Raw genomic sequence first — 115,343 nt, forward strand, 5'->3', positions numbered from 1 at the left:
ACAGGACGACAACCCTCCGATGACCACTTCCGCCACCGGCCGCACCCGGCTTGACTGGGGCACGCTTGGCCTGCTGACATTCCCTCCGCTGAGCTGGGCCGGCAACGCCATCGTCGGCCACTACGCCGCCGGCGCCATCCCGCCGATCACGCTGAACTTTGCCCGGTGGGCGCTGGCCGGGCTGCTGCTCGCGCCCTATGTCTGGCGAGGCGTGCGCGAGCATGCCGCCGCGCTGCGCCAGCATGCCGGGGTGATCGCCGCCATGGGCATGCTCTCCGTCTCGGTCTACAACGCCATGCAGTACCTGGCGCTGACCACGTCGTCGCCGATCAACGTGACGCTGATCGGCGCTTCCGCCCCGATCTTCCTGCTGATCATCGGCGCGCTGTTCTTCCGCGAGCGGGTGCGCGGCTGGCATGTGGCGGGCGCCCTGCTATGCCTGGCCGGCGTGGGCGTGGTGATGCTGCGCGGGGATCCCGCGCGGCTGGCCCAGCTGGATTTCGTGGCCGGCGACCTGTTCATGCTGGCGGGCACCATCACCTGGAGCGCCTACACCTGGCTGCTGCGCAAGAAGCGCCCGGATTTGCCGCTGGCCGTGCTGCTGTTTGCGCAGATCGTGGCGGGCGTGGCGGCCTGCGTGCCGTTCGTCGCGTGGGAGCTGCTGTCGGGAAGCGTGCCGATTCACTGGAACGGCAAGGCGCTCGGCATCCTGGTGTATGTGGCAACAATCCCCTCGCTGCTGGCCTACTTTGCCTGGGACCGTGCGATAGCCCGCGCCGGCGCGCAGCTGCCGGTGTTCTTCTTCACGCTCACGCCCGTCTTTGCCGCGCTGATGTCTTCCGCGCTGCTGGGCGACTGGCCGCGCTGGTATCACGCGGCCGGGCTGGGCGCCATCGTGGCCGGCATCTGGATCGCCAACCGTCGCTGAGCGCGACGGCGCACGCCGCCTAAGCGGCAACCGCCGGATCCAGCCGGAACACCGCCACCGAACGCTCCATGCGCTGCGCTTGCTCCTTGAGCGCATCGGCTGCGGCGGCGGCCTGCTCGACCAGCGCCGCGTTCTGCTGCGTGACCTGATCCATCTGCGTTACGGCCTGGTTGACCTGGGCAATGCCGCTGCTCTGCTCTTGCGACGCGCGGCTGATCTCGTCCATCATCACTGTCACGCGCTTGACCGCGGCAACGATGCTGTCCATGGTGGCGGTGGCATCCCCCGCCAGCGCCGAGCCGGCCTCGACCCGCTGCACCGATTGCGAGATCAGCGTGCGGATCTCCTTGGCGGAGCTGCCGGCGCGCTGCGCCAGGGTGCGCACCTCGGTGGCCACCACGGCAAAGCCGCGCCCGTACTCGCCGGCGCGCGCCGCTTCCACCGCGGCGTTGAGCGCCAGGATGTTGGTCTGGAACGCGATGCCGTCGATCACCGCGATGATGTCGACGATGCGCTTGGAATCGGCCTCGATCTCGCCCATGGTCCGCAGCACGCGGCCCACCGAGGTCCCGCCGGCCACGGCGATGTCGCAGGCCTCGCCCGCCAGCGCGCTGGCCTGGTCCGCGCTGCTGGCGTTCTGCCGCACGATCGCGGTGAGCTGCTCCATGCTGGCGGCCGTCTGCTGCAACGACGAGGCCTGCTCCTCCGTGCGCTGCGACAGGTCCAGGTTGCCTTGCGCGATCTCGCCGGCGGCCACCAGCACGTTCTGCGCGCCGACCTTGGTATCGCCGATCAGCGCACGCCAGGTCTCCACCAGCGACAGCAGGTGCCGCTTGACGTGGCTCAGCTCGTCGCTGCCGCGCACCTCCAGCGTGATGGCCAGGTCGCCGGCGTTGATACGGCCCACCATGCTGGCCACCTGCCGCACGTCGGCGCGCATGCCGTGGCTAAAGCCGGCGAACAGGTAGAACGCCGCGCCCACGGCCAGCAGGGCGACCCCGGCCAGCACCTCGAGCTCCAGCATCTCGGCCGCGATGCGCTGCGCCAGCATGTCGCGGGCAATCCCCGAAAACGCCTTGTTGACTGAGGAGACCGCGTTGATGGCCGCCGTCGCCTCGTCAAAATAGGGCTTGGCCTCGATGGCGATGCCGCCGCTGCCGAGCATCTTTTCCTTCAGCGTGCGGTGGAAGGCATCCATCGCGGCCAGTTGCGCGAGCGCGTCTTGCACCCGCGGGCGATACGCCGGGGCGCCGCGCATCACGCGCTCGATATCACGCCGCACGGATTCCAGCCCGTCCTGGATCTGCTCGCCCAGCGCGGCCAGCTCGGCTTGCTGCGCCGCGTCAGCGTATCCGCCCTGGCTGATGATGGCCGCGCCCCTGCCGCGCGCCAGCGCGCTCAGTTCGGCCAGCTTGGGCATCTGCCCCACCATCAGCGTCACCAGGTAGTACGAGCCGCTGTCGGGATCGAGCGCGAGCGACGAGCGGTCCGCCACATCGCCGATAAACAGCCGCGTCTGCTTGACCAGCGCGCTGTGCATGTCGAACAGCGCGCCGGCTGTGACCTTCAGGCCCGTTTCATGCATGCCTTGCCACGACTGCTCCAGCTTGCGTGCATCAGGCATGACATCGAAGCGCGTGGCCTCGCCGGCTTGCTTCACCAGCTCGCCAAGGTGTGCGGCTGCCTTCGCATCGGCACCGTCAAACGTCGCGCGAAACGCCGCGTTGCCAGCGAGCACGGCATTGGCCGCGCCGCGACGGACCTGCGTCTCGCGCATGAAATCGAGCGCGCGGTCGACGATGGCAAGGCCGCTCAGTTCGTCCTGCGAGGCACGGATCGACTGTACCGACAGGCTCAGCACCGCATAGAGCGAACCGCCAAGCGGGATCAGGAACAGGATGGCTAGCAACAGCAGCTTGCGGGTGATGGTGAGGCGCGCCATCAGGCGCACGGCGGGGGAGAGAAAAGTGGCCACGAAGATCCCAAAAAATCGCTTGCATGCGTCTTGTATCGGCCGGCTGAACGCTGACTGAAGCCTGTTTTCCCGGCTTTTTTCGCATGCACAAGGGTGGGGCCGAAAAGGCACAAAGCGGGTGCGGAATGCACGCTAAACGGGCGTAAAAGCAGCGCGTGCACGCAAGGCGCGGAGATCAGGCTGACACAAAACAGACGCAAAACCGACGTACAACGAAGGGATCGCGGACGCAGCGCGGTGGGCGGGAAAAAATCGGAAGAAACACCTGAACCCATGCCGCCTGGCGCTGTCTTTCCGTCGGCGGTGCTGCCCCAGGCAGGCCGAGCAATCAGGATGTTCAACCCCAGGAGATGGCGATGTTAAGCCCCCACGAATTTGCCACCTTGCTGCTGGTCCACGATGTGCAGGACCGGCTGGAACTCGATCCCGTGGACCTGGAGGCACTGCTCGAACGCGGCCTCGTGTCGCTGCAGGAATGCGCGGCCGACCGCTGGTGCCCGCGCATTACCGAGCACGGCTACGCGCTGCTGCGCGCGGTCGGCTGGCAGGGGGAGATGAACCGGGCACGGCGTGGCGAAGCGCGCGGGCACGAGGCGCCCAGGCAGTAACGCGGTTACGTAATCACGCCCCAATTACGCCCCAATTACGCCCCAATCGCGCCCTAGTGAAAATCGCGGCTGGACACCATCAGGCGGCCCAGCAGCGGGCTCAGGTCCACCAGTTCCTGTGCCACCAGATGCCTGACCTCGCCCTGGCGCTGCCACGTGCCGATCACCCCCAGCAGCTTCGCGCCCAGCACCTCCTTGCGCTGGCGCTCGATCAGGTCCGGCCACAGGATCACGTTGATCGCACCGGTTTCGTCCTCGATCGAGGTAAAGATGGTGCCGCCGGCCGTGGATGGCCGCTGCCGCACCGTGACGATGCCGCAGGCACGCACCTGCCGGTTGTTGCCACAGCGGGACAAGTCCTGCGCCGTGGCGTATTGCATCGCGGCCAGCCGCGGCCGCAGCAGCGCCAGCGGATGCGACTTGAGCGACAGGCCCGTGCTGGCATAATCGGCCGCCACATCCTCGCCCAGGCGCGGCGCGGGCAACGATAGTTCGCCCTCGGGCGGCGGCGCCTCATGGAGCAGGTCGTGATGCGCGGCCTGCAGCGCCGCGGCGCGCGCCTGCCAGCGCGCCTGGCGGCGATGCCCGGCGAGGCTGGCCAACGCATCTGCGGCGGCCAGCGCGTCGATGTCGTGCCGGTCCAGCCGCGCGCGCAGCACCAGGTCTTCCACGCTGGCGAACGGCGCCTCGGCGCGGGCCAGCTCGATCCGCCCGGCCGCCGCCTCGCGCATGCCGTTCACGCAGTTCAGGCCAAGCCGCACCGCCGGCTGGGCGCGCTGGCGGGCGCGCGCTGACGCACCGCTGGCCGCATGCTCCAGCGTGCTTTCCCAGCCGCTCACCGTCACATCGACCGGATGCGTGCGCACGTGGTGCCGGCTCGCATCCTGCACGAGTTGCGACGCCGAGTAGAACCCCATCGGCTGGCTGTTGAGCAGCGCGCACAGGAAGGCCGCCGGATGGTGGCACTTGATCCACGCGCTGATATAGACCAGCTTGGCGAAGCTGGCGGCATGGCTTTCCGGGAAGCCGTATTCGCCAAAGCCCTCGATCTGCTTGCAGATGGCCAGCGCAAAAGCCTCCGGGTACTTGTTGCGGGTGAGCGCCTTGACCAGCGCATCCTGGTGCTGTTTCAGGTCGCCCTTGCGCCGCCACGCCGCCATGGAGCGGCGTAGCTGGTCGGCCTGCCCCGGCGTAAAACCGGCGGCGTCGATGGCCAGTTGCATCACCTGCTCCTGGAAGATCGGCACGCCCAGCGTGCGGCCCAGCACCTTCTCGATGACGTCGTTGTGGTACGCCGGCGGCTTGCCGGTGCGCCGCACCTGCTCGCGCCGCTTCAGGTAGGGATGCACCATGCCGCCCTGGATCGGGCCGGGCCGCACGATGGCCACTTCCACCACCAGGTCGTAATACTCGCGTGGCAAGAGGCGCGGCAGCATCGACTGCTGCGCACGCGACTCCACCTGGAACACGCCGATGGTGTCGGCGGCGCAGATCATGTCGTAGGTTTGCGGATCGTCCTTGGGCACGTCTTCCATCCGGTACGGCACGCCCGAGCGCGTGGGGATCATCGTCAGCGCGCGGCGGATGGCCGAGAGCATGCCTAGCGCCAGCACGTCCACCTTCAAGAGGCCCAGCGACTCAAGGTCGTCCTTGTCCCACTGGATCACGCTGCGGTTTTCCATGGCCGCGTTCTCTATCGGCACCAGCCGCGACAGCTTGTGCCGCGCAATCACAAAGCCGCCCACGTGCTGCGACAAATGGCGCGGAAAGCCGCGCAGTTGCGTGGTCAGGCTGGCCCACTGCCGCACCGCCGGCGCGTCCGGGTCCAGCCCGTACTGCGAAATGCGCTCCAGGAAGGTCTTGCCGCCATCCCACCATGCCTGCCCCTTGACCACCTGCTCGATCACGCTGGCATCGATGCCCAGCGCCCGGCCCACGTCGCGCAGCGCGCTGCGCGAGCGATAGGTGATCAGCGACGCCGCCAGCGCGGCGCGGTTGCGGCCGTATTTCTCGTAGATGTACTGGATGACTTCTTCGCGCCGCTGGTGCTCGAAGTCCACATCGATGTCCGGCGGCTCGTCGCGCTCGCGCGAGAGAAAACGGCCGAACAGCAGGTTGGCATCCGCGGGATCGACCTCGGTGATGAACAGGCAATAGCAGACCAGCGAATTGGCTGCCGAGCCGCGGCCCTGGCACAGGATGCCGCGGCCGCGGGCAAAGCGCACGATGTCGTGCACGGTGAGGAAGAACGGCTCGTACTGCTTCTCGCGGATCAGCGCGAGCTCCTCCGCCAGTTGCTTGCGCCATGCGGGCTCGAGCCCTTTGGGGAAGCGCCGCAGCACGCCTTTCATGGTCTCGCGGCGCAGGTAGCTGAATGGCGTCTCGCCCGGGGGCACCAGTTCCTCCGGGTACTCGTAGCGCAGCGACGCCAGCGAGAAATCGCACATGGCGGCCACCCGCAGCGTCTGCGCCAGCGCCTCGCGCGGGTACAGGCGCGACAAGCGCTGGCGCATGCGCAGGTGCTGCTCGGCGTTGGGCGCCAGCGCCATGCCGCATTCGGCCAGGGGCTGGCCCACGCGGATCGCGCTCAGCACGTCCGACAGCGGCTTGCGCGAGCGCACATGCATGGTCACCGCGCCGGATGCCGCCAGGGGCACGCCGGTCAGCGCCGCGGCTTGCTCCAGCCGCAGCCGGTGCGCGGCATCGGCATAACCCTGCAATTGCTCGAGCGCGATCCAGCCGCGCTCGCCAAACGTCTGCCGCATCCATTGGGCTTGCCGCAGCAGCTCGGCGGGGTCCGGGCAATACGAAGGCAGCAGCAGCGCCAGGCAATCGGGCATGCCGCGCAGGTGGGCCTGGTCCGGCTGCGGCGCGGCGATGTCGTCGGGATGCAGCGCGTAGGCGCCCTTTTGCACGCGCGTGCGGCCCAGCGTGATCAACTCGCTCAGGTTGCCAAAGCCTTCGCGATTTTGCGCCAGCAGCACCAGCCGCAGCACAGGCCGGCCCGCGTGGTCGGTGAGCGTAAAGCGGCTGCCGATCAGCAGGCGGAAATCCTGCGCGGCACGGGCCAGGGCAAGCAGGCGATCATGGCGGCGCAGGCGGGCCTGCAAGGCGTCATCGGCGCTCCCGGTGGCAGTGGCGTGCGGTGCGGCGGGGCATTCGCCATCCCCTTGATGCTCGCCGTCTTCGTCGTCGCCCTCCTCCGGCTCCTCCGCGGCCTCGTCCTCATCCTCCCGCAGCCCGGCGGCCAGCCGCGCCGCGCTGCGCTCGGCCGCATCGCGGGTGCGTTCGCGCAGGTCCTTCAGCGCATGGTGCGCGCGGGCCGTGCCTGCCACCGAGCATTCGTCGGTCAGCGCCAGGCCGCGGTAGCCGAGCGCAAACGCGCGCTCGATCAGCTCGACCGGATGCGATGCCCCGTCCAGGAAGGTGAAATTGGAGATGCAATGCAGCTCCACATAGTCGGGCAACGCCGGCAGCAGCGCCGAAAGCGCCGGCGGCAAGGCAGAGAATGAAGGGTTGGCTGGCTGGCTCGACATGACAAAGATTCGGGCAAAGATTCAGGCAAACAAGCCATGCAGGAACCAGCGGTACTCGCCGCTTTCCTCACGCCCGGGGCGCTGGCGATAGACCCAGCAGCGCAGCCCGTCCGCCCGTTGCGCAACGAAGTAATCGCGCGTGGCCAGCGCGCCGTCCCACCAGCCGGATTCGATGCGCTCCGGGCGCGAGAGCAACGTCAATGGCCCGCCGTGGCAAGGCCGATGGCGCTGCACAGTCAGCGCCACGGGCTGCGCCATCAGCCACAGCGGACGCTCCGGCATGCCCGCCGGGGCACGCTGCGGCTCGCGCGCAGGCATCTCATCCACCGGGCACCAGCGGTTGGCGCGCTCGGGCCGGTGGTCGGCCAGCGGCTGCGGTTGCAGCACGTTCTCCCGGCCCAGGCGCGCCATCAGCGTATCGAGCACGCGGCCCAGTTCCGCCGGCGTGCCGCCCGGCTCGGGAAACAGCGCATCGCTCTGCGGCACGCAGGCCTGGACCGACTCCACCACCAGCAGCAGGCTCACCGCCGGCACGCGGAACTGCACCTTGTCCAGCCGCTCCTGCAACAGCCTGGACAAATGCACCGGATCGCGGCTGGGCTGCGCCAGGCTGATCGTCACCGGCGTGGCCTGCGTCTCGGCGCCCAGCCGGTAGCGCTCATGCTCCAGCCGCAGCACAAGATGCGTCACGCCCGCCTGCTGCACGGCCAGCCAGCCGGCCAGCGCCAGCAGCAAACGCTGCGCGCCCGCCATCACGCCCTGCACGGATTCGGTCCGGCCTGGCAGCTCCATGCGCTGCGAGAAGGTGGCGGGCGCGCTGAACCACGTAAAACGCACCGGCACCTCGCCATAGGCCTGGTCCAGCCGCGCCAGCAGGTCCGGCCCCAGCCGGCGCCGCAGGCCGGCACGTGGCAGGCCCCGCACCTCGCCCACGGTCCGGCAGCCGATGCCATCGAGCCAGCCATCGTCCGCCAGCCCTTGCAACATGCCCACCGGCAGCCGGTCCAGCAGCCGCGCCATGCGCGGCAGCCCCACCGCGCGCCGCGCCGGACGCACCAGCCCGCCCCGGCGATCCCTGCGCAGTGGCTGCGCCGCCAGCCACGCCGCCCCGAAGGCCGTCGGCCCGCAGCCCAGCTGCAGGAACACCCCCAGCCGCCGCACCCGCGCATACACCGCCCGGCACAACGCAAGATGGCCGCCAAACAACCGCAGGCTGGCCCCGGCATCGATCATCACGGTAGCCACCCCGGCATCCGGATGCACCGTGACATGCGGCGTGAAATGCAGCAACGCCAGCGCCAGCGCCGTCATCACCTGCGCCTCGGCCGACGGCTCGCGCTGCAGTTGCACCACCTGCGCCGACAACGCCTGCACGCCGCCCCGCCGCATCCCCGCCTGCACCCCCAGCGCCACCGCCGGGCCGTTGGCCAGCACCACCCGCTCGCGCTCCATCACCGCCACCGGCACGCTGTGGTGCAGCAGGCCGGCGCAGGCGCGATGCGCGTCGGGCTCAGGCCAGTTCGGCTGCAGCGCGTCCAGCGACAGGCGCGGCAGATGCACCGCGATCCAGTACGACATGGGCTTGCTCTCCCGCAACGGCTTGGGAAACCGGGGCATTCAGGGGGACCGGCATCGACGGGGCCTGCGGCGTGGCCATGGCCGGCACCGCCATCATCTCGCCCAGCGGCAGCACCAGCGGCGTATCGCGCACCGGGCCGCGCCGCTTGTGGAACACGACCGACACGGCATTGCCCGGCGCCGGCGACAACAGCAGCCGCAGCACCGCCGGCGACGACTCGCGCAGCACGCTGGCCGGCCGGCACGCCCACACCACGGCGTCTCCCGCCTGCGCCAGCACCTGCAAGCGCCGCAGCGCCTCGGGACGCGCCGTGGGCAGCCACACCATCACCCCGCCAAAGGCCTGGCTGCGCAGCACCTGCTCCGCCGCCCACAGCACATCCGCCTGCGCCGCGGCCCGGCTCGCGCCAGCGGGCGGGCGCACCCAGTACAACAGGCGCGCCGGCAAACCCCATTCGGCCAGGCACGTTGCATTGGGCAGGTGCGGCGGCCCGATCAGCGCCACCCGGCGCTGCGCCGCGGCCAGCGCCAGCAAGGCCGGGCGCAGCAGCCGCAACTCGCCCACGCCGGGGTCGGCCAGCAGCAGCTCTGTGAGCGCGCCCACCGGCCAGCCACCGCCCGGCAACTCGGCCGAGAGCGCGTCATGGCCGGTCGGCAAGGCCGGCACGCTGCCCGCCCGGCCCAGATGGCCAAGCTGCCCCGCCCGCCACAGGCCGGGATAGCGTTGCTCCAGTGCGTCCAGCGCCCCCTGCCGGTCGGCCACGGGCGGCTGCGCCAAAGGCGGATCGCCCGATGCGTCGGGCGATATGGGGAAGAGTTCGGCTGTCATGTGATGCGTGCGGCTCAGCCCTAGGGGACTGACAGGAAGTTTCCGGATACTGTATGTTTATACAGTATCACGGATGCGCGCAAGGGTGAAGCGGTGTAGACGTCGATGACAACCCGTCTCGGGCCGCCCGTATGCCATAGACGTAGACGTAGACGTCGTCCACGCTCGGATCTCAATTTCCTTATGGTCAGTTGAGCGCTGTTGACTCGGTTTTGGACACCACCATTCTTTATGGACTCGATGCGTGGCGCGAATCGTTGCATTCCGCTATGTCAAGTTAGCAAAACTGGCACGCCGGGTACTGGGGATCGAATGACTCCGGCGCGCCGCTGGCGTCAGTTAGCCTGCTCACCCTTCTTTGGCTCCCCCGGCATCTGTGCCTTCGCGGCCGCGTCGTTGGCCTTTTGGTGCTTCTTCTCGTGACTCCTGGCCGCCTTCTTGTCCCTGTCATAATCGCGCTTGGCTGCCTTCTTCGTGGCCTTGTATTCGTCCGAAGCCTCCTTGTTGGCCTCGCGGCGCTGGACAAGTGGATCCTTTGGGGCCTCGATCTGCGTCCGGCCGGCAGGCACAGTCGCGTTGCTGCGATCGGGAGGGGCACCCGGCGCCTGCGCAAAGGAAGCCGCACATATCAGGCTGGCGGCCAAGCTGCTGCTGGCTTGCAGAAAGCGAATCGACTTGTTTTTCATCATATCGGACCTCATATTTGTGAATTTGACACGGCATTTCGGCACTTTGCGAGTAGCACCGCAAAGACAGTCTTGAGAGAGATCGAGGGCCGCTTCTGTTGCGCAATTCGCCTGCGTTTAGCTTCCTGCCCTTGCTGCCGGCGGCCCCCCGATTCAAAAGGCTACTCGCAATCGGCGCCGTCTCCGACAGGCGCATAAAACAGTATGCGCACAGTGGGCCTAGTCCCTTTGAGCCAAATCAACGTCCGACGCGAAAGAACGGTTCGTCTCCAGGTGCTGGATGTGATGTTGACGCGCAACAGCCAGGGTGGTACCTGAGGTCATCGAACGGAAGTCCCCTCCATTCGAGGCTCCCAATGCGTGCTCAGCGCCGAGCCGTCGGCCCGCGCTATCGAGTGCATGCTGACCTGCCCGGCCGCCGCCCATGGTCGCGGCAAGCCTCAGCCGGATGACGCGCTCGCCCGCTTGCGCTTCGGGCGTATTTACCGCTGGCCCCGGCCACGGGCGTGTACCGCTAATGTCAAGCAGCGCTCGCTGCTGAGCCTGGCAGAAGCCACGAAACTCAAAGCCGAACACAGCGAATTGGTGCAGGTGATCCGCCAGGTGAGATCGATGGCGGATCGTGTTGCCAGCCTTGCCGGGGCGGTAGCTGCAGCGGAACATGCACAACGCAATCGGGCTCCGCGCCAGCAATTGCTTGATGAACGCCACGATGAGGTCGGGCCCGTTTCGCGCGGCATTGCGCTGGATCAAGCCGCGCACCGTACCACGGATAATACTGGAGCGGAGATGCCGGCGCCCTGTCGGTGCTAGCGAATAACCACGAACCGATTCCATCATGGCTGGCAAGCATATCCTTGGCTTCGTCGCGGCGGCGGCGTTGGTCGGGCTCGTCATTACGGCGTTGCCCGTCCACGGCGCGCAGCCAGATGCCGACATCCTTCTCCCCCAGGTACAGCAGATCAACGGGATCTCTTATGTCTCAGGCGGCATCGGGGAGGACGAGGTAAAAGCCATGCGGTCCATCGCGGGCCGCTTCAACGTACGGCTCGGATTCTACGATGCGAAGGGCGGCGCGGCCCTGTCCGACGTCGTGGTGACAATCGAGGATACCCGTGGCGAGCGGCGTCTGCGCGTTGTCATCGCCGGGCCCTTGCTCTATATGCAGCTGCCGCCAGCCACATATACGGTGCGTGCCCAGTTTCGCGGCGATAGCCAGTCTCGCAAATTCACGGTCGGGCGTAACGCAATCAATTACCTGTTCCGCTTGCGCATCAATGAGTTGGAAGACGGCTGGGTCTATTGCGAGTCGCGGTGTCCGCGGCGCGGTCGGTGAAGCCGGCATCCACGCCCTCCGTCTCCGGCTGGCACTTGCGCGACGCGAGGGAACTCGCCCGCGAGCAAGGGGTTGATCCCGCTCAAGGCCTGTCCGAAGACGAGGCGCGGCTGCGCGCAGGGCGTCACGGCCCGAACGCGCTCCAAGAGACGTCTGGGCGCGGACTGCTTTCGCTGGTCGCCGCGCAGTGCAAGGACTTCATGGTCATCGTGCTGCTGGCGGCCGCGATCGCCTCCGGCGTCATCGGCGACTTGAGCGACACGCTCGCCATCCTGATGATCTTGCTGCTCAACGCCGCCATCGGCATCGCGCAGGCCTGGCGCGCTGATCGCGCCATCGCCGCGCTTCGCCAACTCGCGGCAGCCCAGGCCACGGTGCTGCGCGGCGGCCATTTGGAGACGGTGCCGGCAAGCGTCCTGGTGCCGGGTGACATCGTCCAACTCGAAGCCGGAAACCATATCCCCGCCGACTTGCGGCTGATCGAAGTCGCCCAACTCCAGGTGGACGAATCAGCGCTGACGGGAGAGTCAGTCGCGGTCGCCAAGCAAAGCGTAGCCATGTCGGCCAACAGCAGCGCGTTCCTCGCCGACCGCCTCAACATGGCGTTCAAGGGAACGGTCGCCACGCATGGGCGCGGAACAGGGATCGTGATGGCCACGGGCATGGCCACCGAGTTGGGCAAAGTCGCACGACTGCTCGACACGGCAGAGCGCAGCACCCCATTGCAGCGCCGCCTGGCAGGCTTCGGCAGGCGACTGTCGATCGCGGTGTTGGGAATTTGCCTTGTGATTTTTGGACTGGGCGTGCTGCGCGGCGAAGGCCTGCTGCCGATGGCGCTCACGGCGATCAGCCTGGCCGTGGCCGCGATCCCGGAAGCCCTACCCGCCGTGGTCACCGTGCTGCTTGCGCTTGGTGCGCGCAGGATGGCGGCGGTGCACGCGCTGGTAAGGCGGCTTCCGTCGGTGGAGACCCTAGGCTCCGTCACGACGATCTGTTCCGACAAGACCGGTACGCTGACACAGAATCGCATGCAAGTAGAGTTATTGCTGGCCAACGGGCGCCAATGGGTCCCGGGCGATTCGCTGCCGGGCGTCGTCCATCGGGAGGCGCTGCTTGCTGCCGTTCTGTGTAACGACGCCCGCCAGTCCGGTGGCGATACCCCCGGGGACTGGCAAGGAGATCCGACCGAAACGGCACTGGTACGGGCAGGCCTGTCCGGCGGTATCGACAAGGCCGCGATGGACGAGGCCCTTCCTCGCGTCCAAGAGCAGCCGTTTGACTCCGGGCGCAAGAGAATGACCACGGTCCACTCAGGCGCACACGACTACGTGGCCTATACGAAGGGCGCGCCAGAGTCGGTGCTGCCGTGCTGCGAAGCGCGATGGACGCCGGACGGTCCCGCGCCGCTGGATAGCGCCAATGTGCTTGAGCAGGCAAACACGCTCGCCGGGCAAGGCCTGCGCGTGCTGGCGCTGGCACGCAGGAACCATCCGCGCCTCCCTGATGCCAATGCGCTGGCCGAAGTCGAATGCCGCCTTCAGTTCCTCGGCCTGCTGGCGCTCATCGACCCGCCGAGGCTGGAGGCTGCAGATGCCGTGCGCGACTGCATCGGTGCCGGCATTACCCCGGTAATGATCACCGGTGACCACCCCGCCACAGCGCGGGCCATCGCGTACCGGCTGGGCATCGTGCCGGAACGAGATGCTGAGGTCGTGACGGGGGTGGATCTCGCCTCGCTCGACGATACCGCTTTGCGCGAGCGAGTCGCGCGGGCGCGCGTGTTTGCGCGCGTCGACCCGGCGCAAAAGATCCGCATCGTCGAGGCGCTCCAAGCGCGTGGGGAGTTCGTCGCCATGACCGGCGACGGCGTGAACGACGCGCCAGCGCTCAAGCGCGCGGAAATCGGGGTGGCCATGGGCAAGAACGGAACCGACGTTGCCCGGGAATCGTCCAGCCTGGTATTGCTTGATGACAATTTTGCAACCATCGTCGCGGCCGTGCGGGAGGGCCGCCGTATTTACGACAACATTCGCAAATTCGTGCGCTACGCCATGACGGGCAACTCGGGCGAGATATGGACGATCGCCCTGGCGCCGCTGTTCCTGCTACCCATCCCGCTGCTGCCCATTCACATACTGTGGATTAACCTTGTCACCGACGGCCTGCCGGGCCTGGCATTGGCGGCGGAGCCGGCCGAATCCGGCATCATGCGACGTCCGCCCAGGCCACCGACGGAGAGCTTGTTCGCGCACGGTATGTGGCAGCACATCGTCAGTATCGGTTTGCTGATTGCGGGCCTTTGCCTGGGGGTGCAGGCCTGGGCGCTGGCAGGCGGGCAGCGGCACTGGCAAACCATGGTATTCACCGTGCTCACGCTGTCGCAGATGGCGCACGTACTGGCTATTCGCTCTGAACAAACCCCGCTATGGCGCCTTGGCTTGCGCTCGAATCTGCCGTTGCTCGCGGCGGTGCTGCTTACCTTTGGACTACAGCTCGCCGCAATCTATGTGCCGATATTGAATATGATCTTCAAGACCGAACCCTTGGGCCCGCAGGACTTGGGGATCTGCCTCGGGGCGTCGTCAGTGGCTGGCATTGCGGTGGAAATCGAGAAAGCCTGGCGGCGGCGGGCAACGCGTTTTCGTGCCGATGCGCGTGCGCTTCGGCACCCTTGCGCATCGCGGTTGCGGTAGATCAAAGCCAACAAGACGATATGAACCCTTGCGCGTCGCTATGGCGGATTCGCGCCAGCCGATTCGCACTGGGATCGCTGAGTCCGGCGCGGACGAGGCCAGTCCATGCCCGCTGAGCGCCGCGCTGGTACGCCCGCCTCACCGCTAGGAACGAGGATTGCGCGACTTGGTGAAGCGCTGCCGGGCCTGGTCGTTGAGAAGCTCCGAGATGGCAATGCCTACAATCACCCTGACCAACCTCGGCGACCAGGGCGCGGAGGCGGTGTTCGGCGTCATCTACCCGCCCCGGGTGGCGTTAGTGGGATTTGGTCGAGCGCTTCGACAGTGCGCGCGGCATAGAAGATACGAGTGAACGGGAACCGTCGAACCGTTGGACAGTTGGCGCGGACAGGGCAATGGTGGCCAAGACGCACTGAACTTCGGTCCCTGCGGGAAGCGGAAAAGCGATCGTGATGTGATTTCAAGTTGCGTGCGTATCAATGCCGGCTACGTGGTTCACATGATGCAGATGATCTTAGACAACGAAGCGTCTCGCTGACAGACACAACCCTTTGCATAGTCGCCAGATGCAGCCCGTTGGAATCCACTGCATTTGATCTATTGCCGCTTGATTGCGGCCGCTCCCGAGCCGCTCTGTGGTAAACATGACATCAAGACGCCAATCATCTTGCCCGCCCTTACGATCGTTTGCGCTCCGCTACCCGCTGGCCATCTGCCAGGCTGCTCGAAGGATAACGAATGATCCGAGTGCCTTGCGGCAGCGGTTCTAACAGTTCGGCGTCCTCTGCGTTTCTACGCCCGATTCGCACTTCCCGCCGTGAGGCCCGGCCATCGGTGACGGAAAACACACACCACGAAGCGGTGCCACATCGAAAGATCGCGCTGACCGGGATCTTGAGGGCATCCTCCGCCCGCCACAGGACAATCTTGGCGATCAAGCGAAAGCCGTCGCCCAGTTGCGCGGGCGGCGCCATGACGTCGATGATAACGTTGGCGCGTTTCTCTTCGATGCCCAGGACGGAAATCTTGGTGAAGGCATGCGGTTCGACCAGCCGCACGACTCCGCCAATTTCCTGTTCGCCGCCCCACCCTTCGATGCGCACCGGCATGCCGGCCCTGACCTTGACCGCCTCGGTCGATAGCAGCTCGACGACGATTTCCAGGTCGTGGGGATCGCCGATCGTAATCAATGGCGCGCCTGCGCTGACGATCCGCTCGCTGCGCTCGGGGATGCCTAGAACAGCTCCGGCAACGGGCGCTCTGACTGACACCAACGAAGAGGAGCCGCCCTTGTATTCACGCAAGGCGAGCATGCCGGCCTCGGCGACCCGAACCTCCTCCTTGGCCGCGTTTGCCCGGGCCTGCGCCGCCGCCAGTTCATTGCCGGCGGTGATGCCAAGGTTGGCTGCCTGCTCGCCCGCCTGAGGCGACAGAAAATGCTCACGCACCAGACGCTCGATCCGCTGCCGCTCTCGTTGCGCCTGCGCATAATCCTCGTCAGCGTGACGTACCCGCTCCAACGCCTCGCGGTGCGCGGCACGCGCGGCCGCCACCCTGCCTATCACCTCTTCCTGCTCCCTGGCACTCAACGGCAATGGCGCCAATTCCGCCACGACTTGCCCCACCTTCACGGCGTCGCCTTCGCGCAGGCCGATGCGCATCAGCCGGCCGCCAATTGGCGCCGCAACGACAAAGCGCTCCTTGCTGCGAGTCTCTCCTTCCTCGCTTGTCGTGACCTCCAATGGGCCGCGCGTGGCCTGAACCGTGTCCACCTCGGACGGGGCTGGAACCAGCAGGTAGACTGAACCCGCCAGCAGCAGGATCCCGGCAAGAATGAACGCAGTCTTACTGGCCGAGAGGCGCATCGCGTGTCACTCCCGCGTCTTCAGTACCGCGACCAGGTCGAGGTGCCGCAAGCGCCGCAAGACCAGAAGGCCAGCGGCCAGCGCAGCGCATGCCGCCGGCAGCATCGCGAAGAAAAGCGTTGCCCGCTCCAGCGCAAGCGGCATCCGGAATGCGTCCCGGTCAAACACCGGCACCAGCAATGCGCAGAGCCCATAGCCCACGGCGATGCCCAGCGGCAGCGCGGCGGCCGTCAGCAATGCCTGCTCTCCGATGAGGATGGTCGCGACTTCTCCCTGCGAAAAGCCGAGAACCCGCAAGCTAGCGAGCTCATTGCCGCGCTCGGACAGCGCAATGCGGATATTGTTGTAGACGACCCCAGCTACGATGACCGAGGCAAAGCCCGCCAGGACCAAACTCGATATCACGAAGGTGCGGTCCAGAGTGCTGCCGATGCTCTCGAGCACGGCACTGCGCACGATCACCGAACTGATTGCGGGCAGGCGTTTCAACCTGGCATACAACTGTTGCTCCTTGAGCGTGTCGATGCGCAGATAGAGGCCACTGATGGCAGGGCTTTCCCCTAACTGCCGGGACAGCGCGTGCCGCTCTATATAGGCGCTGATGCCAAGCAGGTCATCAACCGTGGCGACCACAGGCAGCGTGATGACGTTCCGGCGCCCCTCCAGCAACTCCGCCTCAACCCGATCGCCAATGCCGATGTGCAAAGTCTCAGCCAGTTTGGCAGATACGACCAGGCCATCGGAGCTGACACGCTGGCGGCCTCCCGTATAACCAACCACCTCGCGCAGATCCGCGCCGGCGTCAAGGCCCGTGAGTTCGACACGCTTGGCACGGTGGCCATGGCGCAGCCAGACTGGCGTCATGCGGAAACCTTCGGCCCTCATGACACCCGGCAGTTGTACAACATCGAAAGCCGCAGCTGCAGGCTGCGCCTCGTTGAAGAACAACGTAACGTCGTCGTGCTGTACCTGGCCGAACTGCAAGTCAAGAATCTGCTTGACGCCGTCCAGCCCGAACCTGCCCACCACCATGAGCCCGACCGCCAGGGCAATCCCGGTCGTTGACAGCATGGCCTTGCCGGGCCGGCGAGCCAGGTTCCTGACGATCAGCCGCAACTGAATTGGCATTGCGCGGAGCACGCCGGCACGGTCCAGAAGGCTCGCTCGAAAGCCCGCAGGCAGCTCCGGCCGCATGGCCTCGGCGGGGGGCAGCCTGGCGGCGCGCAGCACCGCGGCACCAGCCCCGACGATGGCCGCGGCCACGCTGGCCAGCACCGCGACGATCAGCGCGCGCGGGCTTATGGTCGCCTGCAGGTTGGGAAAGTGAAAATACTGGCGATATAGGTCAACCATCAAGGTCTCGAAGTAGAGGCCCGCCGGTATCCCGGCTGCAACACCAATCGACACGGTGGCGAGCCCGAAGCGCAGGTACTGAAAGGCAACCGTGCGGCCGCCGTAGCCAAACGCCTTGAGCAGCCCGATCTCGGCACGCTGCATCGTGACGAGCCGGCTAAGCAGCGTGTACAGCAGGAACGACGACACGGCAAGAAACAGCACGGGCACATAAGTGGCGGTAATACCGATCTCTGCCAGTTCATCGGACAAAAAACGATTGGATAGCTGGTCTTCCCTGCCATAGGCGCCCAGGCTGCCATAGCGGGCCAGGAGGCGGTCGAGCGGATCGATGAGCTGGCGCGCGGTGACACCGGCATCGAGCGTCAGCGCGATATCATTGAATGCGCCTTCCATGCCAAAAGCGGACGCAACTGCCTCGCGTCCCACCCACACCACACCAAAGCGGCGGTTGTCCGGGAAGACCATGCCCTGCCCGACTTCGTAGACATACTCGGGGGACATCCCGATCCCGACGATAGCCAGATTGCGGGAGCGGCCATTGAGTATGGCGGTGATGCGGGAACCGACCTCCAGGCCATTGGCGGCGGCAAAGACGGCACTGGCCACCACTTCGTCTTCCCTGGCCGGGTTCGGGAAATGGCCGCGCAGCAGGAACAGGGCATTCACCACCGGTACGCCGCTGGCGGGAAGGGAGACCAGCCGCAAGGTGGCGGGCTCGCTGAAACCCGGCACATCGGCAGTCACGTCACGCACAATTCGCGTTTCGACACCGCGAACCCCTGGCAAGGCACGTATCTGCTCTACCATCCCGAGCGGCGCGCGCTTTACGTTCGCGAACACATCGGCAAAGCGGTGACCTGTGTAATAACGGTCTTGGGCGATCGCCAGCGACTGCCAGGCGCCGTACATCCCCACCAGGACAGCGATGCCGCAGGCAACCACCAGCGCGGCTGCGATCACCTGCCCGCGCAGCCGCCAGAGATCGCGCCCCAGCATCTTCCATAAAGCGGTCACCATGACAGTTCCGATGGTCTGGCGCGTGCCGCATTGCGCTCGATGCCCGTGATGGCGCCGCTGCTGATATGGATCACGCGGTCGGCCATGGCCGAAATGGCGGCGTTATGCGTGATCACGACGGTAATGGCACCTAACTCGCGGTTTACGAGTTCAAGCACTTCCAGTACCAGCTTGCCGGTCTTGTAATCGAGCGCGCCAGTTGGCTCATCGCATAGCAGGATGTCAGGCCGTTTGGCGATCGCGCGCGCAATCGCCACGCGCTGCTGTTCGCCGCCAGATAGCTGCGCCGGGAAATGATTCTTGCGGGGCGCCAGCCCGACCATCTCCAGTGCTTGCAGCGGATCCATCGGCTGTATGGCGATTTCCGTGACGAGCGCGACGTTTTCAAGCGCGGTCAGGCTGGGGATCAGATTGTAGAACTGGAAGACGAAGCCGACATGCTCGCGGCGATAGCGGGTCAGGCCCTCGTCATCGGCCTGGGTCAGGTCGTGATCGCGATAGACGACGGTGCCGGTGCTCGGGCGGTCCAGGCCGCCAAGGATGTTCAGCAGCGTCGATTTTCCGCTTCCCGACGCGCCGAGCAACACCACGAACTCGCGGCCGAACAGATCGAGGTCGACGCCCGCCAGGGCGTGAATCTCAATTTCGCCCATGCGATAGCTCTTGCCGACATGCCGGAGCCGAAACAGGGCTGCCTCCCGCCCGTTTGCCACATCGCTTCCAGCGGATTTTGTGGCAAGGGCCTTCATCCTGTTCTCCACTCCGCGGGCGTATGCCCCGCCGGAGAAACATGCTCATTCTGTCTTGGATGGCACCTTTACCAGTACAACCGGGCATTCCGCATGCGCAATCACACGTCCTGCCACGGAGCCGACAATCGCTTCCAGGAACGCGCCCCGGCCATGGGCGCCCATGAGGATCGCCTCAGCCTTGATGGATCTGGCATAGTCCACAATGCGCTCCGGCGCGAATCCGACCAAGCTGTGCTCTTCAAACGGCACCCCTGCGCCACGCAGGATTGCGGCCACGGATTGCATGACCTTGGCGCTTTCTTCCGTGTGCCAGGCGTCAATGTCCTTCTTGCTGATAAAGGACTTCACCTCGCCCGAAAGGTCTGGCAGGCAGTGCACGACATGGACGGAGAAGCCGTCCTTGAATAGCCGTCTGTCAGCCAGGCATTGCGCCGCAGCATCACTGTAGGAGGAACCGTCCGTAGCCAACACGATATTTTGCATTTCCGCCCTCAATTGCCGATGTCCGTTCTTCGATTTCCATTCCTTGCCGCGCGTTAATTGCGCCAATAGAAAATTCAGCGCCTTCGCACTACATCCTGAATGGCCCCATGATTACTAGTTTAGCTACATCCAGCAGTGGACCCGCCCTTGACGCAGGTCGATCTTCGACGCCATGAGCCTGCCGTGGCCCGGCTGCCGCGATTCGCCCCGACCGGATGAACTGCTGCAAAGGCTTGATCGCTGCCCCCTGGTTGGTAGACGCTGCCCATGATCTCCCCCGGCCTTTATGTCGACAGAAGGCGTCGAATCCATAGATACCATTGTGGCCACATCGCGATCCGAAATTCGGACCGCGCCGCTACACCGGCCAGGTCTCTTGCGAATCCCGGCAGCCTAGCCCACCACTCATTCTAGAAGTAGCTACGGAAATTGAAATAAATTTAGGCAACGGTCCGATCTTAAGCAACTGAAGCCACGCCCAGACGAAGCCAACGTGAAAGCCTGCGGGTGACCGGCGGGCGTTCTCAAACGGCTTTGTGCCCGCCCGGGCCGCTGACGCGAACAGCGAGCCCGCCCAACTCCACCGACTGACTGACCTCGATCTCCAACTGGTGAAATGCTGCAATGCGTCGTACGATTGACCAGCCGAGCCCGCTGCCGCTCTCGCTGCTACCGGGAACCCGGAAGAATCGCTCTCCGAGTCTGCGGGAATCGGCGTCAGCCAGCCCTGGACCGCTATCTTCGACAATGCAGACAACTCGCCCACCGTGCTGCTGCACGCCCACTCTCACCCGCGCAAATCGGGGACTGTATCTCAGCGCGTTGTCGACCAGGTTGCGAGCCAGGACGGCCAGCAGCGCCTCGCTGCCGGGAGGGTTGCAGGATTCGGTGGCTTCGAACTCGAGACTCTGATTCTTGCTAATCGCCTTCGGTGCCAGTTTCGGCCACCACCTGCTTAACCAGGGCCCTCAGGTCGACTTCGGCCATAGTTGGGGCTGCGTTGGCTTACAGCCTCGACAAGGTAAGCAATTGCTCCACTGCGGCTGCTCGCATTGAGTAGCGCGCTGGCTCTTGCCGCCTGTGGCGGTGGTGGCGACGGATCGTCGAGCAGCGGCAGCAGCAACAGCAGTAGCAGTAGCAGTAGCAGTAGCAGTAGCAATACCGGCACCCTGAGCGTGTCGATGACCGACGCGCCCGCCTGCGGCTATGATCATGTCTTTGTCACCGTCGACAAAGTACGAGTCCACTCCGATCCCAACGCCAACGCCAACGGCACTGGCTGGGTTGACGTCACGGTCAGCCCGGCACGACGGATCGACCCGCTGTCGACGTTCTTCAATCGATGTACCCGTGGGCGCGACCATCAGCTCAATGGCCGTTTAGTATATTCAACCTGACATTCGTGGTTGGATTGGCGAGTGTCGGAGATGGGTCGTGAACGATCATAGCCAACCGGCACACCGCCCCCCGTTAAGGGCCATCTCCCGCCGTTCGCCTTCGCGCTCCGGCAGACATTTCAACGGCTGCCGGGCCACGAATTGCAGACGCTCGTCCGCCGTCCGCATGTGCCCAATACTTGCGCGGCGACATGCTGTGCTGCCGTGTGTTCGCAGCGCCATCGCGATGCCAGCAACCCAAGACGGCTGCGGGGGGACACAGGATCGATATCCATTGTGAATGACCTGGCCCAGGCTGCGACACCGTCCACAGGCATCGGCCTTGCCAGTGCATATCCCTGGCCTGCGTCGGCCCCAAGAATTGCAGCCGCTTCAACCAGATCCATTGTTTCCAGGCCCTCGACGACGACAGTCAGATCAAGGCTTTTGCCCAGGTTGATCAGCGAGCCGATAAAGCCAATGATTTTGTCCGGATTTCGGCCCGCGTCGCGTACAAGGCCCTGGTCGATCTTGACGGTATGGAATGGCAACGAGCTCAATCGTAGCAGGCTGCTATAGCCAGAGCCGAGATCATCCATCGCCAGCCCTACACCGAGCGCTGCCAGCGCGTGCACGCCAGCGTCGTGACGCTCCTTGTCTCCGTACGGCCTGTCTTCCAGCAGCTCCAACTTCAGTCGCGCCGGATCGAACCGGTGCCGCTGCAGCGCGTCGGCCACCCAGTCAGCGCCGGCGGGCTCGATCAGCAATTCGGGGGGCAGGTTGACGGACACATCGACCGACAGGCCGTCGTCATCCCATCGGCGCGCCTGGGTCAGGGCGTAGTCGAGCCCGAGCTTGAACAATCGGATCAGGTCGTCACGCCCGTAACAAGGCAGAAAGGTGCCCGGCCCGATCGTCTTGCCACGCTGATCGTGTAGCCGTGCAAGGAACTCGATCGCAACCGGTCTGCGGGAGTGCAGGTCGACAATCGGCTGGCCGTGGAATGTCACCTCGCCCGCATAGACGCGCTGGCGCAGGTAGCTCACCTGTCTCGCCTGCAGATGAGCCCCTGCGCTGGCTAGCTGCCGCTGCAGGCCAATCGCCTGGCTGAGCAGCACGCCCACCGTCAGTTCGAGAAATGTCTGCATTTCCGTGGTCTCGAACATGCCTGGATAACTGCCGTAGATCGTCAGCACGCCCAGCATGCGCCCCTCGACGTCCCGTAGCGGGATTGACGCGCCAGAACCGAAGCCGGAGGAACGCGCTGCCTCCTTCCACTGCGCCGCCAGTGGTTCTGTGGCGTAAGAGGCCACCGTGGCAACCGCGCCAGTGCGCCAGCAGCGCCCTATCGGGCCCTGAGAGAGTACCGAGGGCCTGTCTTGCACGCGCGGCACGACATCCGCTGCCAGCAGTCTTTCCAGATAGGACTCGAAGTCGCCCGCCATCCTTTCGAAGATGAAGGTTCCTTCTGGATCGGGATGGGCGATGGCGGCGGCCCGCAAGCCATTCAGGTCCATCAGCCCGTCCAGCGCGGCCTGCACCCGGTCTCCGTAATTGGCAACATGGGAAAGCCTCTGCAACAACTTTCCCATAAGCAGTTGCCGTTCTTGCTGTAGCACGTTCGCGCCGAGTAAGCTGAAGTGGATTTCAGCATTGGCGCGCTCGGTTACCACGTGCCTGAGCGCATCGCAGGTATTGCGGTCCAGGTGCAATCCCCCCACCTGCGCTGTCAGGGCGCTAGCGTACTCGCGCATGGCCCGGACAACCCAGCCGCATTCCACCGCCAACATGGCCAGCAGCTCTCCGCATTGCCGGGCCCTGGCCTGGTGCTCGGACTCACTCAGCCCGGGTTCCAGCCAAGACTGCAAATACGCGACCTGCGACATCCTCAGGGCTGCAAGCTCGGTCTCATCAAAGCGACTCAGTATCGTGGCCGGCCCGTCCTCCCGATACAAGGTCGCGTAGAGATGGTCAACGAACCTTGGTGCCACCAACATCACCGCTTCCTTCACGTCAGCCAGCAAGGAAGCCGCCCTCACACCGTATGCGGGAACCTCGTGCGCACCCCATTCGTTCATTGCCGACTCCCGGATATCGTAGCCAAAGACTGCGCCGGGACCTCGGCGGCAAACGGCTCCCACGTCGGCGCACGACCGCGGCCCGACCACGTCTTGCCGGTCTTGGGGCCCCGATACCGGGCAGGCAAGCGTTCGGATTTCGCCTTCGCCATTGCGGCGACGTGGCGGCCTCGGCGTTTCCTGGCAACGTCCTTGGGCATGAGATGTTACTGTTACATCAGCGCACGCATCTTCTGTTCAGCGCCGGCCGGCGCCCCGGCCTCAACACGGAAGGTGCCTGCATCGGCGACCAGGCGGGAAGCCTGTTCCCGCAGGCTCTCGGCGGCGGCAGCGGCCTGCTCCACCAGCGCCGCATTCTGCTGCGTCACCTGATCCATCTGGGCGACGGCCTGGTTGACCTGTTCAATGCCGGTTGACTGCTCTTCACTCGCCTCCGCAATTTCCTCGATCAGGGTCGTCACCTGCCGTACCGACGCAACGATGCGGTCCATGGCCGCGCCGGCTTCCGCTACCCGCCCGGTCCCGGCATCGGCCTGCTGCATGGAGGAAGCGATCAGATCCCGGATTTCCTTGGCGGCCGCGGACGAACGCTGCGCCAGCGTACGGACTTCGCCGGCCACGACCGCGAATCCGCGCCCCTGCTCGCCCGCCCGCGCTGCTTCCACGGCCGCGTTCAGCGCCAGGATGTTGGTCTGGAAGGCAATGCCTTCGACCGCTCCAATGATGTCGGCCATCCTGGTGGCCGCCGCCGCGATGCCCTGCATGACCTCCTCCACGCCCTTGACCGTTGCGGCGCCGTTGTCCGCAACACCTATGGCGTCCTGCGCCTGCCTGCGCGCAGCCCGGGCATTACCGGCGTTCTGGTTCACGGTCGAGGTCAGTTCTTCCATCGAGGCCGCCGTCTGCTGCAGCGAGGCCGCCTGCTGTTCTGTCCGCTGAGACAGGTCGGTATTGCCCTGCGCGATCTCGTGGGCCGCGCTGTCGACAGAACCGGACGCGACCTGGATATTCAGGATCAGGCTGCGGAGTTGTGTAAACGCGCGCTCCAGCGCCTGCATGAGCTCGCCAATTTCATCGCCGGACGTGGCCACGACGGAATAGGACAGATCGCCTTGCGCCAACGCCCTGGCGGCCTTCACCGCTTCGCCCACCGGTTGCGTGACCGAGCGAGTGATGCGCACAGCGGACACCACCGCAGCAAGCACGGCGAGCGCCAGCGCCCCAAGCAGCCAGACCTTCGCCGCGCGGTACGCCTCGGTGGCTTCGGCCGACTCCTTCGCGCTGACGGCCTTGCCCACTTCCATCAGTGCATCGAGCGGTGCAAAGTAGCTGGCTTGCGCGGTCGACAGTTCGCCGGTGAGTTCTGCACGCGCCTTCTCCGAATCGCCTTCGCGCACGCCGTCGATCACGATTGTCACTCGCGCCCAGTACCTGGCATCGGCCGCGGCAAGATCCTTGTACAGGGCCTTGCCCTTCTCCGTGTAGAAGATGTTCGCCATGCCGCGGATCTTCTCCTCATTGACGGCACGCAACTGCGCGATCTTGGCGATGCTCTTCTCCATTTGCCCGGCATCCTGTACGAGGGCAAGGTCACGGAGCATGATGGCCGTGTGGGCCGCACGATCCTTCAGTCCATGGAACTCAAGGATCTTGTTGTTCAGATCCGATACGATCAACTCCGTATTGGCGTCCATGGTGGCCATCTTCTGCAAGGCAACCACCGCAATCACCAGCAGCATGAACACATTGATCGAAAACGCTGCTGTCAGCCGCGTCCCGATGCGAACGCTCTTGAACCAATTCAACATACCTGGAAATCTCCCCACTTGATTTTGCATTCGCTTGCCTGGGGCTTGATGCTGGCTGGTGGCCCCTGATCCTTTCAGGGCCAGCGGAACCGGCGGCCGCCCGTGGCTTCAGGCCACCGCAGCCGCGTCGCGCCCCACAGGGGCTTCACATTCAGGCCGCCCTTCTTTCGTGGACACCAAGGGTGTCTGGCGCCCCCTTTATCGTCAGGCGCCAGGCGTTCTGAAGGCCGTCCGCCGAAGGCGGAGACGAAAGTGCCCTAAAGGCAACTCACTCGGTGCTTTTTGTGTGCGAATATCGCCTGGCAGCCAGGAAAATGCGTTCGGTGCCGTGTTTCAGGCCTGGCGTGAGGCGCCCTTGAGTGGAGCTGGCTGTGCTGGCCCGAACCAATGGCCTGGGCCAGGTCGCCGCATTCAGGTGAAATGGGTAGCTGGGCCAAGAAGCGGGTCGATGCAGCACTTGCCCCCCTCAGTGCTGGCTGTGATCGTGAATGACCGTTCTTCGCAGGCATCTGCCAATCGCTGAGCGATACGGCGAACGTCTCACAAGCGCCGAAGGACTAATCCGCTCGCCCGATAAGCGGCGGGCGCGCGGCAAAAATAGCGCAATCGCTGGCGACAGGGGCGCGCCGCCCAGGCGCGCGCGCCCCACCCCCGCCTCAGTCCAGCGGCCGTCCGGGCCGGAACCCGTCCCGCAGTTCCCGCTTGAGCACCTTCCCGATCGCACTGCGCGGCAGCACATCCACCAGTTCCAGCACGGCAAGCCGCTGCGTCTTGCCAACCTGCTCGTTGGTCCAGGCCATCAAGGCGTCATCGGACACCGTGGCGCCATCGCGCCGAACCACAAAGGCCACCGGCGTTTCGCCCCATCGCTGCGAGGGCACGCCAACCACCGCGCAATCCAGCACCTCCGGATGCTGCTGCAGGATCCCTTCGAGATCGCTGGGATAGATGTTGAATCCGCCGCTGATGATCATGTCCTTCTTGCGGTCCATCAGCGTGAGGAAGCCGTCTTCGTCAAAGCGGCCAACGTCGCCGGTGCGGATAAAGAGCTTGCCGGTGGCGTCGCGCCATTCGGCCGCGCTCGTCTTCTCCGGTTGCTTGTGGTAGCCGGCCATGATGGCGTTGGAATGGCCGACGACTTCGCCGATCTCGCCCACGGGCACTTCCTTGCCGTCGTCGTCGATCAGGCGGATGTCATGGCCTTCCATGGGCTTGCCCACGGTGTGGAGCTTGTTGGGGAACTCGTGCGCGGCCAGCACGCAGCTGCCGCCGCCTTCGGTCATGCCGTAGTACTCGACCAGGCCGCCGGGCCAGCGCTTGAGGATTTCTGCCTTCAGCGCGGCGGAAAGCGGCGCGCTGGTGGAGAACTTCATCCGGTACGACGACAGGTCGTAGTCACCGAAGTCCGCGCGCGCCATCAGGCGCTGGTATTGCACAGGCACCAGCATGCTGTGCGTGACGCGGTACTGCGCTGCCAGTTGCAGATAGCGCTGCGCGTCGAACTTGGGCATCAGCACGGCGGTGCCGCCGAGCGCCAGCGTGGGGATGAAGCTCACGAGCGTGGTGTTGGAGTACAGCGGCGTGGAAATCAGCGTGACGGCGTCGGGACCGTAGCCGCCGGATTCCTGGACACGGCGGATCTGGTTCCAGCGCAGGGCGTGGGCGTGCACGATGCCCTTGGGCGTGCCGGTCGTGCCCGAGGAGTAGATGATGTTGAACACCTGTTGCGGCGCGATGGCATGCGCTTGCGGGCGGCTGCCGTGCGGGGCCAGCCAGGCTTCGAACGCGAGGCCGGCGGGGGCGCCGGCCAGCCCGATGAGGCGGGCCTGGATGTTGTCTTTCACCGGCGCGATCTCGCGCAGCACGTCCGCGTCGACAAAGAGCACCCGGGCGTCGGAGTCTTCGACCATGCCAGCCAGGCTTGCCGGCGTGGAGGACGGGGCGAGCGGCACCAGGGCAACGCCAGCGCGCAGGCCGCCGATCAGGATGGCGGCGTATTCGATGGACGCTGCCGCGCAGATGGCGAGCGAGGCGCCGGGCTGCAGGCCGTCGCGTTGCAAGGCGGCGGCGACGCGGTCGGCCAGCGCGTCGAATTCGGCATAGGTAAGCGAGCCGCGGCTGTCGACGACCGCGACATGCCCGGGCCGCTCCGCGGCGTGCAGGCGCACGCAATCCGCAAGGTTGCCAATCGGCTGCGCCAGAAGTTCTGTGATGCCCATAGGAAGGTCCTGTCTCCATTTGGCGTCGCGACCGACGGGTCCGGGGGACCGCCTTCGCGCGCTAATTTATCGTCTTGAACGTCCGGGGCATCCGGCGTTCATCCCGTGGGCCTGCCGGCATTGCCGCAGGCCGGGACAGATTTTCGCATGGACACGGCAAAGCTGCCCTACACCGGTGGGACAACCCGCACTAACAGGTCACTACGAGGGTAACTGCGCAGGTAACCACGCAGGCAACCATGCAGGTCACTTCAGCCCGCAACCTGGCTCAAAGCCGCCCGCCTTCCCCGATCCAGCAGGGATTCCGGCCATGGCCGGCCAGCGCCTTCGCCGGCCAACCAGGGGACGGCGGTGCGAAGCGCCTGACCGCCTCCGGTTCCTCGCTTTACGTCACGCTTTATGCCGTTCACGCAGACGGCTCGTAGTCCACCTGGTGCCGTGCAATGCGCAAGTCACCCAGTTCCTCCTTCACCCGCAGGTGCTCCGGGTGGGTGGCGTACCCCTCGAGCGCCGTCTGCGATTCGAACTCGGAATACAGGACCACGTCGCAGGCGTAGTTGACCTTGCTGGAGTCCACGCCGACTTCCAGGTGGCGCATGCCGGGGATCCGGCCGCGAAGCCCTTCGAACGCAAGCTTGAGCCGCGCCACGGCGTCTTGCTTGTCGACTTCGGTTTCTCCGCGCAGGTTCCACATCACGATGTGTTTGACGATGGACACGATTTCTCCCTTTGCCGATCCTGGCGGATCCTGGCTGGTTTTCCTGATGTTCTTGATGTTCTTGTCAAGTTCTTCACATCAGGCCGGCGGGAAGCCGGCCCTCTGCGGCCACAGGTTGCTAAAGCCATGCACGGTCGACTGCCCATAGACGCCGGCCTGCGTGAAGGGCTCGCCTGCCAGCCACGCCTTGGCCTCGGCAAGCGACGGAAAATCGATCACCAGCAGGCTGCCGGCCATGGTGGTGCCGTCCTCGGCCAGCAGCGGCCCCGCAAAGGCGATGCTGTCGGCCTTGGCGCCGAGATAGACCTTGTGTTCCGGGCGCACGCGGGCGCGCAGCGCACCGGTGCCGGGCTTGTCGAGAAGATGGAATACAAACAGCATGAGGCCTACCTCCGGGACGGCGCCGGCGCTGCCGGTGCCGGGTTGAGAATGAAATCGAAATCCAGCGTGTAGAACGGCGTGGCCGATGACGTGCCGTCCGGGGCGGTGCCGGCCTCGTGCCGCACCCAGTCCCCGATGAGTGAGCTGCGCACGCCGAAGACCGCGTCGGAATCCAGGTATTCGCCGCCCTCGCGGAACACATGGGTGATGAGCGTCTCAAACCCCGGCGCCGAGATCATGAAGTGCAGGTGCGCGGGACGCCACGGATGGCGGCCCATGGCATCGAGCATGCGGCCCACCGGGCCGTCGTGCGGAATCGGGTAGCACTCGGCGACGATCGACTTGAAGTGAAAGCCGCCGCGCTCGTCGGCCGTCAGCGTGCCGCGGCCCTGGTGGCCATCAAGCCCCGCCTGCTGCACATCGTAGAAGCCTTCCGAATCCGCCTGCCAGACTTCCAGCCGCGCGTTCGGCACCGCCTCGCCCGTCACGCTCTTGACCTTGCCGCTGACGTAGCACGGCTCGCCGGTCATGCCGTTGGCTACGTCGGCGCCCAGTTCGTACTCTGGCGCGTCGTCCACGTAGAACGGCCCGAACACCGTGGCCTCGGTGCAGCCGCGCGGCTTCTTGTGGTTCTGCGCGGTGACCAGCGTGGACAGGCCAAGCGTGTCGGACAGCAGGATGAACTCCTGCCGGCTGCTGGTGCAGGTGTGGCCGACTTCAGTCAGGAACTTGATGCCTTCGGCCCATTCGGCCTCGGTGAGATGCACCTCGCGGGCAAAGGCGTGGAGATGCTGGACCAGGCTGGTCATGATCTCCTTCATCCGCCCGTTGGGCATGTCGGCATGCCGCGCCAGCACGGCCTGCGTGATGGTCTCTTCGTCTAGGTTGCGCATGATGCGTGGTCTCTCGTGGTTGTTCTTGCGGACGTTATTGCGGACGTTCTTGCGGACATCGGGGTCAGGCCTTGGCGGCATCTTCCCAACGCGGACAGGCACGTTTGCTCACCGGGATATCGATCGACTGGTAGTTGGTCTTGTCCACCACCGTGGCCGGCAGCACGATGCTCTGCGTGACCGGCATGCCGCGCAGCTTGCGGATCGCGGCGGTCATGCCCAGGCAACCCTGGGCAAATCCATTGTAGTCACCCGTGGCAAGCATGGTGCCGGCCTTGATCGCGTCGATGGCCTCCTGCGTGCCGTTGATGCCGGACACCAGCGCCTTGCGGTTGGCGCCCTGCAGCGCCTCGATGGCGCCGATGGCCATGGCGTCGTTGGTGGCGAAGATGGCGTCGATCTGCGGGTACGACTGCATCAGGTTTTCCATCACCTGCAGGGCCTGCAGGCGCTGGTAGTTGGCCGGCTGCGAGGCCACCAGCTTGATGCCGGGGAAGGCCTTGAGCGCGTCGTGCATGCCTCTGACGCGGTCGATATTGGTCAGCGAGCCCTTGATGCCTTCCAGCAGCACCACATTGCCCTTGCCGCCCATGGCCTTGAACAGGTGCGTGGCGGTCTTCAGCCCCAGGTCGTAGTCGCTGGCGCCGATGAAGGAGACGAAATTGCCCACGTCGCTCTTGTCGGTCACGTTGACCACCGGGATGTTGGCCGCGTTGATCTTCTTCACGCCAGGGCCCATGGCCTTGTAGTCCACCGGGACGAAGACGATGGCGTCGGCCTTCTTGACGATCACGTCCTCGATCTGGCTCATCTGCTCCGGGATGCTGTCCGGCTTGGTGGGGATGTAGTGGGTGACGCGCGCGTTCATGCTCTTGGCCGCGGCGTCCGCGCCCTGGCGCACTACCTGGAAGAACGGGTTGGTCTGGTTCTTGGTGAACACCGCGATGCGCTCGCCGTCCGCGTGGGCCGGCGCGGCCAGGATGCCGAGGGCCAGCAAGCCAGCCAGTGGCTTCAGGTTACGTACGTTCATGTTGTCTCCTTTGTCTTTGATGAAAAGCTGCGACCTTGTTTGACGACCTCGATTGACGACCTTGCTTGACGACGTCGAGCCAAGAGGCTTTCAAAATGAAACGAAGCGGCCTCTACGACCTCACGCCCAGCCGCTTGCGCGACAGCGTATCCAGGAATACCGCCAGCACCACGATCACGCCCGTCACCAGCGGTTGCCAGTTGGCGCTGACGGTGAGCAGGTTCATGCCGTTGAGCACCAGCGTGAGGATGATGGCGCCGACCAGCGTGCCCGATACCCTGCCCACCCCGCCGAACAGCGAGGTGCCGCCGATCAGCACCGCGGCGATGGCGGGCAGCGTCAGCGCCTCGCCAATGTCGCCTTCGGCCGAGTTGAGCCGCGCCAGGAACACCAGGCTGGCGATGCCGGCCATGGCGCCGCTCACCAGGTACACCAGCACCAGCCGCCGCCTGACGGGCACGCCGGAGAGCCGGGCCGCGACGGGATTCGCGCCGATGGCGTAGATCTCCTGGCCATAGGTGGTCTTCTGCGACATGGCGGTGCCCGCAACCAGGAACACCAGCATCAGGTACACCGGAATAGGCACGCCCCACAGGTAGCCGCTGCCGATCGCCCGAAACGCCGGCGGGAAGCCGTGGATGGTCTCGCCCGCCATGAACCAGTAGGTGACGCCGTGCAGCACCCACAACATGCCGTAGGTGGCAATGAATGGCGGGATGCGCAGCATGGCCACCAGCAGGCCGTTGGCCAGCCCGATCAGCGCGCCGGTGCCCAGCCCCGCGCCCACGCCTAGCATGGTGGAGCCGGTGGCCTTCATCACGGTGGCCGCCACGCAGGCCGACATGGCCACGTTGGCGCCCACCGACAAGTCAAGCCCGCCGGTCAGGATCACCAGCGTCACGCCCGACGCCAGCAGGAACAGCAGGCTGGCCTGGCGCAGCACGTTGAGAATGTTGCCCAGCGTCAGGAACGCGTCCGACGCCACCGCCAGCAGCAGGCACAGCAGGCCCAGCGCGAACAGCCGGTAGGCAAACGAGCGGGCATCCGCCGACAGTGGCGGGAACAGAGTCGCCGTGTTCATGCTTTCCCCTTGAACGATTCGATCAGCAGCACCACCAGCACCAGCAGCCCGATGGCCGCCACCTGCACCGACGACGGCACGCCCACCAGGTTGAGCCCGTTGCGCAGCACGCCCACCGCCAGCACCCCCAGCACCGTGCCGGGCAGCCAGCCGTTGCCGCGGTCAAAGGTAGTGCCGCCCACCGCCACCGCGGCGATGGCATCGAACTCCAGCCCGATGGCCGCCGTGGGGTGCCCGGCATTCATGCGCGCCGTGAGCAGCAGCGCGGCCACGCCGGCCATCAGCCCGCCCAGCGCATAGACGGCGATCAGATAGACATTGATGCGCACGCCGGAGAACTTGAGCGCCTCGCGGTTGCCACCCAGCGCGAACACATAGGCGCCAAAGCGGGTGTGGTAGAGCAGCCAGTGGAACAGGCCGTAGAACACCGCCGCGATCCAGATCGGGAGCGGCACGCCGAGCAGTTGCCCGGCGTAGATCAGCGGAATCGCCTCGCCGATGCCGGTCACGCTCTGGCCATCGGTGGCCACCAGCGCCAACCCCTGCGCCACGCCGAGCGTGCCGAGCGTGGCCACGAACGGCGGGATCTCCAGCCACGACACCAGCGCGCCATTGAGCAGGCCGAACGCCAGCCCGGTAAGCAGCGCCGCGCCCAAGGCCAGGGGCAGCGATTCCGTGGCCACCATCACCATCGCCAGCACCACGCCGCACAGCGTCAGCACGGCGCCCATCGACAGGTCCAGCCCTTCGGTCATGATGATCAGCGTCATCGGCAAGGCGATCAGCAGCAAGATGGTGGATTGCGCACCGATGTTCAGCAGGTTCTCCACGCTCAGGAAACCCGGGCCCGTCACGCTAAAGCCCAGCGAAAGCAGCAGCAGCACCCAGACCGATCCGGGCACCTTGCCGATGGACAGGCCAAGCGGCCGCGGTAGTGCGTTGGTATCAGGCATCGTTCATCCCCAGTTGCAGAATGCGTTCTTCGGTCATCTCGGCGTGAGCGACTTCGCCGGCGATGCGCCCGCCGCGCATGACATAGGTGCGGTCGCAGACATTGATGATCTCCGGCAGCTCGGAGCTGATCAGCAGCACGCCGGCGCCCTGCTTCACCAGGCTGTCGATCAAGGCAAAGATCTCGGCCTTGGCGCCGACGTCGATGCCGCGCGTGGGCTCGTCGAAGATAAACAGCTTCGCTTCGGCGACCAGCCATTTGCCGATCACGATCTTTTGCTGGTTGCCGCCCGAGAGGAACTGCGCCAGCTGGTTGCCGTCGGGCGTGGCAATGCGCAGCCGTGCGATCTCGCGCTCGGCTAGCGCCTCGGCCTTGTCCGCGCGATACCAGCGCGCGGGAAAGGCGCGCCGCAAGCCGGCCAGCAGCAGGTTGTCGCGCACCGTGCGGATCAGCGCCAGCCCCTCCGATTTACGGCTTTCCGGAATCAGCGCGGCACCCAGCTCACGGGCGCGGTCCGGGCCGCCGGTGAGACGCTTGCCAAAGATGTAGATTTCGCCCTGCCGGATCGGGTCCGCGCCAAACACGGCGCGCGCCACCTCGCTTCGGCCCGAGCCCACCAGCCCGGCCAGGCCCACGATCTCGCCGGCGCGCACCTGCAGGTTGATATCCGCGATGCCGCTGTCCGCGCTGACGTTGCGCACGTCCAGCGCCACTTCGCCCGGCTGCGCGCTGCGCTCGCGGCTGTAGCTCATGTCGACCTTGCGCCCGACCATGCGCGCCACCAGTTCGTCCGGGGTGGCGTCGCCCGGCAGGCAGGCGCCTACCTTGCGGCCGTCGCGCAGGATGGTGATGCGGTCGCCCAGCGCAAAGACCTCCGCCATGCGGTGCGAGATATAGATCATCGACACGCCATCCGCCTTGAGCCGCGCGATCACGGCGAACAGCTTCTCGGTCTCGCGGTCGGACAGCGCCGCGGTGGGCTCGTCCAGCACCAGGATGCGCGCGTTCTGCGACAGCGCCTTGGCGATCTCCACCATCTGCTGCTGGGCCACGCCCAAGCGGTGCACCGGCGTGCGGGTGCTCACCTCCATGCCCAGGATATCGAGGATGCGGCGCGCTTCGGCGTGCATCCTGGCGGCATCGACGGAGCCGGGAATCCGCCCGCGCGGCTCGCGGCCCAGGAAAATGTTCTGCGCGATGTCCAGGTAAGGCACCAGCGAGAACTCCTGGAAGATCACCGCGATGCCGAGGCCCATGGTGTCGGCCGGGCTGGTGATCGCCACCGGGCTGCCGTCGTGATAGAACTCGCCGGCATCGGCCACGTAGACGCCGCACAACACCTTCATCAGCGACGACTTGCCGGCGCCGTTCTCGCCCAGCAGCATGTGCACCTCGCCGGGGTAGATGGCGAACGACACATCATCCAGCGCCTTGACGCCGGGGAAGTTCTTGCAGATGCCGCGCATCTCGAACAGCGGCGTGATCTCGGTGATTGCGTTCATGATGCGCGCCTGAGGCTCTTGCCGGCGCCGATGCAGGCGCCGATGCCGATGCCGTGCGTGGCGGGTTGTCGATGCATGTGGTCTCCTCCTTATCGTTGGTATCGCTGGTGGTTTTCCAGCGCTGGCGGCAAATGGATGCGCCCGCCCTTCCTTTTGCCTGCGGGACTTCGCTTCGCGCTTACCGCCCCGCCGCCAGGCGTTCGCCCGACGCGCGCAGCGCTTCAAGCTTGCGCGGCAGCCCGTCCACCAGCAGCCGGCCGTGGCGCTTGCGCGCCTTGCCTGCCACGAACACGCTGTCGATATTGGCCAGGCTGGCCTGCATCACGATGGCGCTCACCGGGTCGTGCAGCGGCATCATGTTGGGCTTGCGGGCGTCGATCATCACCAGGTCGGCCTGCTTGCCCACGGCCAGCGAGCCGATGCGGTCCTGCATGCCGAGCATCCGCGCGCCGGCCAGCGTGATCCAGTCCAGCGCATCGCGGCAGCTCACCGCGTGCGCGGGCGCGATCTCGCCATGCTGCTGGCGGTACTCGGCATGGTCCAGCGCGCGCTGGATGCCCAGCGCCATGCGTGCGGCAATGAACATCTCGCCGGACAAGCCCGATTCCAGGTCCACGCCGAGCGATGGTGCCGCGCCGAGGCGCGTCAGCCGGCCTGTGATCGGGAAACCGTGGCCCTGTGTCAGTTCGTTCTCCGGCGTGACGGAGAAGCTCATGCCCAGCCCGACGAAGCGCGCAAGCTGCGTGTCCGTGAGGTTGTTGCCATGCACGATGTTGATGTGGGGGCCAAGCAGCCCGGCCTGCTCCAGCCGCTCCCACCCCTGCGGCGTGCGGGCGCTGCCGCCACCCTGGTGCATGCTGGCCAGCAGGCCGAATTCCCGCGCCAGCGCAAAATCGTGCAGCGCGACTTCCAGCGTGGAGTAGTGCGGGCCGAGGATGGCCAAGCCGAGGCTGAGCAAGGACGAGCCTTGCAGCCGCCTGGACAGGCGTTCCACCTCGCTGCGCGGGTGCGGCATCTCCCAGAACGGCAAGGCGCCGGGCTTGGGGTCTGGCTTGGGCGAGCCGTGCAGGAACGCGGCGCGGATGCCGGCATGGTCCAGCGCGTCCAGCGCGGCATCGCTGTGCGCCGGCGTGGGATTGTTGTGGCACCAGTCCACCAGCGTGGTGGTACCGCAATCGAGCTGGTTCCACGCGCCGACGAGCGTGGCGATGCCGATGTCATCGGGCGTGAAGCGCGTGGCCAGCCCGGCATGCATCTGCCGGAAATACTCGGTCAGCGTCCAGCCCGAGGCGACGCCGCGCAGCGCGGTCTGCCAGGTGTGCATATGCGCGTTGACAAAGCCTGGGGCAACGATGAAGCCGCGAGCGTCGATCAGCTCGGCGCCATCCGCGTCCAGATGCGGTGCGATGGCGGCGATGCGCTCGCCGTCGATCAGCAGGTCGCCGGTGAACTCGCCGAGGGCGGGTTCCATGGTGACCAGAGTGGCCCCGCGTACCAGGATCATGGGTGTGTCTCCGTTGCCTGGCGGCGCTGCCTGTGGCCGGCGCGCCGCTCTGGGTTTTGCAAGCGTCCTGTCATGCCTGACAGGCGCTGGAACAAACTCTATACTGCCGGCAAATGGAAAAAAACGACGGATAAGGAAATCTTCTTTCCGCCAGGCGAGAGAATCAACATGGCTCGCGCGGCGGACCAAGGCGCACACGGGGAGACAAGGCATGGACCGTTGGACCGAATTCGAACTCTTCGTCCAGATCGCGGAGCTGGGCAGCATCAGCAAGGCCGCCGAGAGCCTGGACATTTCCAACGCGGCGGCAAGCCGCTACCTCACCTCGCTGGAGCAGCGGCTATCGGCGCGGCTGATCGAGCGCAATACGCGCCGTCTTTACCTGACCGATGTGGGGCACGAGTTTTTCCGGCGCTGCAAGGGCGTGCTGACGGAAATGAAGGAGGCGGAAGCCGCGGTCAACGCCAATGTGCTGGAGCCAGGCGGCACGCTGACGGTCACCGCATCGCTGTCGTTTTCCATGAAGCACCTCGCGCCGCTGCTGCCGGATTTCACCAGCCTCTATCCCAAGGTGGATGTGAACATCCTGGCGGCCAACCGCTACTACGACATCATGGACAGTGGCATCGACCTGGCCATCCGCACACGGGAGTTCGAGCCGGACTCTGGCCTGACCGTGCGCCGGCTGGCCGAGACGCGCCGCATCCTGGCCGCCTCGCCACGCTACCTGGACCGCATGGGCACGCCGCGCGAAGTCGACGACCTGCTGCGACACCACATGCTGATCTACTCCTACGCCAACCGGCCGCACGAGCTGGCCTTCACCCGCAATGGGGAGGAGAAGACGGTCACGGTGCGCAGCAAGCTGGAGTCCAACGACGGCCAGGTGATCCGCGCGGCCGCGCTGGAAGGCCTGGGCATCCTGGTGCAGCCCAAGTACATCGTCTACGACGATATCGTGGCGGGCCGGCTGATCCCTGTGCTGGACGACTGGGACCTGCCCCGGCTCACCATCAACATCGCCTTCCAGAGCCGGCGCTACCTGGCCGCCAAGGTGCGCCTGTTCATCGACTATCTGGTGGCGCACTTCGAGCGCATGGACTACGAGCGCAAGTGGACGTCGTGACGGCCCGCTTGGTGACGGCTAGCTTAAGCGCCCTGCCTAGCCATTGACGCTGGGCAGCCCGGCGGCAAGCCGCGCGGACTTGATCACCGCGGCGTAGTCGTCGCCGGCCATGCCCTGCGCGGCGGCGCCCTGCAGCATCTGGCCCAGCAGCGCGGTGAGCGACAGCGGCACGCGCAGGTCGGCGCCCGCCTCCAGGATCAATCCCACGTCCTTGAGCATCTGGTCCACGGTGAAGGTGGGCGTGTAGTCGTTCTCCACCAGCTGCGCGGACTTGGCCTTGACGATGGGCGCGGCCACCGCGCTGGCGGTGATGACGGACCACATGTCCTGCCATTTGAGACCACCCTTGGCGCCAAGTGCCAGCGCTTCAGCCAGCATGCCGGAGGTCAGGCCGATCATCAGGTTCACCACCAGCTTCATCAGGCGCGCTTGCTCGGCTTCGCCCAGGTAGAACTGGGCCGGCCCGAGCGCGGCCAGCAGTGGCTTTGCCACTGCATAGGCGGCCGCCGGGCCGGACACCAGCGCGGTCAGCTGCGCCGCTTCGGCCATCTTGTTGTTGCCGGATACCGTCACGCGCAGGTACGGGATATTGCGCTGCGCCAGCACGGCGGCCACGCGGGCGGACGCTTGCGGCGACACCGTGCTGGTATCGATATACAGCGTGCCGGGCGCGGCCAGCTCCGCCACTTGCGCGCCCACGGCCTCGAAGGCCGCATCGTGCGGCAGCGAGCTGAACACAACGTCCTTGCCGGCGGTTGCCTGCGCGAGCGAGCCGGTCGTCTTCAGCCCGGCCTGGCGCGCGGCTTCCAGCACGGCGGGCGACAGGTCGAAGCCTTCGACAGCGTGCCCGGCGGCGGCCAGGTGACGCCCCATGGGCAAGCCCATCTTGCCGATTCCGATAAAGCCGATTTGCATTGTTTGTCTCCGGTGTGTTGTGCGTTGGGCGTTTGCGAGCCCGCGAGCCCGCTCAGTCGGGGCGCACGCCTTCAAAGGCGGCCTGCAGCAATTCGCGAATCGGCGCGCGCTCGATCGGGCGCGGATTCCAGTACGGGTTGGCCAGGGCGATATCCGCGGCGCGGTCCAGGTCCTCGGCCTTCATGCCGATATCGCGCAGCGCTGTGGCCGCGCCGTGGCGGGCGGCCAGGTCGTAAAGCGCGGCGGCGGCGGAGATGCCTTCGCCGCCCATGGCCCGGCGGATCCGCGCCATGGCATCCGGCGCGGCCAAGGCGTTATAGGCCATGGCGTGCGGCAGCACCGCCGTGTGCGTCTCGGCATGGGGCAGGTTGAAACTGCCGCCCAGCGTATGGCACAGCTTGTGGTGCAGCGCCATGCCGACGCTGCCCAGCACAGTGCCGCACAGCCATGCGCCGTAGAGGCAATCGGCGCGGGCATCCAGGTCGGTGGGCGCAGCGAACACGCGGGGAATACCGCTGGCCAGCGCCCGGATGCCCTCCTCCGCCATCAGCGACGTCACCGGGTTGGCATCCTCGGCATACAGCCCCTCGGCGGCGTGCGCGATGGCGTTCAGGCCGCTGGTCACGCTCAAAGCCACCGGCAGGCCCACGGTCAGCGCCGGATCGTAGATCACGGTACGCGGCAGCACACGCGGATCGCGCCCGGTTTTCTTCAGGCCGGCGTCGGTGAGGCCGTAGATCGGCGTCATCTCGGACCCGGCGTAGGTGGTGGGAATCGCCAGGATCGGCAGGCCGGAGGTCAGCGCGATGGCTTTGCCCAGCCCGGTGGTCGACCCGCCGCCAAGGGCGATCATGCAATCCGCGCCCACTTCCTGCGCGTGCGCAATCGCCGCGCGGGCGGATTCCACCGGCACGTGCATCACTGCGCCAGGATAAATGCCGGCGGACAGCGGCCCGAGCGCGTCGGACAGTCGCGTTGCGTCTTCGGCCTGGTTGGGCGTGCACAGCACCAGCGCCCGCCTGGCGCCCAGCCGCTCCAGTTCCTGCCCCACCTGGCTCAGGGTGCCCACGCCAAACAGCACGCGCGTGGGCTGGGCCACGTATAAAAATGACGTTGGCATGGCTTTGTCTTCCTCCGCAAGGATCAGGTTCTGTGCCCGCTTGTCGTGTGTCTTGCCCGGCGCTTATGGCCTTGCGCAGTCAAAGACCACAGCCAGCGGACGCGCCAGTGCACGTTAGCCTTGCGCCAGGCGGAAAGAAATGCCGGAATGGGAAAACACTCTTGACGCACGCGGAAGAATTCACGCCTTTCATGAACCCTTTCGCGAACCCTTTCACGAATGGATGTCGCGCGGCGCCGGATTCGGTGCTAGCTTCCGGGCTGGACTAGCGCACTTTTCGATTCTGTCCGGCCGGCGCGGTCCCTTCTGCCATTCCACCCCTTGTGCAAAGCGAATACCGTGAAACTCCGAACCGCCACGCTCGCCGTCTCCGCCATACTTTCCGTGGTGCTCGTGGCCCTTGCCGCGGCGCTGGCCGCAGGTGGCCCGACCCGGCCAAAGCCGATGCTGAGCCTCAGCGATCCGTTCAAGGACGTGGATTTCTCCGCGCTGGCGGCCCCCGCCCATTACGCGGCACGTGACGGCGCACAACTCACCTACCGCCGCTACCCCCCCGCCGGCGGCCTGCCCAGCCGGGGCAGCGTGATATTGGTGCATGGCTCCTCGGCCAACAGCCAGAGCATGCATCCGCTTGCACAGCGCTTCGCGCATGCCGGTTTCACGGCCTACGCCCTGGATATGCGCGGCCACGGGGCCTCCGGCCCGCGTGGCGACATTGCCTACATCGGGCAGCTCGATGACGACCTGGAAGACTTTGTGAGCACTGTTCAGCCCGCCGGCCCGAAGACGCTGGTGGGATTTTCGTCGGGCGGCGGCTTTGCGCTGCGCGTGGCCGGCGGCGCGCGCCAGGCCCTGTTTGACAACTACCTGTTCATGGCGCCCTATACGAACCGCCGCGCGCCCACGTTCCGCCCCGATGCCGGCGGCTGGGTTTCGGTCGGCGTGCCGCGCGTGATCGCGCTCACGCTGCTGAACCGGATCGGCATCACCGCCTTCAACCACTTGCCGGTGCTGGCCTTTGCCATCAACGACGCACCGCGCGCCGAACTGACGCCGTCCTACTCCTATGCGCTGGCGACGAATTTCCAGCCCTATGAGGACTACCAGCGCAATATTCGCGAGATCCACAAGCCGGCGGCGGTACTGGCCGGGCAGGACGATGAAGTGTTTGTCGCCGCCAGGTTTGCACAGGTGTTTACCGATGCGGGCCGCCCGGATATTCCGGTAACGCTGGTGCCTGGCACCGGCCACATCATGCTCACGGTGTCACCGGCCGCCCGCGCGGCGGCGGTACAGGCCGTGGAGCGGCTGGATGGCTTGGCCGGGAGATGACTGGCGCGGCAGCGCCGGATGCGAGGAGAAAAGCGAGAAAAAAAGCGGCTGGCGGCAATGGATTCCGTCGCTCGCTCTGCGCGGCAACAGGCGTGCTCCCGCTCGTTTGCGCTATTTGAGTTATTTGAGCTGATAGGGAATCCGCACACCAGGCTCGCTGACCGAGAAGTCTTTGGTATTGCGTGTGACCAGCAACATCGAATGCGCTTGCGCCGACGCCCAGATAATCGCGTCAGGCAGCTTGATTCGTGCGGTTTTTCGAATCTGGACTGCGCGAGTGGAAACCGCATCATCGACTGCGATCAGCCGGAACGCATTGAGCCACGCGCGCAATGTCTGCTCTTCTTCCACTGTTGCGCCCACCATCACCTCCATCCAGGTGATGACACTGATCGCCCTTGACTCGTAGCGGCGCATCTCGATCATGGCCTCTTCGATTCCGTTCAAGTGGTCGATCAGGATATTGGTGTCGAAGAGCGCGTTCACCACTCCTCCCGCAGCTTTTCCTGATACGCAAGGCCATCCACCCCGCGGTGCTTCCAAAGCCCGAAGGTGTCAGCGGCCAGGCCAGGCTTGCGCTGCGCGATGTACGCTTGAATTGCCTCGCGAATGACTACTGCCCGAGGGCGCTTTTCTGCCTCGACAATGGCTGCCAGCGCCTGGAGCTGGTCTTCCGCAAGGTCGACCAGGATGCGACTCATGATTAACCCAAAAACGATATGTGATATACGCATCGTATATCATCCAATTTGAAACAACAAGGGACCAGCACGGCAATCCGGACCGGAACACGGCGGCGCTGGAAACCGGGCTGGCGCGCAGGGCTTCGCGACCAGCACGGCATCTGCTCCGGCCCGAACAGGCCCCTTCTGCTGCTGTTCGGCGCGCGCAAGGGGCGCTAGCCTCATGGCTACCCACTAGCCCCTCGCCGGCGGAGCGAACCCCCCCCCTTCCCCGCGCGGCACACCTGGAAGTGCTTCATGTATGTGTATGACACCGTCGACCAGCAACTGGTCGACCAGCGCGTTGCGCAGTTCAGCGGCCAGACCGAACGGTTTCTCACCGGCCAGCTCACCGAGGACGAGTTCCGCGTGCTGCGGCTGCAGAACGGCCTCTACATCCAGCGCCATGCGCCCATGCTGCGCGTGGCGATCCCCTACGGCATGCTGGTGTCGCGGCAACTGCGCAAGCTGGCCGAGATAGCGCGCCGCTTTGACCGCGGCTACGGGCACTTCAGCACGCGGCAGAACATGCAGTTCAACTGGCCGCGCCTGGAAGACGCGCCAGCCATCCTGGCGGAGCTGGCGACCGTGCAGATGCACGCCATCCAGACCAGCGGCAATTGCATCCGCAACACCACCACCGACCACTTCGCCGGGCTGGCGCCGGATGAGATCGTGAACCCCCTGGTGTGGTGCGAGATCATCCGCCAGTGGTCGATGCTGCATCCCGAGTTTGCCTTCCTGCCACGCAAGTTCAAGATCGCGGTGAGCGGCGCCACCACGGACCGCGCCGCGGTGGGCGTGCACGATATCGGCCTGCAGGCCGTGGAGCGCGATGGCGAGCTTGGCTTCCGGGTATGGGTGGGCGGCGGCATGGGCCGCACGCCCATGGTCGGCAAGCTGATCAATGCCTTCGTGCACTGGTCCGACCTGCTCACCTACCTGCAGGCCACGCTGCGCGTCTACAACCTGCACGGCCGGCGCGACAACAAGTACAAGGCGCGCATCAAGATCCTGGTCAAGGACCTGACGCCGGGCGTGTTCGCGCAACAGGTGGACGAGCAATGGCAGCGGATCCGCGGCGGGCCGGACACGGTCAGCGCGGACTTCGTGGCCGGCGTGGCGGGCCGCTTCACCACGCCGTACCATGATCCCGCGGCGGCGCACGAGGCCGGCCCGGATCCCGAACTGGCGGCAGCGCATCCGCGCTTTGCCCGCTGGCTCGTGCATGCGCATCGCGTGCCCGGCTACGCCGCCGTGACCGTCTCGCTGAAGGCCACCGGCATGCCGCCCGGCGACATCACCGCCGACCAGATGGATGCGGTGGCGGACCTGGCGGAGCGCTTTGGCTTTGGCGAGCTGCGGGTCTCGCACGAGCAGAACCTGATCCTGGCCGACGTGCGCCGCAGCGCGCTGTTTGCGCTCTGGCAGGCGCTGGACGCGCTCAACCTGGCCACCGCCAACATCGGCCTGCTCACCAATATCATTGCCTGCCCGGGCGGGGACTTCTGCGCACTGGCCAACGCGGTGTCGATTCCGCTGGCCGAGGCCATCCAGCGCCGCTTCGACGACCTGGACTACCTGTTCGAGATCGGCGAGCTGGACCTGAACATCTCCGGCTGCATCAACTCCTGCGGGCACCACCACGTGGGCCATATCGGCATCCTTGGCGTGGACAAGGCCGGCGAGGAGTGGTACCAGGTGACCATCGGCGGGCGCCAGAACGGCGCGGCCGGCCATGCGTTGCTGGATCAGCACAAGGGCGGCGGCGCGGCGATCGGCCGCATCATCGGCCCGTCGTTCGCGCGCGATGAAATCCCGGATGTGGTGGCGCTGCTGATCGATACCTACCTGTCCCTGCGCGACAGCGAGGCGGAGCGGTTTATCGACGTGGTGGAGCGGGTTGGCCCGGAACCCTTCAAGCAAGCGGTCTACCAGGACCCGAGGATCGTCGCGCGGCGGCAGCAAGCGGAGCAAGCCCGTGCCTGATCACCCATCATTGCCACCGCTGAACAATGTGATTCGCAACGGCCAGCTTGAAGCAGACATCTGGCGCGCCTTCGTGCCGGACAAGAACGCGCCGGCATCGGCATCGGCAACACACGCGCTGCCGCCCGACGAAAACGGCTGGCTGGTCACCCTTGCCACATGGCGGGCGGCACGCGATGCCCTGCGCCTGCGCCGCCACCCGGTAGCCGTGTACCTCGGCCCGGACGCGGATCCTGAAGACCTGCTTGAGGCGGGCGGAGCCACCATCGATGCCACCGGCATCGCGCACCTGGCGATCGACTTCCCGGTTTATACCGACGGGCGCGGCTATTCGCTGGCGCAACTGCTGCGCACGCAATATGGCTGGGGCGGCGAGCTGCGCGCGGTAGGCGACGTGATGATCGATACCGTGCACTACATGGCGCGCTGCGGCTTTGATGCCTTCGCCGTCAAGCCGAGCCACGACCCGCAGGCCGCGCTGGCGGCGCTAGGGACGTTCACGGTGCATTACCAGAAGACGTACCCGGCGGCGGCCGCGCCGGCTATGTCGGCAACCAGCCGTCCAGCAATGCGTTGACAGGCGCGTGGGCCTCGTACTGGACCCAGTGGCCCGCGTTGGCAATGACGCGGCCTTCGCGGCGCGGGCTGTCCTGGGTCATTGCCGCGATGGCCCGGACAGGATCCGCCGTGACGTCGTGCTCGCCCCAGGCCAGCAGCACCTCGCCGCCGAAGCGGTCCAGCGCGCAGCGCAGGTCGCCGGCGCGGGAAATGTTCTTGCTGCGAAAGCGCGTGAGGCGGCAGGACTCGGTGTGCGCATACATGGCCATGGCATCGATCCTGGCCGGGTCGGCCAGCATGAACGCTTCCAGGTTGTAGCGCATCGCCACCGCCAGGGCCTCGGCATCCCCGGCCTTGCGCCAGTCCACCAGCGCACGCTGCTGGCGGCGGATGCCGCCATGGCCGCCTGAGCCCATCAGCGCCAGCCGGCACACGGTGCCGAGCGATGCGGCCACGTTGGCCGCCACCAGCCCGCCGAAGGAGAAGCCGACCAGGCTGAGCGCCTTGTCGCAGCCGGGCAACTGCCTGATGCCCCTGACCAGCGTGCCGGTCATCACGGAAAGATCGCTGGCGATATCGTCCGACTCGCCAAACCCCGGCATGTCCGGCGCCCACACCGCGCGGTGCGCGGCCAGCGCCTCGATGTTGCGCACCCAGTGCAGCCAGCTGCCATGCCCGCCATGCAGCAGGACCACGGGGTGCCCCTCGCCAAAGCGGCGCCAGACCATGCGGCAGCCATCGGCATCGGTGACGATCCGCTCGGATTGTTGCAACAGGGCGGCCGCCTGCGCTTCGGGTTGGATTGAAGCGACAGGCGTTTTGCTGCTGATCTGGGTCATTGGCATGGGCGCGCGCCATCTGGCCTCCGGGCGCGGCGATCTGCCTCGGCGCACCTGGGGATGCCGGACGCGCGAAAGACGGTTCCGATTCCGGATCATAGCGAATTCCGGATGTACCGTCCCTGGCCTCAGGACCGCACGAGGACCGCGTCATCCCTGGCCGGCGCACGCGCCAGCTTCGGGATATGCCCCTTGACCGCAAGCAGCGCCACCAGCACGGCGGCCATCGCCGCGCCGAGCATGCTGAGGTAGGACGACGCGCCGCCCGCGGTGATCACCGCCGCGCCCGCGAAGGCGCTGAGGATGGCCCCGAGGCGGCCAAAGGCCAGCGCCGACGCCGTGCCGGTGGCCCGCACCGCCGTGGGGTACACAAAGGCGCACAGCGCGTACATGGTCGACTGCACCGCATTGACGAACATGCCGTGCACGCCCAGGCCGAAGATCAGCAACCCCGTACTGTGGCGAACATCCACGCCTTGCAGCAGCAGCGCGCTGGCCGCCCCGCCGGCGCAACAGATCGCCAGCGGCCAGCGCGAGCCGAAGCGCGCGATGGCTACCGCGCAGCACAGCGCGCCGACGACGCCGCCGAGGTTGTAGGCGGTCAGGCCGGAACCTGCGACCGCCACGTTCAGCCCCTCCGACGCCAGCATGGTCGGCAGCCAGCTAAAGGCGCTGTAGACGGCCAGCAGGCACATGAAGAATGCGCACCAGATCGCCAGCGTGTCGCGCGCCTGCCCGGGCGCGAACAGTGCGCCGAAGCCCTTGCGGCTTTCCGCGCCGCGCTCGGCCAGGTCGGTGAAGACGGCGTGCTCCGGCAGCGGCCTGGACATGCGGCCGAGCAGCCGGCGCAGTTCGTCCCACCGGTGCGCTCGGCGCACCAGGAAGCGCGGCGACTCGGGCAGCACCAGCATCAGCAGCACGCCCAGGCCCAGCGGCAGGGCGCCGCCGATAAAGAACAAGCCGCGCCAGCCATAGGCCGGCAGGACCACGCTGGCGAACAGGCCGGCCAGCATGCCGCCCAGCGGCACGCAGACGATGGTGGCCGTCACCGCCAGCGTGCGGCTGCGTGCCGGGGTGAACTCAGCCGTCATGGTGGTGGAGCTTGGCAAGGCGCCGCCGATGCCAAGCCCGGCGATCAGGCGCAGCACGGCGATCGTCGTGATGTCCGGGGCGAAGCCGATGGCGCAGGTGGCCGCGCCAAACAGGAAGACGCTGCCGATCACGGCCCACCTGCGGCCAAAGCGGTCCGCGAACAGGCCGGCGCACGCGCTGCCGATGCCCATGCCCACCAGCCCCGCGGCCACCGCGGGCGCGAAGGCGCTGCGGGTGATGCCCCACTCCTTGATCAGCACGGGAATCGCGAAGCCGATCAACTGGCCGTCGAAGCCGTCCATCACGATGGACAGCGCCGCCAGCATCACGACGAGCTTCTGCATGGTCGTGAAAGGGCCGTCGTCGAGCACACGGCCCACATCCACCGGCGTGCCGGTTTGCCGCAGGTTCGCGCTCATGCTGGCGCTCCATGGCGATGCGCGCCGGGCGCGATGGAAATGCAGCCCGCGGCAATGGCGCGGAACAGATGCGTATTCATGCGTGTCTCCTGTCGATGGGCGCTTTGGCCGGGGCCAGCGCTTTTTTGTCTTGCGTCTTGCGTCTTGATGCCACGGCGTGCCGTGGCTCAGTGCGCCTGGAGCGGACTGGCGCCCTGCCCGCCGTTGGCCGCCCGGGCTTCGATCAGCCGGACGAGTTGCAGCAGGCTCTCGGTGCACGGCACCGGCACCCCGCTGCGCCGCGCCGCGGCCACCACGGCGCCGTTGATCGCATCGATCTCGGTGCGCCGGGCGGCAAGGATGTCCTGCAGCATGGATGGCTTGTGGCCGATGTGATGGCCGATGGCGTGCAACACGTTGGCGCCGACCTTGCCCGCATCGACAGCCACGCCCTGGCTCCTGGCCACGGCCAGCACCTCGGCCACCACGGCCAAGGCCAGCGCGGTGCCATCCGGGATGTTGCCCAGCTGGTCCACGGTGCTGCCAGTGACCGCGCACAGGGGGTTCAGCGCGGCGTTGAAGGCCACCTTCTCCCAGATCGCGGCCCACACATCGGCATCGGCCGTGCAGTGCAGCCCGGCGCGCTCCAGCGCCGCCACCGTCCCCGCCACCGCGGGCCGGTCCACGCCATCGGCGCTCATCATCCGGATCCCGCCCTCGCCGTGCGAATGCACGTGCCCGGGGCCAACCAGGTCGGCCGGCCATGTGGTGACGCCGATCAGGAGCCGCTGCGCCGGCACGAACTCGCAAATCGCATCGACGCTGCCCAGGCCGTTCTGCAGCGACAGCACTGTCGTGTCCGGCCCCAGCAGGTGGCGCACGCCCGCCATCGCGGCGCGCGTGTGCATGGATTTAGTAAAGACGATCAGCAGTTCGGGGATGGCATCCGCCTGTTCCGGGCGCAACGCCCGCATGCCGTGGACCCGCCGGTCCGCCTCATCGGTCTGCAGGCGCAGGCCAAAGCGGCGGATCGCGTCGAGATGCGCGTCGTTGATATCGAGCAAGGTAACGGCATGGCCCGCTTCGGCAAGGCGTGCGCCGAACAGCGAGCCCATGGCCCCGGCCCCGAGAATTGCGATCTTGATCATAGGTCTCGCCGGATTCCGGCGCTCGTTGGGTGGCGAAGTTCCGGCGAGGCGGCAACCCGGCCGCCCGCGGCCTAGAACGGATAGTGGCGCGGCATCGTCTGCACGGTGACCCAGCGCAGGTCAGTGAACTCGGCAATGCCGGCCTGCCCGCCAAAGTGGCCAAAGCCGCTGCTTTTGACGCCGCCGAAGGGCATCTGCGCCTCGTCGTGCACCGTCGGGCCATTGATATGGCAGATGCCGGATTGAATGCGCCTGGCCACGTTCATGGCCCGCGCCACGTCGCGGCTGAATACCGCCGACGACAGCCCGTACTCGTTGTCGTTGGCGCAGGCGATGGCCTCGGCGTCGCCGCTGACGCGCACGATGGGCTTGACCGGGCCGAACGACTCTTGCGCGTAGATCCGCATCCGCGGCGTGACGTGATCGAGCAGCGTGGCGGGCATCAGGGTGCTGTCCGCCTTGCCGCCGCACAACAGCTTTGCGCCCTTGGCCAAGGCATCGTCGATCAGGGCGTTGCAGCGCGCAACGGTGCTCATGTCGACCACGGAGCCCAGCACCACCGGCCCCTTGCGCGGATCGCCCAGCGGCAGCGCGCTGGCCTTGGCCGCCAGTTGCGCGACAAAGGCGTCGGCGATCTTGTTGTCGACGATGATGCGCTCGGTCGACATGCAGATCTGGCCGGAATTGGCAAACGCGCCAAAGGCGGCGCCGGCGACGGCGGCATCGATATCGGCATCGTCCAGCACCAGCAACGGGGCCTTGCCGCCCAGCTCAAGCACCACCGGCTTCAAGTGCCTGGCACAGCTGGCGGCGATGAGCTTGCCCACGCGCGTGGAGCCGGTGAAGTTCACGCGCCGTACCGCCGGATGGGCGATCATGGCCTCCACCAGTTCGCCCGCATCGGCCGGCGCATTGGTGACGAAGTTCACCACGCCCCTGGGCAGGCCGGCCTCCTGCATGGCTTCGATGATCAACCCGTGCGTGGCCGGACAGATCTCCGAACCCTTCAGCACGACAGTATTGCCGCAGGCCAGCGGCAAGGCGATGGCGCGCACGGCCAGGATGACCGGGGCGTTCCAGGGCGCCATGCCAAGCACCACGCCGGCCGGCTGGCGCACGCCCATGGCCAGGCTGCCCGGCACGTCCGACGGAATGACCTCGCCATGGATCTGCGTGGTCAGGCTGGCCGCTTCAAGCAGGCCGGCCGCGGCCAGGTGCACGTTGAAGCCGGCCCACATGGCGGAGGCGCCGGTCTCGGCGGCCATCGCGGCGGCAAAGGCTTTGCTGCGGGCTTCCAGCGCATGCGCGGCCCTGGTCAGCAGCGCGCGGCGCTCGCTCGGGCCGATGGCGGCCCAGGCGTCGAAGGCCGCGGCGGCGGCGTCCACCGCCGACAGCGCATCGGCTACCGTAGCGGCCGGGGCAATCGTGGCTACCTCGCCGTCCAGGGGATTGCGGCGCTCGAAGGTGGCGCCATTGCCGGCCTGGCGTTGTTGGCCGTCGATCAGCAACGAAATCTTCTGCATGCTTGTCTCCTTTGTTTTGCTTGCCCGCGGTTTGCTTGCCTGCGGCCCAGGGTTGCGACTCAGGCAACCTCGACTTCGACCAGCGTCGGCACCTGCGAGCGCAACCCATCGGCTAGCGCATCGCGCAGCCGCGCAGCGTCCCGCACGCGCGTGCCTTCACAGCCCATGCCTTGCGCCAGCGCCACGAAATCGATCCCCGGCAGGTCCGTGCCCTGCACCGGATCGGACGGGGCAAAGCCAAATTCCGGCGCGAAGTCCTGCAGCGCGGCGTAGCGTGCGTTGTTGAGAATCACGAAGGTAATCGGCAGCTTGAGCTGGACCGCGCTCCAGATGGCCTGGATCGAGTACATGCTGGAACCATCTCCGATCAGCGCGATGACGCGTGACCCCGGCCGCGCCAGCGCCACGCCAACGGCGGCGGGCATGCCGTAGCCCAGCCCGCCGCTGTCCATGGTGTAGAAGGTGCCGCTTTGCGTGAACGGCAGGTAGCCCTGCATGACGGGACGCGCGCTGGGCGCTTCTTCGACCACGATGTCGGCGGCGTCGCGCACCTCGGCCAGGGTCTGGAGCACATAGGCGGTGGACATCAGCCGCGTCGGTTCGGCATGCGAGCGTGGCTGGCGCGGGGCAGGCAACGGGCGTGCCCTGGGCGCGGGCCGCGCCAGCAGGTCAAGCACGCCGAGCCGGATATTGCCCACCACCGATGCGCCCACCGGCGTCCAGGCCGCGATGGCGGGATCGTCGATCAGCTGATACAGCGTGGCGCCCTCCGGCACGTGGGGGCCCGCGCCTTCCACATGGTACGTAAAGGCCGGCGCACCCAGCACCAGGATCAGGTCGTGCCCGCCCAGCAGGCCGACGATCTTCTCACGCATGGCGGGCAGGAAACCGGCGAACAGGCGATGGTCTTCCGGGAAGCCGCAGCGACCGGACATGGGTGCCACATAGACGCGCGCATTGTGCGTCTCGGCCAGGCGCACCACATCGTCCCACGCACCGGCGCGATCGACCGCGCCGCCGATGACAAAGGCAGGCCGCTCGCAGGCATCCAGCGCGGCGCCAACGCGCCCGATCGCCACCGGATCGGGCCGCACCTCGGTGCTGACGGCGCGCGCGGCCACCCGTTCGGCCGGCTGGTCCCAGTCGTCCACCGGGATCGAGACCAGCACCGGGCCGCGCGGCTCCTGCATCGCCACGTAATAGGCGCGTGCGATGGCCAGCGGCACATCCGCGGCGCGCGCCGGCTCGATGCTCCACTTGACGTAGGGCTTGGCCAGCTCGGTGGCCTGGGTAGAAGACAGGAAGGGATCGAACGGCAGGATCGAGCGCGCTTGCTGGCCCGCCGTGACGATCATCGGCGTGCGGTTCTTGAACGCGGTGAAGATATTGCCCATGGCGTTGCCCACGCCAGCCGCCGAATGCAGGTTGACCAGCGATGCATTGCGGCTGGCCTGCGCAAAACCATCGGCCATGCCCACCACCACCGCCTCCTGCAGCCCGAGCACGTAGCGGAAGTCGGCGGGAAAATCCCGGAACATCGGCAACTCGGTCGAGCCGGGATTGGCAAACACCGAAGTGATGCCAAGCTGGCGCAGCAGGTCGATCACGGCGTCGCGCACGGTGCTGGTTGCGCTGGTTACGCTGGTTACGTTACGCGCGGCGCCCGCCACGGTTGTCGTGCTACCGGTCATGCAAATCTCTCTCGTCGATGCATTCGTTTGAACGCCTGGCCCAAGGCCAGTGCGTGCCTGGTGTGCAGAGTATGCGAGCCCGACCCTTAATTGAATATTGCCTTCTTGGCCAAAAGGCATTACTTTTGCGCATGACTTTCGATCTGCGCCAGCTCAAGGCCTTCACCACCATCGTCGCCAGCGGCAGCCTGGGCCGGGCCGCCGACGCGCTGCACGTGACCCAGCCTGCCCTGAGCCGCACCATCAAGCGGCTGGAGGACGAGCTTGGCGCACCGCTGTTCGAGCGGCACGCCAAGGGCATGCTGCTCACCGCGGTGGGCAGCGCCCTGCTCCCCCATGCCACGCTGCTGCAGCGCGAGGCCGAGCACGCGCGCGAGGAGATCGATGCCATGCGCGGCCTGGCCAAGGGCACCATCAAGGTGGGCGCGGTGGGCAGCATCGCCAGCCTGGTGCTGCCGCTGGCTGTTGGCCGCGTCACCAAGGCGTGGCCGAACCTGCGCGTGGAGATTACCGAGGGCGTGTGGGACCGGCTGGCGCAAAGCCTGATCCGGCATGAGATCGACCTGGCGCTCAGCATCTGCGCGCCGGACACCGACGAGATCGAGGCCATTGCCGACTGCCGGTGGGAGGACCGCAGCTACGTGGTGGCAGCGCCGGGCCACCCGCTGCGGCGCAAGCCGGCACTGACCCTGGCCGATACCCTTGACCAGCAATGGGCCATCCCGCCCCGGGGCACCGGGCCGTTCGAGCACATGCGGCAGGTGTTTGCGGCGCAGGGCCTGGGCCTGCCGAACATCGTCGTGGAGACGCGTTCGGTGACCGCGCTCAAGAGCCTGGTCGCGCAATCCGGCTTCCTGAGCTGGATGGCCGAGCCGATGGTCGAGGCCGAGCGCAAGGCCGGCGTGATCGACATTCTGCACATTCCCGGCGGGGTCGGCACGCGTACGCTGACGGCCTTCCGGCGGCGCCAAGGCATCCTGCCCGGCCCCGCGGTCAAGCTGCTGGAAGCACTGCGCCAGCTGACCGCGGCTTGATGGGAGCCTGATGGGGCTTGATGAGGGTCGCCAGCTGACTATATCGACGCCAGGGAAATCACCTCGGCAAGGTGCCTTCTTTCGCAAGCCATCTCATCGGCCACGATCTCCGCCATCGCCGCCAGGCTGGCCTGGACGATGGCCGCGGCATCGACCTCGAAATAGCGCCGCAGTGCGGCCCGCGAATCGCTGCGTCCGAAGCCATCGGTGCCCAGCGTCACATAGCGCCGCCCCGGCGGGACAAAAGCACGCACCAGCTCCGGCAGCGCGCGCACATAGTCGGTGGCCGCGACAATCGGGCCGCTGCCCGCCCCGAGCTGCCGCCCGAACCAGCTATCGATGGCCGGAACCTCGCCATGGCGCCACAGGCGTTCGCGCTCCACCCCTTCACGCGCCAGCTCGATGTAGCTGGTCACGCTCCAGACATCGGCGGCAATGCCATGCGCCTGCTCGAGCTGGCGCGCTGCCTTCAGGACTTCCCCCATGATGGCGCCGCTGCCGAACAACTGCACGCGGTGCTCGCACGCCGCGCCGCGCCGTAGCAGGTACATGCCCCGCACCACGCCTTCGTGCGCTTGGGCCGGCAGGCTCGGATTCTCGACGCTTTCATTGGTGACGGTAACGTAATAGAACTCGTCGGCCTGTTCGCTGACCATGCGCCGCATGCCGTGGTCGACGATGACCGCCAGCTCCCCGGCAAAGGCCGGATCGTAGGCGCGGCAGTTGGGAATGGTCGACGCCGCCAGGTGGCTCGTGCCGTCCTGGTGCTGCAGGCCCTCGCCCCCCAGGGTGGTACGCCCCGAGGTCGCGCCGATCAGGAACCCGCGTGCGCGCTGGTCGGCCGCGGCCCAGATCAGGTCGCCCACGCGTTGGAAGCCGAACATGCTGTAGTAGATATAGAACGGCAGCATGGTAGTGCCGTGCGTGGCGTAACTGGTGGCCGCCGCGGTCCATGAGGACAGCGCGCCGGCTTCCGTGATGCCCTCCTCCAGGATCTGGCCATCCTTGACTTCCCGGTACGACAGCATCGAAGCCGAATCCTCCGGCTGGTACAGCTGGCCGAAGGGCGCGTAGATGCCGACCTGGCGAAACAGGTTCGCCATGCCGAACGTCCGCGCTTCGTCGGCGACGATCGGGACGATCCGCGGGCCCAGCACGGGATCCTTGAGCAAGGCGCCCAGGTACCGCACCAGGGCCATGGTGGAGCTCATGGCCTTGCCGTCGGCGTGCAGGGCGAACGCGGCGGTCTTGTCCAGCCCGGGCACCGGCAACGATTCGGCGCCAGGATGGCGCGCGGGCAGATAGCCGCCGAGGGCGGCGCGCCTGGCTTGCAGGTAGCGAATCTCGGGGCTGTCCTGCGCCGGGCGGTAGAACGCGGCCTGGGCCACCTGTTCGTCGGTCAGCGGCAGCTGGAAGCGGTCCCTGAACGCGAGCAGATCAACCGGGCCCAGCTTCTTTTGCTGGTGCGTGGTCATCCGGCCTTGCGCGATGGCGCCCATGCCGTAGCCTTTCATGGTCTTGGCCAGCACCACGCAGGGACGCCCATTGCGCCTGGCGGCTTCGGCAAAGGCCGCGTAGATCTTCGCCGGATCGTGCCCGCCCCGGCGCAGGTGGTCGATCTCGTCGTTGGAGAGATGCGCCACCAGCGAGCGCAGCGCCGGCGTCTTGCTGAAGAAGTTCTCGCGGTTGAACGCGCCATCGTTGGCCGAGAGCGTCTGGAACTCGCCATCCACGGTCTGCGCGAACGCGCGGCTGATGGCGTGATCGTGGTCACGCGCCAGCAGCGCGTCCCACTCCGACCCCCACAAGCACTTGACGACATGCCATCCCGCCCCCGCGAACAAGGCCTCGAGCTCATCGACAATGCGCCCGTTGCCGCGCACCGGCCCGTCCAGGCGCTGGAGATTGCAGTTGATGACGAACGTGCAGTTATCCAGCTTTTCCCGGGCGGCCAGCGTCAGCGCGGCGATCGACTCCGGCTCGTCCATCTCGCCATCGCCGAAGAAGCCCCAGACCCGGCGCTCGCTGGTCGCTTTCAAGCCCCGGTTTTCCAGATAGCGCATGAAACGCGCCTGATAGATGGCGTTGAGCGGGCCGATGCCCATCGAGCCGGTGGGGAACTGCCAGAAGTCCGGCATCAGGTAAGGATGCGGGTAAGAACTCAGGCCGCGAATCCCCTTGCCTTCGGCAACGATCTCTTGCCGGTAGTGGCAAAGCGATGCTTCGTCCAGCCGGCCTTCCAGGAAGGCACGCGCATAGACGCCAGGCGCCGAATGCGGCTGAAAAAAAACGAGGTCCCCGCCTTGCGCGGCATCCGGGCCGCGAAAGAAATGCTGGTAGCCGACCTCGAACAGATCCGCCGCCGAGGCATAGCTCGCGATGTGGCCGCCAAGCTCGCCATGCGCCTGGTTGGCGCGCACCACCATGGCGAGCGCGTTCCAGCGCAGGATTGCCGACAGGCGCTGCTCCATCGCCAGGTCGCCGGGATAGGCTGGTTGCGCTTCGACCGGGATCGTGTTCAGGTAAGGCGTTACCTGTGCCGGCCGCCACCGCAACCGATGCTTGCCGGCATGCGCCAGCAACGCATCCAGGATGGCGCAGGCGCGCTCCCTGCCCTGCTCCGGGCCCCAGGACGACAACACGCCGTCGAGCGCGTCGCACCACTCCTGCAATTCCTGCGGATCCGCCTGTACAACCGGATCGCTCGCCAGGATGGAACCGAATCGGTCACGAGATGCCATCTTGATACGCTCCCGCCGGCAACTGCCCGGCTCAATTTGCCTGGATACCGGCCTTCTGGGCAATGGCCCGCATGCGCGGCAGGTCCTTGTCGATCATGGCGCTGACCTGTTCCGGCGTCGCATAGGACGGCTCCAGGCCATTGGCCACCAGTTTTTCCTGGATCTCATGGTCGTTCATGGTCTGCGCCAGGGTCTTCTCCAGCCGTGACTTGACATCGGGCGGCAAGCCACGCGGCGCCGCGATCGCCACCCAAGAATCCGCATCGAAACCCGGGAAGCCGGATTCCGCGACGGTGGGCACCTCCGGCAGCAGCGTCGCGCGCCTGGCGCCTGCCACCGCGATCACCTTGATCTTGCCGCTCTTGATATGCGCAAGGGATGCCGCGATGGTGTCGACCGAGAACGGAATCTGCCCGCCGATCAGGTCGGCAATGGCTGGAGCGCTGCCTTTGTAGGGAATATGCTGGAGCTGCATGCCGGTAGCGGCCAGGATCATCTCGCCCGCGAAGTGGCCGGTGGTGCCATTGCCGAACGAGCCGTAGGCGTACTTGCCCGGCGCGGCCTTCACCGCCGCCATCATCTGCCTGAGGTTGTCCACCGGGACATCGCGATTCGCCAGCAGGATCAGGGGCACGCGCGCGACCAGGCCGACGGGCTCGAAGCTCTTCACGGGATCGTAGGGCAGGTTGGCGTTGATGGCGGGGTTGACCGTGAAGGTCGAGCCGGAACTGATGAACAGCGTATAGCCGTCAGGCGCGGCCTTTGCCACATAGCCGGCGCCAACGATGGTGCCGGCGCCCGCGCGGTTCTCGATGACCACGGGCTGGCCCAGACGCTCGCCCAGCTTCTTGCCAACCAATCGTCCCATGATGTCTACCGCCCCGCCGGGCGGAAACGGCACAACCAGCACGACCGGCCTGGCGGGATATCCCTGGGGCTGCGCATGCGCGGCGCACATGGCGATGCCCAACAGCGACAGCGCCTTCACCGCCATCGAAACGCTTCGTGAAACGACGTTCATGCGCTACTCCTGTGATTGAGCGACGGGGGGCAAACTGGGAGCAAACGGGGAGCAAACAACGGGGAGCAAAACAAGGGCGCGGGCTTTGCCGGACCAGCGAGCCCTGGTGCCGGCATTGCGCCGCCGGCATCAGGGGGCAGCCATCGCGCGGGATCAGCCGTTGCGGAACAGGAAGCTATAAGCGCTCAGCGCCGGGGCGCCGCCCAGATGGGCGTAGAGCACCTTGGAGCCTTCCGGGAATTCGCCGCGGCGGACCAGGTCGATCATGCCCTGCATCGATTTCCCTTCGTAGACCGGGTCGGTCATCATGCCTTCGAGCTTGGCACTCATCCGGATGGCTTCGAGCGTCTCCTCGGAAGGCAAGCCATACTCCGGCCCGCCGTAGCGCGTGTCGAGCACCACGTCTTCGTCAGTGATATCGCGGCCGAGGTCGACCAGATGCGCGGTGTTGCGGGCAATGCGCAGGATCTGCGCCCGGGTCTGCGCCGGCTTGGCCGATGCGTCGATGCCGATCACGCGGTTGGCCCGGCCATCGGCGGCGAAGCCGACCACCATGCCAGCCTGCGTGCTGCCGGTCACCGAGCAGACCACGACATAGTCGAACTTGAAGCCGAGCTCGGCTTCCTGTGCGCGCACTTCTTCCGCAAAGCCGACAAAGCCCAGGCCGCCCAGCGGATGCTCGGAACACCCTGCCGGGATCGGGTAGGGCTTGCCGCCCGCCTGACGCACGCTCTCCATGGCCTCTTCCCAGCTCTTGCGGATCCCGATATCGAAGCCATCGCTGACCAGGCGCACGTCGGCGCCCATGATGCGAGACATCTGGATATTGCCAACGCGGTCATAGACGGCGTCGGAGTAGTTCACCCAGTCCTCCTGCACCAGCACGCACTTCAGGCCGAGATGCGCCGCCACGGCAGCCACCTGGCGCGTCTGGTTGGACTGGATGCCGCCGATGGACACGAGCGTGTCGCACCCCTGGGCGAGCGCGTCCGGAATGATGTACTCGAGCTTGCGCGTCTTGTTGCCGCCGAACGCCAGGCCGCTGTTGCAGTCCTCACGCTTGGCATAGAGGTCGACCTTGCCGCCGAGATGCGCGCTCAGGCGCTTGAGCGGCTGGATGGGCGTGGGGCCGAACGTCAGCTGGTGGCGGGGAAAGCGTTTGAGATTCATGCTGGCAACTCCTGGGTTTCTTGGATGACTCGGGTGAAGAGCGGGGATCCAGGCATCAAGGCTGGCGAAGAACACTGGCATGTGGAGCCACCTTTCGTTGATGCTGCGATGGACTCAATCCTAGAAAAAAACGCACGAAACATGGTTGCAAATATCTGTCAATTTATGCACTATAAAAAATTCACGGCACTCGTTTTCACTTTTTTGTTTTTTATAAAGCATCATGGACGAAACAAAATTGCGCACCAAAACAGAGCACCCCGTGCCACATTCCGAGGCATTGGATCGCACCGATAAAGCCATCCTGCGCGCACTCCAGCGCGACGCGTCCATCTCGAACGTGGCGCTGGCCGCCAAAGTCAGCCTGAGCCCGCCCGCCTGCCTGCGGCGCGTGGAGCGGCTCAAGGAACTCGGGCTGATTCGCGGGATCGTGGCGCTGCTGAACCCGGCCGCGCTGGACGCGGGGATGCTGGTGATGATCGGCGTGGTGCTGGACCGGTCCACGCCGGAATCCTTCTCCGAGTTCGAGAAGGCCGCCCAGCAGGTCTCCGGTTGCATGGAGTGCCACGTGGTGACGGGCGAGTTCGACTACTTCATGATGCTGCGCACCAAGGACAGCGAGAGCTTCAATCGCCTCCATGCGGAGCAATTGCTGTATCTGCCGGGGGTCCGCCAGATACGCTCGTTCATGGTGCTCAAGCAGGTGCTGTCGACGACGCAGTTTCCGATCTGAAGCTGCGTGTGCGGCGCGGCAAATGCGTCCGGTCCGAGGATCGCTATGCCACGGGCGCCGTCAGGGCACGAACCTGGTCCTCCAGGTCTGCGATCCGCTGCTTCATGCTGGCTTGCGCGCTGATATCGCTGATGACGCCATACCAGCGATCGATCGCGCCATTCGCGCCGAGATGCGGCTGGGCACGGCTCAGCATGTGGCGCCAGCTGCCGTCCGGCCACTGGATGCGGAACCGGGTCGCGAACGGCTGGCCACTCGGGATCCAGGCAAGCCACTCCGCCCGGATGCGCAACTGGTCGTCAGGATGGACCGCGGCGCGCCAGGCGTCGATGCGGTCCTGCATGGCGTACCCTGCGCTGTCGCGGAAGTTCGGGCTGATATAGCACAGCGTGCCATCAGGGTCCGCCGCCCAGGCAATATGCGGGCTCAGCTCGACCGAGCAGCGGAAATGCTCCTCGCTTTCCCGCAAGGCCAGCTCGGCCCGTTTGCGCGCCGAAATGCCGATGGCAACGAGGGAGACGCCGATCACGTCCCCGATGTCGTCGTTGACGCACTGGGCGACCACCAGGTAGACCTCGCCGTTGGCGGTAATCTCGCGCTCCACCGGGGAGCACGCCTGCGCGGCAAGCACGGCATGCGCCAGCGAGCAGATCGATCCGGCGGCTTCTGGCATGCTGTCCGCGCCAAGTTGAGCGCCAAGTTGCGCGCCAACAAGGGCGTCCGCCTGGGCGCCGAACATTTCCGCATAGCGCCCATTGACATGCACGTGCCGCAAGCGCGTGTCCAGGAAGCACAGGCCGACTGGCGCGCCGACATAGAGCGCCTCCATCTGATGCAGGCGCTGATACGGCGAACGATCCAGTGGACGCGGATCCGGCGCGCGCAAGCCAAGCCGCTGGATCAGCGCGGGAATCCGCTCCGGTTGCAGCGCCTGTGCCCACAGCCATCCCTGGCCGATGTCGCATCCCAGCTTGCGCAGTATGGTGGCATGCTCTTCGCGCTCCACGCCTTCCGCGACAACACGCGTGCCGATGCTATGGCCCAGCCCCACGATAGCCGTCACGATCCGGCGGCACTCCTGGTCATCGAGCATGCCGCGCACAAAGCTGGCGTCGATCTTGATCTCGTCGAATGGCAGGGCGTGCAGGCGTGTCAGGCTGGCATAGCCGGTACCAAAGTCGTCCAGCGCGATACCGATGCCGAGTGCCTTCAGATCGTCGATGATGGCCCGCGCGAGCTCGATATCGGTCTGCATGGCGCCCTCGGTGATTTCGACCTGAATGCGCTCCAGCGGGAATCCCGTCTGCGTAACGGCGTCCGAGATCAGCGCGACGACCGCCTTGTCGCGCAATTGCACCGGCGACACGTTGAACGCCAGCACAAAGCCCTGGCCCCAGCCCACGGCCTGCGCGCACGCCGTGCGCACGATATGGGAAGTCAGGCGATCGATAAGCCCGCACGACTCCGCGATCGCTATAAAAGTAACGGGAGAAACCGGGCCCGTTGCAGGGTCCGTCCAGCGGGCGAGCACCTCGAAGCCGACGATGGCGCCGGTTTCGAAGCAGATCAATGGCTGGAATGCCGGCTGGAGCAGGCCGCCATCGAGCGCGGCCGCCAGTCTTGCGCAGGTATCGTCCGTGTCTCCCACTTTCATCCTCTCAGATACCGCCAGAAATCCGGATCTCGTCCTGTCGAACGGCGCGCCATGGATCGAGCCTGGCCAACACCTGTGCCAGGCAGTGTTCCGTCAGGTTTGCTCCCTGACCGGGCGCGTGTCAGGCGTAGCGACCTTTTCGCCACTTCCCCCATTGGATATCGGCCAGCCTGACGGCAAATTGAGGTCTTGGCTGCGGCGCCAGCCCGGGCCGTGCGGGCGGCGCATCTTCCCGGCAACCCTCTCTGGCTCCGCTGGCGCTACTTGCGCGGACCAGGCACGGCGCGGGCCGCCGCCTGCGGCTCCCGGCCCACGAAGATCCGCGTTGGCAGCACAAAGCCCCGCAGCGCCAGCATCTCCAGCGGCCCCTGCCCGACCTCGGTGCGCATCAGGTAGCGCACCGGATAGGTCACGTCCGCCGCAACGGGCGCCTGGGCGCTGCGCGCGGTCAGGCTGTCGGGATCTTCGGCGAAGGTCCGGCCGTGCGCGTCGGCCTGGCGCTCGGCACCGGCCTTCGGCCCTTCCTGCGCTCCCTGCCCGTCCAGCCCATCCAGCTCTTGCGGCCTTGCCTGCCACGTCAACTGGTAGTTCGCGCTGTCCACCGGCTCGATGTGCGCCCGCTCCAGCATCCGCACCAGGCCCCAGCGGCCGCCGAACTCGTAGCTCTTGCTGGTGCCGGCGCGCTCGGTCTGCCACTGCAGCCGGGTGCCCGGGTCCAGGGTCTTGCCCGGCCACGTCATCGCCTGCCACGTCTCGCGCTGGTTGTAGTAGTGCAGCGTCTGCCCATCGAGCGTCAGCAGCGTGTCGATCAGGCCCGGGGTCGGGATCGGCCTGAACGCGAAGCGGTACTGCGGCTCGCCCTGCGCCAGCAGGTGCGCCGCCAGGCGCTGCAAGGTGTTGATCGCGTTGAGGAAGGCCGGATCGAAGGACTGCGCCTGCCCGCCGGTGGCTGCCGGCAGCCACTGGTCGCCCTGCAGTTCGAGCACGCCCGCCAGCTGCGTGCCGAGGAAGGACCCGATCAAGCCGCTGTGCGGGCGCAGGAAGCGCGCCAGTTCAACCAGCGAGGCATCGTTGGCGGTGTCGGCAAACGGATAACGTCCGGCGAACGAGCGGCTCCACGTCATCGCGATGCTTTGCCGCCACGCATCGTTCAGGCTCGCCTGCGCCGGTTGCAGCACCGTCTGCGTGGCCTGCGCGATGGGCCGCACGAACAGCGTCTCGCCCATGCCCGCCCACTGGCTGCCGAGGCTGGCCGCCATCAGCTGCGCATAGGCGTGGGTGTCGGCCAGCTCAGAGCCCTTGCCCTGGAACAGCGCCTGCGCCATCTGGCGGGCCTGCGCATCGGCATCTGCGCTGTTGCCGACCTGCTGCAGGCGCAAGCGCAGTGCCGTCGCGCGGTCAAGGAAGCGTTGCAGGCTCAGGTCACCGCTGGTGCCTGCGTTGGCGCCCGCGTTGGCGCTGCCGGGCTGGCCCTGCGCCACCAGCCGCAGCACCGGGCCAAAGGCCGCGCCCAGCGGCCCTGCCGCGTCCGGCTTCGCCACCTCGGGCCCCGCCGGCTTCTTGCCCAGCAGATCCTGCGTCCTGGCCACCAGCGTGTCGGACAGCGAGTCCTTGCGGGCACCGGCCCCGCCCTGGTATTCGAGCGACTTCATCAGCGCGATCACCGGCGACTGGCGCGCATCGGCCATCAGCTTGAGCTGCGCGATCGCGGCCGGCAGGGTCGGCGCGGCCTCCCATTGCAGGCTGTTCATGAAGTCCTGCCAGCGCTCGGCGTAATCGGCAAAGTACTGCTCGGTCAGCGCGGCCTGCAGCGCCTCGGCCGAACGGCTCGCGGATGGCTGTTGCAGTGGCTTGCCGTCGGTCAGCACCCAGTCATTGGCGATCTCCGTGCGCCTGGCGGCCTGCTCGATCGCGGGCGCCACATAGCCCTCATAGGCCTGGCGGGTGAAGACCCCGGGCACGATCGCCGCGGCTCGCACCAGCCCCCGGGGATCGGTGCCGGCGGTCAGCGCCGCCAGGGTCTGGTCCGGGTACTTGCTGCCCGCGCTCTCGCCAAAGGCCTGGATCACGCCCCGGTAGATGGTGTCCTCGGCATTGCGCTCGCCGATCACGGCCAGCAGCGTCTGGCGGGCCCCGGCGACCAGTTCAGGGCGCGGCTCGATGCGTCCGGCCGGGTTGGACTTCAGGTGCTCCGCATAGAAGGTGAGCAAGCGCTCGGCAAGGTCCTGCCGCTCGCCCGGGGTGATCCGGGCATCGGTGGACCAGTGCCGCACCAGTTGCGGGGCCAGGAAGGCCGGCTCGGCGCGCTCGGGGTTGGCCAGCATCAGATAGGTCTTGAGCGCCTGGTGGCCGCTCAGCGCCACCCGGTTGGTGGCCGCATCCAGCACCGTGGTGCGCAGTTGCGCGAGATCCACCAGCGACGCCTCCAGATCCCGCTGCACGGGCGCGACCAGCAACTCGCGGCTGGCCTGCGCGTAAGGCTTCCACAGCGCGGCGATGACCGCCGGATCGCGATTCAGGCCAAAGCGGGTCGCGAGCGGCGCATGATGCTGCGTGCGGTACTCGTAGCGCTCGATCTGCTGCTGCAAGGCGATGAGCGCGCGCAGGCGGGCCGCCGGGTTGGGGGCCGACTGGAAGTCGTCCACGGATTGCCGGGCGGCGTGCATGTCCCGGCTGTTCACCACGCCGGACACCAGCATGCCGGCGCTCCACAGGCCGATGGCCGTCAGGCCCACGATAGCGGACACCGTGACCGGGTGCCAGCCAACGCGCCGTCCCGGCCGGCGGCGGGCGGCTTCGCCCAGGTAGTGCCACAGCGGCAGGTCGATGCTGCTCTGCACGTCCGCGTCACCGGCGACAGGCCGGGGATACGGCGCAAAGACGATACCGTCCACGGCGATGCGCCAGCGCTGCCGGCCCCCCGATCCGGCGATCCAGTCGGCGAGCGCTTTGCCGCGGGTGTCGAGCCGCTGGGACAGCTCTCCCATATAGCGGTCGCGGTTGCCGTCCTTCAGTTGCACGACGAGGCGCTGCGCCAGCTGGTCTCGCAGCGTGCACAGCGCGCCCTCGATGGCATCCGCGTCCGCCTGGCGCGGCAGCTCGCAACCGATGACCGGCATGAGGCCGTGGGCCACCGTTCTCGCCTGCGCCACATCCAGCAGGTAGACCGGGGCGGACCAGCGCAGCAAATCGGCGATGCGCGCCAGGCGCATTCCATCGGGATGCGTGCCACGGCGCTGCGCCTGCAGATCCGTTGCACTGTCCGTTGTGAGAATCACCGCATCCACCGGACGGCGGCGGCGTAGTCGGCAGAGTTGCTTGAGCCAGTCGGCCTCCGGCCAGCCCTCCTTGCCGGTCTTGCTCCATAGCAACACCGCGTCGGGGGTGATCAGCCAGCCTTGCTCCGCCAGTTCGGGCAGGAGCCGGGCGATGGCCGTGTCGTCGCCGGTGAGGAGCAGCCAGGGCTGGCGGTAGCGCCAGCGCAGGCCGTGTCGTTGCAGCAACTCCTGGCGAAATGGCCCCAGCAGACTCGGCTCCGATCGATTCCGGTCACTGATGGCGAGGATGCTCCCTTGTGTCGCGCCAGCCGTCGCCGATTTCCGAAGATCCAGCCACTTGCCCAATGCATGCAGGGCATCCCACCAGCGGCCCAGGCGATCCACCGACACGACAATGGCCAGCACAATGGCGCCAACAGCGACCACCGATAGCCAAAATCCTTGCGCTTCGAGCGTTTTGATACCCGCGTGCTCGCCCCACATCAAGATGGCACCGGCGACTACCAGTGCGAGAACAAGTGTCGAGGTCAGGTCGATCCGCAGCTTCTTCATTGTTCGGGAGATAAGTTCATGCCCATGCTTTGGGCCGCAATCGGGACACTTGATGTCCTCACAGGTGGCCGGGCTGCCTGCGCGCGGCATTGTCAGACATCCATGTACGACGCGTGCTGTGACGCTATCAGTCGAGGGCTCGGGTCACAGCGGCAGACACAGAGGTCATCGCTCAGTGCGGCTTGTCGCCCGTCAGGCCCCGTCATAGACAGGCGTGGCCCGGCACAAACGATCCGTCCCACCGTTTTGCAGACTAGACACCAGACGGGATCGCCCTCATAAGCCTGCTCGCGATCTCCCACCTTGTCATCCCGGCCCCCGCCCTCCACAGTGCCACCAGAGGTCGTCGAATCACCTCTGGTGATGTCGTAACGTTTTGTCAAAACCAACTCCCCATTTGCCGTCCATCGGACTGCATCGGTACGACAACCCTTTCCAGTTCGATGTGATTTGGCGAACCCGTCATAACCTCGGACGAATACGGTAGGGTCAAACCAGCCGCTACGCGCGCGCTACCGAGCGCACGACCGCAGAATCCACACCGCCAGGCTGACCGGCAAAGACAATCTGACTCTGGACCTCAACGGATAGCGAACCAGCGGCGCAAGCTATCGCGAGCCAGGGTGCGGCGGCGCCGGCATGCCCGACGGTCTGGTCGAGGTCTGTTGGCCGGGCGCTCAGCCCAAGACGCACGGCAGCCTCACGCAACACCCCCGCCTGCGTTGCATCGAGGCCTGTCTGCCAGCCGCCGGGAATTTCCGCGGCAGTGATATCGCCCCATTTCACGGCATGCGACAAAGCGCCATCCGACTGGTCGAACGGAACGCGTACCGGGCGATGCAGGCTTGCCTCAGACACCACTTGTAGCCGGCTGGCCTGTTCGCCTGGCATGAGAAGAAGCGCAACTCCCGCTTCCGCCACACCGGCGGGCGGCGTCTTGCGCAGCAATGGATACAGCTGAATGGCGACAATCAACCTCGCCTCGCGCCCCTCGCCGCCAGCAACCTGATCAAGCCAACCGTCGAGAACATCGAGGCCGGCGGGTTCAGTCTCCTCGGACAGACGCATATCTCGAAGCCGATGTTCTCGCCAGCACTCTTGCCAGAGCGCCACATGATCCTTGCGAAGCAATCCTCCCGACACCCACAGACAAACGCTCAGATCAACCCGCGAAGGCAAGGACTGGATGCGGCTGGCAAGATCGGCCAGTAGCTCCGAATACAACCATCGTGTCACCTCGCGATGACGGCGAGCGTCTGCCTCCTTTCCACCAGGCTCAAGCGGTACGCCAGGCACCACCAACCAGCGAGCCTTCGTGGGTCCACTGTCGCTAGCGATCGGCTTTTGGGTCTCCAGCCTGACCGTGCCTGACCGTATGGTGCCCGTTGCGTTCTCATTCTTGTCCGACGAAAAACGATGGGCCGCACCGAGTAGGGCCAAGGGACGCGCCGCCAAGGCGAAGACGCGCTCGTTATACCCGCGGATCGCTTCGTTGCGCATCAGAACGTCAAGTCTGTGGCCCTCATGATGGCTATACCGGCGCAGTACTATCCACGCAGGTATCCCCACCGGAAAGAGGATCAGGCTTGCCCAGAATTTCCACGTATGCGTGGGGAGATCTTTTGGCCATGACAGCAGGATCGCGATTGCGCACGCCAGCGCCATGACGAGAAACACGATCGTCCAGATCAACAGCGACGGCGAATCGCCAGGCTCCGGCTCTTCCTTCGGCAAAAGCGAGAAATCAACAGCCATGGCATGCCGCGCAGCGCGGACCGAGATTGGATTTCAATTCGTTCACTGCTCCGTTCTCCTGTTAAGTCAATGGCTTGGGGGAATGTCAGAAACCGTTCGGACGCGGGCGCAAGGTTCGCGAGACCGCGTCCCATAGCGCAACGGCTTCGCCCTCGGTCAGCGATGCCTTTTCGATAGGATCGCGTAGCACTTTGTTGTGCGAACCCGTATCCAGTTCCAAAATGACCAAGGGCGTTTGCGCACTGCCAATCCTGGAGTTCGCCTCCAGCGCCAGATGGTGTCCAGGCACATCTCGCGTGGTGATTCCCGCCATCAGCCATTCCTCTGCCGGCAATCCAGGCAAGTCCACCGGGCCCTTTCGAATTGTGCGGCCCTCGCTTTCCTTGAGCGCTGCGTTGATGCTATCGCCGCGTTGCAGCAGCGTCGTTGGCTCTCGAATATCGGAATTCGTCTCCAGAACGACACGCACGTCGATCTTGTCATGCAGCACGAATTGGGTCCAAAGGTTTTCCGTGGCACCTGCCTTACCCGGCAGGAACCCACCAAAAAAACACACTCCGGGTTCGGACGGAATCTCACTTTCCGGTCGGCCACGCACCCGTTTCAGCAGGTCGAATACGAGGGCGCGCAGTGCAGGAATGTTGTTCTTGACTGTCATCTTCTGAACAAGCGAGTCGTCAGTTTGATCGGGATTGGTGTAATCCCACCCTTCCACTCTCATCTTGATCTGGAAGCCTCGGTCCCACTTGTAAGCTTCGATAACCCTTCCCCCCGGATCAGTATGGACTTCGCCCCGATGAATGAAATATCGCGTAGCCGCGCCCGATACCTCACCGCTTGCATACAAAAACGGATAAGCATCGGCACTCCTGGTGCCTTTCAACGCCGCCTCGCGCGAGGCGGCCTCCCGCTGAAACTGATCCTCCGGCATCGCCGTCACCTCAATAGGAACCCGGTCCACCGTGATGCCTCCAAACACAAAGACATCGGCAGGCATGTCGATCAGGTAACGTCCCACGCAGCGCGGAGCGAGATTGGCTGTCAGTTCGTTCACGGTTTTGTTCTCCTCTTGCGTTAATGGCTTGGGCCGATTGCAGGCTGTCAGGCATAGCGCGAGACAGGCGATGGCCAACGTGGTTGCGCTCCTCATGTCTTGTCCGACGTCAGAAACCGTTCGGACGCGGACGCAAGGTTCGCGAGACCGCGTCCCATAGCGCAACGGCTTCGCCCTCGGTCAGCGATGCCTTCTCGATGGGATCGCGTAGCACTTTGTTGTGCGAACCCGTATCCAGTTCCAAAATGACCAAGGGCGTTTGCGCACTGCCGATCCTGGAGTTCGCCTCCAGCGCCAGATGGTGTCCAGGTACATCTTGCGAGGTCATCCCCGCCATCAGCCATTCCTCTGCCGGCAATCCAGGCAAGTCCACCCGGCCCTTTCGAATTGTGCGGCCCTCTCTTTCCTTGAGCGCCGAGTTGATGCTGTCGCCGCGTTGCAGCAGTGTGGTTGGCTCTCGAATATCGGAGTCCGTCTCCAGAACGACACGCACGTCGATCTTGTCATGCAGCACGAATTGGGTCCAAAGGTTTTCCGTGGCGCCCGCCTTGCCTGGCAGGAACCCACCAAAAAAGCACACCCCGGGCTCGGACGGAATCTCACTTTCCGGTCGGCCACGCACGCGTTTCAGCAGGTCGAATACGAGGGCGCGCAGTTCCGGAACGATGTTCTTGGGAGTGATTAACTTGACAAGCGAGTCGTTGGTCCGATCCGGGTTGGTGTAATCCCACCCCTCCATTTTCATCTTGATCTGAAAGCCCCGGTCCCACTTGTAAGCTTCGATGACCCGGCTGGCTGGATGAGCAAGTACATCACCCCGATGAATGAAATATCGCGTAGCCGCGCCCGATACCTCACCGCTCGCATACAGAAACGGGTAAGCATCGGCACTCCTGGTGCCCTTCAACGCCGCCTCGCGGGAGGCGGCCTCCCGCTGAAACTGATCCTCCGGCATCGCCGTCACCTCAATAGGAACCCGGTCCACCGTGATGCCGCCAAACACAAAGACATCGGCAGGCATGTCGATCAGGTAGCGTCCCACGCAGCGCGGACTGAGATTGGCTGTCAGTTCGTTCACGGTTTTGTTCTCCTCTTGCGTTAATGGCTTGGGCCGATTGCAGGCTGTCAGGCATAGCGCGAGACAGGCGATGGCCAACGTGGTTGCGCTCCTCATGGCTTGTCCGACATCAGAAACCGTTCGGACGCGGGCGCAAGGTTCGCGAGACCGCGTCCCAGAGCGCAACGGCTTCGCCCTCGGTCAGCGATGCCTTTTCGATAGGATCGCGTAGCACTTTGTTGTGCGAACCCGTATCCAGTTCCAAAATGACCAAGGGCGTTTGCGCACTGCCAATCCTGGAGTTCGCCTCCAGCGCCAGATGGTGTCCAGGCACATCTCGCGTGGTGATTCCCGCCATCAGCCATTCCTCTGCCGGCAATCCAGGCAAGTCCACCGGGCCCTTTCGAATTGTGCGGCCCTCGCTTTCCTTGAGCGCCGCGTTGATGCTGTCGCCGCGTTGCAGCAGCGTCGTTGGCTCTCGAATATCGGAACTCGTCTCCAGGCCGACACTCACGTCGATCCTGTCATGCAGCACGAATTGGGTCCAAAGGTTTTCCGTGGCACCTGCCTTACCCGGCAGGAACCCACCAAAAAAACACACTCCGGGTTCGGACGGAATCTCACTTTCCGGTCGGCCACGCACCCGTTTCAGCAGGTCGAATACGAGGGCACGCAGTTCCGGAACGATGTTCTTGGGAGTGATTAACTCGACAAGCGAGTCGCTGGTTTGATCCGGGTTGGTGTAATCCCACCCTTTTGTCTGCATCTTGATCTGGAAACCTCGATCCCACTTGTAAGCCTCGATAACTCGTCTACTTGGATCGGCAAGAACATCGCCTCGATGAATGAAATATCGCGTTGCCGCGCCCGATACCTCACCGCTTGCATACAGAAACGGGTAAGCATCGGCACTCCTGGTGCCCTTCAACTCCGCCTCGCGCGAGGCGGCCTCCCGCTGAAACTGATCCTCCGGCATCGCCGTCACCTCAATAGGAACCCGGTCCACCGTGATGCCTCCAAACACAAAGACATCGGCAGGCATGTCGATCAGGTAGCGTCCCACGCAGCGCGGACTGAGATTGGCTGTCAGTTCGTTCACGGTTTTGTTCTCCTCTTGCGTTAATGGCTTGGGCCGATTGCAGGCTGTCAGGCATAGCGCGAGACAGGCGATGGCCACCGTGGTTGCTCTTTTCATGACTTGTAGGCCATCGAGGTCTTCGCAACGCCACAGGCAATCTTGGTGATCGCCCAAAGGGCAAAGAGCTGTTGCGGCCTGTTCTTGTACGCACCTTCGTGATCGACGCCCGGATATGGCACACAAGCCTTGACTCGTCGGCCCGGGGCGGCGCCGGATCGGATTGGCACCGTGCCATCCCCATTCTCGGCGGCATCCTTCAACAGGAAGCCTGTCGCCAACGGTCTGCCGCCAGTGTGCTGGTGCACTGTCTGTTCGCCCCTTCCCAAATCCTGCAAGACCCGTCCGGCCGCGAGATCGTCAACTTTGGGATACGCATCGAACAGCCGGAGAGCACTGGAGATCCTCCGCTCCCAGACCACGTCGCCCCAGGTTTTATGACTCGGATCGTCCCCGTAGAACGCATATGTGGTTGCGTGGTACTTTCTGCTGATTTTTGTCTGGAATTTTTCTACTTCGTCCCGAATCAAATCCACAAATCCGATCCAGTCCCGCTCAATCGTCGCCTTCTTCGGGTCCAGCGGGTTGATAAGCTTGTCGTCGCACAAGCCCCACCACTTGCCGCGCACGGTATAGATCTCCTTGTACGGGTCTGCCTTGGGCAAGCCGACCGTATTGTTGCCGTCCTTGAGCTGGAGCCAACCCATCCCGTACTCCGGGCTGGGCAGCAATTGCAGGGGCCCGGGTGATTGGGCGAACACGGCAGTCATTTCCGCGGCATTGACGCCCAAGGCGATCCCAGCCGGCATCTCCGTGCCTGCCTTCACCCGTTTATAGGCTGTAGCGGATCCTGTGGCAGGCATGACGCCGTGCAGGACCCCCAGCACATGCTTGCTCCCGCCCATCATTTCGGAGTAGTAGCGAGAAACCAGGCCCCCCATCGAATGCGTCACGATGATCACGTAGTCGCACATATAGCCCTTGCTCCGGTAGTACGCCATGAACTCCTGGATCTTCCCGTCCAATCGCTTTGCGGACTCCGCATTCGACTGGAGCCAGTTGTAACCTACGGCATGCAAAGGGAGCTGGTATTTATAGGAGAGTGCGACCTCATCGTGAGTGAGTAACTCGACGCCGGGTGCATTTGCCACAAGGGTCTTCATCAGCCGCGCACGCTCGCCCGTCTTGCACTGATCGGCATCGTTGAGCGCATTCTCGAGCCAGGGTAGGAACGTGCCATAGCTCATGAAGCCGACCTCACCCCACCCGCGGCGCTTCAGTTCGGCATCGTTCTGGTGTGTGCCTTGCGGGATGGCGCCACCGGCATAGACCTGGGTTTTCTTGGGATCAAGTACCCGCTTTCGCTTATCCGGACCGCGGATCGCCCACGCCTTTGACACACTCCCCTTCCCGTTTACGAGCCACACGTGTTTTCCGTCACTACCCATCAAGTTCGTGCCCATCACACCCGGCACAAAGATCACGGGTATGACCCTGTCGGGCACCATGTGACATACGGCAATGCTGTCGTCGGACGGCGACATGACGGACGAGTAATGCACCGATCCATCATCAGCTATAGCGGGTGGGATAACGCGTTCAACGGTGGCCATACGAAGTTGCTCCGGTTTGCTTCTGCGTGGTTGTGGTTGTGGTTGTGGTTGTGAAGGTGCACTGCATGCCGACAGCCATTCACTCCGGATCGATGCGCAGGCGCAGTCCATCCACGAAAAGACTCTTCTGCAGACCGGTCTTCCCTTCGGCATCGGTGGTGCCACGAATCACACTGCCGTCTTCGCGAATGATGGAGAACGCGCGATTGCTGACGGGCCGGCCATCGAAGGGCCATTTGAGCGCGTATTGCTCGTCAAAATCGGCGTGCTTCCACGTATTCATCGATTCAGCGAGCGAAGCCGGCCCCTGACGGCTGAACGCAGCCGATTTGATGGTCCGGTCCCCGCGCGTGCCGTCCTCGATGCCCGTGGACGACAAGCGAAGATAGGAGCCGCCACACTTGAGCAGCAGCTCCTCCCTGGCCTCGATCACGACGCGCCCGTTTGCACTGCTGATCGTCATGTTCTTATCCGACAGCAAGCGCATCTCGTCGCTCTGTGCCTGGATCTCGACCTTGCCCTTTGCCGCAAACAGCTTGATGCCGAGCTTCTGCGCGAACATGGATATCCGTTCGCCTGCCGCAACCGTGAAACGCTTGAGCACGCTGATGTCGGCATGGCCGCCAGCGGTGGCGATCAGGTTCTGGGCAGCCGTCAGTTGCAAATCGGAGCCCGAGGCCAGCGCGATGCCCGCCGGTGCGCTGACCAGTATCCCGGCCTTGTTCAGCGCCGTCAGCGTATCGCTGAGCAGGGCTTTCTGCCTGTTGTAGTCCGCGGCCACCGCTTGCGCCGCATTGGCAGCCGAGGCCAGCGCTTCGCTCAGCTGGAGGGCTTGTTGCAGCAGGTTCTGCGCAGCTTCCATATCGAGCTGCTGACCACCGGCATTCGGCTGGTCATCCGCCGAAATGAACACCCCCTTGCCACCCCGGATCGCACCCCAGCCAGAGGTGCGCAGCTCAAAGCCTTCACCGCACTTCTGGCGTTTGGCCGTGACCATATGCCCCAGGGTCAGCTGGCTTTTGCCCGAATGCTCAGTGGAAATATGGACGTGTTCCTCGTCCTCCCAGTCTTCAATCTGGAATTTGCTGCGGCTCTGCGTCTCGATCAGATTGCGCGACTGCCACCGGTCCTGCGTGGTAATCAGGTCCTCCTGCCGGCTGTTATGCAGCGCGTGCGCGATATAGGGCTTGTTCGGGTTGCCGTCGCGAAAGGCAATGGCGACTTCGGTGCCGTCGATGAGCGGGAAGTGGAACCCGGTTTGCAGGCCGCCGGCAAACGGCTTTGCCAGGGGGATGGCCGCACTTTCCATGCCCTTGGGCCACGGCTCAAAATCAAAATCGAAGCGGACGATGTAGTGGCCCGCCTTGGTCAGGTACGCGTGCTTGTATTGGTTGGGCGAGGTGATGCGCGCGCTCAGCGTGCCCGTTATCTTCGGCCAGTTTTCCTCGTCCAGCGGCAGGCGAAAGCGCCGGTCCGACGGGATGGCCTTGTAAGTGTTGCGGTAAGCCGCATCACGCCCCCCGGTGTGGATGACTTCGATGATGACCTGCCCGTTGGGGGCTTCGGCCAATGGCTCATCCATGCGCAGGATGCGGCCGGAGTGCGTGCTGAGCACGTTGCTCTCGCCCGCATAGATCAGCTGGCCGGCCAGCAGGGCCTCGTGGCGCAGTTGCGCCTCCCACTTCGCCTCGGCCGTGTCCAGATGATGCGTGCCGTAGATATACTGCTGGCCGTAGGTTGTCTTGTCTTTGCGCGCGACGTTGGCCTCGCCCTTGATGGGTTCCCACGCCTGATCCGGGTTGTAGTCGGCGACCAGGACCGATTCGGGCACGGTCTTGGCGTGCACCTGGATGTCGGATACCGCCTCGATGCCGGCTTCCAGCCCGGCGGTCTCGCGATAGGGCACGCGCAGCTCTGGCAGGTAGACGTAGTGGTCGATGTCGTCGCCGAAGACGATCATCTCGCCGAACTTTCCCGGGACGAAGTAGCAATACAGCCCCTCCTGGCGCATCAGCAACTGGACATATTCCCAGTCGGATAGCTGGTACTGGAAGCGGAACTTGTGCTGGGTGTACTTGCGGCGCAGCCTGAGGCGAAACTGGTGGCCCCGGAGCTCGTGCCGGCGCAGGATGGCCTCGATGATCTCGGGGGCCGTCTTGTTCTGGTAGATGCGCGTGGTCCGCACGAGTTCGAGCCGCGCGGCCAGTGGCCGGAGCACGATCTCGTAGGCGAAGAAATCGCGCGTGCGCTTCGTGCGCGAGAACGCCGAGATCCACCCCGCGAAGCGGCGCGGTTCGCTACCGTCGCCGGGGTCAATCACGAAGGTGGCATCCCGATTGAGGTATTCGGCGCGGTCGAGTTCCAGCGGGTGGGTTAGCCGGATGGTGACGGTGTAGAGCTCTCCCAATCGCTCGACCGCCTCGAACGACACCATCGACAGCTCGGCCGCGCTGGCCGCGCGGGGGACGTCCAGATGGTAGGCCTGGCGCCTGGGCAGCCTTGCGCCGTAGGCATCGTATGCATCGAATTCGTCGATAGCGCCCATGTCTTCTCCGTTGTCAGCTTGATCGACCCTGACGCAGGACTCTAAACGGATTCTTTTATGCCATAAATATCATGATTGTAATTTCGCAAAAAATATCACTTTTAGCGTAAATTCGTACTCGTCCTATTTATCTCAACGGGCATCCATGCTATGGATCGCGGCGGCACGCCTTACGGATCGCGTACGGATCGTTGTTGCGAGCACTGGGAATGCGTTGAACCATGCGCCTGGCCCGCTGTGGGCACGGTGCCTGTTGCCGCGGGCGACCGGGCGGTACCCCACATTGCCGTCATCATCACAATCGCCCCAATCTCTGCAATAGGGCTACACTGAAAACGAGACAACCCTCCGGAGCGCCATGATGGACGCCGATGGCCCTCAACGCACCTTTCGCGGTCTTCCTCTGACCCCGGAACAGGATGCGGAAGTCAGGCACTACATCAAGAGGAAAAAGCAGCGCAGTGCGCCATGGGATACACCTGAGCTGGCCGCCATGCTTGCGGACATGCTGAGGCCGCCAAGCTTTGAGGACGAGGACTTCGAATCCCCCGCCGAAGAAGCCAACGCGGACGCCGAGCGCGCGGCGGCTTCGGTGGACGAGGCCATGGATCCGATCGAGGCCGGCGAGGAGCGGATGGCGGCCTGGGAAGCCGAGATGATGAAGGGCCCCAAGCATTGACGTGCAGGTGCCGCGTGCGCATTGCGCGCTCCATGATCCGGAACGCGCACAAATGAAGAGAAAAGAGAAAAGAGAAGAGAAGAGAAGACAGCCCCCAGTGCAACGACTGGAACACAAGAATAAAGGGCATAGCATGGCGACCGTCGCGACATTCGACATCGAGTACACGCAGTTTCTCGATCCACAAGGTGAGCCGACCCAAGCGCTGCCTGCATTTGCGCTCGATCCCGAGGCTCTTCTCCCGCTCTACCGGGCCATGGTGCTCACCCGCCAGTTCGACCTCAAGGCCATTGCGCTGCAGCGCACCGGCCAGATCGGCACGTTCGCCTCGGCGCTTGGCCAGGAGGCCGTCGGCGTCGGCGTTGCCAGCGCCATGCGCGCGCAAGACGTGCTCGTGCCGTCCTACCGCGATCACGCCGCGCAGTTCCAGCGTGGGGTCTCCATGACCGAGAGCCTACTGTATTGGGGTGGCGACGAGCGCGGCAATGCGTTCGCGGCGGCGCCGCATGATTTTGCGAACTGCGTGCCCATCGGCAACCAGGTCTGCCACGCCGCCGGCATCGCCTACGCGATGAAGCTGCGCCGCGAGCCGCGCGCCACGGTCTGCCTGCTCGGGGACGGCGGCACGTCGAAAGGCGATTTCTACGAAGGCATGAATATGGCGGGCGCCTGGCATGCGCCGCTTGTGCTGGTCGTCAACAACAACCAGTGGGCGATCTCCATGCCGCGCAGCCAGCAGACCGCCGCGCGCACGCTCGCGCAAAAGGCCATCGCGGCCGGTATCCCTGGCCTGCAGGTGGATGGCAACGATGTCGTGGCAGTGCGCCAGGTCACGCTCGACGCGCTGGAACGGGCGCGCGGCGGCGGCGGCGCCACGCTGATCGAAGCGATCACCTACCGGCTTGGCGACCACACCACGGCGGACGATGCCTCGCGCTACCGCGACAGCGAACAGGTCAGGCAGCACTGGCTGCTGGAGCCGGTGGCCAGGCTGCGCAACTATCTGCTGCGCCTTGGCGCCTGGGATGCGCCACGCGAAGACGCGCTTGCCAAGGATTGCGCGGCGCAAGTGGCGGCCGCGGTGCAGGCCTACCTGGCAACGCCCCTGCCGGAGACGGCGGCGATGTTCGATTGCCTGTATGCCAGCCTGCCCAAGGCACTGGCGGGGCAAGTGGCCACCGCGCATCGCTTTGCCCCGGGGGCCCAGGACAAGGGCAAGGACAAGGACAACGAGAGCGAGCAGGATCATGGCTGAAATCAATCTGGTCGAAGCCGTCAACCAGGCGCTGGGCCATGCGCTGGCACACGACCCGCGCGTGGTGCTGCTGGGTGAGGACATTGGCGTGAATGGCGGCGTGTTCCGCGCCACGGCGGGGCTGCAAGCCCGTTTTGGCGCCGAGCGCGTGATCGATACGCCGCTGGCCGAGTCCGGTATCGCCGGGGCTGCGATCGGCATGGCGGCAATGGGGCTGGCGCCCGTGGCGGAAATCCAGTTCACCGGTTTTATCTACCCGGCCATCGACCACATCATCAATCATGCCGGCCGCCTGCGTCACCGCACGCGCGGCAGGCTGAGCTGCCCGATGGTGCTGCGCTCGCCTTATGGCGCCGGCATCCATGCGCCGGAGCATCACTCCGAAAGCCCCGAGGCGATGTTTGCCCATATCCCCGGCATCCGGGTGGTCATACCGTCCACCCCGGCGCGCGCCTACGGCCTGCTGCTGGCGGCCATGCGCGACCCGGACCCGGTGGTGTTCCTCGAACCCACCCGGCTATACCGCCTGTTCCGCGAGGAAGTACCGGACAACGGCGAGGCGCTACCGCTCGATACCTGCTTCACGCTGCGCGACGGCGACGACATCACGCTGGTGAGCTGGGGGGCGATGCTGCAAGAGACGCAGGCGGCGGCTGACCTGCTGCTGGACGAAGGCATCGCCGCCGCCGTCATCGACGTCGCCACGCTCAAGCCGCTCGACATGGACACCATACTGGAATCGGTCGCCAGGACAGGCCGCTGCGTCATCGTCCACGAGGCGCCCCGCAGCGCCGGCTTCGGTGCCGAGATCGCGGCGAACCTTGCCGATGCGGGGCTGTACTCGCTGGCCGCGCCGGTGCAGCGCGTCACCGGCTACGACACCGTGGTGCCGATGGCCAGGCTCGAGTACACGTACCTGCCCAGCGTGGCGCGGATTGCCGACGCGGCCCGCAAGGCCATGGCCGCCTGACGTTTTTTCCCGGGAGCGTTGATGAAGATCTTCAAGTTGCCCGACCTGGGCGAAGGCCTGCAGGAGGCCGAGATCACCGAATGGCACGTCAAACCCGGTGACACGGTGGCGGCCGACCAGCCGCTGGTTTCGGTCGAGACCGCCAAGGCGATCGTCGAGATACCGTCGCCCTACGCCGGGCAGGTCGCCAAGCTGTTTGCCCAGCCGGGCGAGATCGTGCACCTTGGCGCGCCGCTGGCGGGCTTCGAAGGCGCCGGCGGGCAAGAAGACGCGGGCGCGGTGGTGGGCGATGTCAAAGTCGGCACGCAGGTGGTCGCGGAAGCGCCCGCCGCCCTGTCCCGTGGCGGCGGCGCGGTGCGGGCCGTGCCGGCCGTGCGCGCCCTGGCGCGCCAGCTCGACGTGGACCTGGCGATGGTCACCCCAACGGGCGCGGACGGCATCATCAGCGCCGCCGATGTGCGCCGCGTCGCCGCGACGCTGGCGGACCTGGGGCCACCGGAAGTCCTGCGCGGCGTGCGGCGCGCCATGGCGCTGAACATGGCGCGCGCCCAAAGCGAGGTCGCCGCGGCGACCGTGATCGACGACGCCGATATCCATGCCTGGGCGCCCGGCACCGACACCACCATCCGGCTGGTGCGCGCACTGGTTGCGGGCTGCCGCGCCGAGCCCGGCCTCAACGCCTGGTATGAAAGCCAGACCGGGCGCCGCCATGTGCCGGCGCGCATCGACGTGGGGATTGCGGTCGACCTGCCCGAAGGCCTGTTCGTGCCGGTGCTGCGCGATACCGGCAAGCGTGACGCGGCAGACCTGCGGCGCGGCCTGGACCGCATGCGCGCGGATGTGCGCGCGCGCACGATCGCCCCCGAGGAGATGCGCGGCAACACCATCACGCTGTCCAACTTCGGCATGATCGCCGGCAAGTACGCGGCGCCGATCGTGGTGCCGCCAACCGTGGCCATTCTGGGCGCCGGCCGTATCCACGATGCCGTGGTTGCGGCCGGCGGCATGCCCGTCGTGCACCGGATCCTGCCGCTGAGCCTGACCTTCGATCATCGGGTGGTCACAGGCGGCGAGGCCGCGCGCTTCCTCGCCGCAGTGATCGCGGACCTGGCGCTGGCGGCCTAAGTCCTGACATCGCAGCAGGCGAGCGCGTGGGCGCTTTACTCCGCGCGGATCCTGGCTTCGGCCACGATCTTGGCGGAGCGCTCCATGTCCTCCTTCTCGAAGCGGGCGAAGTCTTCCGGCGTGCCTGGCGAGAGCAGGTAGCCCTGCTCGGCCAGCCTGCCGCGCAGCTCGGACGCCAGCGCCTTGTTGACCTCGGCGTTGAGCCGCCTGGTCACATCGGCCGGCAGCTTGGCCGGACCCCACAGGCCATACCACGAGTAGAACTCATAGCCCGGCACCGTCTCGCCAACGGTCGGCACGTCGGGCATGGAAGGCAGCCTGTCCTTGGAGGTCACCGCGACCACGCGCACCATGCCGCTCTTGTGATAGGACAAGGCGCCGAGCACGGGATCGATAAAGCCATCGATGGCGCCACCGATCAGGTCCTGGTAAGCGGGCGCGGAGCCCTTGTACGGCACCACCAGGTAGTCGATCTTGCCTGCCCGCTTGAGCAGCTCCGTGGACAAATGCCCCGCGGACGCCTGCGAGCCAATCGCGAACGACATCTTGCCGGGATGCGCCTGCGCGTAGGCGATCAGCTCCTTGATGTTCTTCACCGGCAGGTTCTTGTTGACGCTGACCGCCAGCGGCCCCTTGCCGACCAGCGCGATCGGCACGAAATCCTTGATCACGTCGTAAGGCGACGATCTCAGGGTCATGGGCGTGGTGGTGAAGGTGGAGGCGCTGAACAGCAGCGTGTAGCCGTCCGCCGTGCCCTTGGCCACCGCGTCGGCGCCGATGATGCCCTGGCCGCCGGGCCGGTTGTCGACGATAAAGCTCTGGCCGGTTTGCTCGGAGAGCTTTTGCGCCAGCATGCGGCCGACGGTGTCGGTGGGGCCGCCGGGCGGGAACGGAATGATGACGCGCACGGCTTTGTTGGGGTAACCCTGCGCGAAAGCGCTGGCGGCCGCGCAGGCCAGCAACGCGCCGGCGGCACTGCGGAAAATCCGGTGGAACAGCATGGTTTGTCTCCTGTCTCGACTGCAGGTGCGCTCCTTGGAGGGGCGCGCTTATTTCTTGTCCGTTTTCTTGCCCGTTTTCTTGTCCGTTCTCAAGGCTGCGCCAGCGCCGACATCTGCGCATACAGATCCGCCTTGCCCTCAAACCCGATGCCTGGCAGCTCCGGCATGGTGATATGGCCGTCGATCACCTTCACGCCATCGGGGAAGCCGCCGTAAGGCTGGAACAGGTCGGGGTAGCTCTCGTTGCCGCCCAGGCCCAGGCCGGCGGCGATATTGAGCGACATCTGATGGCCACCGTGCGGGATGCAGCGGCTTGGCGACCAGCCAAAGGTCTTCAGCACTTCCAGCGTGCGCTCGTACTCCACCAGCCCGTAGGACAGCGCGCAGTCGAACTGCAGGTAGTCGCGGTCCGGGCGCATGGCGCCGTAGCGGATCAGGTTGCGGGCGTCCTGGTGGCTGAACAGGTTTTCGCCGGTGGCCATGGCGCCGGGGTAGTACTCGGCAAGCGTGGCCTGCAGGTGGTAGTCCAGCGGATCGCCGGCTTCCTCGTACCAGAACAGCGGATAGTCGCGCAGCATCTTGGCGTAGGCGATGGCGGTGTCCAGGTCAAAGCGGCCGTTGGCGTCCACGGCGAGCTGCGCGTCCGGGCCGATTTCCTGCAGCACGGCCTCGATGCGCGCGCTGTCTTCCTCCAGGCTGGCGCCGCCGATCTTCATCTTGACCACGTTGTAGCCGCGCTTCAGGTAGGAGCGCATCTCGGCGCGCAGCGCGCCGAGGTCCTTGCCCGGATAGTAATAACCGCCGGCGGCATAGACGAACACGCGCGGGTTGGCGCTGACGCCGTGGCGCTCGGCCAGCAACTGGAACAGCGGCACGCCGGCGATCTTGGACACCGCGTCCCACACCGCCATATCGATGGTGCCGACCGCGACCGAGCGCTCGCCATGACCGCCCGGTTTCTCATTGGACATGGTGGCGGCCCACACGCGGTTGGGGTCAAGGTTGGTGCCGGCGTCGTCCAGCAGCGAAGCCGGATCGGCCGCCAGGATACGCGGCGCAAAACGCTCGCGGATCAGGCCGCCCTGGCCGTAGCGGCCATTGGAGTTGAAGCCGTAGCCAATCACGCGCTTGCCGTCGCGAAACGCGTCGGTCACCACGGCGACGAGGCTGCTCGTCATCTTCGAGAAATCGATATAGGCATTGCGGATGGGCGACGAAATCGGCTTCGTCACTTCGCGGATGTCAATGATGCGCACGGACATGGCTTGTCTCCAGTGTTCTAGTGTTCCGGTATTCCGGTGTTCCGGTATTCCGGTATTCCGATGTATTTCGGTATTCCGATGTATTTCGGTGTCTTTCGGTAATCAGCGAATCAGGCGGTTCGATACGTCGGCTGGCGGCGCTACAGCGAAGCGCCGCCGCAAATCAGGATCTGCTGCCCGGTGATGGCGCCGGCATCCGGCCCGAGCAGGAAGCTCACCATCCCAGCCACTTCATCGGGCCGGATAAAGCGCCCGATCGGCGGCGTGCGCGGGGGCGTGCCCTTGCGGCCCGGGTCGTTCAGCATCGGGGTCTCGGTGGCGCCCGGCGCCACCACATTGACGGTGATGCCGCGTGGCGCCAGCTCCGCGGCCCAGGAGCGCGCCATGCCCACCACCGCCGCCTTGGTCGCGGCGTACTGGCTGCGCCCTGGCGCGCCCGCCGCGGTGCGGCTGCCGATCAGCACGATGCGCGCGCCATCCGGCAGCGTTGGCATCAGCGCGTTGGCCAGCACGCAGGCGGCTTGCACATGGATACGCCACATGCCCTCGCCGTCCTCGGGGTTCAGCTCGCCGAGCACCGCCGTGCGCATGAATCCCGCGGCATGGACGATGGCGTCGACCTGGGGCAACGTGGCCACGGCGGCGGCAAGCTTTGCGGCATCGGTCAGGTCGACTTCGATCCCGTTGAAGCCTGCTACGCTGGGTGCCGGCGAGCGGTCCAGCCCGGTCACCGTCCAGCCCGCCGACAGCAGCCGCCGGGTAATGGCCGCGCCGATACCGGAGCTGGCGCCGGTGACCAGGGCGTGCCTGGTCCGCGCCGCGGGCGTGTCGTCGTCTTGCATGGATTGGCTCATCAAAGCCCCTTTGGATTGCATGGCCGGCGGCTTGGCCCCGGCACGCTGGCCGCGGGCCGGGATGGCGCGCCGGTACCGGTCCGGGTCAGACGTGGGTCCGACGCGGGCGGACGTGGGGCAGGCTCAGGCAGCCACTTGGCGCGTCACGCCGGCGTGTTCCAGCGCGGCCCTGATCGCGGCCAGCTCGGCGGCCGACGGTGCGTGGGTCGGCGGGCGCACCGTGCCATCGCGCAGGATGCCGGCCAGCGCCATGGCGGCCTTCATGCGGCCATGGGCTTCGCCCGTGGGCTCGCCGGCGCCGTACACCGCGTCCTTGAGCGGGTTGATCAGCGCCTGCACGCGCATGGCTTCATGCAGGTCGCCGGCCTTGACCGCCTTGAGCAGGTCGTTGATCAGGCCGGGAATCAGCGAGGCAAAGCCGACCAGCGCGCCGTCGATGCCCTGCACCATCGACGACAGCAGGTATTCGTCGTGGCAGGTCATCAGCACCTTGGTGGGATCGGCCGCGCGGATCTCCTTGATGTCGCGCGCGTATTTGTTCATTTCGCGCTCGCCCATCTTGAAGGCCTTCACATAGGGCAGCTTGGCCAGTTCCGCGAGCAGCTCCGACGAGTAGGAGCCACGGGTCCAGGCCGGGTAGATATGCACCACCAGGGGCAGCCCGCTGGCCTTGCCGATGGCGTTGAAGTAGTCGAGGCAATGCTCCGGCTTGAAGCCAAAGCGCAGCCAGTGATGCGGCGGCATGATATCGAGCCCGGCGGCGCCCGCTTCCTTGGCCCAGCCAGCTTGTTCCACGGCGTCGTTGATGCCTTCGCAGACCACCGACGAGATCACCGGGCAGATGCCCTGGGTGGCGTCGGCGGTGATGCGGGTCACTTGGGCGCGCTCGCGCGGCGTCAGCGAGAAGACTTCACCGGTATGGCCATTGGTCATCAACGCGGTCACGCCAGCCTGGCCGCCCAGCCACCTGGCAAACCGGCGCAGCTCCGGCTCGTTGATGCTGTAGTCCGCGTTGAAGGGAACCGCGATGGCGGGAATGATGCCGTGGAAATTGATATCAGGCACGTTCGTCTCCTGGTGTGGCTTGCGCTATTTGCGCGTTCGGGTGGGTATCAAGGTTGGCGGAATGAATCCGCCGGAGGGTTGCAGCGCACGGGCCAGCTCGCTAGCGGCATGCACTACCGCCGGGGCCGTGGCCGATTCGAAATCGTCAAGCGAGGTATTCATGGCCGGCGCCGCCACGCTCAGGCCGGCAACCGGCACGCCGTCCACATCCAGCACCGGCGCGGCCACCACATAGAGGCCGGACACCGTTTCCTGGTCCGACAACGCATAGCCCTTGGCCCGCACGGTCTTGAGCCGCTCGAGGATGGTGTCGAGCTCGGTGAGCGTGTGGTCGGTCAGCTTCTGCCGGGGCTGGGCGTCCAGCACGCGGGCCTGCATGTCCTGCGGCAGCCACGCCAGGATGGCGTAGCCCACGGCCGTGGAATAGGCCGGCACCCGGCTGCCGATGCGGATATCCACGCCAAGCCGCGTCAGTCCGGCCTGGATCCGTTCCGCGTAAAGCACGTCCGGGCCATCCAGCACGCCGATGGAGGCAGCTTCATTGATCTCCCCCACCAGCGCACGCAGGATCGGCCTTGCCCGTGTGCGCAGGTCGGCATGGGCGATGGCGTCAAAGCCCAGGTCCAGCACCTTGAGCGACAACCGGAACAGCCGCGTGTCCGGCACGCGCTGCACGTAGCCGATATCCACCAGCGTGTTGAGGAAACGAAAGGCCGTGGCATTGTCCAGCCCGGATCGGCGCGCGACTTCCGCCATGGTGAGCTCGGGTTCCTGCGCCGTGAACGCTTCGAGAATGCGAAAGCCCTTCGCCAGCGACTGCACCGTGTTCTTGGATGCGTCGCCCGCGCTGCTCGCCTTCAATGCGCTCGGGACGGAGTTCTCGGTAGCCATGTCAATCTCCACTGTCAGTTCTTCGTTCTTGATGCAAACCCGGAATCGAGTTCGGATTCCGAATTTTAATTTGATGAACAGACAGAGGAAAGCCCTCGCTCAAGTTGGGTGGATACGGATCGGCATTGCTACCGGGCCTCTTAAAATTCGGATTGCGAATTTTTATTCGCATGGTAGGGCTAAGAAAAAGTGCCAGCCAACGGCACCTCCTTGATTCAGCCCCGCGCCCTGAGACGCCCATTTTATTCGGATTGCGAATTTGTATTCGCGATATGAAATATTCTAGACCTCGTTTCCAGGCCAGGGCAAGGGCGAACTTCCTAGGGTTTTCACTGAACACCATACGCCGCCTTGGCCGTCATTCAGCACAAACCCTCTTAAACATACATTTACAAACAGTGACGGAGTCGCTACACTTTCTCGCAATTGAGAATCACTCGCATTCTCGTTATCATCCAAAACATTGATTTATATTCCTGGCCTCGCCGGTTGTTCCTTGCACGCCAGGCATCTTCCGCGCCCCGTGCGCGCATCGACTCCCCTCGCCACACTGAAATCATGACTGCTCCCCTGAAGACGCGCGCGCGTTTGCTCGCGTCCGCTGGTGCCATTTACTGCACAGGTTTCCTCGCCGCCACGCCGGCCTTCGCGCAATCCGCCGCCGACGCCGGCAACGCGAAGGAAGCCACCTTGCCCACCGCCGTTGTCACCGCCGATTCGCCGCTCCAGGCCAAGCGCCTGCCCTCGTACAAGTTCGTCGCACCGTTGCTGGATACGCCGCGCTCGGTCACGGTGATTCCCGAGGAACTGCTCAAGCAGACCAACGCGACGACCTTCGCCGATGCGTTGAAGACCGTGCCGGGCATCACCTTCCTGGGCGGCGACGCCGCGGCGAACCCCTCCGCGGATCGTCCGGTGATCCGCGGCTTCGAGTCGCGCAACTCGATCTTTGTCGACGGCATGCGCGACTCCGGCGTGCAGAACCGCGAGACCTTCGCGGTAGAGCAGATCAGCGTCATCAAGGGCCCGGATTCGGTGTATGCGGGACGTGGCGCGGTTGGCGGCAGCATCGACATCGTCACCAAGATGCCCAAGGCGGATGACTTCACCAATGCCAGCCTGGGGCTGGGCACCGAGGCCTACAAGCGCGCCACGCTCGACGTCAACCGCCGCCTCAACGACGAGACCGCGGTACGCCTGAACGTGATGGGCCACGACGCCAACCAGGCCGGGCGCAACGATGTCTACAGCAAGCGCTGGGGCGTGGCGCCGTCGGTCGCGTTCGGGCTGAACACGCCGACCACGGTGTCGCTGAGCTACTACCACGTCAACACCTACGACATGCCGGACTTCAGCGTGCCCTTCCGCTCGACCGGCGGCACGCCCGGGGCGGGAACCAGCATCCAGCGCTCGCAGTTCTACGGCCTGAACAACCGCGACTACCGCCGCGGGCAGACGGACACCGGCGAGATCCGCATCGAGCACCGCGTGGACGACAACTGGAAGGTGCGCAACACCACCATGTTCGGCCGCTCCACGCTGGACTACATCGCCACCAACCCGCAGTTCCTGAACGCCAGCGCGAACCTCCTGCAGCTGCAAGCCAAGAGCGGGAAGTACGCTACCAACAGCGTCTCCAACCAGACCGAGCTGTCCGGCAAGGCCACGCTGCTTGGCATGCAGCACACGCTCACGGCCGGTGTGGAATTCAGCTGGGAGCGCAGCCTGTACGAGGGCTACCTGGTGAGCGACAGCGCGGGCAACAATATCCGCACGGGTGGCCCCTGCACGATCGCCTACAACTGCACCGCGATCGGCGCCTGGAATGCCAATGCACCGTGGACCGGCAGCACCGTGCTCAACGCAGACAAGAGCTTCCCCGGCGCGCCCACCAGCACCCGCACCAATGTCTCGTCCGCCTACCTGTTCGACAGCGTGAAGCTGAGCGATCGCTGGCTGTTCAACGCCGGCACGCGCTTCGACCGCTTCGACGTCACCGCCGTGCAGGCCGGCACGCCGGACCTGAAGAACACCGCCAACCTGTTCAGCTACCAGCTTGGCCTGGTGTTCAAGCCAATCGACACGGTCAGTCTGTATGCCTCATACGGGACTTCGGCCAATCCGCCGGGCGCCAACAGCGGCCTGGGCGGCGGTACCGACCAGATCACCAAGACCAACCAGGACCTGTCGCCCGAGCGCAGCCGCAACATCGAAGTGGGCGCCAAATGGGACACGCTGGACCGCCGCCTGTCGCTGACCTCGGCGCTGTTCCAGACGGACAAGACCAATGCGCGCGTCAGTGACGGCCTGGGCGGCATCGTGAACGCGGGCAAGCAACGCGTGCGCGGCGCGGAACTGGGCATGGCCGGCAACCTCACCAGCAAGTGGCGCGTGTTCGGCGGCTACTCCTACCTGGATGCCATCACGATCGACGCCGGCTCCGCCAACGCCTCGGCATCCGGCCTGCCGATGGTGATGGTGCCCAAGCACAACGTCACGCTGTGGACGTACTACGACGTGCTGCCCAGGCTGTCGATCGGGGGCGGCGCCACGATCTCCAGCCTGACCTACGCCTCGGTCTCGGCAACGTCGCGCAAGTGGACGCCGGGCTACGCGCGTTTCGATGCGGTGGCGACGTATCGCGTCTCCAAGACCGTGGATGTGCAACTGAACGTGCAGAACCTCTTCGACAAGAAGTACTACTCCGCCGCGTACCCGATCTACGCGACGTGGGCGCCGGGTCGTTCAGTGGTGATGACGCTGAACTTCCATATGTAAGGTCTACCGGCCGACCTGCCGTTTGCCCGCTGCTATTGGCAATCCAGCTCCGGCGCGTCACGGTGCGCGCCGGAAGCTTGGGGTCTCAATGGTGGCCGCTCAATCCTTGTTCGGATGCGTCATCTCGATAGGCACGATCCAGCGCGCGTATTCGTCCTCGGTAAGATAGCCCAGCGCCAGCGCGGCGGCCTTCAGCGTCAGTCCTTCCTTGTGCGCCTTCTTGGCAATGGCGGCCGCCTTGTCGTAGCCGATATGGCGGTTCAGCGCCGTCACCAGCATCAGGTTCTTGTCGAGGTTCTCCGCGATCTTCGGCAGGTTCGGCTCGATGCCGAGCGCGCAATGGTCGTTGAAGGCCAGGCAGGCGTCGGCGATCAGCTCGATGCTTTCCAGCACGTTGTGGACCATGACCGGCTTGTACACGTTGAGCTGGAAGTTGCCCTGGCTGCCGGCGAAGGCCACCGTGGCATCGTTGCCGAACACCTGCGCGCACACCATGGTCATGGCCTCGCACTGGGTCGGGTTGACCTTGCCCGGCATGATCGACGAGCCCGGCTCGTTCTCGGGGATGTTGAGCTCACCAATGCCGCAGCGCGGGCCGGAGGCCAGCCAGCGCACGTCGTTGGCCATCTTCATCAGGCCGCCGGACAGCGTGCGCAGCGCGGCGGAGGTTTGCACCAGCGCGTCGTGCGCGGAGAGCGCGAAGAACTTGTTGGGCGCATCGACAAACGGATGGCCGGTCAGCGCGGCGATATAGGCCGCCGCGCGCGCGCCGAACTGCGGATGCGCGTTCAGCCCGGTGCCCACCGCCGTGCCGCCGATGGCCAGCTCCAGCAAGCCCGGCTCAGCCGTCTTGACCGCGTTCAGGCCAAAATCGATCTGCGCCACCCAGGCGCTGATTTCCTGGCCAAGGGTGATGGGCGTGGCATCCTGCAGGTGGGTGCGGCCCGTCTTGACGATGTCCTGGTACGCCTGCGCCTTGGCGGCCAGGGTATCGCGCAAGGCGCCTACCGCCGGCAGCAGCTTGGTATGGATCTGCTCGACCACGGCGATGTGCATGGCGGTGGGGAACGTGTCGTTGGAGCTCTGGCCGCGGTTCACGTGATCGTTCGAATGCACCGGCTTCTTGCTGCCGAGCTCCCCGCCGGCAATCTCGATGGCCCGGTTGGAGATCACCTCGTTGGCGTTCATGTTCGATTGCGTGCCGGACCCGGTCTGGAACACCACCAGCGGGAAGTGCTCATCCAGCTTGCCGGAGATGACCTCATCGGCCGCCTGCACGATCAGCCGGCCGATGTCGGGCGGCAGTTCGCCAAGTTCCGCATTGGCCTCGGCCGCCGCGCGCTTGAGGATGCCCAGCGCGCGAATCACCGGCCGCTGCCAGCGAAAGCGGCTCACCCCGATCGGGAAATTAATGGTGGAACGCTGCGTCTGCGCGCCCCAGTAGCGATCTGCGGGCACATCGATGGCGCCCATCGAATCGGTTTCGGAACGGAATGCGGGCATGGAAGACACTCTCCAAACAAACTACGTCAAGGATCGCCCGGTACGGTGCAACCTGGAGGCACCCATCACCGGGCCGGAATGGTGCGCGGTTGCGCGCGGAAATGCGGGAGAACGAAACGATCTCTCCTCTTCCTTTTGTGGAGGCAGCCCAGCCGCATGCGTTTGCACAGCCGCTTCGGACCAGGACGAACGATAGCCCAGGCGCCGGCCATGGGCAATGAATCCCGACGAAACGAAAGGGGTTCGCAGGCGGTGTGGCTATCCAAGAAATCCGGTCGATACGTAATACCAGATCGTACAGCGACGTGCATTCCGTTGGGGGAGCTTTACGTGACGGCGCCGTTCTTGATGTAGTCGATGAAAGCGCGCAATGGCGGTGGGACGAGGCGTCGTCCTGGGTAGTAGAGGAAAGGGCCCGAGAAGGATTGCCACCATGGTTCCAGCACGGCTTCCAGTGCGCCGCTCTCCAGATGTGGGCGCAGCCAGTCTTCGAACAGGTAGATGATGCCGCTTCCTGCCCTAGCCGCGTCCACTAGCAAGTCGGCGGCACCGGAACGCTCGACCAACAACGGACCATCGGCATCCACCTTCACTGATTCTTCGTTGCGCTTGAATTCCCATGGCTGCACGGCGCGGCCGCCAAAGCGCATGCGCAGGCAATCATGCTGGAGCAACTGGCTTGGATGTTCGGGACGCCCGCGTTTGTCGAGGTAGGAAGGCGCAGCAGCGGCAGCGAATCGCTGCACCCGGGGCCCAATAGGCACCGCAATCATGTCTTGTTCGAGGCGCTCGTCATAGCGGATGCCGGCATCGCAGCCTGCGGCCAACACGTCGACGAGGCTTTCATCCGCAATAATTTCCAGCTGTATGTCGGGATAGGCGGCCAGGAAAGCCGGTACGATGGTCGGCAGCACCAGTCGTGCCGCACTGACAGGTACGTTCAACTTCAGCGTGCCGGCGGGACGGTTGCGAAAATCATTCACTTCGTCGAGCGCGGCTTCGACCTCGGTCAGTGCTGGGCTGAGGCGCGCCAACAGGCGCTTGCCCGCTTCAGTCGGGACCACGCTCCGGGTGGTGCGGTTCAGCAGACGTACGCCTAGTTGTGCCTCCAACCGGCGTACGGCCTCACTCAGGCCGGAGGCGCTGACGCCAGTCGAACGCGCGCCGTCGCGAAAGCCTTTCGCACGTGCGACGGCAATGAACGCATTGAGGTCGGCGAGGTCAGCTTTCATTGTGCAAATTTTCGTACAGGTTGTGCTGATTATAGAGGCTTATCGAACGGCGCATCCTTGCCTACAGTGGACTCCCCATCCCAAAGGAGGTCCACTGTGTCTAAGCAACCAACGACTTATCGCCTCGGCGACCTGACAATCCATCGTATGGGCTACGGCGCCATGCGACTTTCAGGGCCGCACGTCTTTGGTCCGCCTGCCGATAAAGCAGCGGCGCTTTCCGTTCTGCGAACTGCGGTCGAATCCGGCGTAAACCATATCGACACCAGTGATTTCTACGGCCCGCATGTCACCAACCAGTTGATCCGCGAGGCATTGCATCCCTATCGCGACGGCCTGATCATCGCCACCAAGGTTGGCGCCCGACGAGGCGCCGACGCGTCCTGGCTGTCGGCTTCGTCGCCTGCCGAACTGGAGCAGGCAGTGCACGACAATTTGCGCAACCTGGGCATCGAGAGGCTCGATGTGGTCAACCTAAGGATGATGATCGATCCTATGCAGCCGGCCGAGGGTTCAATCGAAGAGCCGCTCACTGCGCTGGCCGAGTTGCAGAACAAGGGCCTGATTCGCCATATCGGCCTGAGTCACGTGACCCATGCCCAAGTCGCGCAAGGACGGCGCATGTGCGACATCGCATGCGTGCAAAACCAATACAACCTGGCCCATCGCGCGGATGACCAGCTGATCGATGAACTGGCCCGCGACGGTATCGCCTATGTCCCGTTCTTCCCGCTGGGCGGTTTTTCGCCGCTACAGTCCGAAACGTTGACTGTTGTGGCCAAGCGCCTGGAGACCTCGGCAAACCAGGTGGCGTTGGCCTGGCTCCTCCAACGGGCGCCTAACGTCCTTCTTATCCCTGGGACGACCTCAATCACCCATCTCAAGGAAAACCTTGCGGCAAGGACACTCCCCCTACCTGACGACGTCCTGATGGAACTGGATGGCATGGTGCGCTAGTGCCAAAATCGGGCGGCATAAAGATCCTTCCATGACGTGCTTCTTTGCTTCCTGATTAGCAGATCCAGGTGAGAGGCTGGTCTAGGACAGGTTCGGCATGCCGGCGACATGGCTTGTGCCCGCGCGGAACATGTCAGGCTGCCAGGGCTTGCGCGCCAAGCTTTTCGCTGACGATGGCCGCCAGATATCCGGCATCGCGCGCAATGCCGGAGAATCGCCCGGAGCCCCAGGTGTGCAGCCACGGCAGCCCGAGGAGGTACAGGCCGTCCTGCGCCGTCACGCCGCGCACGTGGCCGGGATAGCCGCGCCCGTTGAAGACCGGCGCCTCCAGCCAGCTGAAATCCGGGCGAAAGCCGATGCACCAGACGATGGTGCCGATGCCCGCCTGCGCCAGGTCCAGCGCCCAACGCTCCTCGCCCGGCGACCATACCGGCGCGTACGTGCTGGCGGGCGGCGCGGCGATGCCGTGCTTGTCGATGTACTTGTCGATGCTGGCGTTGATGCGGTTGTAGGTGTCGTCCGCATCGTCGAGGTTGGCTTTCAGGTTCGGCGTGAAGCGCAGCTTGCCGTCATGGAAATCCTCCAGCGCGCCGAACAGCTCCATGCCTTCGGTGGCGAACTTGCGCAGGTCGATGTCGCGCCCGCCATCGCGGCCGGTCACATAGTGATTGGTGTTGTCGCGCACGCCCTCGCGCAGCGGATGCTCCTGCACCGCCATATCGTAGTACTGCATGTCGGCCAGCCAGTCCACGACGTCGCGGCCACGGTAAAAGCGCGCGCAGCGCGGCGCCTGGCCCACCGCCAGGAACACCTTGCGGCCCGCCAGGTGCAGGTCTTCGGCAATCTGCGCGCCGGACTGGCCGGAGCCCACCACCAGCACGCCGCCCTCCGGCAGGGCTTGCGGGCTGCGGTACTCGGCGGACTGGATCTGCCGGATGCCCGCCGGCAGGCGCTCGGCCATGCGCGGCACGATCGGGGTGTGATAGCCGCCCGAGGCCACCACCACCTGCCCGGCGGTGAAGTCGCCCTGCGAGGTGCAGACAAGGTAGCCGCCCTGCGCCAGCGGCTTTGCGCGCAGCACCTCGGTGTGCTCCAGCACCGGTGCGTTCACCATGCCGATAAAGCCGTCGAGGTAGGCGATGATCTCGTCCTTCTTCATGAAGCCGTGCGGGTCGTTGCCCTGGTAGGGATAGCCGGGCAAGGCGCACTGCCAGTTCGGCGTGACCAGGCAGAAGGCATCCCAGCGCTGGCTGCGCCAGGTATGGGTGACGGTGTGCTTCTCGACAACGAGATGATCGATGCCGGCCTGCTTGAGGTAGTAGCTCATGGACAGGCCGGCCTGGCCGCCACCGACGATGATGACGCTGTAGTGTTTGGGGGAGCCAGTGGCCTGGGTTTCGTTGAGGGATGTCGACATGATGGGTCCTTCGTTGATTGCTGTGAGATGCGTTAAGGCTTTCAGAGGCGGGTTCTTCAGATGCCGGTCTTCGAACTTCCCCGTGGGTTAATCCACCACCGGTTTGCTCCCCTCTCCCACGCAGTGGGAGAGGGGCCGGGGGAGAGGGTGGGCTCCTGCTCAGAGTGAGGGCCTGCGCCATTGCCACCGCCCGCCCTCTCCCCCGCCCCTCTCCCGCAAGCGGGAGAGGGGAGACCGCAATTGGCTAAACTTACCGGCCAAAACCAAGCACGCGCACCGTGGCGTGCGGCTGCGCGCAAAAACGCGCGGCGGTGGTCTCGATCTGTTCAAGCTGGTCCATGGCAGAGGAGCAGGCATAGCCATACTTCGCCCTGACGCGCTCCGACGCGCTGCCCAGCGCCTGCCTGGCGATCGCCAGGAACGCGTCCAGCGTGTAGTCCTGCCCCGGGACAAAGAACTCGGTGACCACCGAAGACGGGGAATAACAGGTGGCCTCGCTCTGGTCGGGCCAACGTATGCGGAAATGCGTGACTGGCATGCAGGCTCCTCAGGCATCGATGTGGGTGGCGTCCCGCGCGGCACGCTCTGGCTGCGGAACGATGAATGCGTCGTGCGCGAAATCCCACAGCAGGGCGGTCTCGCCGGCCCCGCTGACCGTGACCCGCCGCGAGTCGTCGATGACACCGATCTGCGCGCAGGCAAGGTCCCGCGCACCGAACCGCGCGGTAACGCGCGCCACGTCTTGCTCGCGCACGGCCAGCAAGAAACCATAGCTGGGAAAGGCCGACAGCCAGCGCAGCATGGGCACGCCCGCTGGCGCCGGGATGCGGTCCAGGTCGATCCGCGCGCCCACGCCGGAACACTCCAGCAGCATCAGCGCCGTGCCCAGCGTGCCGGCCATGCTGATGTCCTTGGCTGCGGCGCACAGGCCGTCCTCGGCCAGCGCGGGCAGCAGTTCCAGATCGGCACGCAACCGCGCGGGCGGCGCCTCGGTGGAGGCATTCCAGTACGGATACGGCTCGGCAAAGGCCCCACGCAGATCGACGGCCATCAGCAGCCGCTCGCCCGGGCGCGCCGCGAAGCTCGATAGCAGGCGCCGCGCCCGCCCGACAATGGCCACCGCAAGCTGGGCATGATCGCTGCGGGCATTGCTGTGCCCGCCAACGATGGGCACGCCATAGGCCGCGCAGGCCGCCGCCATGCCCTTGAGCACTTCGGCGGCGCCGGCCACGCCGTTGCTCCAGATGGCGTCCACCACGGCCAGCGGCCGGCCGCCCATGGCATAGATATCGCTGATGTTGACCATCACCGCGCTGTAGCCCGCGAACCACGGCTTGGCATCGATGAAATCCCGGACCATGCCCTCGATGGCGAACAGCAGGTAGCCATCATGGTCGGCAATCGCGGCGCAATCGTCGCCCACCGCCACGGCCTGGCCGAGATCGCCCATGCCGCCCATGCCGCCCATGCCGCCCGGCAGCGCCTTGCCCAGCGACGACAGCACGCCGGCGATATCGGTCTTGTGGCCAAAGCCGCGGCTGGCACGCAGGCTTTCCACAATCTGCGCGACGTTCATGTTCCGCTCCTGCCCAGCGTCGACAGGCCAATGCGCGGCGTCAGGCACGCCGGGTAGTAGTCCAGGTCCGCCTGCATCAGGTGGTGCGGGCGGCCAAGCAGCGTTTCCTCGGCCAGCACGTCCCAATGCAAGCGGCGGAACAGTGGCACGTTCTGGCTCTGCACATGGGCGAGGAACCGGGTGCAGCCCAACCCGTTCGCGCTGCTCACCGCCAGCCTGATCAGCGTCGCGCCGATCCTGCCCTGGCTACGGCATGCAGCGTGCACGGCCAGCCGGGAGCCAAGCCACACCCCGGGCTCGGCCTCGTGGATGCGCACGGTGCCGACCACCATCTCGGGTGCATGCGCCTCGCACTTCACCGCCACCAGCAGTTGCGCCACATCGTCAATCTCGTCGCGGTCGTCGCCAGCAAAGATGCCTTGCTCATGACAGAACACCGCCCGGCGCAGCGCCATGGCCTCGTCCGCCTCCCACTGCGCCCCGGCCCAGCGGATGCGGAACGTCGTGGCCGCAGGCACTTCCACACAGAGATCGTCGTTCATGCCGCCACCTCTTCATACGAAGACAGCGAGGAGCAGGCGCCGCACTTGCCGCAGCCCGCCTTGATATCCGCCGAGCGCATGCCCGCCGCGCTGATCATCGCGCCGAGCGGCTTGAGGATGGCCTTCATGAAATCCGGCGGCGGCGCCGGATGGTCTTCCAGCGGCGTGCCGGTGATCGGCACGAACGGCACCACGAAGGGATAGACGCCTAGCTCGACCAGCTCCTTCGAGATCGACAGGATGGTCTCAACGCTGTCGCCAAGCCCGGCCAGGATATACGTGCTCACCTGCCCCCGGCCGAACACGGCAACCGCAGCCTTGAACGCCGCCATGTAGCGGCTGATCGGCACCGCTGCCTTGCCCGGCATGATCCGCTCGCGCAGGGCGGGCGTGACCACCTCCAGGTGCATGCCCAGCGTATCGATGCCCGAGGCCTTCATGCGCTCAAACCAGCGGTCGTCGTCCGGCGGCTCGCACTGCGCCTGGATGGGCAGGTCCACGGCCGCCTTGATGGCAAACGCGCTCTCGCAAAGTATGGCGGCGCCGCGGTCCGGCGTGGGCGGCGTGCCGGTGGTCAGCACCATATGCTTCACACCATCGAGCAGCACGGCGGCGCGCGCCACCTCAGCCAGTTGCTCCGGCGTCTTGCGCGCAATGGTGCGCCCCGCCGCGAGCGATTGCCCGATCGCGCAGAACTTGCAGGTCTTGCGCCGGCTCTCATAGCGGATGCAGGTCTGCAGCACCGTGGTGGCCAGCACATCCGCGCTGTGCAGCGTGGCGATGTGCGAGTACGGCACGCCCTCCATCGTCTGCAGCGCATAGAAGCGCGGCGCCTTCGGAAAACTGATGTTCGCAATCGGGATGGCGCCACGCATCAGCGCGCTGGTGCCCTTGCCATCCGGCGACGACGCCACGTATGGCGAATGCCAGGCGGTGTTGGTATGCACCGGCACCATGATGGTCACGCCATCCACGGTCACCGCCTTGTGGTCGGACGGGCCCGCGCCGCCGCGCCGGCTGGCGGCGCCCGCAGCCGGGTCCAGCAGGCGCAGCCCGACCGATTGCAACTCGGTCCGAAGCTCAGTTACCGACAACCGGCTCAAGGTCAAGGCCGGCGTCATCTCGCTGGGGTTCATGGTGGGTGCTCCCGTGGTAGTTGGACAAGGCGGTGGCCATGGGCGATGCGGTCGCCGCCGGCCGGTCGTTGATGGCAAGGCTGAGCAATTCCGGCCGGGCGTAGTGCCCCACCGAATCCATCATTCGCTTGCGCTTGGTGATGAGCGACATATCCAGGTCCGCGATCACCATGCCCTCGCCCTCGCGCAGTGGCGGTGCCAGGTGCTGGCCCTCCGGCGACACGATGGCGGTGTTGCAGCCGCCGCGCAGCGCCTTTTGCAAGGCGGGGTCGGTGGTGACCGAGGCGATCTGCTCGTCGGTCAGCCAGCCGGTGGCGTTCACCACGAAGCAGCCGGACTCCAGCGCGTGATGGCGGATGGTGACTTCGATCTGCTCGGCAAAGACGGGGCCCACCAGCGAGCCGGGAAACTGGCTGCAGTGGATTTCCTCGTGCTGGGTCATCAGCGCGTAGCGGGCCAGCGGGTTGTAGTGCTCCCAGCAAGCCAGCGCGCCCACGCGGCCGATGGCGGTATCGGCCACCTTCAGGCCGGCCGCGTCGCCCTGGCCCCAGATCATCCGTTCATGGAACGTCGGCGTGATCTTGCGGCGCTTGAGCACCAGGCGGCCATCGGTATCGAAGATGAGCTGCGTGTTGTAAAGACTGCCGTGGTCGCGCTCGTTGACGCCGAGCACCACCACCATGGCGTGCCGGCGCGCGCGCTCGGACACGGCATGGGTGACGGGGCCGGGCACCACCACCGCCTGCTCGTACAGCCGCATGTGGTCGCTGCCGGATTGCACGGGCGGCCGCACGAAGGAGAAGTACGGGTAGTACGGCAGGAAGGTTTCCGGAAAGACGATCAGCTGCACGCCTTCCCGTGCGGCGCGGTCGATGGCCTCGCAGACTTTGCCAAGCGTGCCTTCGCCGTGCTCGAGGTCCGGAGAAATCTGGACCGCGGCCGCGCGCACAATGCGTTTCTGTGACATGGTGATGCCCGCCCTTTCTTTCAGCGTGAATGCGTTAAAGCGTGGATGCGTTAAAGCGTCAATGCGTTGAGCCGCTGAGCCGTTAAACCGTCCAGGTATCCAGGATCAGCGCGTTCTCCTTGCGGTGGATCAGCTTCAGGTCCAGCACATCGAGCGGGCTGATCGGGCGGATGCCTTCGATCAGCGATGCTTCGCCATGGCCATACAGCGCTTGCAGCGCAAAGCGGCAGGCGTAGACCTTGCCGCCCTCGTCCATAAACTTGGTGATCTGCTTGTTGAAGTTGAGATGGCCGGCGAAGGCTTCGTCGCCCAGCGTGGGAAAGCCGCGCTGCAGGCCCAGCGTCACGCCCGGGCCGTACAGCAGGATGGAGGTCTCGAAGCCCTTGCGTTGCAGGCGCGTGGCCTGCAGCAGGTTGACGAAGCCGATCGAGCCTTCGAAGGCCACGGTGTGGAAGGTGACCAGCGCCTTCTCGCCCGGTTCTGCCTTGACGTCCTCGAATACCTTCTCTTCGTAGTCGACCAGGAAGTCGCCTTTCTTGTGGGCCGGTTTGTTCACTGCGGGCATGTTGCACTCCATAAGGTTGGGGGATCTGTCGATCGATCGGCGCTGGGCCGACACCAAACCTTGAGCACGGGACATGCCATCTACCATGCCCGCCGATGCGATCAATGACCGATCAGGCAGCGAATCGCTCATTGATTGCATCGCTGATTTTCCGGATGGCGAAATGTGGGCGAAACGCTAGTGCCTTAGCCGCTACCGGCCTTTTGCGGCCATGCACTGCGGTGGACCGCGCCAGCCTGGGAAACACGCCCGGAAGCGGTGCAATGCCGCAATATCGCACCATCATTGCGCAAACAAAAATGCAATCAATCCAAGCGAAAAAAACGATCATTGTGGTAGCCTGAATCCTCGGCGAAAACCTCAGCGAAAGCCTCGACGAACGCCGCATCCGACCACCGCGAACATCAGGAGCCCACCTTGCCCGGACTTGCCAGCCACTGGCTCAAACGCCTCGGCGAGAGCACCAAACCCGCTTACCTGATGATCCCCGACCTGATCGAGGAAGACCTGGCAAGCGGCCGCTTGCAAGCGCGCGACCGCCTGCCGGCGCTGCGCGACCTGGCCGAAGCGCTACGGCTCAACTACACCACCGTGGCCCGCGCCTACGCGCAAGCCCGCAAGCGCGGGCTGATCGACGCCAAGGCCGGCAGCGGCACCTTTGTGCGCGGGCGCGCGCCCGCCCTGCCGCTGCGCGCGGGCACGGGTGCCGAAATGACCATGAACAACCCGCCCGAGCCGCCGACGCTCACCGTGAGGCTGCGCGAGTCGGCAGCGCGCCTGATGAGCACGACGGATCCCTACGACCTGCTGCGCTACCAGGATTTCGGCGGCACGCCGGCGGATCGCGCCGTAGCGGTGGACTGGCTGAGGCGCTATGTGCCCGCCTGCCGCGCGGATACCGTGCTGATCTGCCCGGGGATTCACAGCGCCCTGGTGGCGCTGGTGTCGCTGCTGGCGCGGCCCGGGCAGACGATCTGCCTGGATACGCTGGCCTACCCCGGCATCAAGGCCATCGCCACGCAGCTCGGCGTGCAGCTGCAGGCCCTGCCCAGCGATGACGAAGGCCCCCTCGGGCCGGCCTTCGAAACACTCTGCAAGACGCAAAAGCCAAGCGCGCTGTACTGCAATCCCACGCTGCAGAACCCCAGCACCAGGACCATGCCCCAGGGACGGCGCGAAATCCTGGCCGATATCGCCCTGCGCTACAGCGTGCCGATCATCGAGGACGATGCCTACGGCATGCTGCCGCAGCGCACGCCGGATGCCATGGCCACGCTCGCGCCGGAACTCACCTACTACGTCACCGGCCTGTCGAAATGCTTTGGCGCCGGATTGCGCATTGCCTTTATCCACGGCCCCACCGCGCGCCAGACCCAGCGGCTGGCCGGCACCCTGCGCGCCACCACGGTGATGGCAAGCCCGTTCAATACGCTGCTGGCCACATCGTGGATCAAGGACGGCACGGCCGAAGACATGCTCAAGGCCATCCGCGCCGAGTGCGTGGCCCGCCAGCTCTTGGCCCGCGACGTGCTGGCGGGGCGGCCATACGACGCCGACCCGGAAGGCTTCCATCTCTGGCTGCCGGTTCCCCCGGACAGCGGCTGGCGCCCTTCCGAGCTGGCGCTGCATCTGCGCTCGCGCGGCATCGGCGTGGTATCGAGCGCGGCGTTCGCCACCGATGGCAATCCCCCGGATGCGATCCGGATCTGCCTGGGCGGTCCGGGCGAGCGCGACGAGGTAGAGGAATCGCTGCAGATCGTGGCGGATACGCTGGACGATCCGCATCACCTGCATTCGGCCATGCTGTAGCGGGCCATTGCGCCTTCGCCCTGCCCGCGAAAGGCCAGAAGCTATTGCGCGCCCCCCCTGCAACCCCCTATAAAATGCCGCCTGCTGCGCCCGGCGGGCGCTTCCAAACCATAAGTAAAAGAAAAGTGCACCTCGACACCGTCGAGACGTGTGCAAGCGGATAACTACGTTTGGGAAATCAAGGGAAATCAAGATGCAAACAAAAATGCGGGCTCTCTATCTGTCCATGGCCGCGGCCTCGCTGCTGAACGCATGCGGTGGCAGCGGCGGCGATACCGTGCAATCGTCCGGCAACGCGCCGGTCACGGTGGCACCAGCAGCCTCGATCTCCGGCGTTGCCGCCACCGGCGCGCCCATTGCCAACGCCACCGTGGAACTGAAATGCGTGGCCGGCACGGCCTCCGTCACCACCTCGGCCACCGGCGCCTGGTCGGTCACCACCGCCGGCCTGGTGCTGCCGTGCGCGGCGCGCGTGACCGGCCCGAACGGCGTGCTGCACACGCTGATCCTCGGCCCCGGCGTGACCAACATCACGCCGATCACCGAACTGGTGGTGGCCAGCGCCACCGAAAACCCCGACACCGAAGCCTTCTTCAACACGTTCTCCGCCACCTCGGCCGGCGCCGCAAGCAACCGCCTGCCCACTGCCCTGACTTTGACCAGACAGCGCCTGGCCAACCTGGGCGTGACGGTGGACACGCTGAACCTGCTCAACCAGGTGTTCCAGCCGCAAGCCGGCGACGCCTATGACGACAAGCTCGAAGCGCTGATCGTGCGCCTGAAGGCCAACAACGCCACGCTGGTCACGGTGGCGCAGGAACTGGCCAGGGGCGATGTGGGCCCGGCAGGGGCAACAGGCGCGACCGGCGCCACGGGTGCGGCAGGTCCCACCGGGGCTACCGGCGCGATGGGGGCCACCGGAGCCACCGGGGCCACGGGAGCTACAGGGGCAGCCGGCGCGCAGGGCCCGCAAGGTGCCGACGGGAGCAATGGCGCCACTGGCGCCACCGGAGCGACCGGAGCCACTGGCGCCACCGGTGCGCAAGGCGTGACGGGGCCGACGGGCGCGACTGGCGCGACCGGGGCCACTGGCATGCAAGGCCCGACGGGAGCCACCGGCGCCCAAGGCGCTACGGGTGCCACTGGCCTGACGGGCGCTACCGGCGCCACCGGTGCCCAAGGCGTAACGGGGTCCACGGGAGCAACAGGGGCCACGGGGGCAACTGGCGCTACCGGCGCCACAGGTCCCATCAACCCGGGTCTGGGTGGATTTAATGCCGGAACCGCCGGCGATGGCACCGGCGGTGCCGACTGCACGATAGGGAGCGTATGGCTAACCGCCGCAACTTACGGAAACGGCATGGCGGCCGATGGCCGGCTGCTGCCCATCGTGCAATACACCGCGCTGTTCTCGCTGCTGGGGACTAACTTCGGCGGCGACGGCCGGACCACGTTCGCGTTGCCGAATCTCGCGTCCGTCACACCAAACGGCCTGACTTACATGATCTGCGTGAACGGTCTTTTCCCCTCCCGGAGCTAAGCAGCCAGAGGCCGGGGACACAAGAAGCCGGCCTCCTTGCCGCTCAAGCCTGGCGCGTAGAACGCCATCCGAGCCGATCATGGCGGCCTGCCAGCCTAACGCCAGCCAATCACCGACTCGGCGCCGTGGCAGCTGGCGTAGTTGTCGCATCCGGCGCAAGCCGGTTCGGGACACGGGTGCAGGTCCAGCCGCCGGCATAGCGCGTGGTAGAAGAACTTCTTCCACTTCATGTCCGTGGTGTTGGCCGCGTAGAGCGCGGGGAAATACGCCTGCAGCAGGCGCGACACGTCATGCCGGCCCGACAGGCCCATGTCGTGCCAGAGATGGGAGCCGCCAAAGCACCCGCTGGCCAGCGCGTGGGCGGCCCAGCGCGTTTCTGGGCGAGCGGGATCGCCCGATGCGATCAGCATCTGTACCAGATCGGGAAACTCGCAAGGCAACGCGGCGGCATCGACCGGTGCCGACTCCGGCGCCCACCCCGCCGCCCTGGCACCCGGAAAACAGTGGTCCAGCATCTGCCAGAACTCGGGCTCAGCAAGCCCGAGCCACTGCGCGAACCTGGGCAGCCTGGCAGCGTTGGCGCTTTCCAGCACGCCCGCCAGGGCGCGGCAGGCCGGCTCGCCGGGGGAGAGCGAAAACGCATCGAGGATCAGCAACGACTGGTTCACTGGCAATGCCTTGTGGAGCCGGGCCGGCAACAAAGAAGGGAGAATGCCCTGATAGCGAAATATATCGATGTATATAACGGTAGTCAAACGCAGGCCGCAGCAGGCCGAGGCAGGCCAACTCCATCCCCGCCAAGGGATAGCTAGCTGCGGCACCCCTGGGCAAGGCGGCGCAAACCGCCCCCGCCGCGCGGGCACATAGCCTAAAGCTGGAGCCGCTCAAAGGGCATCGGAGGGGAAACAGCATACCCCTGCAGCAAATCCGCGCCGAGCGACCTTGCCAGCACCACGTCGTCCGGGCTCTCCACGCCTTCAGCCACCGTCTGCAACTCCAGCGAGCGCGCCAGCGCCATCGAGGAAGAGAACAGCCGCCGGGCGCGCTCGGCGTGGCGCGCGCGGTGCAGCAGGATCTTGTCCACCTTGACCTGCTTGAACGGCAGCAGCCCAAGGGCCTGCAGCGAGGCATAGCCCGAGCCGAAATCGTCCTGGGAGATCACCATGCCACGGGCGGAGAGCGCGTTGAGGTTTTCCAGCAAGCGCGCCTCGCTGCCGCAGGAAATGCGGGTCTGCTCGGTCAGCTCCAGCACGATGCGCGCGATATCCAGCCCATGGGAAATGCCTGCACGCACAAAGCCCTGGACGAAACCGGCCGCTGCCGCGGTCGTCGGGTTGACGTTCAGGGAGAACCGGCCCGTGTATTGCGGAAACCGCGTCTGCACCCGAGCGCATGCGCCAAGGAAATGATCCAGCAGCAGCGTCTCCACGCCATGGCTGGTGATGCTGCCGACAAACTTGTCCGGGGCATGGTGCCGCCCCCTGTCGGACCAGCGCGCCAGCACCTCCAGCCCGACGATGCCGCCGTGCTGCGCGCTGATCTGCGGCTGGAACACCGGGTAGATATGCCCGAACTCGATCGCACCGATCAGGTCCTCCCGGGTGAGCGAGAGCAGTTCCTCGCGATCCAGGTCGCGTTCCGTGGCATCCACGCCCTGCGGCCCGCCTGAAGGCCACGCCATCCGCTGGCGCAGCCGCGCCAGGCGCGCGGCCACCGGATCGGGTGGGCCACTGTCCGGATGCGGGCCCCACGTGCCGGCAGACGCCGTGCCACTGAAAAACGCGTAATGCAATCTAAGCTCCTGGAAGGCATTTGGACGGCCGGGTGCGACATGCACACGCATCACATCAAGCTCGCGCGCGAGCACGCCATACCACCATACCGCCATACCACCATAGCGCCCGGCAATGCGATTGGCTGCGCCAAGGGCAAACTCAAATGACGGCAAACCCAAAGGAGCACCCCACGCCAAGGCCGGCCCGCACCTATGCACGCACAACATGCAGGCACAACTGCAGGCACAACCCTATTCTTTCAGTGCCCGCATGGCCACGGGCCACGCACGGTCCCCCCCGAAGGAGGACCACCTACTAAGGCAGGGTACTGACGTAATACAAGCCGTAAGACAATCCATCTCAGCAAGACTGACCCCTTGCTGATTCGTTCAAGGGGTGTAGGAGCACCCTGCGCCTACACCCTTTTTTTTCTGCCAGGGCATCTCGCGCCCGAATCCAGGCGCAACCTCCCGCTCAACCCCGCATTACCGCGCACTAGCCCGCATTACCGCGCCCCCTGCCTTAGAACCCCGAGAAGCGAATACCGATCGAGCCATAGCCGTAATAGCGATCGAGCTTGCCCGCGGTAGCGGCGTTATAGAGAAACGGGATCGTGCCAACGAAGTTGTACAGCGATGCCTGCCCACGCAGGAACACCTCGACATTTTTCACCACCGCATAAGACAGCTCCATCCCCAGCGTATGGTTTGACTTGATGGGCGAATAGCCGTAGGCACTGGCGCGGCTATCGACGTTGCTGCGCAACAGGTACTGGAACTGATAGCCCAGCCGCGCGCTGAAGTTCTCGTACTTCCAGCGCCAGGAGCCACCCAGGTTCAGGAAGCCGGCCGTGTAGTTGAAATCGTCGTTGATGTTCAGGCCGTACTGGCTGGCATCCGTTGAAAACGACGCCGACTGCAGGTTGGTGTTGCCCACGCGGCAAGGCGCGGCCAGGTTACCGCTGGCCACATTGTCCGAGCCAATGCTCACATTGAAATTGCACCCGCCCTGTTGCAGCCGCGTATTGATGCCGCCGATTGTCACGCGGCTCACGCCCAGGCCAAAGAACCCGGTGAGCTTGTTGCGCTCGGTAAGGTCGCCAGAAAAAATCACATCGGCCTGGCCCTGGATATCGTTGGCGTCGTTGACCGTGACGCTGTTGAACGTGGCATTCCTGACCTTGAGCGCGGACGAGCGGGTCAGGCTGCCGGCGCGGTCGCCCCAAAGGGAGAAGCGCAGCATGACGCGGTCCCGCGCGCCAGGCTCGGCCAGCGGGTCATAGTGCAAGGCCAGCATCCAGCTATCGATCTGGTTGTTGTCCTGCCCGTAGTCGATGCCGCGGCGCCAGTACGTGGCCGATCCCGACCACTTCGGCGAGAACTTGTAGCCCAGCATCAGCTTGCCGCCACGATAGTCGCCGGCATTGTCCGGCACGGCGCCCTGGCCCTCTCGCAGGTTAAAGACATCCACGGTCTTGTTGACCATGTCATAGCTGGCCTCCACGCGAAATGACGTGAACTCGCCCGTAGCGGGCTCGGCCTGCAGAAACACATCGTCGGGGGCCGCATGGGCAACGCCGACGCACGACAAACCCAGCATCAAGGCACCGGCATGGCGGAGCCGGCGCGTGCGATACAACAGCATAGGGAGACTCCGAGGCCGGGGACGGACCTCATCCATGGCGTCAGCCAGTTCTTGGTCCGGCCGACTGCACACAAAAAGAAGCCGGCCACCCGCCACAAGCGCCAGATGGCGCGCATGACGGATGACCGGGCAGGCCCTCCCCTGACCACGGGAAGGGCTTCACCGCGCACCGATCAGGGGTTCAGCGTGACCGAGGTCGTGATGCCGTTGCCGCTGACCGTAGACGTGGCGGTCTGCACCGTCTGCGCCTGCGTCTTCTGCGGGCTGCTGCTCACCAGGGTGGCAACGCTTACCGCCTTGCCGCTCTGGCCCGCCACCGCAAACGTCACGGGGAAGGTGCTGGTCGACTTGGGCGTGAGCGAAGCGATCTGCGTGGCGCTCAGCGCGCCCGCGTTCTGCAGCTTGGCCAGGAAGACCGTGAACGGCAGGTTCAGCGAGCCGCCGTTGGCGCTGTCGAACAGGTTGTCGGCAGTCGCGTTGGTCAGGCCCACGCTAGCCGTGATGCTGCCGCCACTGATGCGGAACGAGTACGGCGTGTTGACCGGGACCTGCGCGCCGGTCAATGCACCGTTGTTGAAGGTAAGCGCAACCTTCTCGATGATGACGTCGACCTTGTTGCCGTTGTACGTGTAGCTCAGGCCGGCACGCACTTCCGCTGCCCCGCCGGCAAATGCATCGCCGCTTTGCGAAGCCGCCACCTTGATGGAGCTCAGCGTACCGCCGGTCACCGTCACAGCATTGAAGTTCGTGAACTGCTGGCCATTGATGGTCATGCTGGCCAACTGGATGAAGTTGGTCGGCTTGACGCTGTTGGCCACATCGTTGATGGCGCCGCTGTTGACGCTGCCGCCCAGGTTGCCAGCCGCGGTCTGGATTGCCGTGGTGTTGCCGGTAGAGACAGCCGTACCAAGCGCAGCCAGGTTAGTCGTCAGCGTGGGGTCCGCCAGCGCGGCCGGCGTTACCGCCGCCACCAGCGCATTGCTCGTCGTGGACTTGGCGCTGTCGGTCACCGCATTGACCGAGCCGCTTTGCTGCAAGGCAGCCAGCGTGGCAGCCGGGCTTGCGCCCAGCACGATCGTGCCCAGCGCGGTGCTCACGTTCGACACCTGGTTGGCCACGACCGGGCCGGCCAGCGCGGCGACGTTGGCCGCCACTGCGGCAATGTTGGCCTGGACGCTGGCCGGGAAACCTGCCTTGGCGTTCTGCACCGACGCGTTGATCACCGACGTGACCAGCGTGCTGTTGGTCAGGTCTGCGGTACCGGAGGCGTTGTTCACCGCGCTAGCCACGGCACTGGCCGCCGCCGCCGCGGCAGCTTCCGCCGTCAACGTGCCGCCGGTGGCCTTCGACAAGCCAGCCAGCGTCTTCGCGACCTGGTCCACCAGTTGCTGCACCACCACGGCTGCCTTGAGCACGGCCGCGTCTTGCATCGGGTCCAGCGTGGTGAGGTCCTTGCCTTGCAGGCCAAGCTTGGTCGCCAGCGCCGCGGCCTGGGCTGCGCCCAGTTGCGCAACCAGCGTCGTCAGCGGCGTGATCACCGGGGTCACGCCGGCCTTGTAGGTCACCGCCGGCGCTTGCAGCACGCCGGTGAACGGCTGGTTGGTACCAATGTCGGTACCGCCGGTCACCTTGAGCGCGCTGGTGGAGCAGCCATCCGGGAACGTGAAATCCCCGGTCGCGGTGGTCGTGGTCGTCTTGTTGCTGCAATCGAGGAACGTCACCGTAGCCTGTGACAGGTAGAAGTCGACGGCCTTGCCTTGCACGGTGACCGATGGCGTCGTCGGGGTCGGCGTCGAGTCCGAGCCGCCCCCGCAAGCCACAAGTGCCGCTGCCGCGGAAGCCATGATGCCGAGGGTAAAGATATTCCTGATATTGGTTTGCACTCTTCTCACTCCTGAATCGATACGTCGATATGTCGATATTTCAATGCGTCAATGCTTCAATGCGTCGATACGTCGATAGGTCAATGGGTCACTAGGTTGTCTATGGATCCTGACCACGCCTTGGCAGCGCACCGTTGGTGCCCTTCGCTGCCCTGGCTCGTCGCATCTCATGGATACCCTGGCTGGCTCTTGCGATCGGAATCGGCAGCACTACAACAAAACTGCGCTACTGCCTTTGCCAGCTTCATTAGATAAACAATCTCCACAACCGTGTCACCCCTACTAGGAGGGGGAAAGCGCAGGCTTGCATGCCGGGACGTAACACCCGCCCTTGGCGAGCGCCACAACGGCACCCGCCGCCGCGCGCAAATTCCCCGGTTGTCAGACGAAAACAACGATGCACAACGATGCACAACAACGAACACCGATGCACAACGACGAATGCCGATGCCGGCCAGCGCCCCCCTTCGCACCTAGCGCTTAGTGCTTACTGCTTAGTGCCGGATCGGAAAATCCTCCGGCACCAGCCAGCGCGCCACATATCGGCCCATGGCTTCGAGCAACACATCAGAAGTCAGCCCCGAAGCGCCCGCCAGCGCAGGGCACATGATCCAGGTCGTGCCATCGTGCTCCAGCACGCGCAGCGTCTTGACAAGATCGGCCGGCTGCAAAATGAAATCCCCCGCCCGGGCCTGCTCGATCCCGAATGCCAATACGAAATCCGAGAAGTGCCGCTCGCCCAGGCACACCACCACCTTGGGCTTCCACTCCCTGCGAATGCCCTCGATAAAGCGAAAGCGGCTGCCAGCGCGGCACAGATCCAGGTAGCGCTGCTTGGGCACCAGCGCCGGCTGCCCGCGAAAAGCCCTGGACCAGGGCGTCTGGCCAATCAGGTGCGCCGGCAGCGGAAACAGGCTGAGCTTGAACTCCGCCCCACCCGGCGCATAGAGATGCTGATCGAAGTAATGCTTCCAGTCGCACTCGCTCTGCGGGCTCGCAAAGGTATGCGCACGCGCCGCGGCCATGATCCTTGCGATCTTCTGATGCGACTGCCAGCGCTCCATGCTCTCGCGATGGCGCTCACGGTAGGCGCTGTCCCAGGCCCCCGGCTGCGTGCGCGGCTCCAGCGGCGCTACCAGCGACTCGACCCATGGATGCGGCGTGCTGTCGCAAAACCAGACAGCCGCCGCCGGATTTCCCCCTTCCATACCAACGTAAGACGCGAAATACGCGTCCAGCTGCTCACGTGAAAATACGGTCTTCTGTTCTATTTCCATGCCCCTACCGCTTGGTGGAATTAAAGATGCCCACGCGCTGAGGCAGTACCTACCTATACGACGTGACGGGCCGTGAGACGCCTCGAATGCACCGGCAAATCTCTAATAGAACGATGGAGACAACCCGCTGGCGGGGAAGGCAGAGCTTCCCGCGCTTTCGCGCCTCCCACCTGCTTCGTCTCGGATGCCGGCCGGCATAAAGCAAAGCCTGGCTCCGACGGATTTGACCTGCCTACAACCAATCTGGATCAGTGCTCTTCCCTTTAGGAAAGCCATTGCCGGTACGTATATCGTCAATCCCGCGACGCGCCGGCTACCGCCCCAAAAAGCCCGATCTCGTTTGCGCGAAACAATCACTTGGCGGTGCGAGATTTTGCGTGAGATTTGATCATGATGCGCCCCCCTTTGGAGGGATTCATGGCAGTCTTCTTTCCCTTCTTACGCGGGGTAACGACACTGCGCGCCGCATTGCACAATCGCCCCGGGGGGAACTAGCCCGGCGCAACGCGCGCCTGCAAGAATCTCGGTTTTTCGATAGAGTGGTGCCGATGCGCCGGCGTTTTGCCGGGTCCATGCAGCACCTGGGTTGCACCACGCCCATGACCGAGCCTCCTATCGCAACGCTACCGCACCAATCGGAACCGCCGCCCGCGACGCCCGAAACGTCCGATATGGCCAATACGGCCAATACGGCCGAGAAGCATGAGGCAGCCCCGGACGCGCGCCTGCCGCATACCCATTTCCAGGTAGGCGGCGACGGGCCCCGCGACGCCAGCGTTGGGCAAATCCTTGCCTGGCGCCAGCGTGTCGGGCATGTGATGGACGTCAACCTCACCCGGGACGCCCTGGCGGCCCCGTTCCAGGCCAGCATCGACCGCTACCTGGTCGAGGACATGCTCTTCACGGACTGCCGCTGCGACGGCCTCTCCCTGAAGCGCAACGTCGCGCGCATCTCCACGGACACCATGCGGCACTATGCGTTCCAGGTGTTCGTCGAGGGCAGCGCCGGCGTGGTCGAGGGCATGCGGCGCAACCCGATGCCGCAACAAGGCGGCATCCTGCTCACGGACCATGGGCAGCCCGTGCACATGCACCGGGGTTCCGTGCGCGCGCTCTCGGTCTTCGTGCCGCGCGCGATGATGGATTCCATCTTTCTCGGCGCCGAGGCCGCGCACGGGCGCATCGTGCAAACCAACACCCCGCTGACCCGGCTGGCAGTGGAGCACCTGACGGCGCTGAGCCGCGAGATCCCCGGCATGGCGCCGCAAGCGGCTGTCGAGGCCATGCACGCTAGCGTGCAACTGCTCACCGCCGCCTTTCGCAAAGGTGCGCGCCTTGAGGACGGCGCCCGCGCCGCCGCCCGCGTCGCCATGCTGGCCCGGGCACGCCGGCTGATCGACGCCGACCCCGGCGCAGCGGAGCTGTCCCCCGACAGGCTGCTCGCCAGGATGGAGATCTCCCGCCCGACCCTATATCGATTGTTCGAGCAAGAAGGCGGCGTGCAGGCCTATATCCGCAAGAGCCGGCTGCGGGCCGCCGCCGCCGACCTCGTGAAGTTCCCCAGCTTGCCGGTCAGCAATATCGCCTACGGACTGGGCTTCAATAGCGCATCGGACTTCACCCGTGCGTTCCGCCGATCACTGGGCATGTCGCCCAGCGACCTGCGCGCCTATGCCACCAGCCCCGAGAACACCGAACTCAGGCAAGCCGCGTTCGCGGTGCAAGGCGATGACTTCCGGCAGTGGCTGTATCGGCAACAGCGCTGAGAACGGCGCTGAGCTGCGTGCCAACGGCCACTGCACCGCCATCTCAGGCCGCGTAGTACTCCGCCTCGTAAAGCGCCGACTCGTGCGGTCTTACCTGAAAATCGGCCATGGTCAGCCATTGACTGATAAAACCCCCCATAGCGTTCAGGAGCACATCGGAGGCTAATCCGGCAGCCCCGGCCACCGCGGGACAGATAATCAGGTTCGTACCTTCACTGAAATAAACGCGCAGTTCCTTCGCCTGATCGGCAGGCTGTAATGTGTGCGTGGTAAATGGCACATCCTGCATGTCGAAGGCCTGGAGATACTCCGCCTCGAAGCGCTCACCAAGGCAAACCACCACCTTGGGCCGCTCGCGCCGGCGCAACTGGGCGATAAAGCGGAACCGGGCACCATGACGGCACAGCGTGAGGTACTTGGACTTGGGGTTCAGCTCCGGCTGGTTGCCGTGCAGTTGCGTCCACGACAACCCGCTCTCAGAACGGATGGACAAAGGGAACAAGCTCAGCTTGAAATCCCATCCGCGCGGCCGGTAAAGATATTGCGCAAGGTAGCGCTGCCAATCGCCGCTATCATCCCGGCCGAACAGCACCATCTCCCGGGCCGCCGCCATGATGCGCGCGATGCGCTGGTGCGTTTGCCATTTGCCCATCTCGTGCAGATGGCGCAGCCTGAATTGCGCATCCCACGCCGGTACCTCGCGCACCGGGACAAGCTGCGACGGCAGCCGCGCGCCATCCGCAGTCGGCATGGCGTCGCAGAACCAGACCGCGCCGGCCGGACTGCCCCCCTCCATGCCCACGTAGGAAGCAAAGTAAGCATCGAGCTGCTCACGGCTCAGGGCGCCCCCACCCTGTTCTGTTACCCCAGATGTACCAGATATATCAGACATATCAGACATCTCAGACATGTCGGACATACCAACCAAACCCGCCAAACCAGATAACTCAGCCATAACCAACATCCCCATCATTCCCGTCATACGCCTAATGACCCGCCAAGACACCGGATCGCTGCCGGCATTGCCCCGGTTGCGTCGGTTCCCCCATCTCTTCGAGTTCAGGGGCAGGGGTTGCCAAACAACCCCCTGTCGCGCACGCCTTATAGACAACGGTCTCTAGCGCCCAAGATTAAAGCCACGCCCGCGTGCCTCTTGACCGTGCGTCTCACTTTTTGGCAATTGGTGCTGTCATCGGCCTGGTGACGGGGCCCAATTGGCAGGTAAGCCACACCGGCGGCCCGCCATGCCAGCGCGTGAGCCAGGTAAGCCGGCCACCCGACCCTCCCCGTCAACACAAAAAGCGTCGAAAACGACACTTACCATTCTCGCCCGCAAGCCGCGAGACACAGCGTGAGACATCGCAGCCATCCCACCTACTTGATACCCGTATTCATCCGGCAATTCTCCCCTCTGAAGTAGGGATAGAAAATTCAAAGATAAAGAATCGACCGTCATTAAAAAATCAAATATCAACCCCGATACAAAATCGATACGTCATTAAACAATCCACGCACCAACATCACCCATCAGCCCCAAGACCGCGCTCCGCATGCGCGAGTCCCGAGCGCAATGCGCGGCCTTGCCGGCAACCCCGCGCCACGATGCCAACAATCACGCCAGCAATCCCCTCGCGTTCCCTTCTCTCGCAGGGTACCGGTAGCCGTCGCTGCGCCGCACTATCTGCCCCATCGACAAGACGAGCAAACCGGCGCCCATAGCGTCCGTTTAAAACGAAGCGACGAGTTTCCAGCGAAGCGTGCCTGCATGGGCAACGCAAGGGCACGAGGGTCAGCCGCCCCCAAGCGCCACGGAATCGACTGCACACGCTGCAGCCACCGCCGACTTCTTTCGTCCGATCAAAAAATGCCATGCCATTTGAGACAGCGCGCATGGCCGGGCCGACGTAGTCAATCGCGACGCGCCGCCCTTACCAATTGGGGATAAATAGTTCGGGTGCACAACCGTGCGGCCGGATTGCGAACGCTTTCGGGGAAGATCATGGGAGTTTATCGCGACATGTTTGCCAGGCACCACGACCAGCTCACGCTGGCCGCGCGCCTGCTCGACGTAGCCATCATCTGGATTGCCGCTTACCTGGCAACCGAACTCCGCTTCAAAACGGACGCCACGCCCAGTGCGCCCATCCACCAGTTCATCCAGTACTTTGGCTGCACCGTCGCGTTTATCGTGTTGCCCGCGTTCGACCTGTACGCCTCCTGGCGCGGCCGCAGCGCCTTCTCGCTCTTCACGCGTATGCTGGCCGGCTGGACCCTGGTCTGGCTGATCAGCATCCTGGTCTGCTTCCTCCTCCATCAAGCCGACTCCCTCTCGCGCCTTTGGGCCACGTACTGGTACTTCGGATCCATCATCGGCCTGCTGGCGCTGCATATCGCCAGCCGGGCCGTCCTGAGCCTGGTCCGCGGCACCGGCGTGAACACCAAGCACGTGCTGATCGTCGGCTACGGCCGCACCGGCCAGGAGATGTACCAGCGCGCCACCGCCAACCCCCGCACCGGCTACAAGGTGTGGGGCATCTACGCCTCGGCGGACGAAGCCACGCCCGCCGGCGTGCTACGCGTGGAAGACAGCGCCAAGATCGCGGAATTCTCGCGCCTGCACGATATCGATGAAGTCTGGATCACGCTGCCCATGAGCGCCACCCGCCAGATGCAGAGCATTGCGTACTCACTGCGCAACGACTTCATCGACATCAAATGGATGCCCAGCCTGCTGGACTTCGACCTGCTCAACCACAAGGTGGGCGATTTTCTGGGCATGCCCGCGGTAGAACTCAACCGCCCGCCATCGCTAGGCGTGCGCGGCGCGGTCAAGGCTGCATTCGACCGCAGCTTTGCCGCCCTGGTACTCGCCGCCCTCTCCCCGCTGTTCCTGGTCATCGCCGTGCTGATCAAGCGCAGCTCCCCCGGCCCCGTGTTCTTCAAGCAAGAGCGCCTGGGCCTGGACGGCCGCGTGATCCACGTCTACAAATTCCGCAGCATGAAGCCCCACGCCGAGCACGGCGTGGTCACCCAGGCCACCAAAGGCGACAACCGCATCACCCCCATCGGCGCCCTCCTGCGCCGCACCAGCCTGGACGAGCTGCCCCAGTTCATCAACGTGCTCAGAGGCGAGATGAGCGTGGTAGGCCCGCGCCCGCACGCCATGGCGCACAACAATATCTATAAAGAACAGCTGGATCTGTACATGCTCCGCCACCGCGTCAAGCCCGGCATTACCGGCTGGGCGCAGATCAATGGCTACCGGGGCGAGACCGATACGCTGGACAAGATGGCCAAGCGCGTTGAGCACGACATCTTTTATATCCGCAACTGGTCGTTCTGGATGGATTTGCGGATTATCTTCTGGACCGCGTTCAAGGGCTGGACTGGACAGAATGCGTATTGAATCGCAGCGGTCGGCGCAGCCTGCCGCGTCGATTCTCGGGCCGCACGCCAGGCTATTGTTATCGTTGGCAGCAGCCTTCTACCTACTGATGCTGCTGGTGGGAAACCAGCCGGGCAATGCGCAGGCCATGTCTCAAGAGTATGGTGATAAGAATCTCCATCTCGTGGCCTACGCCTGTCTCGCGGGTGCAATCCATCTATCGCTCACCCGCTACCGCGCTGCCATCACGCTGGCCGGCATCGCCCTGCTGGGCGGGCTCGACGAATTCATCCAATCGTTCTTTCCGTACCGCTCTTCGGACCTGACGGATCTGCTGACAGATCTGCTGGCAGCAGTAGCCGCGATAGTGCTGATCTCCCTGGCCGCCCGGCTAGGTCGAGTGAGCCCTCACGCCAGCAAACACTAATTCCCAATATCTCGGACTGTAGTCATGAAAATCACGATCATCGGCAGCGGCTATGTGGGCCTGGTCACCGGCACCTGCCTGGCCGAACTCGGCAACGACGTACTCTGCCTGGACCTGGACGTCGCAAAGATCAGCATGCTCAACGCCGGCGAAGTGCCCATCTACGAGCCCGGGCTGAAAGAACTGATCCAGCGCAACCACGCCGCCGGCCGCCTCCAGTTCACCAGCGACATTGAAGCCAGCGTGCAGTTTGGCGACGTCCAGTTCATCGCCGTCGGCACCCCGCCGGACGAAGACGGCTCCGCCGACCTGCGCTACGTGGTAGCCGCCGCCCGCAATATCGGCCGCTACATGACCACACCAAAGATTGTGGTGGACAAATCCACCGTGCCGGTTGGCACCGGCGCCAAGGTCCGGCACGCCATCGAGGCGCAACTGGCCGAACGCGACCTGCCCGAACTCGAATTCGCCGTGGTGTCCAACCCCGAATTCCTCAAGGAAGGCGCCGCCATCGAAGACTTCATGCGGCCGGACCGCATTGTCATTGGCACCGAACCGGGCGCCGCCGGCGCGCGCGCGCGCGAGGCAATGCGCGCCCTGTACGCACCCTTCACGCGCAACCACGACCGTATCCTCAACATGGATATCGCGTCGGCCGAGTTCACCAAGTACGCCGCAAACGCCATGCTGGCGACCCGCATCTCGTTCATGAACGAGCTGGCCAACCTGGCCGACGTAGTTGGGGCGGATATTGAACTAGTGCGCCAAGGTATTGGTTCCGACCCCCGCATTGGCTACAGCTTCCTGTATGCCGGCACGGGCTACGGTGGATCCTGCTTCCCCAAGGATGTACAGGCGCTGGAGCGGACGGCGGCGGAATATGGCCAGACACCGCGCATCTTGGCTGCGGTGGAGGCAGTCAACAAGGAACAGAAGCGCATTCTGGTGCAGAAGATCGTTGGCCACTATGGGGAAGATCTCTCGGGTTTGACGTTTGCTCTTTGGGGGCTGGCGTTCAAGCCTAATACTGATGACATGCGGGCTGCGCCTAGCCGCGTGGTGATCAAGGAATTGCTGGCGCGGGGGGCGAGCATTCAGGCGTTTGATCCGGTGGCGATGGAGGAAGCGAAGAAGGCTGTTTATGCTGACCTAGCTGCCGATCCAGCAGCGGCCGCACGGGTTCGCTTTGCACAGGACCAATCGGCGGCCCTAGAAGGCGCCGATGCGCTGGTGGTGGTGACAGAGTGGAAGTCGTTCCGCTCCCCGGATTTTGTGGCTCTTGCCGCTGCACTCCGCCAACCAGTGATCTTCGATGGTCGAAACCTCTATGAACCGGCCGAGTTAGTCGGGCACGGATTCGCTTATTACGCGGTCGGACGATCAAGCGCCGCCCCGCAGGCAAGCAGCACGCGGTCCGCAGCAACCCGCAATCAATATTCCGAGGTAGCACAGTGAAACCGCTATCTGGAAGCAAAGTACTGGGTGCCTTCATCCACGCGGTAACGTGGGACGAAGCCATTGCCTCAATACACAAGTGGGGTGCATCCCGCGAATCGCGCTATGTCTGCATCTGCAATGTCCACTCCGTGGTCAGTGCCAGATCGAACCGCGATTTTGAGCGCGTTATTCAAGAAGCCGACATGACAACGCCGGATGGTGCTCCAGTTGCATGGATGCTTCGTCGCCTTGGCTTCCGTGACCAGCAGCGAATCAACGGCCCCGATCTGATGCTTCGCTACTGTGAGCATGCGGCCAGCACTGGCGAATCGGTATTCCTATACGGTGGCCGCCCAGAGACCCTCTCGCTATTGCAACGCCGCCTCAAGCAGGACTTCCCATCCCTTCAAATTGCCGGCTCGTACAGCCCTCCCTTCCGCGCGCTCACAGAGAAAGAAGATCAGGACGTTGTCGATCAGATTAACGCCAGCGGCGCAAACACCGTATGGGTAAGCCTTGGGTGCCCCAAGCAAGAACAGTGGATGGCGGACCATCGTGGGCGTATTCAGGCGGTGATGGTGGGGGTGGGCGCTGCATTCGACTATCATGCCGGCACCCTTTCCCGCGCACCGGGCTGGATGCAGAGGAATGGATTGGAGTGGTTTCACCGCCTGTGCAGCGAGCCCTCCCGGCTGTGGAAGCGGTATCTTCTGACCAATACGCTCTTTATTGGGCTCGCGGCCGCGCAATTGCTGAGCGGCACTGAATCAAACCGCGACTAATGCGCATATCAAACCAGGTACTCCTGGATAATCAGAAGATTGGTCACGCCACAGGCTGCTGTGGCTCGGCGTAGTCTCACTCGCTACCGAATTCCGCTCTTCGTACGCGGTCCAGATCAACCTAGCGATCTCGGGATCAATCCTATGATAACCCACGCCGTTGCTCGGATCTTCCCTTCCCGCACATTAGTTAATTCGAATCAGGTAAGAAATAATGCAATTATTTTCACCACTTCTCGATTTTTAATAATAATTAATTAATATTTAAAATGATGAGAACCGCCAAGTAGCGCAAGCAGTAACAGCCTCAAATATGAATATTAATTTTTACACAACTCCCCGGTAACCTCTTCGTAAATGTTAATCAACTTATCATAATTAACATCGCTAGAAAACTCCCTCTCATACTGTGCCCTAGCAGCACGCCCCATTTCCGCCATCCGCTCTCTGTTTGTTAAAGCCCATTCCATTTTTTTTGCCAGATCATCCGAATTTCCGGCCTCGAACAACAATCCCGTCCTTCCATCACATACCAAATCTGCAAGAGCACCAATACGACTAGCAATTACAGGCAGTCCACATGCAAACGCCTCGACTATGGTACGTGGGAAATTCTCATACCAAATACTCGGAACGACCAGAGCAATAGCGGCACACATCTCTTCTCTGACCGCCGAACCAGGCAAAATCCCTTGCAGATCTAAGTTCTCAATTCCGTTGAATACGGCGAGATCTGGTCCATCCCCAACTACCCGAACCCGCACATGCGGCACCGCTTCGGCGGCCTCCGCCAATACCTTCACCCCTTTCTCCGCCGATAAACGCCCTACAAACAGTAATCCCTCGCGCGGCCCTAACTCTACCGGCGCATGAAAGTCCACGAAATTGGGCTTCACGGCGATCCGCGACGCGGGTAGCCCGCCCTCTATGAACTTCGTCCGACAAAATTCATTCAACGCGATATAGCGTGCCACCTTCATTCGGTATGTCCCTAAGCCTCGATGCAATACGAGCGTGCTCGCCAGCGCAATCGACGCCGCCGTAGAGCCTCGATAGCACTTACGAACTACGCCCCTCCAAGGCAAATGGCCTGTGCATTCCTCGCAAACCTGCCCGTCATGGAGGTAGAACGCGTTCAGGCACATCAGCCTGAAGTTGTGCAACGTCTGAACGACCGGCACGTGTGCCTTGCTGGCAGCCCAATACACCGCTGGCGAGACGAGCGGGAAGGTGTTATGCACATGAATCACTGTGGGCCGAAATTCCTCAATCAGCGCCGCCATATCTCGGCGCGTACGATTCGACCACAACGTATTGACGGCGCCAACGACCTTCGACGATCCAGCGATTTCGTCGTTATGCCGAAAATAGGTAGCCACAGCATGACCGCGAGATCGCAATAGCGCGATCTCGGCATCGACAACCGAGTCCTCACCGCCCCACTGTCGATATGCATTATGAACTATCAATACTCGAAAATTCTTCACCCCCCAACTCCTAATTATAATTAATAACGCGCCCAGGGTTTCCAACCACCGTCGATTTTGGTGGCACATCATCAATTACCACCGCACCGGGTGCGATTGTGGAACCTTCCCCTATTGAAACAGAGCCAATAATAACTGCATTTGGAAAAATAACTACGTCATCGGAAATTACTGGCACGCCGCATTTCCGCCCTCTTCTCTTCGATCCAACAGTAACCCCCTGGAATATTGTGCAATTCCGCCCGAGGATCGCTCCGCTATTGATCACAATACCGTACGGATGAGGCATCCGCAGTGGATAATTTAAATATGGCAACTCAATATGAAATATAAAGCTTGCTATGCGCCTAAGGATACGTGGCTTTTTTCCGCAAAAAACTATATTTATAACGTAATTCACCAACCCGATTTTGTCATTCCTCACATCGCCTTCTTCAAAATTTCCCATTTATATAGCCTCACCGCAAAGTAACATCCACTAGCCCATAAAATATCACCCAAAGGAAATCAGAAAATTAGTCAGCCTCGCCCCCATATAATTTGCTTGAAACGAACTTGCATATCTTTCTCTCGCCGCAATTCTAGCTTTTTCCATGATCGCATCAGAAGCGAGCCACTCTACGATTTTTACAGCCGCAGCCTCGGCATTATCAAGAGGGATAAATCTCCCCTCCTCGTTGTCTCTAAAAAGCTCTGGCACCCCCCCTACTGGAGTCGCAAACACCGGCAATCCATTCGCCATGGCTTCAATTATTGCGATCGGCAAATTCTCCATGCTCGCCACATGTAAATAGGCGCGATGCTCTTTCATCAAATCCGATGCACCACTAATATGACCCGTCATTTTAACCAAGCCACCAACATCGAGATTCTTTACCAACTCTGAAATTGCCTTGCTATCGGGACCAGCCCCTACCAAAGTCAAGCTCATTGGCCGGCCCATCCGCTTAGATGCAGCAACGATCTCAACCGCATAGCGCTGGTTTTTTCGATTCTCCAATGTACCAACACAAATCAGATCCCCCATCTGCCTATCAAGTTGACTGGGAACACCCGGATCACGCACGAAATTACGCACCACTTTATAAGGGATATCCTTGACTTCCGGAATTCTCTTTACTAGCTCGCGCCGCATAAACTCGGAAACGAACACCAATCCGTCGAGACGCGGAATAGTAACAGCCTCAAAAAGACGTATTCTATTAAATAAGCGCCCCTTATCCGAAATTAGGCCCTTTCCCACCCATTCATCAGCTTGAGAAATATTGAAATGCACGACCATAAACACTTTCTGCTCCGGCGAGCGTCTGGCGCAAAGCGCAGCATCCGCCGACAGTGGACATTGCGCATATACAACATCAACCGATGTGTCTGTCAGAGTCCGACGTAGCGCCTTCGTTAAAAACAGTCGGTGCCAATATCGGTACCACCAAACACTTGCCGTGCCGCAAATGGCATCTATTAACCTGCGCAACGCAAATATGGGATAAACCTGCCACTTCGGAATGTCATAAGGAGTAATCAGATGAACCGGACAGCTTTGCTCCACTAAATACTTAACGTATGTACTGAAATGAGTTTGAACGCCGGTTTCTCCATGAGGGCGCATAATCGTCGCGATTAGGATACTCTTAGACATTCCTCCACTCCTCTAGCAAAATTCCCTGCCATTGATTCGATGCTGTAGCGATCTGCGGAAACAAGAGCACCTTCTCTCATTTTGAGACGGAAATTTGCGTTATTCAAAAGACTATCGATAGCCTTCGCATAGCAATCCGTGGATTCTTCGACTATCAATCCGTTAAATCCATTCTCCAAGTATTCAATTTCCGGGCTATGAATTTTCAAGTCAGTAGTAATCACCGGAAGACCAGCACAAAATGCATCCACAACCCCTAAACCTACCAGCCCTGGGTTCAGCCAAATATCGCCAAGCTTCAACATGATCGCTTTTTGTCGGTCAAATAGAGGACCGACGTATTGGACCCACTCTCTATCACTCGCGAATTCCCTCACTGCTCCCTCCAGCGCTCCACCACCGATGATTAAGAGGCGAAAATTCGGATTCCTTTCTCTAATGAGTTGAGTTGACTCAAAAAGAATATCTAGCCTTTTATTTCTATAAAGGCTTCCGCAATATATGCCAATGAGATTTTCCTCTCCCCAGCCCAAGCGACTCCTGGCATCGCCTAGTTCCGCAGGCGTTATGTCCGCCAATTGCCTCCGAAGTTCGGAAGTATCAAGAGCATTGTCGACAATGGTGATTCGATTTGAATCATAACCCTGCAATTCCACGTAATCCGCGGATCCTTTAGTGTATGCGAACCACCAGTCCGCCCAATGCAGGGTCCGACGCTTCCAGCGCTCCCCGAGAGTGCCGGATACCGCCTGTCGGTCACGCCCATGCCCCCAGAAAGCGATCCGCTTAAGTCCCAAAATATGCAGAGCCATAAGTAAGTAGTTCAGGGCATGTTTATTAGCATGCTCAATCACAATCAAATCAGCTCGCAACCAAGACATGAGTGTTGGCAAAACCAGTAACTTTCCAAATAGGCGAATCGATCGTACTCTTCTTCCCAGCGGAACTTCCAAATCACCGTGATCTCCCCGTTCGGCTTCCTCCGGCCACGGTGTACCGTACACAACCTCGAGGTCAACACCTTTCTGATCCAGTTCTTTCTTCAGTTGAATAAAAAAAGGCAGTCGGTACCTCTTCATAACCGGCTGAATAATGCAAATGCGCATTTCAATCTCGTGGAGATATTTCTTTGATTAGAAATCTGACGTAAGGCCAGGCAAAGAATAATGGCCACGCTACTGAACCATGGCGAGACGTAAAGTACAACCAGGAACGAGGAGGCAATCCCTTAGGGCCCATCAACTTCTTCCAGCGTGCGCGAAACGGAAGGTCGCGGTCTGCTTCAGTTCCTGCTACGGGATTATTGGAACAGTAACCCATTACTCCACCCGCAACGAAGATACGAAAGCCTGCAGCACGAGCGCGGAGTGCATAATCGATGTCCCCCATAGCATGCTCATAGACCGGATCGAGGTTATCAAGCCGCTCCACAATTTGGCGCGGTATCAGCACAATATTGCCGTTCATGGCTTGACATTCTATGGTCTCCTCTGGATGCCACACCTTGCGAAATTGCAATGGACGAATCGCACTGACGCGCTCCATTCCAGCGTACGTGAGATTCTTGGTGATTCTGTCCACAGTAGCGCCAACGACAATCACCGCATGACCGACCTTCCCGCTCAACTGTTCATAAGCACTTAGCAGACGATCAAGCGCATCCTCACTCAACATGGTGTCATCATTTAACCAAAGCACAAAATCGGGCCGCGCACGCATTGCCACTTCCTGCGCCCGA

95 protein-coding genes (1 of these 95 cut by a window edge) are annotated in these 115,343 nt (G+C 64.7%); 26 read left to right on the forward strand and 69 right to left on the reverse strand.

Features of this window, described 5'->3' with window-relative positions:
• The first annotated feature begins 19 nt into the window (after positions 1-19).
• Positions 20-928, forward strand: coding sequence for a DMT family transporter (locus RR42_RS32780; RefSeq protein ID WP_043356116.1), 909 nt, complete (start codon positions 20-22; stop codon positions 926-928).
• Positions 929-947: 19 nt separating this feature from the next.
• Here the strand turns inward: RR42_RS32780 and RR42_RS32785 are convergent, their stop codons facing one another.
• Positions 948-2,903, reverse strand: a complete 1,956-nt coding sequence (locus tag RR42_RS32785; protein WP_330218530.1) for a methyl-accepting chemotaxis protein — start codon at positions 2,901-2,903, stop codon at positions 948-950.
• Between the two features lie 356 nt (positions 2,904-3,259).
• On the opposite strand from RR42_RS32785, the gene RR42_RS32790 reads away from it, so the two are divergent.
• Positions 3,260-3,511, forward strand: coding sequence for a hypothetical protein (locus RR42_RS32790; protein ID WP_043356117.1), 252 nt, complete (start codon positions 3,260-3,262; stop codon positions 3,509-3,511).
• 53 nt (positions 3,512-3,564) lie between these two features.
• On the opposite strand, the gene RR42_RS32795 is transcribed toward RR42_RS32790, so the two are convergent.
• The 5 genes from RR42_RS32795 to RR42_RS32815 form a co-directional block, all read right to left on the reverse strand.
• Positions 3,565-7,047: an error-prone DNA polymerase gene (locus RR42_RS32795; RefSeq protein ID WP_052495128.1), complete on the reverse strand. Its 3,483-nt coding sequence runs from the start codon at positions 7,045-7,047 to the stop codon at positions 3,565-3,567.
• Between the two features lie 21 nt (positions 7,048-7,068).
• Entirely contained in the window at positions 7,069-8,625 is a 1,557-nt protein-coding gene (locus tag RR42_RS40885; protein ID WP_043356122.1) for a Y-family DNA polymerase, read from the reverse strand.
• Positions 8,558-9,454, reverse strand: coding sequence for a translesion DNA synthesis-associated protein ImuA (imuA, locus tag RR42_RS32805; protein ID WP_043356124.1), 897 nt, complete (start codon positions 9,452-9,454; stop codon positions 8,558-8,560). Before imuA ends, RR42_RS40885 begins: the two co-directional genes overlap by 68 nt.
• A 335-nt stretch (positions 9,455-9,789) precedes the next feature.
• Positions 9,790-10,143: a hypothetical protein gene (locus RR42_RS32810; RefSeq protein WP_043356125.1), complete on the reverse strand. Its 354-nt coding sequence runs from the start codon at positions 10,141-10,143 to the stop codon at positions 9,790-9,792.
• Positions 10,144-10,359: 216 nt separating this feature from the next.
• Positions 10,360-10,980: a hypothetical protein gene (locus RR42_RS32815; RefSeq protein WP_043356126.1), complete on the reverse strand. Its 621-nt coding sequence runs from the start codon at positions 10,978-10,980 to the stop codon at positions 10,360-10,362.
• On the opposite strand from RR42_RS32815, the gene RR42_RS40175 reads away from it, so the two are divergent.
• The 3 genes from RR42_RS40175 (at position 10,979) to RR42_RS32830 (ending at position 14,521) form a co-directional block, all read left to right on the forward strand.
• The gene (locus RR42_RS40175; protein ID WP_052495129.1) at positions 10,979-11,476 is read left to right on the forward strand and encodes a hypothetical protein; all 498 of its coding nucleotides are present in this window, start codon (positions 10,979-10,981) and stop codon (positions 11,474-11,476) included. The two genes, RR42_RS32815 and RR42_RS40175, sit on opposite strands and share 2 nt — an antisense overlap.
• Positions 11,473-14,169 carry a cation-translocating P-type ATPase gene (locus RR42_RS32825; RefSeq protein ID WP_144410010.1) on the forward strand — a complete coding sequence of 899 codons (2,697 nt, stop codon included), beginning with the start codon at positions 11,473-11,475 and terminating at the stop codon, positions 14,167-14,169. Before RR42_RS40175 ends, RR42_RS32825 begins: the two co-directional genes overlap by 4 nt.
• 169 nt (positions 14,170-14,338) lie before the next feature.
• The gene (locus tag RR42_RS32830; RefSeq protein ID WP_269083438.1) at positions 14,339-14,521 is read left to right on the forward strand and encodes a 2-oxo acid dehydrogenase subunit E2; all 183 of its coding nucleotides are present in this window, start codon (positions 14,339-14,341) and stop codon (positions 14,519-14,521) included.
• 325 nt (positions 14,522-14,846) lie between these two features.
• Here the strand turns inward: RR42_RS32830 and RR42_RS32835 are convergent, their stop codons facing one another.
• The 5 genes from RR42_RS32835 to RR42_RS41340 all read right to left on the reverse strand — a co-directional run bounded on the left by RR42_RS32835 (position 14,847) and on the right by RR42_RS41340 (position 20,580).
• Positions 14,847-16,034 carry an efflux RND transporter periplasmic adaptor subunit gene (locus RR42_RS32835; RefSeq protein WP_043356129.1) on the reverse strand — a complete coding sequence of 396 codons (1,188 nt, stop codon included), beginning with the start codon at positions 16,032-16,034 and terminating at the stop codon, positions 14,847-14,849.
• A gap of 6 nt (positions 16,035-16,040) precedes the next feature.
• Complete coding sequence (locus tag RR42_RS32840; RefSeq protein ID WP_043356130.1) at positions 16,041-18,407, reverse strand: ABC transporter permease; 2,367 nt, start codon at positions 18,405-18,407, stop codon at positions 16,041-16,043.
• Positions 18,401-19,156: an ABC transporter ATP-binding protein gene (locus RR42_RS32845; RefSeq protein WP_043356132.1), complete on the reverse strand. Its 756-nt coding sequence runs from the start codon at positions 19,154-19,156 to the stop codon at positions 18,401-18,403. Before RR42_RS32845 ends, RR42_RS32840 begins: the two co-directional genes overlap by 7 nt.
• Before the next feature lie 45 nt (positions 19,157-19,201).
• Entirely contained in the window at positions 19,202-19,642 is a 441-nt protein-coding gene (locus RR42_RS32850; protein WP_043356134.1) for a universal stress protein, read from the reverse strand.
• Between the two features lie 524 nt (positions 19,643-20,166).
• Positions 20,167-20,580, reverse strand: coding sequence for an ATP-binding protein (locus tag RR42_RS41340; protein WP_330218543.1), 414 nt, complete (start codon positions 20,578-20,580; stop codon positions 20,167-20,169).
• 114 nt (positions 20,581-20,694) lie between these two features.
• On the opposite strand from RR42_RS41340, the gene RR42_RS41550 reads away from it, so the two are divergent.
• The gene (locus tag RR42_RS41550; RefSeq protein WP_269083413.1) at positions 20,695-21,039 is read left to right on the forward strand and encodes a DUF4382 domain-containing protein; all 345 of its coding nucleotides are present in this window, start codon (positions 20,695-20,697) and stop codon (positions 21,037-21,039) included.
• A 119-nt stretch (positions 21,040-21,158) separates the two neighbouring features.
• Here RR42_RS41550 and RR42_RS32855 read toward each other — a convergent pair whose 3' ends face one another.
• The 12 genes from RR42_RS32855 to RR42_RS32905 form a co-directional block, all read right to left on the reverse strand.
• A complete protein-coding gene (locus RR42_RS32855) occupies positions 21,159-23,096 on the reverse strand; it encodes an EAL domain-containing protein (RefSeq protein ID WP_052495130.1) in 1,938 nt (645 codons plus the stop codon).
• On the reverse strand, positions 23,093-23,296 hold the full coding sequence (locus RR42_RS41855) for an H-NS family nucleoid-associated regulatory protein (protein WP_082055183.1): 204 nt from the start codon (positions 23,294-23,296) through the stop codon (positions 23,093-23,095). Before RR42_RS41855 ends, RR42_RS32855 begins: the two co-directional genes overlap by 4 nt.
• Positions 23,297-23,308: 12 nt before the next feature.
• Positions 23,309-24,934 (reverse strand): methyl-accepting chemotaxis protein, encoded by a 1,626-nt coding sequence (locus RR42_RS32860; protein WP_236702100.1) that lies wholly within the window; start codon positions 24,932-24,934, stop codon positions 23,309-23,311.
• 626 nt (positions 24,935-25,560) lie between these two features.
• Positions 25,561-27,123, reverse strand: coding sequence for a class I adenylate-forming enzyme family protein (locus RR42_RS32865; RefSeq protein ID WP_173430742.1), 1,563 nt, complete (start codon positions 27,121-27,123; stop codon positions 25,561-25,563).
• Between the two features lie 406 nt (positions 27,124-27,529).
• Positions 27,530-27,841: a Dabb family protein gene (locus RR42_RS32870; protein ID WP_144410011.1), complete on the reverse strand. Its 312-nt coding sequence runs from the start codon at positions 27,839-27,841 to the stop codon at positions 27,530-27,532.
• A gap of 78 nt (positions 27,842-27,919) precedes the next feature.
• Positions 27,920-28,222, reverse strand: a complete 303-nt coding sequence (locus tag RR42_RS32875; RefSeq protein ID WP_043356137.1) for a YciI family protein — start codon at positions 28,220-28,222, stop codon at positions 27,920-27,922.
• 5 nt (positions 28,223-28,227) lie between these two features.
• Positions 28,228-29,115, reverse strand: coding sequence for an intradiol ring-cleavage dioxygenase (locus RR42_RS32880; protein WP_043358330.1), 888 nt, complete (start codon positions 29,113-29,115; stop codon positions 28,228-28,230).
• A 64-nt stretch (positions 29,116-29,179) separates the two neighbouring features.
• Entirely contained in the window at positions 29,180-30,145 is a 966-nt protein-coding gene (locus RR42_RS32885; protein WP_043356138.1) for a sugar ABC transporter substrate-binding protein, read from the reverse strand.
• 112 nt (positions 30,146-30,257) lie between these two features.
• Positions 30,258-31,226 carry an ABC transporter permease gene (locus tag RR42_RS32890; RefSeq protein WP_043356141.1) on the reverse strand — a complete coding sequence of 323 codons (969 nt, stop codon included), beginning with the start codon at positions 31,224-31,226 and terminating at the stop codon, positions 30,258-30,260.
• Entirely contained in the window at positions 31,223-32,179 is a 957-nt protein-coding gene (locus tag RR42_RS32895) for an ABC transporter permease (RefSeq protein ID WP_043356142.1), read from the reverse strand. The genes RR42_RS32890 and RR42_RS32895 overlap by 4 nt, the downstream gene beginning before the upstream one ends.
• A complete protein-coding gene (locus RR42_RS32900; protein ID WP_043356144.1) occupies positions 32,172-33,680 on the reverse strand; it encodes a sugar ABC transporter ATP-binding protein in 1,509 nt (502 codons plus the stop codon). The genes RR42_RS32895 and RR42_RS32900 overlap by 8 nt, the downstream gene beginning before the upstream one ends.
• Positions 33,681-33,858: 178 nt before the next feature.
• Positions 33,859-35,184: an amidohydrolase family protein gene (locus RR42_RS32905; protein ID WP_043356146.1), complete on the reverse strand. Its 1,326-nt coding sequence runs from the start codon at positions 35,182-35,184 to the stop codon at positions 33,859-33,861.
• Positions 35,185-35,395: 211 nt separating this feature from the next.
• Here RR42_RS32905 and RR42_RS32910 point away from each other — a divergent pair, with 211 nt between their 5' ends.
• Complete coding sequence (locus RR42_RS32910; RefSeq protein ID WP_043356148.1) at positions 35,396-36,310, forward strand: LysR family transcriptional regulator; 915 nt, start codon at positions 35,396-35,398, stop codon at positions 36,308-36,310.
• A 36-nt stretch (positions 36,311-36,346) separates the two neighbouring features.
• Here RR42_RS32910 and RR42_RS32915 read toward each other — a convergent pair whose 3' ends face one another.
• Both RR42_RS32915 and RR42_RS32920 read right to left on the reverse strand, forming a co-directional pair.
• Positions 36,347-37,225, reverse strand: a complete 879-nt coding sequence (locus RR42_RS32915; protein ID WP_043356149.1) for an NAD(P)-dependent oxidoreductase — start codon at positions 37,223-37,225, stop codon at positions 36,347-36,349.
• A gap of 52 nt (positions 37,226-37,277) precedes the next feature.
• A complete protein-coding gene (locus RR42_RS32920) occupies positions 37,278-38,345 on the reverse strand; it encodes a maleylacetate reductase (RefSeq protein WP_043356150.1) in 1,068 nt (355 codons plus the stop codon).
• Between the two features lie 339 nt (positions 38,346-38,684).
• On the opposite strand from RR42_RS32920, the gene RR42_RS32925 reads away from it, so the two are divergent.
• A complete protein-coding gene (locus RR42_RS32925; RefSeq protein WP_052495131.1) occupies positions 38,685-39,677 on the forward strand; it encodes an alpha/beta hydrolase in 993 nt (330 codons plus the stop codon).
• Positions 39,678-39,797: 120 nt separating this feature from the next.
• Here the strand turns inward: RR42_RS32925 and RR42_RS32930 are convergent, their stop codons facing one another.
• Positions 39,798-40,166 (reverse strand): type II toxin-antitoxin system VapC family toxin, encoded by a 369-nt coding sequence (locus RR42_RS32930; protein ID WP_043356151.1) that lies wholly within the window; start codon positions 40,164-40,166, stop codon positions 39,798-39,800.
• Positions 40,160-40,378: a ribbon-helix-helix protein, CopG family gene (locus tag RR42_RS32935; protein ID WP_043358332.1), complete on the reverse strand. Its 219-nt coding sequence runs from the start codon at positions 40,376-40,378 to the stop codon at positions 40,160-40,162. Before RR42_RS32935 ends, RR42_RS32930 begins: the two co-directional genes overlap by 7 nt.
• A gap of 279 nt (positions 40,379-40,657) precedes the next feature.
• Between RR42_RS32935 and RR42_RS32940 the strand changes: the two genes are divergently transcribed.
• Together RR42_RS32940 and RR42_RS32945 are read left to right on the forward strand one after the other, a co-directional pair.
• Positions 40,658-42,388 carry a nitrite/sulfite reductase gene (locus RR42_RS32940; protein WP_043356153.1) on the forward strand — a complete coding sequence of 577 codons (1,731 nt, stop codon included), beginning with the start codon at positions 40,658-40,660 and terminating at the stop codon, positions 42,386-42,388.
• Positions 42,381-42,965 carry a DUF934 domain-containing protein gene (locus RR42_RS32945; protein ID WP_043356154.1) on the forward strand — a complete coding sequence of 195 codons (585 nt, stop codon included), beginning with the start codon at positions 42,381-42,383 and terminating at the stop codon, positions 42,963-42,965. The genes RR42_RS32940 and RR42_RS32945 overlap by 8 nt, the downstream gene beginning before the upstream one ends.
• On the opposite strand, the gene RR42_RS32950 is transcribed toward RR42_RS32945, so the two are convergent.
• The 5 genes from RR42_RS32950 to mdlC all read right to left on the reverse strand — a co-directional run bounded on the left by RR42_RS32950 (position 42,931) and on the right by mdlC (position 49,637).
• Entirely contained in the window at positions 42,931-43,791 is an 861-nt protein-coding gene (locus RR42_RS32950; protein WP_236702101.1) for an alpha/beta fold hydrolase, read from the reverse strand. The genes RR42_RS32945 and RR42_RS32950 overlap by 35 nt on opposite strands.
• 122 nt (positions 43,792-43,913) lie before the next feature.
• Entirely contained in the window at positions 43,914-45,296 is a 1,383-nt protein-coding gene (locus tag RR42_RS32955; RefSeq protein ID WP_043356158.1) for an MFS transporter, read from the reverse strand.
• Between the two features lie 167 nt (positions 45,297-45,463).
• Complete coding sequence (locus tag RR42_RS32960; protein WP_052495305.1) at positions 45,464-46,420, reverse strand: ketopantoate reductase family protein; 957 nt, start codon at positions 46,418-46,420, stop codon at positions 45,464-45,466.
• A 74-nt stretch (positions 46,421-46,494) separates the two neighbouring features.
• Positions 46,495-47,946, reverse strand: a complete 1,452-nt coding sequence (locus tag RR42_RS32965) for an aldehyde dehydrogenase (RefSeq protein WP_043356160.1) — start codon at positions 47,944-47,946, stop codon at positions 46,495-46,497.
• 59 nt (positions 47,947-48,005) lie between these two features.
• Positions 48,006-49,637 (reverse strand): benzoylformate decarboxylase, encoded by a 1,632-nt coding sequence (mdlC, locus tag RR42_RS32970; protein ID WP_052495132.1) that lies wholly within the window; start codon positions 49,635-49,637, stop codon positions 48,006-48,008.
• Between the two features lie 131 nt (positions 49,638-49,768).
• Here mdlC and RR42_RS32975 point away from each other — a divergent pair, with 131 nt between their 5' ends.
• Positions 49,769-50,671: a LysR family transcriptional regulator gene (locus RR42_RS32975; protein WP_043356162.1), complete on the forward strand. Its 903-nt coding sequence runs from the start codon at positions 49,769-49,771 to the stop codon at positions 50,669-50,671.
• A 38-nt stretch (positions 50,672-50,709) separates the two neighbouring features.
• Here RR42_RS32975 and mdeB read toward each other — a convergent pair whose 3' ends face one another.
• From mdeB to RR42_RS32990, 3 genes are all read right to left on the reverse strand, one after another.
• Positions 50,710-53,412 (reverse strand): alpha-ketoglutarate dehydrogenase, encoded by a 2,703-nt coding sequence (mdeB, locus tag RR42_RS32980; RefSeq protein ID WP_052495133.1) that lies wholly within the window; start codon positions 53,410-53,412, stop codon positions 50,710-50,712.
• 31 nt (positions 53,413-53,443) lie between these two features.
• Complete coding sequence (locus RR42_RS32985; protein WP_043356164.1) at positions 53,444-54,433, reverse strand: Bug family tripartite tricarboxylate transporter substrate binding protein; 990 nt, start codon at positions 54,431-54,433, stop codon at positions 53,444-53,446.
• A gap of 153 nt (positions 54,434-54,586) precedes the next feature.
• Entirely contained in the window at positions 54,587-55,603 is a 1,017-nt protein-coding gene (locus RR42_RS32990) for a 1-aminocyclopropane-1-carboxylate deaminase (RefSeq protein WP_043356165.1), read from the reverse strand.
• 223 nt (positions 55,604-55,826) lie between these two features.
• Between RR42_RS32990 and RR42_RS32995 the strand changes: the two genes are divergently transcribed.
• On the forward strand, positions 55,827-56,336 hold the full coding sequence (locus RR42_RS32995) for an Lrp/AsnC family transcriptional regulator (RefSeq protein ID WP_043356167.1): 510 nt from the start codon (positions 55,827-55,829) through the stop codon (positions 56,334-56,336).
• A gap of 43 nt (positions 56,337-56,379) precedes the next feature.
• Here the strand turns inward: RR42_RS32995 and RR42_RS33000 are convergent, their stop codons facing one another.
• The 9 genes from RR42_RS33000 to RR42_RS33035 form a co-directional block, all read right to left on the reverse strand.
• Positions 56,380-57,990, reverse strand: a complete 1,611-nt coding sequence (locus RR42_RS33000; protein ID WP_052495134.1) for an EAL domain-containing protein — start codon at positions 57,988-57,990, stop codon at positions 56,380-56,382.
• A gap of 260 nt (positions 57,991-58,250) precedes the next feature.
• Entirely contained in the window at positions 58,251-61,820 is a 3,570-nt protein-coding gene (locus RR42_RS33005) for an ImcF-related family protein (RefSeq protein WP_043356168.1), read from the reverse strand.
• 92 nt (positions 61,821-61,912) lie between these two features.
• Positions 61,913-62,203, reverse strand: coding sequence for a PAAR domain-containing protein (locus RR42_RS39115; protein WP_082055319.1), 291 nt, complete (start codon positions 62,201-62,203; stop codon positions 61,913-61,915).
• Positions 62,204-62,321: 118 nt separating this feature from the next.
• Positions 62,322-63,575 carry a hypothetical protein gene (locus tag RR42_RS33010; protein WP_043356170.1) on the reverse strand — a complete coding sequence of 418 codons (1,254 nt, stop codon included), beginning with the start codon at positions 63,573-63,575 and terminating at the stop codon, positions 62,322-62,324.
• Between the two features lie 85 nt (positions 63,576-63,660).
• Positions 63,661-64,629 (reverse strand): T6SS immunity protein Tli4 family protein, encoded by a 969-nt coding sequence (locus tag RR42_RS33015; RefSeq protein ID WP_043356172.1) that lies wholly within the window; start codon positions 64,627-64,629, stop codon positions 63,661-63,663.
• Positions 64,630-64,738: 109 nt separating this feature from the next.
• A complete protein-coding gene (locus tag RR42_RS33020; protein WP_043356174.1) occupies positions 64,739-65,707 on the reverse strand; it encodes a T6SS immunity protein Tli4 family protein in 969 nt (322 codons plus the stop codon).
• A gap of 109 nt (positions 65,708-65,816) precedes the next feature.
• Positions 65,817-66,785 carry a T6SS immunity protein Tli4 family protein gene (locus tag RR42_RS33025; RefSeq protein ID WP_144410012.1) on the reverse strand — a complete coding sequence of 323 codons (969 nt, stop codon included), beginning with the start codon at positions 66,783-66,785 and terminating at the stop codon, positions 65,817-65,819.
• A gap of 92 nt (positions 66,786-66,877) precedes the next feature.
• Positions 66,878-68,434 carry a lipase/acyltransferase domain-containing protein gene (locus tag RR42_RS33030; RefSeq protein WP_043356177.1) on the reverse strand — a complete coding sequence of 519 codons (1,557 nt, stop codon included), beginning with the start codon at positions 68,432-68,434 and terminating at the stop codon, positions 66,878-66,880.
• A gap of 79 nt (positions 68,435-68,513) precedes the next feature.
• A complete protein-coding gene (locus tag RR42_RS33035) occupies positions 68,514-70,979 on the reverse strand; it encodes a type VI secretion system Vgr family protein (protein WP_043356179.1) in 2,466 nt (821 codons plus the stop codon).
• 358 nt (positions 70,980-71,337) lie between these two features.
• On the opposite strand from RR42_RS33035, the gene RR42_RS33040 reads away from it, so the two are divergent.
• The 4 genes from RR42_RS33040 (at position 71,338) to RR42_RS33055 (ending at position 75,008) form a co-directional block, all read left to right on the forward strand.
• On the forward strand, positions 71,338-71,658 hold the full coding sequence (locus tag RR42_RS33040; RefSeq protein WP_043356180.1) for a hypothetical protein: 321 nt from the start codon (positions 71,338-71,340) through the stop codon (positions 71,656-71,658).
• 133 nt (positions 71,659-71,791) lie between these two features.
• On the forward strand, positions 71,792-72,913 hold the full coding sequence (gene pdhA / locus RR42_RS33045; RefSeq protein ID WP_052495135.1) for a pyruvate dehydrogenase (acetyl-transferring) E1 component subunit alpha: 1,122 nt from the start codon (positions 71,792-71,794) through the stop codon (positions 72,911-72,913).
• Positions 72,906-73,883: an alpha-ketoacid dehydrogenase subunit beta gene (locus tag RR42_RS33050; RefSeq protein WP_043356182.1), complete on the forward strand. Its 978-nt coding sequence runs from the start codon at positions 72,906-72,908 to the stop codon at positions 73,881-73,883. Before pdhA ends, RR42_RS33050 begins: the two co-directional genes overlap by 8 nt.
• A gap of 21 nt (positions 73,884-73,904) precedes the next feature.
• Positions 73,905-75,008, forward strand: a complete 1,104-nt coding sequence (locus RR42_RS33055) for a dihydrolipoamide acetyltransferase family protein (RefSeq protein WP_043356183.1) — start codon at positions 73,905-73,907, stop codon at positions 75,006-75,008.
• A gap of 35 nt (positions 75,009-75,043) precedes the next feature.
• On the opposite strand, the gene RR42_RS33060 is transcribed toward RR42_RS33055, so the two are convergent.
• The 5 genes from RR42_RS33060 to RR42_RS33080 form a co-directional block, all read right to left on the reverse strand.
• A complete protein-coding gene (locus RR42_RS33060) occupies positions 75,044-76,009 on the reverse strand; it encodes a Bug family tripartite tricarboxylate transporter substrate binding protein (protein ID WP_043356185.1) in 966 nt (321 codons plus the stop codon).
• An 89-nt stretch (positions 76,010-76,098) separates the two neighbouring features.
• Complete coding sequence (locus RR42_RS33065) at positions 76,099-77,271, reverse strand: mandelate racemase/muconate lactonizing enzyme family protein (protein ID WP_043356187.1); 1,173 nt, start codon at positions 77,269-77,271, stop codon at positions 76,099-76,101.
• A 140-nt stretch (positions 77,272-77,411) separates the two neighbouring features.
• Positions 77,412-78,113 carry an SDR family NAD(P)-dependent oxidoreductase gene (locus tag RR42_RS33070; protein ID WP_043356188.1) on the reverse strand — a complete coding sequence of 234 codons (702 nt, stop codon included), beginning with the start codon at positions 78,111-78,113 and terminating at the stop codon, positions 77,412-77,414.
• 135 nt (positions 78,114-78,248) lie between these two features.
• Positions 78,249-79,190, reverse strand: a complete 942-nt coding sequence (locus tag RR42_RS33075) for a dihydrodipicolinate synthase family protein (RefSeq protein WP_043356190.1) — start codon at positions 79,188-79,190, stop codon at positions 78,249-78,251.
• 24 nt (positions 79,191-79,214) lie between these two features.
• Entirely contained in the window at positions 79,215-80,081 is an 867-nt protein-coding gene (locus RR42_RS33080; protein WP_052495136.1) for an IclR family transcriptional regulator, read from the reverse strand.
• A gap of 558 nt (positions 80,082-80,639) precedes the next feature.
• Between RR42_RS33080 and RR42_RS33085 the strand changes: the two genes are divergently transcribed.
• Positions 80,640-82,859, forward strand: a complete 2,220-nt coding sequence (locus RR42_RS33085; protein ID WP_043356192.1) for a TonB-dependent receptor — start codon at positions 80,640-80,642, stop codon at positions 82,857-82,859.
• Between the two features lie 99 nt (positions 82,860-82,958).
• Here the strand turns inward: RR42_RS33085 and fumC are convergent, their stop codons facing one another.
• A complete protein-coding gene (fumC, locus tag RR42_RS33090; RefSeq protein WP_043356194.1) occupies positions 82,959-84,362 on the reverse strand; it encodes a class II fumarate hydratase in 1,404 nt (467 codons plus the stop codon).
• Between the two features lie 326 nt (positions 84,363-84,688).
• Entirely contained in the window at positions 84,689-85,594 is a 906-nt protein-coding gene (locus RR42_RS33095) for a LysR family transcriptional regulator (RefSeq protein ID WP_043356197.1), read from the reverse strand.
• Between the two features lie 96 nt (positions 85,595-85,690).
• Between RR42_RS33095 and RR42_RS33100 the strand changes: the two genes are divergently transcribed.
• Complete coding sequence (locus tag RR42_RS33100; RefSeq protein WP_043356199.1) at positions 85,691-86,551, forward strand: aldo/keto reductase family oxidoreductase; 861 nt, start codon at positions 85,691-85,693, stop codon at positions 86,549-86,551.
• 133 nt (positions 86,552-86,684) lie between these two features.
• Here RR42_RS33100 and RR42_RS33105 read toward each other — a convergent pair whose 3' ends face one another.
• The 7 genes from RR42_RS33105 to RR42_RS33135 form a co-directional block, all read right to left on the reverse strand.
• Positions 86,685-87,968 carry an MSMEG_0569 family flavin-dependent oxidoreductase gene (locus tag RR42_RS33105; RefSeq protein ID WP_043356200.1) on the reverse strand — a complete coding sequence of 428 codons (1,284 nt, stop codon included), beginning with the start codon at positions 87,966-87,968 and terminating at the stop codon, positions 86,685-86,687.
• 250 nt (positions 87,969-88,218) lie between these two features.
• Positions 88,219-88,506 carry an MSMEG_0570 family nitrogen starvation response protein gene (locus RR42_RS33110; protein ID WP_043356201.1) on the reverse strand — a complete coding sequence of 96 codons (288 nt, stop codon included), beginning with the start codon at positions 88,504-88,506 and terminating at the stop codon, positions 88,219-88,221.
• Positions 88,507-88,515: 9 nt separating this feature from the next.
• Entirely contained in the window at positions 88,516-89,544 is a 1,029-nt protein-coding gene (locus RR42_RS33115; protein ID WP_043356202.1) for a sll0787 family AIR synthase-like protein, read from the reverse strand.
• Positions 89,541-90,086 (reverse strand): MSMEG_0567/Sll0786 family nitrogen starvation N-acetyltransferase, encoded by a 546-nt coding sequence (locus RR42_RS33120; protein WP_043356204.1) that lies wholly within the window; start codon positions 90,084-90,086, stop codon positions 89,541-89,543. The genes RR42_RS33115 and RR42_RS33120 overlap by 4 nt, the downstream gene beginning before the upstream one ends.
• Positions 90,083-91,207 (reverse strand): MSMEG_0568 family radical SAM protein, encoded by a 1,125-nt coding sequence (locus RR42_RS33125; RefSeq protein ID WP_052495138.1) that lies wholly within the window; start codon positions 91,205-91,207, stop codon positions 90,083-90,085. Before RR42_RS33125 ends, RR42_RS33120 begins: the two co-directional genes overlap by 4 nt.
• A complete protein-coding gene (locus RR42_RS33130) occupies positions 91,167-92,189 on the reverse strand; it encodes a Nit6803 family nitrilase (RefSeq protein ID WP_043356206.1) in 1,023 nt (340 codons plus the stop codon). Before RR42_RS33130 ends, RR42_RS33125 begins: the two co-directional genes overlap by 41 nt.
• Positions 92,190-92,271: 82 nt before the next feature.
• The gene (locus RR42_RS33135) at positions 92,272-92,754 is read right to left on the reverse strand and encodes an MSMEG_0572/Sll0783 family nitrogen starvation response protein (RefSeq protein WP_043356207.1); all 483 of its coding nucleotides are present in this window, start codon (positions 92,752-92,754) and stop codon (positions 92,272-92,274) included.
• A gap of 104 nt (positions 92,755-92,858) precedes the next feature.
• On the opposite strand from RR42_RS33135, the gene RR42_RS40180 reads away from it, so the two are divergent.
• From RR42_RS40180 to RR42_RS38005, 3 genes are all read left to right on the forward strand, one after another.
• Positions 92,859-93,098 carry a hypothetical protein gene (locus RR42_RS40180; RefSeq protein ID WP_144410015.1) on the forward strand — a complete coding sequence of 80 codons (240 nt, stop codon included), beginning with the start codon at positions 92,859-92,861 and terminating at the stop codon, positions 93,096-93,098.
• A gap of 73 nt (positions 93,099-93,171) precedes the next feature.
• Positions 93,172-94,563 (forward strand): PLP-dependent aminotransferase family protein, encoded by a 1,392-nt coding sequence (locus tag RR42_RS33140; RefSeq protein WP_043356209.1) that lies wholly within the window; start codon positions 93,172-93,174, stop codon positions 94,561-94,563.
• A 193-nt stretch (positions 94,564-94,756) separates the two neighbouring features.
• Positions 94,757-96,103, forward strand: coding sequence for a phage tail protein (locus tag RR42_RS38005; protein ID WP_236702102.1), 1,347 nt, complete (start codon positions 94,757-94,759; stop codon positions 96,101-96,103).
• Positions 96,104-96,198: 95 nt separating this feature from the next.
• Here the strand turns inward: RR42_RS38005 and RR42_RS33160 are convergent, their stop codons facing one another.
• From RR42_RS33160 to RR42_RS33180, 5 genes are all read right to left on the reverse strand, one after another.
• Positions 96,199-96,771 carry a nitrogen fixation protein NifQ gene (locus tag RR42_RS33160; protein ID WP_043356213.1) on the reverse strand — a complete coding sequence of 191 codons (573 nt, stop codon included), beginning with the start codon at positions 96,769-96,771 and terminating at the stop codon, positions 96,199-96,201.
• A 200-nt stretch (positions 96,772-96,971) separates the two neighbouring features.
• Positions 96,972-97,895, reverse strand: coding sequence for an EAL domain-containing protein (locus RR42_RS33165; protein ID WP_236702103.1), 924 nt, complete (start codon positions 97,893-97,895; stop codon positions 96,972-96,974).
• A gap of 505 nt (positions 97,896-98,400) precedes the next feature.
• A complete protein-coding gene (locus tag RR42_RS33170; protein WP_043356215.1) occupies positions 98,401-99,522 on the reverse strand; it encodes a hypothetical protein in 1,122 nt (373 codons plus the stop codon).
• Positions 99,523-99,695: 173 nt separating this feature from the next.
• Complete coding sequence (locus tag RR42_RS33175; RefSeq protein WP_043356217.1) at positions 99,696-101,405, reverse strand: hypothetical protein; 1,710 nt, start codon at positions 101,403-101,405, stop codon at positions 99,696-99,698.
• A 494-nt stretch (positions 101,406-101,899) separates the two neighbouring features.
• On the reverse strand, positions 101,900-102,676 hold the full coding sequence (locus tag RR42_RS33180) for an XpsR family transcriptional regulator (protein WP_236702246.1): 777 nt from the start codon (positions 102,674-102,676) through the stop codon (positions 101,900-101,902).
• A 677-nt stretch (positions 102,677-103,353) separates the two neighbouring features.
• Between RR42_RS33180 and RR42_RS33185 the strand changes: the two genes are divergently transcribed.
• Positions 103,354-104,448, forward strand: a complete 1,095-nt coding sequence (locus RR42_RS33185; protein WP_082055321.1) for a helix-turn-helix domain-containing protein — start codon at positions 103,354-103,356, stop codon at positions 104,446-104,448.
• 43 nt (positions 104,449-104,491) lie between these two features.
• On the opposite strand, the gene RR42_RS33190 is transcribed toward RR42_RS33185, so the two are convergent.
• Positions 104,492-105,403: a transcriptional regulator gene (locus RR42_RS33190; protein WP_236702104.1), complete on the reverse strand. Its 912-nt coding sequence runs from the start codon at positions 105,401-105,403 to the stop codon at positions 104,492-104,494.
• Positions 105,404-106,465: 1,062 nt separating this feature from the next.
• Here RR42_RS33190 and RR42_RS33195 point away from each other — a divergent pair.
• The 4 genes from RR42_RS33195 to RR42_RS33210 are packed head-to-tail and all read left to right on the forward strand — an operon-like array spanning position 106,466 to position 110,479.
• A complete protein-coding gene (locus RR42_RS33195; protein WP_043358353.1) occupies positions 106,466-107,854 on the forward strand; it encodes an undecaprenyl-phosphate glucose phosphotransferase in 1,389 nt (462 codons plus the stop codon).
• On the forward strand, positions 107,844-108,260 hold the full coding sequence (locus RR42_RS33200; RefSeq protein WP_052495139.1) for a VanZ family protein: 417 nt from the start codon (positions 107,844-107,846) through the stop codon (positions 108,258-108,260). The genes RR42_RS33195 and RR42_RS33200 overlap by 11 nt, the downstream gene beginning before the upstream one ends.
• A gap of 24 nt (positions 108,261-108,284) precedes the next feature.
• A complete protein-coding gene (locus tag RR42_RS33205) occupies positions 108,285-109,715 on the forward strand; it encodes a UDP-glucose dehydrogenase family protein (protein WP_043356219.1) in 1,431 nt (476 codons plus the stop codon).
• The gene (locus tag RR42_RS33210; RefSeq protein WP_043356221.1) at positions 109,712-110,479 is read left to right on the forward strand and encodes a WecB/TagA/CpsF family glycosyltransferase; all 768 of its coding nucleotides are present in this window, start codon (positions 109,712-109,714) and stop codon (positions 110,477-110,479) included. Before RR42_RS33205 ends, RR42_RS33210 begins: the two co-directional genes overlap by 4 nt.
• 320 nt (positions 110,480-110,799) lie before the next feature.
• On the opposite strand, the gene RR42_RS33215 is transcribed toward RR42_RS33210, so the two are convergent.
• The 5 genes in view from RR42_RS33215 to RR42_RS39135 are tightly spaced (at most 45 nt apart) and all read right to left on the reverse strand, a layout consistent with a single transcriptional unit that may run on beyond the window.
• A complete protein-coding gene (locus RR42_RS33215; protein ID WP_043356223.1) occupies positions 110,800-111,966 on the reverse strand; it encodes a glycosyltransferase family 4 protein in 1,167 nt (388 codons plus the stop codon).
• Positions 111,967-111,976: 10 nt separating this feature from the next.
• A complete protein-coding gene (locus RR42_RS39120; RefSeq protein ID WP_082055186.1) occupies positions 111,977-112,414 on the reverse strand; it encodes a serine O-acetyltransferase in 438 nt (145 codons plus the stop codon).
• A 45-nt stretch (positions 112,415-112,459) separates the two neighbouring features.
• Positions 112,460-113,605: a glycosyltransferase family 4 protein gene (locus RR42_RS39125; RefSeq protein WP_082055187.1), complete on the reverse strand. Its 1,146-nt coding sequence runs from the start codon at positions 113,603-113,605 to the stop codon at positions 112,460-112,462.
• Positions 113,587-114,711 (reverse strand): glycosyltransferase family 4 protein, encoded by a 1,125-nt coding sequence (locus tag RR42_RS39130; protein ID WP_082055188.1) that lies wholly within the window; start codon positions 114,709-114,711, stop codon positions 113,587-113,589. The genes RR42_RS39125 and RR42_RS39130 overlap by 19 nt, the downstream gene beginning before the upstream one ends.
• A 1-nt stretch (position 114,712) precedes the next feature.
• Positions 114,713-115,343, reverse strand: partial view of a glycosyltransferase family 2 protein gene (locus RR42_RS39135; RefSeq protein ID WP_269083414.1) — the 3' portion only. It continues 221 nt past the right edge of the window; only the last 631 of its 852 coding nucleotides appear in the window; its start codon lies beyond the right edge, outside the window; the stop codon is at positions 114,713-114,715.

This window comes from Cupriavidus basilensis, assembly GCF_000832305.1.
GTDB classification, from domain to species: domain Bacteria; phylum Pseudomonadota; class Gammaproteobacteria; order Burkholderiales; family Burkholderiaceae; genus Cupriavidus; species Cupriavidus basilensis_F.

Coding starts and splice junctions, on each gene's coding strand:
- RR42_RS32780 (WP_043356116.1), top strand. CDS start 20: ATGACCACTTCCGCCACCGGCCGCACCCGGCTTGACTGGGGCACGCTT.
- RR42_RS32790 (WP_043356117.1), top strand. CDS start 3,260: ATGTTAAGCCCCCACGAATTTGCCACCTTGCTGCTGGTCCACGATGTG.
- RR42_RS32795 (WP_052495128.1), bottom strand. CDS start 7,047: ATGTCGAGCCAGCCAGCCAACCCTTCATTCTCTGCCTTGCCGCCGGCG.
- RR42_RS40885 (WP_043356122.1), bottom strand. CDS start 8,625: ATGTCGTACTGGATCGCGGTGCATCTGCCGCGCCTGTCGCTGGACGCG.
- imuA (WP_043356124.1), bottom strand. CDS start 9,454: ATGACAGCCGAACTCTTCCCCATATCGCCCGACGCATCGGGCGATCCG.
- RR42_RS32810 (WP_043356125.1), bottom strand. CDS start 10,143: ATGATGAAAAACAAGTCGATTCGCTTTCTGCAAGCCAGCAGCAGCTTG.
- RR42_RS40175 (WP_052495129.1), top strand. CDS start 10,979: ATGGCTGGCAAGCATATCCTTGGCTTCGTCGCGGCGGCGGCGTTGGTC.
- RR42_RS32815 (WP_043356126.1), bottom strand. CDS start 10,980: ATGATGGAATCGGTTCGTGGTTATTCGCTAGCACCGACAGGGCGCCGG.
- RR42_RS32835 (WP_043356129.1), bottom strand. CDS start 16,034: ATGCGCCTCTCGGCCAGTAAGACTGCGTTCATTCTTGCCGGGATCCTG.
- RR42_RS32840 (WP_043356130.1), bottom strand. CDS start 18,407: ATGGTGACCGCTTTATGGAAGATGCTGGGGCGCGATCTCTGGCGGCTG.
- RR42_RS32845 (WP_043356132.1), bottom strand. CDS start 19,156: ATGAAGGCCCTTGCCACAAAATCCGCTGGAAGCGATGTGGCAAACGGG.
- RR42_RS32850 (WP_043356134.1), bottom strand. CDS start 19,642: ATGCAAAATATCGTGTTGGCTACGGACGGTTCCTCCTACAGTGATGCT.
- RR42_RS32855 (WP_052495130.1), bottom strand. CDS start 23,096: ATGAACGAATGGGGTGCGCACGAGGTTCCCGCATACGGTGTGAGGGCG.
- RR42_RS41855 (WP_082055183.1), bottom strand. CDS start 23,296: ATGCCCAAGGACGTTGCCAGGAAACGCCGAGGCCGCCACGTCGCCGCA.
- RR42_RS32860 (WP_236702100.1), bottom strand. CDS start 24,934: ATGCAAAATCAAGTGGGGAGATTTCCAGGTATGTTGAATTGGTTCAAG.
- RR42_RS32865 (WP_173430742.1), bottom strand. CDS start 27,123: ATGGGCATCACAGAACTTCTGGCGCAGCCGATTGGCAACCTTGCGGAT.
- RR42_RS32875 (WP_043356137.1), bottom strand. CDS start 28,222: ATGCTGTTTGTATTCCATCTTCTCGACAAGCCCGGCACCGGTGCGCTG.
- RR42_RS32880 (WP_043358330.1), bottom strand. CDS start 29,115: ATGCGCAACCTAGACGAAGAGACCATCACGCAGGCCGTGCTGGCGCGG.
- RR42_RS32885 (WP_043356138.1), bottom strand. CDS start 30,145: ATGAACGTACGTAACCTGAAGCCACTGGCTGGCTTGCTGGCCCTCGGC.
- RR42_RS32890 (WP_043356141.1), bottom strand. CDS start 31,226: ATGAACACGGCGACTCTGTTCCCGCCACTGTCGGCGGATGCCCGCTCG.
- RR42_RS32895 (WP_043356142.1), bottom strand. CDS start 32,179: ATGCCTGATACCAACGCACTACCGCGGCCGCTTGGCCTGTCCATCGGC.
- RR42_RS32900 (WP_043356144.1), bottom strand. CDS start 33,680: ATGAACGCAATCACCGAGATCACGCCGCTGTTCGAGATGCGCGGCATC.
- RR42_RS32905 (WP_043356146.1), bottom strand. CDS start 35,184: ATGATCCTGGTACGCGGGGCCACTCTGGTCACCATGGAACCCGCCCTC.
- RR42_RS32910 (WP_043356148.1), top strand. CDS start 35,396: ATGGACCGTTGGACCGAATTCGAACTCTTCGTCCAGATCGCGGAGCTG.
- RR42_RS32915 (WP_043356149.1), bottom strand. CDS start 37,225: ATGCAAATCGGCTTTATCGGAATCGGCAAGATGGGCTTGCCCATGGGG.
- RR42_RS32920 (WP_043356150.1), bottom strand. CDS start 38,345: ATGCCAACGTCATTTTTATACGTGGCCCAGCCCACGCGCGTGCTGTTT.
- RR42_RS32935 (WP_043358332.1), bottom strand. CDS start 40,378: ATGAGTCGCATCCTGGTCGACCTTGCGGAAGACCAGCTCCAGGCGCTG.
- RR42_RS32940 (WP_043356153.1), top strand. CDS start 40,658: ATGTATGTGTATGACACCGTCGACCAGCAACTGGTCGACCAGCGCGTT.
- RR42_RS32950 (WP_236702101.1), bottom strand. CDS start 43,791: ATGCCAATGACCCAGATCAGCAGCAAAACGCCTGTCGCTTCAATCCAA.
- RR42_RS32955 (WP_043356158.1), bottom strand. CDS start 45,296: ATGAGCGCGAACCTGCGGCAAACCGGCACGCCGGTGGATGTGGGCCGT.
- RR42_RS32965 (WP_043356160.1), bottom strand. CDS start 47,946: ATGCAGAAGATTTCGTTGCTGATCGACGGCCAACAACGCCAGGCCGGC.
- mdlC (WP_052495132.1), bottom strand. CDS start 49,637: ATGACCGGTAGCACGACAACCGTGGCGGGCGCCGCGCGTAACGTAACC.
- RR42_RS32975 (WP_043356162.1), top strand. CDS start 49,769: ATGACTTTCGATCTGCGCCAGCTCAAGGCCTTCACCACCATCGTCGCC.
- mdeB (WP_052495133.1), bottom strand. CDS start 53,412: ATGGCATCTCGTGACCGATTCGGTTCCATCCTGGCGAGCGATCCGGTT.
- RR42_RS32985 (WP_043356164.1), bottom strand. CDS start 54,433: ATGAACGTCGTTTCACGAAGCGTTTCGATGGCGGTGAAGGCGCTGTCG.
- RR42_RS32990 (WP_043356165.1), bottom strand. CDS start 55,603: ATGAATCTCAAACGCTTTCCCCGCCACCAGCTGACGTTCGGCCCCACG.
- RR42_RS32995 (WP_043356167.1), top strand. CDS start 55,827: ATGGACGAAACAAAATTGCGCACCAAAACAGAGCACCCCGTGCCACAT.
- RR42_RS33000 (WP_052495134.1), bottom strand. CDS start 57,990: ATGAAAGTGGGAGACACGGACGATACCTGCGCAAGACTGGCGGCCGCG.
- RR42_RS33005 (WP_043356168.1), bottom strand. CDS start 61,820: ATGAAGAAGCTGCGGATCGACCTGACCTCGACACTTGTTCTCGCACTG.
- RR42_RS33010 (WP_043356170.1), bottom strand. CDS start 63,575: ATGGCTGTTGATTTCTCGCTTTTGCCGAAGGAAGAGCCGGAGCCTGGC.
- RR42_RS33030 (WP_043356177.1), bottom strand. CDS start 68,434: ATGGCCACCGTTGAACGCGTTATCCCACCCGCTATAGCTGATGATGGA.
- RR42_RS33035 (WP_043356179.1), bottom strand. CDS start 70,979: ATGGGCGCTATCGACGAATTCGATGCATACGATGCCTACGGCGCAAGG.
- RR42_RS33040 (WP_043356180.1), top strand. CDS start 71,338: ATGATGGACGCCGATGGCCCTCAACGCACCTTTCGCGGTCTTCCTCTG.
- pdhA (WP_052495135.1), top strand. CDS start 71,792: ATGGCGACCGTCGCGACATTCGACATCGAGTACACGCAGTTTCTCGAT.
- RR42_RS33050 (WP_043356182.1), top strand. CDS start 72,906: ATGGCTGAAATCAATCTGGTCGAAGCCGTCAACCAGGCGCTGGGCCAT.
- RR42_RS33055 (WP_043356183.1), top strand. CDS start 73,905: ATGAAGATCTTCAAGTTGCCCGACCTGGGCGAAGGCCTGCAGGAGGCC.
- RR42_RS33060 (WP_043356185.1), bottom strand. CDS start 76,009: ATGCTGTTCCACCGGATTTTCCGCAGTGCCGCCGGCGCGTTGCTGGCC.
- RR42_RS33065 (WP_043356187.1), bottom strand. CDS start 77,271: ATGTCCGTGCGCATCATTGACATCCGCGAAGTGACGAAGCCGATTTCG.
- RR42_RS33070 (WP_043356188.1), bottom strand. CDS start 78,113: ATGCAAGACGACGACACGCCCGCGGCGCGGACCAGGCACGCCCTGGTC.
- RR42_RS33080 (WP_052495136.1), bottom strand. CDS start 80,081: ATGGCTACCGAGAACTCCGTCCCGAGCGCATTGAAGGCGAGCAGCGCG.
- RR42_RS33085 (WP_043356192.1), top strand. CDS start 80,640: ATGACTGCTCCCCTGAAGACGCGCGCGCGTTTGCTCGCGTCCGCTGGT.
- fumC (WP_043356194.1), bottom strand. CDS start 84,362: ATGCCCGCATTCCGTTCCGAAACCGATTCGATGGGCGCCATCGATGTG.
- RR42_RS33095 (WP_043356197.1), bottom strand. CDS start 85,594: ATGAAAGCTGACCTCGCCGACCTCAATGCGTTCATTGCCGTCGCACGT.
- RR42_RS33105 (WP_043356200.1), bottom strand. CDS start 87,968: ATGTCGACATCCCTCAACGAAACCCAGGCCACTGGCTCCCCCAAACAC.
- RR42_RS33110 (WP_043356201.1), bottom strand. CDS start 88,506: ATGCCAGTCACGCATTTCCGCATACGTTGGCCCGACCAGAGCGAGGCC.
- RR42_RS33115 (WP_043356202.1), bottom strand. CDS start 89,544: ATGAACGTCGCGCAGATTGTGGAAAGCCTGCGTGCCAGCCGCGGCTTT.
- RR42_RS33120 (WP_043356204.1), bottom strand. CDS start 90,086: ATGAACGACGATCTCTGTGTGGAAGTGCCTGCGGCCACGACGTTCCGC.
- RR42_RS33125 (WP_052495138.1), bottom strand. CDS start 91,207: ATGACGCCGGCCTTGACCTTGAGCCGGTTGTCGGTAACTGAGCTTCGG.
- RR42_RS33130 (WP_043356206.1), bottom strand. CDS start 92,189: ATGTCACAGAAACGCATTGTGCGCGCGGCCGCGGTCCAGATTTCTCCG.
- RR42_RS33135 (WP_043356207.1), bottom strand. CDS start 92,754: ATGCCCGCAGTGAACAAACCGGCCCACAAGAAAGGCGACTTCCTGGTC.
- RR42_RS40180 (WP_144410015.1), top strand. CDS start 92,859: ATGACCGATCAGGCAGCGAATCGCTCATTGATTGCATCGCTGATTTTC.
- RR42_RS38005 (WP_236702102.1), top strand. CDS start 94,757: ATGCAAACAAAAATGCGGGCTCTCTATCTGTCCATGGCCGCGGCCTCG.
- RR42_RS33170 (WP_043356215.1), bottom strand. CDS start 99,522: ATGCTGTTGTATCGCACGCGCCGGCTCCGCCATGCCGGTGCCTTGATG.
- RR42_RS33185 (WP_082055321.1), top strand. CDS start 103,354: ATGGCCAATACGGCCAATACGGCCGAGAAGCATGAGGCAGCCCCGGAC.
- RR42_RS33190 (WP_236702104.1), bottom strand. CDS start 105,403: ATGGCTGAGTTATCTGGTTTGGCGGGTTTGGTTGGTATGTCCGACATG.
- RR42_RS33195 (WP_043358353.1), top strand. CDS start 106,466: ATGTTTGCCAGGCACCACGACCAGCTCACGCTGGCCGCGCGCCTGCTC.
- RR42_RS33200 (WP_052495139.1), top strand. CDS start 107,844: ATGCGTATTGAATCGCAGCGGTCGGCGCAGCCTGCCGCGTCGATTCTC.
- RR42_RS33205 (WP_043356219.1), top strand. CDS start 108,285: ATGAAAATCACGATCATCGGCAGCGGCTATGTGGGCCTGGTCACCGGC.
- RR42_RS39120 (WP_082055186.1), bottom strand. CDS start 112,414: ATGGGAAATTTTGAAGAAGGCGATGTGAGGAATGACAAAATCGGGTTG.
- RR42_RS39125 (WP_082055187.1), bottom strand. CDS start 113,605: ATGTCTAAGAGTATCCTAATCGCGACGATTATGCGCCCTCATGGAGAA.
- RR42_RS39130 (WP_082055188.1), bottom strand. CDS start 114,711: ATGCGCATTTGCATTATTCAGCCGGTTATGAAGAGGTACCGACTGCCT.